Genomic DNA, 115,343 nt, shown 5'->3' with positions numbered 1-115,343 from the left:
TTTCGGCAGCCCGCACATCGTAACCATCCTGCTCTGTCTTGCTCAGGGTGTGGTAGATGCCAAAACGCTTGGCTGAGACCTCGGGGCTATCCTGAAACGACTCGCTCACCTTGCCCCACAGATAGGCCAGCCCATACTGTTTCTGGCCCATATAGAGGGTACTGAGGGAGGTGAATATGCGGCTGTTGACCTTATCTCCCTCCTGATAGAGGGAGAGCCCGTGCTGCAGGGTGGCGATGGCCTTTTCCGGGTCGCTCTTGGCGTAGATACCGCCGAGCGCCAGTTGCAGCTCGGGTTCATCCAGCGCCTTGGTACCTTCCAGAGCCATAAACTGCTGACGAGCCAGCTCGTTGGTGTTGTTGGTCCAGTGCCAGAGCAGCAGGTAGGGATCTTGCGAATTGCGGGTCGCCGCATCGAGCTGGGCCAACTGATCCCCGGCCGCCAGCATGCCCTCTACCCGTGGACTCTTCTGCTCGCGGGCATTCTTGTATTCAATGCTGGTGGAGCGCTCGGCACATTTGAGATAGCGCTCAAGGTTGCGCATCAGCTCGTACTTGCGCCGATCAGTCCCCTCCTCCTTGAGATAGAAGCGACTGCGGATCACATCGGTACGCTCGTAGCGACACCAGCCATCGTCCACCAGATCCTGGCAGAGCTCGGGATGATTGCCACAGATGTTGTGGATCCGATCGTCATTGCAGCCAGCCACGGCAAGGCCGACTGAAAGCATGATGAAGGTCTGTCGCAGGGGGAAATTGGCCATGGTTCACATCTTGTTGGTAACGCGGGTTGGTAACAACTGGCGCCTTTACGGGCCACCTCCGGCTAGCAAACCGGTTACATATCCATTACAATGCGCGCGCCATATAAGGCCGCGATTGCAGAATAATATAACGAAATATACACCCCTACACTGATCTGCATTCGACGAATTTTCTATTTACACCAACAACGTGAAATAAAGGATCTGGTCAATGACCCACGAGCACTACTTGCAAGCGTGGCAGGAGAGCCAGGAGCTCGCCGAAGCCATGCAGCCCTTGATTGGTCGCCTCTACAGACAACAAGGGGTCGAGATCACCCTCTACGGCCGCCCGCTGCAAAACGCCTCCACCATCGATATCCTCAAGGCCCACCGGGTCGTCCGCCGCCACCAGGGCGCCCCCCTCCCCATCCAGCAAAGCTTCCCCCTGCTTCAGGCCATCGTTGCCCTCAAACCCACCGCCGCCGAGGTTGACCTTGGCAAGCTGGCAGTCGGCTACTGGCAGGATCATCAGGATGAAGCGGGGATCGAGGACTATCTGCAAGCGCGACTGGCACCGGCCCTTGGCCGCAGCCAGATGCCGCAGCCGACCGACGTGGTGCTCTACGGCTTTGGCCGTATCGGCCGCCTGCTGGCCCGCCTGCTGATCGAGCGTACCGGCGCTGCCAATCCGCTGCGACTGCGCGCCATCGTGGTACGCGGTGGTCGCGACGGAGATCTGGAGAAACGTGCCAGCCTACTGCGACGCGACTCAGTGCACGGCCCCTTCAATGGCTCCATCGAGGTGGATGTGGAGCGCAGCGCTATCATCGCCAACGGCACCTTCATTCAGGTGATCTACGCCAATAGCCCGGCCGACATCGACTACACCGCCTACGGCATTCACGATGCGCTGATCGTCGACAACACCGGCGTCTGGCGCGATGATGCGGGTCTCTCCGAGCACCTGAAAGCGCGCGGTGCCGGCAAGGTGCTGCTGACCGCTCCCGGCAAAGGGGAGATGAAGAACGTGGTGTTCGGGGTCAACCATGAGGTGATAGGTCCCGATGACAGGATCATCTCCGCCGCCTCCTGCACCACCAATGCCATCACTCCGGTACTCAAGGTGATGCAGGAGCGGTTCGGCATCCGCCACGGCCACGTGGAGACGGTCCACTCCTACACCAACGATCAGAACCTCATCGACAACTATCACAAAGGCGAGCGCCGCGGTCGCAGCGCGGCCCTCAATATGGTGATGACCAGCACCGGCGCCGCCAAGGCGGTGGCCAAGGCGCTGCCCGAACTCAAGGGCAAGCTGACCGGCAACGCCATCCGGGTGCCGACCCCCAACGTCTCGCTGGCGATTATCAATCTGTCACTGGAGCAGGCCACCGATCGGGAGAGCCTCAACGCCTATCTGCAGCAGATGGCGTTAAGCTCGGCCCTCCATCGCCAGATCGACTTCAGCGCCAGCACCGAGCTGGTCTCTTCCGACATGGTGGGTTCCCGTTATGCGGGCATCGTCGACTCCCAGGCGACCATCGCCGAGGGGGATCACTGCGTGCTCTACGTATGGTATGACAACGAGTTCGGGTACAGTTGTCAGGTAGTGCGGGTGATGGAGCAGATGGCTGGCGTAGTCCGCCAGGATCTGCCGGCATAGACCGATAGGGTCTACCTGCATGGCCCATCAGATCCCGCTGTTTATGGCTCAATAGTTCAAGGAGAGGCCGGATGTCGTTTCAACAGGGTGAGTTTTTACAAGCTATCAGGCAGATGCCCGAAGAGGTGTATGAGCGGCTCAAAACCGCTGTCGAGCTGGGCAAGTGGCCCGATGGCAAGCCCCTCACCGACGAGCAGAAGGCCACCTCCCTGCAAGCCGTGATGGCCTGGCAGTCGATGCATCTCGACAACCCGGAGCATATGAACATCGGCCGTGACGGCGAGATCGTGATGAAGAGCAAGAGCGAGCTCAAGCGTCAGTATCGCGACGAGGAAGAGATAGTGCGGGTCGACCTTAACCACTGAGGCTGACCAGGCAGGCCGCTCTCGGCGGCCACAACAGAGAGGGGAGCCATGATGGCTCCCCTCTTTTTTCATATCGATGCCGGGTGACTCATCCCCCTCATCCCCAACCCTTCTCCCGCCAAGGGGAGAAGGGAGCAGGCTCGCACCTGCGAACAGTGAACGGGCCACCTGCCAACGCTCTTCATGGCAAGCCTCGTGGCCAACAGCACCTCGCTCTATCCCCTCTCCCGCCGGGAGAGGGTTAGGGTGAGGGCCGCATCGCTTAGGGAGTCAGCTCCCCGCGCAGGGACTGCTGCATCAGCTCGCGAATGCGGTGGGATGGCAAGTCCTGGCTCAGCAGGAAGTGCAGCTTGGTGAGTGCTGCCTCGGCGGTCATGTCAAAGCCCGAGATCACCCCGGCCCGCGACAGGGCGTTGCCGGTGGCATAGCCCCCCATATTGACCTTGCCGTGCAGGCACTGGCTCAGGTTGACGATGATGACGCCGCGGGCCGAAGCCTCGGAAAGCAGCGCCAGCATGGCCGGGTTTTGCGGCGCATTGCCGACCCCGAATGACAGCAGGATCAGCGCCTTCACCGGCTGTTGCAGGATATTGGCGATCACCTCACTGGAGATCCCCGGATAGAGGGTCACCACGCCGATGGGCTGGGGGGTAATGTCGTGCAGCACCAGCGGCCGCTCGGACGGCACGCCCAACTCGCCCGCTTCCAGCGAGATGGCGATCCCGGCATTGAGCAGCGGCGGATAGTTGGGGGAATCGAAGGCGTGGAAGCCGTCGGCGTGCACCTTCTTGCTGCGGTTGCCGCGATAGAGCTGATTGTTGAAGAACAGCGTCACCTCGTGGATCGGGTAGTTGGCCGCGATATAGAGGGCGTTGAGCAGATTCTGCTGACCGTCGGAGCGCAACTCGGCGAGCGGGATCTGGGAGCCGGTGATGATGACCGGCTTGTGCAGATCTTCCAGCATGAAGGAGAGCGCCGAGGCGGTGAACGACATGGTGTCGGTGCCATGCAGGATCACGAAGCCATCGTATTTCTCGTAGTTGTCGCGAATATCCTCGGCGATACGCTGCCAGTCCGCCGGGGTCATGTCGGAGGAGTCGATGAGGGGCGCATATTCGTGGATATGGTAATCCGGCATCTCGGGGCGGTGGAACTCGGGCATCCGCGCCAGACAGTCTTCCATAAAGCCCGCCATCGGCACGTAGCCGTGATCGGAACGCTGCATCCCAATGGTGCCGCCTGTGTAGGCAATGTAGATAGACTTCTTCACACCCTCTCCTCTTGATGAAGTGAACACCGCCAAAACATGAACCATGTCGGGGTGAACCACAATGTCAACGCCCGCCAGCGCCTCTGCGTGCAGCGGAAACCGGCGAATTATAGAGACTGGCGCCCCAAATGACAGCCGTTCCATGCACCCTTTTCGGCTTTTCTGCCCTCTACCCACATAGTGTTAAATGTCACAATAAATGACTAAAACGAGCATTAATACGACAAAGATGGAATTAAACGATGCTTTTTGCTACAATCCGCCGGATTTTACTAAAATCTCATCTGGATGCCTGAGCATTTCAGGCCCGCACAAGCCCCATCTTTCCTGGGGCGGGGAGATGTTTCCCCTTCTTTGCTGGCACATAAGCCACACTGTTTTCATCCCGGCTGAATCTGTAAGTCTTTTGCTATGAAAGACACAGCCAATCAACATGGGAGTACTGAATGTTACAACTTGATTCCTACGCAACGCTGGTCGCTGCCACTCTAGTATTGCTGCTTGGCCGGGTGTTGGTTACCCGAGTCGGGCTGCTGCGTACCTTCAACATCCCCAAACCGGTAGCCGGCGGCCTGGTAGTCGCGCTGGTACTGCTACTGCTGCGCTCCACCCTGCAGATGGAGCTGCAATTTGATACCAGCCTGCAAACCCCGCTGATGCTGGCCTTCTTCGCCTCCATCGGTCTCTCCGCCGATCTCGCCAGCCTGAAACGCGGCGGCAAGGCGGTGGTTACCTTCCTGATGGTGGTCACCGGCCTGCTGCTGGTGCAGAACAGTCTGGGTGTCGGTCTGGCGACCCTGCTCGGTCTGGATCCCCACATGGGGCTGCTGGCCGGCTCCATCACACTCTCCGGCGGCCACGGCACCGGTGCGGCCTGGAGCGCTACCTTCTCCGAGAAGTACGGCGTGCAATCCGCCGCTGAGCTCGCCATCGCCTGTGCCACCTTCGGTCTGGTGCTGGGCGGCCTGATCGGCGGCCCGGTGGCTCGCTATCTGGTGAAGAAAGTGCAGGTACCCGGTGAGGAGCACAATCAGGATGAGGCCCCCCAGGGCTTCGAAATGCCCGACATGGAGCGCCCCCTCACCACTTTCAGCGTCATCGAGACGCTGGCACTGATCGCCATCAGCCTCAAGGGCGGCGAGCTGCTCTCCGCCTCGCTCAAAGGGGGCGCCTTCGAGCTGCCGATCTTCGTCTGCGTGCTGTTTGTCGGCGTGTTGCTGCGCAACGTCCTGACCCTGCTGAACTGGCATGAGGTGAGCGATCGCGAGGTCTCCCTGCTGGGCAACGTCAGCCTGTCGCTGTTCCTCGCCATGGCACTGATGAGCCTGAAACTGTGGGATCTGGCCAGCCTGGCCCTGCCCATCTTCATTCTGCTGGCCGCCCAGACCGTGGCAATGGCGCTCTACGCCATCTTCGTCACCTTCCGGGTGATGGGCAAAAATTACGATGCGGCCGTGCTGGCGGCGGGTCACTGCGGCTTTGGCCTCGGGGCCACCCCGACAGCCATCGCCAACATGCAGGCCATCACCCAGCGCTTCGGTCCCTCCCACCTGGCGTTTCTGGTGGTGCCCATGGTGGGCGCCTTCTTTATCGACATCATCAACGCCATGGTGATCAAGCTGTTTATGGCGATGCCATTCCTGTAATTCCCTTTCCGTCAGACGTATATGATCAGAGCCCACCTTTCGGTGGGCTCTTTGTTTGTTCTCTACTCGCCAGCTGACGCAGGGGCACGTATCCGGCACCAGGGTGACCCGCGAGCAACCCGAACTACCCGGCCCCCCGAACAACAAAAAGCCCCGCACTCGACAGAGGGCGGGGCTTGTTTATGTCAGCCGGAACAGGCCGAGAGTTGCACTTTACAGGATAAAGGTCGACACCTGCTGGTTCAGGTCAGCAGCACGCCCTTTGAGGCTGTGGGCCTGATCCAGATCGCGCATGGCAGATGCGGTGATCTCGTCACTCACATCCTTGATGGCGGTGGTGTTCTGGGTGATCTCGCCGGTCACCTGGGTCTGCTCCTCGGCGGCAGTGGCGATCTGACCCGCCATGTCGGAGATGAGGGAGATGGCGCTGGTGATCTCTTCCAGCGCGCGCACCGCCTGATCGGCATCCTGCACGCTGTTGTCCGCCAGCCCCTGACTGGTCTGCATCAGGCTCACCGCACGGGCGGTGGTCTGTTGCAGGGTCTCGATGGTGGACTGGATCTGCTGGGTGGAGTCCTGGGTACGGCGCGACAGCACCCGCACCTCGTCCGCCACCACCGCAAAACCACGACCCTGCTCACCGGCGCGAGCCGCTTCAATGGCCGCGTTCAGCGCCAGCAGGTTGGTCTGCTCGGCAATCCCCTGAATGGTGGAGAGGATGCTGGTGATCGCCTGCGCGTGACGGCTCAGCTCGCCGATCACCTCGGTCGCCTGCCCCACCTCTTCGGCCAGACCATTGATGGACTGGCGGGTCTTGTTGACCAGCATCTTGCCCTGCTCACTGCTCTGGGCAGATTGCTGGGCAGCAGCGGCGGTGTTCTCGGCGTTGCCGGCGATCTCCATGGTGGCGCTCGCCATCTCGGTGACCGCCGTGGCGACCATGGTCACCTCCTGCTGCTGACGCTGCAGCTCGTCCACCGCGGCCTGGTTGGTCACCAGACTGCGCTCGGCATCGGCGTTCAACTCGTTGGCCAGCTGGCGGATATTGCCGATCAGCTGATGCTGGCTGCCGACGAAACGGTTGAAGCTGTTGGCCAGTTGGCCCACTTCGTCGTTGGCGTCGATCTTGATGCGCTGGGTCAGATCGCCGTTACCATCGGCAATGCGGGCCAGCGCCTGGGAGACCTTGGTGAGCGGGCCAAGCAGCATGCTGACCAGCCAGGAGATAGCGAGGATGCTGCCCACCAGCACCAGCAGCGCCATGCCCAGCTGGGTCATCAGCAGGGAGGAGAGCGGCGCTTCCAGCGCGGCCTTGTCCAGCACCAGTACCAGTTCCCAGTCTGTGTCGGGGATATCAACCGCCCACAACAGCTTGTCGCGACCTTCGCTGTCAAAATAAGCTGGTACCAGATCCTTGCTTGACTTGCTCTGCTCGATCAGCGCGTTGGTCAGATCGTTGTCGATCTCGCTGGCCGGTTTCATCGCCTTGGCAGCATCCTTGTAGGCGATGATGGTGCCATCCTTGTGCATCATGATGGCGAAACCGTCGGCAGGCAGCTGCATCTTGGTCACGTCTTCCACTAGCGAGGCGATGGAGAGGTCACCACCGACTACCCCGCCAGAAACCGGCTGGGCCAGAGTCACCACCATGATGTTGTAAGCCACGTCGAGATAGGGTTTGGTGACAATCAGGCCACCTTTGCTCATCGCCTCCTGATACCAGCCACGAGAGCGCGGGTCGTAGCCATCGCGGTTGATGGAAGGATCTGAGTCATTCATCTTGCCGCTGCTCTCACCGAAATAGGTGAGCTGGAAACGGCCGGAAACTTGTGCCTGTTGCAAGGCATTGAGGGGGTCGGCACCGGCCTTGTTGCCGAGCGCCTGGATCACGTCGCGACGGGCGGCGAGCCAGTCGCTGACACGCTCGGCCTGCTGGGTACCCAGCCGTTGCAACTGCTCCTGGCTGCCTTGCAGCAACAGGGACTTCTGGCTGCTATAGCTCTGCCAGGAGAGCAACAAAATCACCAACGAAAGGGCGATCACCACTGACAACAGTATCTTCTGCTTGAGTGACAGGTTTTTCATCATGTGTTCTTCTTATTGAGGTGAGGAGCGGGTTTTTCCCTGAATTGCACAACACTACACGTAGTCATTAGCGACCCGAATGGCCAAAACTGAACCTGAAAATGGGTCTGCGGGCGATATTTTCTACCGAGGTGGAGAAAAGTGCACCAGAAATTGACGGCATGAGCCGCACAAGCCAAGGCAACCCTGTTTATTCCTTCCACAATTGGCTAGAATATCCCGTTTTTAAATCACATCGACCCTGAGAGTTTTCACGATGTTCGAAGTTAATCCCGTATTAAATAAACTTAAGGAGCTGTCTGAGCGGACCGAGCTTCTTAGGGGGTACCTTTGACTATGACGCCAAGAAAGAGCGTCTAGAAGAGGTCAACGCCGAGCTGGAACAGCCGGACGTATGGAATGAACCCGAGCGCGCACAGGCGCTGGGCAAAGAGCGCGTCGCGCTGGAAAACGTGGTCGGCACCATCGACACCCTGACCCAGGGCGTGGATGACGTCGAGATGCTGGTGAGCCTGGCCGTGGAAGGGGAAGACGAAGAGACCTTCAACGAAGCCATCGCCGAATCCGAACAGCTGGAAGCCAAGCTGGTGGACCTCGAGTTCCGCCGTATGTTCTCCGGCCAGCACGACGGCTCCGACTGCTATATCGATATTCAATCCGGCTCCGGTGGTACCGAAGCGCAGGATTGGGCCAACATGGTGCTGCGCATGTACCTGCGCTGGGGCGATGCCCACGGTTACAAGCCCGAGCTGATTGAATGCTCCGAAGGCGACGTGGCCGGTATCAAATCCGCCACCATCAAGTTCACCGGCGAATATGCGTTCGGCTGGCTGCGTACCGAAACCGGCGTTCACCGTCTGGTTCGCAAGTCCCCGTTCGATTCCGGTGGCCGCCGTCACACCTCCTTCTGTTCTGTGTTCGTCTACCCCGAGATCGATGACGATATCGATATCGAGATCAACCCGGCGGATCTGCGGATCGACGTCTACCGCGCCTCCGGTGCCGGTGGTCAGCACGTTAACCGAACCGAATCCGCGGTGCGTATTACCCACGTTCCGACCGGTGTCGTGGTACAGTGCCAGAACGACCGTTCCCAGCACAAAAACAAAGACCAGTGTATGAAGCAGCTGAAAGCCAAGCTCTACGAGCTGGAAATTCAGAAGCAGAACGCTGAGAAACAAGCCCTGGAAGAGACCAAGTCTGATATCGGTTGGGGCAGCCAGATCCGTTCCTATGTGCTGGATGACTCCCGTATCAAGGATCTGCGCACCGGCGTCGAAACCCGTAATACCCAATCGGTGCTCGACGGTGACTTGGACAAGTTTATCGAAGCCAGCCTGAAATCAGGTCTGTAAACAAGCAGGAATCACCATGTCTGAACAAACCATCACTCCGGAAGTCGACCAAACTCTCGAACTCAACAACGAGATGACCGAGCGTCGTTCCAAGCTGGCCGCCCTGCGCGCCCAGGGTAATCCTTTCCCCAACGACTTCCGTCGCGACAGCCTCTCTGGCGATCTGCACGCAGAGTTCGACGACAAAAGCGCCGAGGAGCTGACGAGCCTGGGTAAACGGGTGAAGATTGCCGGTCGCATCATGACCCGCCGGATCATGGGCAAGGCTTCTTTCGCCACCCTGCAGGACATGGCCGGCAAGATCCAGGTCTACGTTACCCGTGACGACCTGCCGGAAGGTTTCTACAACGAGCAGTTCAAGAAGTGGGATCTGGGCGACATCGTGGGTGTCGAAGGTACCCTGTTCAAGACCCAGACCGGTGAGCTCTCCGTTCACGTTTCCGATATCCGCCTGCTGACCAAGGCGCTGCGTCCGCTGCCCGAGAAGCACAAAGGCCTGACCGACCAGGAAGCGCGCTGCCGCCAGCGCTACCTGGATCTGATCGCCAACGAAGAGTCTCGCAAGACCTTCATGATCCGCACCCAGGTAGTTGCCGGTATCCGCAAGTTCTTCAACGACAAGCGCTTCATGGAAGTGGAAACCCCGATGATGCAAGTCATCCCGGGTGGTGCCTCCGCGCGTCCGTTCGTCACTCACCACAATGCGCTGGACATCGACATGTACCTGCGTATCGCTCCGGAGCTCTATCTGAAGCGTCTGGTGGTCGGTGGTTTCGAGCGTGTCTACGAGATCAACCGCAACTTCCGTAACGAAGGTATCTCGGTTCGTCACAACCCCGAGTTCACCATGATCGAGTTCTACATGGCCTACGCCGACTACATCGATCTGATGGACCTGACCGAAGAGCTACTGCGCACCCTGGCGCAGGACATTCTGGGCGACACCAAGATCCGTTACGCCAAAGAGGGCGAAGAGGGCCTGACCATCGATTTCGGTCAGCCGTTCCAGCGCCTCACCATGGTCGAGTCCATCCTGAAGTTCAACCCGGACGTAACTCTGGACGATCTGGCTACCCTCGAGAGCGCCAAGGCCGTTGCCAAGCGTCTGCATATCGAGCTGATGAAGGGCTGGGAGCTGGGCCACGTGATCACCGCGATCTTCGAAGAGACCGTGGAGCACATGCTGCTGCAACCGACCTTCATCACCGAGTACCCGGCCGCCGTTTCTCCGCTGGCCCGTCGCAACGACGTGAACCCGGACGTAACCGACCGCTTCGAATTCTTCATCGGTGGCCGCGAGCTGGCCAACGGCTTCTCCGAGCTGAACGATGCAGAAGATCAGGCCAAGCGCTTCCAGGATCAGGTTGATCAGAAAGAAGCAGGCGACGACGAAGCCATGTTCTACGACGCCGACTTTGTCACCGCACTGGAACACGGCCTGCCGCCGACTGCCGGTCAGGGTATCGGTATCGACCGTCTGGTCATGCTGTTCACCAACAGCCACACCATCCGTGACGTCATTCTGTTCCCGGCCCTGCGTCCGCAGAAGTAAGGCCCACAGAAGCCAGCTAAATCCCTTGGGTCAATCCCAAGCGTGATAGCCCATAAAAACGCCCCGCCACTGCGGGGCGTTTTTCTATGTCCTTTACCGCCAAATCACTTTATAAATTCAATAATGGAATAAAGAAGATATTTTTATTCTTTGTTGTTATCCAACACGCCCTTTAATCTGGCCAAAAATCAGACCATGGAAGACGCGTGTGATGCAATTGAAGGATTCCCCATTTAACCTCTCCCCCCTCTCTGACGAGCAGCAACGTCAGCTGGGTCAGGTACTCTCGACCCTCAATACCCAGCAACTGGCCTGGGTGAGCGGATATCTCTACGGCCTCTCCCAGACCGGTCAGCAGAGCGTTGCAGCCAGCGCCGCCGTGGCTGCGCCCAGCGGCAGCCTGACCATTCTCTACGGCTCCCAGACCGGCAACGCCAAAGGGGTCGCCACTGCCATCAAGGCGCAGGCCGAGGCCCGCGGTCTACCGGTCACCCTCGCGTCGATGGCCGACTACAAACCCAAGCAGCTCAAGAAAGAGAGCCACCTGCTGGTGGTAGTGAGCACTTACGGGGAGGGTGAACCGCCGGAGAGCGCCGTCGATCTGTTCGAGCAGCTTAAAAAAGGCAAGATTGGCAAGCTGGACGGGCTCAAGTTCGCAGTGCTGGGGCTGGGTGACAGCTCCTACGAATTTTTCTGCCAGACCGGTAAAGATTTTGACAACTTCCTCGCCAGCGCAGGGGCCGAGCGCATTTATGAACTCGCCAGCCTCGATGTGGATTATCAGGATGCCGCCAAGGCGTGGGGCGAACAGGCACTCAGCGCCATCACCGCGACGCTCTCTACCGCAGCGGCCAGCAGCAGCGTAGCCAGCGCGGTGCAGCAGGCGGTTGGCCACAGCCAATACAGCAAGGAGAACCCCTTCCCTGCCCGCCTGTCGGTCAATCAGAAGATCACCGGCCGGGATTCCACCAAGGATATCCGTCACATCGAGATCAATCTGGCCGACTCCGGCCTCACCTATCAACCGGGTGATGCCCTCGGGGTCTGGTTCGACAACGACGCCGACCTGGTGGGGGAAGTGCTGGCCCTGACCGGCCTCTCTGGCGATGAAGCCGCGGCTCACGGCACCTTGCACGCCGCACTGACCGGTCACTTCGAACTGACTCGTCTGCACGGCGGCTTTATCACAGGACTCGCTGATATATCGGACAACGCGGCGCTGAAAGACTTGGCCGGTGACAAGGCCCAGGTCAATGCACTGGTGGCCTCCGCTCAGGTGGTGGATGTGCTCAAACGCTTCCCGACCGCCCTCACGGCCGAGCAGCTGGTTGGCCTGCTGCGCCCCCTCACCCCACGCCTCTACTCCATCGCCTCCGCCCAGAGCGAAGTGGAAGAGGAGGTACACCTGACCGTCGGCGTGGTGCGCTACCCGCAGGAAGATGGCACAGTGCGCTCTGGCGCAGCCTCCTCCTATCTGGCAGATCGGCTGATTGAGGATAGCGAGGTGCGGGTATTCGTGGAGCACAACGACAACTTCCGCCTGCCGCAAAACCCCGACACCCCCGTCATCATGGTGGGCCCGGGCACCGGCATCGCCCCGTTCCGCGCCTTTATGCAGGAGCGGGAAGCTCAGGGCGCGGAAGGCAAGAACTGGCTCTTCTTCGGCAACCCCCACTTTACCCAGGATTTCCTCTATCAGGTGGAGTGGCAGCGTTATGTGAAATCGGGGCTGCTGTCGAAGATCTCCCTGGCCTTCAGCCGGGATCAGGCCCACAAGATTTATGTGCAGGACCGCCTGCGCGAGGCAGGGCTTGAGCTCTATCAGTGGCTGGAAGCAGGTGCTCACTTCTATGTGTGTGGTGACGCCAACAAGATGGCCAAGGATGTACAGGAGGCCCTGCTGGAAGTGATTGCCGAACACGGCCACAAGAGCCGTGAGGAAGCAGAAGAGTATTTGAGCGAATTGCGTCGTGCCAAACGTTATCAAAGGGATGTCTATTGATGAGCAAACAACCTCTTTCTCACCCAAAAGCGGGACCGGTCGAAGGGCCGCTGGCCGACAACGAGCGCCTCAAGCGCGAGAGCAACTTCCTGCGCGGCACCATAGAGCAAGATCTGCAGGACCCGCTCACCGGCGGCTTTAACGGCGACAACTTCCAGCTGATCCGCTTTCACGGCATGTACCAGCAGGATGACCGCGACATCCGCCCGGAGCGCGCCGCCCAGAAGCTGGAGCCGCTGCACAACGTCATGCTGCGTGCCCGCCTGCCGGGTGGGATCATCACCCCGGCCCAGTGGCAAATCATCGACAAGTTCGCCGAAGAGCACAGCCTCTACGGCAGCATCCGCCTGACCACCCGTCAGACCTTCCAGTTCCACGGGGTATTGAAGCGCGACATCAAGCTGATGCACCAGACCCTCAACAGCACCGGCATCGATTCCATCGCCACCGCCGGCGATGTGAACCGCAACGTGCTCTGCACCAGCAACCCGGTGGAGTCCGAGCTGCATCAGGAGGCCTACGAGTGGGCCAAGAAGATCTCCGAGCACCTGCTGCCCAAGACCCGCGCCTACGTGGAGATCTGGCTGGACGGTGAAAAACTGGGGCAGGATGAGGAACCGATCCTGGGTTCCAACTACCTGCCGCGCAAATTCAAGACGACCGTGGTGATCCCGCCTCACAACGACGTGGATATCCACGCCAACGATCTCAACTTCGTGGCCATTGCCGAGCACGGCAAGCTGGTAGGCTTCAACGTGCTGGTGGGCGGTGGCCTCGCCATGACCCACGGCGACACCAGCACCTACCCGCGCAAGGCGAGCGACTTTGGCTTTATTCCGCTCTCCCACGTACTGGAGGTGGCGGCCGCCGTGGTCAGCACCCAGCGCGACTGGGGCAACCGGGTCAACCGCAAGAACGCCAAGACCAAGTACACCCTCGAGCGCGTCGGCGTCGAAGCCTTCAAGACCGAGGTGGAGAGCCGCGCCGGCATCCAGTTCGGGCCGGTTCGCCCCTATGAGTTCACCAGCCGTGGCGATCGCTTCGGTTGGGTCGAGGGGATCGACGGCAAGCATCACCTCACCCTGTTTATCGAGAATGGCCGCCTGCTGGACTTCCCGGGCAAGCCGCTCAAAACCGGCATGCTGGAGATCGCCAGGGTGCATCAGGGGGATTTTCGCCTGACCGCCAACCAGAACCTGATCATCGCCGGGGTGCCTGCCAGCGAGAAGGCCCGCATCGAAGCACTCGCGCGCCAATACGGCCTGCTGGATGACGGCGTGAGCGAGCAGCGCAAGCAGTCGATGGCCTGCGTGGCCCTGCCTACCTGCCCGCTGGCGATGGCCGAGGCGGAGCGCATGCTGCCCGCCTTCGTCACCGAACTTGAAGGGCTGCTGGCCAAGCACGAGATGGCAAACGATGCCATCGTCTTCCGGGTCACTGGCTGCCCCAACGGCTGCGGCCGCGCTATGCTGGCGGAAGTGGGTCTGGTGGGCAAGGCGCCGGGCCGCTACAACCTCCATCTGGGGGGCAACCTGGAAGGCACCCGCATTCCGCGCCTCTATCAGGAGAACATCACCGAGCCGCAGATTTTGGCCGAACTCGACGCGTTGATCGGCCGCTGGGCCACCGAGCGAAATCAGGGTGAGTGCTTCGGCGACTTCGTGATCCGGGTTGGGGTGATTGCGCCCGTTATCGATTCTGCGAGGGACTTCTATGCCGCTTAATGTCACTGAAGATGGCCGCCTTGACCTGCAGGCACTGCTGGCCCTCGGCCGTGAGGAGCAAGTCGAGGCGCTGGCCCCCCTCAACCGGGAGCTGGATACCATGAGTGCCCCCGAGCGGGTGCGCTGGGCCCTGGCAAATCTGCCGGGAGAGCATGTGCTCTCCTCCAGTTTCGGTATTCAGGCGGCGCTGATGCTCCATCTGGTCAGTCGCGAACGGGTCGATGTGCCGGTGGTGCTGACCGATACCGGTTATCTGTTTCCGGAGACCTACCGCTTTATCGACGAGCTGACCGAGCGCCTCGCGCTAAATCTCAAGATCTACCGGGCCGAGCTCAGTCCGGCCTGGCAGGAGGCGCGATTTGGCCTCTTGTGGGAGCAGGGGGTGGAGGGGATCACCCGCTACAACCAGCTCAACAAGGTTGAGCCGATGGACCGCGCCCTGCGTGAGCTGGGGGCCCAGACCTGGTTCTCCGGCCTGCGCAGGGAGCAGTCCGGCAGCCGTGGCAAGCTGCCGGTGCTGGGCATCCAGCGCGGCCGCTTCAAGTTCCTGCCGGTGATCGACTGGAGCAACAAGGATGTCTTCTACTACTTCAAGGAGTTCGAGCTCCCCTACCACCCGCTGTGGGAGCAGGGTTATCTCTCGGTGGGCGATGTCCACACCACCGCCAAGTGGGAGCCGGGCATGAGCGAGGAGCAGACCCGCTTCTTCGGCCTCAAGCGCGAGTGCGGTTTGCACGAGGAAAATGGCGAGAACGACGGTTCAGGCATCTAATCCCGTCTTGAAAACCCAACAGAACAACAAGGGCATCCGAAGATGCCCTTGTTGTTATTTGCCCATTAGCATTCGTCCGTCAGCGGCGCTGCCAGGTCTCGAAGCTATAGGGATGCGGGTTCTTCTCATCGGCAGGGTGGCTCTCGCACTCAATCCGTTGCCACTGGCCATCGTCAAAAGCAGGGAAACGGGTATCCCCCTCCACCGCCAGATCGATGCGGGTCAGGTAGAGACAATCCGCGCTCGGCAACATCTCGGCATAGAGATGACCACCACCGATCACCATCAACTCCTCCACCGAGCTACCAGCCAACAGAGCCAGCGCCGCCTCGACGGAACCCACCACCTCAATGCCCTCGGCCTGATAGCCGGGATTGCGGCTGATCACCAGATTGCGCCGTCCGGGTAGCGGTCGACCGATGGATTCGAAGGTTTTGCGCCCCATCAATACCGGTTTACCGAGGGTGACACGCTTGAAGTGAGCCAGATCGGCAGGCAGATGCCAGGGCATCTGGTTGTCCTTGCCGATCACCCTGTCGTGGGCCATGGCGGCAATCATGGAAATCTTCATGGGGCCTCTCACCGTCTGTCAGATTATGGGGCGGTTACGGTACACGACCAGAGAGGGGATCGCCAAACCGAAACTGAGGGCACCGACGATAAACAGCGCCTTGAGGCCGTTCTCCACCGCACTCTGGATCAACTCCATGGTCACACCGTTGATGTTGAGCTCCACCACCGCGATCATGGTCTTGAACGCATAGCTGCCCGGGATCATCGGAATGATGGAGGCAACGCTGAACACCGGACGCGGTGCCAGCAGACGGCGAGACCAGTAGACGCAGACAAAGCCGACCGTGGTCGCCGCCGCCAGCGTCGCCCACTCGATGGGCATACCATAGTGGATCAGCAAGGTACGCAGGCTGTGGGCCAGCGCGCCGCCCATGGCGCAATACTTCAGCATCCGTGGTGGCACGTTGAACAGCATGGCAAACCCCACCGCCGGGATGGAGGACCAGAAGGCATCCTTGGCCAGTAGCCAGAGCAAATCCATCATACTTTCCACCCCCAGATCCCCGTGACCGACATGGCGAGAATGATGCCGGTATTGATCCGTGCGCTGATGGTGAGCAGGGCAACCCCGTTCCCGCTGGCCGATACAGAGTCGACAGCCTTCATACCTTCCACCCCCAGATCCCGGTGACCGACATGGCCAAAATGATACCTATGGCGGCGCTAATGGTCAGCAGGGTCGCAGTCCCCCAGCGGGCCAGCCCCATGTTGAAGTAGCCCTTCACCATGTCTGAGACCGCATTGATCAGCGGAAAGCCCGGCACCAGCAGCAGCACGCTGGCCGCCATGGCGAGATAAGGCTGGTCACCCCAGTTGAAGAAGGTGGCGCTGGAGGAGAGCAGGGTGGCAATAAAGCCGGTGGCGGCAAAGTTGATGAGCGGGCTATGGTGATGGCGGGCCATCAGCTGGCGCACCCGCATCGCCACGGCAGACGAGAAACAGGTCACCAGGAAGATGGGCCAGTCACCGCCAAACAGCAGGCTAAAGGCACCACAGGAGAGCCCCACCATGGGGACCACCAGCCAGGGGTGATAGTGGAAGGGGACGATGGCCTCAAGCCGCTGGCGCACTTCACGGGCACCGATCAGCTCTTTCTCCGCCATGATGCAGATCCGCTGGATCTCGCACACCACCTGCATGTTGATGCCATGTTCACGCACCCGCCGGGTTGTAGTAACACAGCCCCCCTGATAGAGGCTGGTGAGCACGATGGCACTGGAAGAGATGGCCATTTCGACACTCTCCAGCCCCAGTGCCATCCCCAACCGCACCGTGGTCTGCTCGATGATCCGGCTCTCCGCCCCGAACTGGGCCAACATCTGACCCACCTTGACGATAATGCGGGTGATTTCTGTCTGTTGCTCCCGCGACAACACCCGTCTTGGTGTGATACTTCTCATAATCCCTTCGAGTCGTAGCAATAAAAATTTCGGCCATATTAGCCTAACTTTTACTGTTATTCATCCACCCCTATCACAACCTGACTAATTAGTTATTACAAGAAAGAGAAAAGAGGTTACATCACAAATACATTACGACTAACATTAAAAACCATAACAATCAGGTCGCCAGCGATTCCCTTTATTATGGCCTCACTGATTTGGCTGAAATATCAACCAAGGGGGTTATTGCAGATTATTTGCGACGTTGATAGTCCGCCAGATGGATTATTTTACCACTGCCATCGCTTTCAGGCGGAGGGTCCCCCTCTTCCCTGAACTGGCTCATTTCGCTGCGCATCAAATAAAAAGATTCCCGCATCATGTTGGTAATCCGGATACAGCTATCAAGATTGTTTTTCGCCAGACGGCGCTGACTATCAATCTTGAACTGCAACCCGCGCAGACGGCGCTGCTGATCGGGGCTCGCTCGGGCCATCAACTGGTCGATCTGCTGCTCCAGAATCGCATCCAGCCGGGAGGGCTCACTCGCAGCCAACTCCTTCAGGGTGTCAAAATCAGGCAACTCCATATGCCCTCCTTGGTGACTATTGCTGGCAACACACTGCGGTACCACACCATCACGTCCCAGCCATATAAATCTGTATATACGACGCGGCTAAAAAGGGTTCAATCCATCCACTGGGGACCAAACCGGACAATGGTCACTACGAGGGTGTCTATCTATTTTAATTGTGTTTGGAAACAAGCGATTGTTTTTAATTCATGCGAGATAAAACACTTATACATTTTAGGTTGTGATTTTCTGTTTTTTATTGCAAATAAAAATCCGGGTGGCCTTATTTTGCTTCATTCGACACTTTATTCTTCCCTCACCGACCCGCGGTATCTCCTGACGGTTTAACATATCTCACTGATTATGTTATTTTAATTGCCACTTTTATCGGACATTCAAGAGCAGACCATGAGCAAGGCAAAAATCGGTATCGTCACCGTCAGCGATCGCGCCAGCGCGGGCATCTATGAAGACCTCTCCGGCAAGGCCATCATCGACACCCTGAACGCCTATCTGACCTCGGAGTGGGAACCTGTCTATCAGGTGATCCCCGATGAGCAGGATCAGATTGAAGCGACCCTGATCCGGCTGGCGGATGGGGAGCAGTGTTGTCTCATCGTCACCACAGGCGGCACCGGCCCGGCCAAGCGGGATGTCACGCCGGAAGCGACCGAGGCCGTATGTGATCGCATGATGCCGGGCTTTGGCGAGCTAATGCGGGCCGAATCCCTCAAATTTGTGCCGACCGCCATTCTGTCGCGCCAGACTGCCGGACTGCGCGACGATACCCTGATCGTCAATCTGCCGGGCAAGCCCAAATCAATCCGCGAATGTCTGGATGCAGTATTCCCCGCCATCCCCTACTGTATCGATTTGATGGAAGGGCCGTATCTTGAGTGCGATGAAACTGTCATCAAGCCGTTTCGGCCGAAAAAATAGCGAACCCGACCATAAAAAATAATGGCGAGCCACGGCTCGCCATTATTTTTAACTCATCTGTCTGCGCAGAAAAACCACATCAATTATTTGCGGCCGAATACTTTTATGCCCGCTTTGCTGCGCTCTGAATTACCGTACACTTCGATTTTTTTCACACAACGGCGCGAGCCCAGTGATTTCCACTCGGTCTCTTTATCACTGCTCATTTCCCGATCGAAACGAATGGTCTTGGTACGATCACCACCATAGGTCACCACCACCCGATCCAGGGTCAAATCACGCTCCGCCTTCACCTTGATATATTTGGTCTGACGGCAAACCACCAAAGGAATTGTCGCACCATGATCACCGGCTCCCAGTAAAATAGTCCGCCCCAGCGTGAACTGATCGTCACCGGCATGGCTGGCTGACGCCACCACCAGCAAGGCACCACCCAGCAAGCTGCGTGCAGAAAAACGGGAATTCCAGATAGACATCAAGGACATAACACCTCCAATAAAAAATGGAGTGTGATGATAAGGGTTAAACCATAACGGAAGCTGTATCACAGCTGAATTTGCGGCGAATGTGCGGGGATAAACAGAGAAAACAGCGCGACTTTTCGGCAAAAAGAGAAGAGCCGCAGATAGCGGCCCTTGCGGCAAGAGAGCGCTTAGCGCTCCATGATTTGGGTCACGTCATCTTTCTTGATCATTACCTCGCGCCCTTCATGATCGTAATAGCGATACATGCCGGTGCTCTCGTCCAGCTTGGGTTTGCTCTCTGTGGTGATCATCTTGCCATCCTTGGTGCTCATGATGTATTGGGAGCTGCATGCCACCAGCCCCAGGGCGCACACCAGGATCATCATCAGTTTTTTCATTGCGGCCTCTTCTGCGATCATCCTCACCACGAGGATGTTTCTTGAAGCCTAGTTCAATCGCACGGCACGGGATGGCGCGATGAGCAAAGCGGGATCGCCGTCAATAATCAGCGACTTAGCCTAGTTATCTGGCCGGGTGGCGAGCGCAATGAAAAAGGCCGGACATCTCTGTCCGGCCTCTTCTTTTCAGCGCAAGAACGCAATCATGACTTGGCAGGCTGACGCTCACCGGTCACGGTCGGGTTCTTGGGATCGGAACTCCACTCGTACCAACCGCCGTCGTAGACGCTGATCTGTTTCCAGTCCATCAGCCAGGCGTAGAAGAAAGCCTCGGAGGCGCGCCAGCCGGTACCGCAGTAAAAGGCGGCCTGCTGGGTTGGCTCGATATTCCACTGGTCCCACATGGCGAGGATCTCGCGGGCCGGCTTCATGGTGCCGTCCGGGTTGTGGAAGTCGCTCATACTGTTGGCATCCACCCCGCCGTGACCCCACTTGGCCCCCGGGATATCGCCCTTCGGCTTGATGTAGCTGTAACCTGAGGTGTTGCCGACAAACTCGTCCCAGGTACGCACGCTGACCAGTGCGCTATCGGGCTGCTTGAGCAGCTCTTTTGCCTGACTTAACGTGGTGTAGTACTCGGGGTGAGCGGGAATGGCCACACCAAACTCCTTAACCGGCTCATATTTGTTGGGCAGACCGGTTTCGGTGCGCAGATGCTGGATAAACCAGGCATCCAGACCACCGTCCAGCAGGCGTACATCTTTCACCCCCGCATACATCATCAGGTGCGCGGCACGGGCAGCCGCCATGGTGTTTCGACCATAGAGGATGACGGTGGTGTCGTGACGGATGCCGTTATCCAGCAGCAGCTTCTTGAGCGCTTCGTCAGAGACCTTGTTCCACAGCGGCTCCTCTTCGAGGCTGTTGGTATCGATATAACCGGCCCCCGGGATGTGGCTGATGAGGTAGGCCTTGGGTGAACCCCAATCCACTTCAAACAGCTTCCAGTCACCCTTGGGCGCAGCGGCAACCGGCTTGCCCTCTTGCAGATCCGCCAACCAGCGCGGATAGACCAGCTGCTGCCAGCGTGCCAGCGACTCGCGCGGTGCAGCTTGCCACCCTTGCAGCTCGAACAGCTGCTTGATCCCCTGCTTGCGCAGCAGACGGGCCACCTCAGCCACTTCGCGGGACGCACCGTAGAGGGCAACCGGACGCTCAGCCTTCAGCCCCTTGATCTCGAGCGCCTTTGGCCACTCTTCATCGCTGTATTTCCACTCGGCAGAGAGGTTCTCGGCGCCCGCCACATGGCCGCCCTGCTTCTCCCCTTCCATCGGCCACCCTTGATAGAAGTAGCTGGCGCGGGTATCCAGGATGACAGCCTGTTTGGCCTTGGCATCGGCCAGCGAGAGCGGTGGCAACTCCCCTGCCACGGCGGGCAGGGCACACCAGAGCAGTAAGGTCGCCAGCGCGGCCTGCAGGAAGCGAAGATGTCGTTTCATGGTGATTTCTCGATTCATAGTGAACAAGGTTAAAAAATGGAGCGACCCAGCCGTTCGGCCAGCAGTTCCAGCGCCGCCGTGCCCGCCAGCGAGTTACCGGCCTTGTTGAGCTCGGGCGACCAGACACAGACGCAGAGCTCGCCCGGGATCAGGGCGATGATACCGCCGCCGACACCCGATTTGCCCGGCATGCCGACCCGATAGGCAAAATCGCCCGCCTCATCATAGAGGCCGCAGGTGGCGAGCAGGGCGTTTACTTGCTTGGTGGTGCGGGCGGGCAGCAGCGGCACGCTCTCACCCAGTGGCACACCACGGTTGGCCAGATAGATGAATGCCCGCGCCAGATCGACGCAGCTCATGCGGATGGCACAGGCATTGAAGTAGCTTTGCAGCACCTTGTCCACTTCGTTTTCGAAGTTGCCATAGGCCTTCATCAGATAGGCGATGGCGGCGTTGCGGGCAGAGTGCTGATATTCGGAGCGGGCGACGACCTGATCCGCCATGATGGCCGGATTGCCGGAAAGGCGGCGCACAAGCTCGAGGGTACGCTGACGCGGCGCAGTGAGGCGGGTCTCCAGCAGATCGCTCACTACCAGCGCCCCGGCATTGATAAAGGGGTTGCGGGGGATCCCCTGCTCGAACTCGAGCTGAACCAGCGAGTTGAAGGGCTGGCCGGAGGGCTCCTTGCCAACCCGGGCCCAGATCTCCTCCTCCTGATAGAGAGTGAGTGCCAGGGTCAGGCTCAGGGCCTTGGAGATACTCTGGATGGAGAAGGGTTCAAAAGCGTCACCGGCGGTGAACAGCTCCCCCTCGACGGTACAGACTGCAATACCAAGCCGATCGGCCGGTACCTGAGCCAGTGCCGGAATGTAGTCGGCCACCTTGCCTTGTCCCAGCAACGGGCGCACCTCTTCAAGGATGCTGGCCAGTAATTCGGATGACAACACCATAAGCAATAAGCGATTCCATGACTAAAACAGCGGTGGAGATCCCATCCCCACTGACAAAAATCCCGCCAGCGGCGGGATTTTTCAGTTACCCACAACAAGGCGCCAGATGCGGCAGCCTTGTATCAGGCCGGTTCACCGTACCAGAGGTCGAACAACTCGGTAACGACCACGGCTTCCATCCCCTTGCCTTCCAGCCAGGATTTGACGGCGGCGCGGTCTTCTTCGGTACACTTGCCCAGTTGCTGGGTGCAGATCATCCCTTCCCAGGCCAGGTGACCGGAGCCGGCAAAAGCCAGTTTACGGGGTTCAACAACCTCATCGATCATCGCATCGACTACCGCATCGATGGTCTCTTCGGCAGTGCCGACCGGGAAGTTGAAACTGATGTCGAAACCCATTTCCTGGAATTCATCGACGCGCAGTTTCTTGCGCAGGCGGCGGCTACGATTGGCCATGATAGCTCCTCAAGTTAGTTGATACGCTAGGTGTGTTGACGTGCCAGCTTAGCTGACACGCTTGAAAATCAGATCCCAAACCCCGTGGCCGAGACGGTGGCCACGTTGTTCAAATTTGGTCAGCGGACGCCAGTCCGGACGAGGCACCCAGTTGCCGGTGGCAGAGGTGTTCTCGTAACCCTCGGCGGCGCTCATCACTTCCAGCATGTGCTCGGCATAGTTTTCCCAGTCGGTCGCCATGTGGAACATGCCACCGATGGCCAGCTTCTGGCGAATGTCCTGGGCAAATGCAGGCTGTACGATGCGACGCTTGTGGTGACGGCTCTTGTGCCAGGGATCCGGGAAGAAGAGCTGCAGGCAGGAGAGTGAACCGTTCGGGATCATGTGCTCCAGCACCTCGACCGCATCGTGGCAGATCACCTTCAGATTGGTGACGCCCGCTTCCTGAGCGGTACCCAGACAGGCGCCCACGCCCGGGGAGTGCACTTCGATGCCGATGAAGTTCTTCTCGGGGGCATTCTTGGCCATCTCTACCAGAGAGGCGCCCATGCCAAAGCCGATCTCCAGCACCACAGGTGCTTCACGGCCAAACAGTGCGACCAGATCGAGCTGCTTTGGCTCGAAATCGATGCCCATGACCGGCCAGAGCTCTTCCAGGGCCTTCTCCTGCCCTTTGGTCAGGCGGCCTTCGCGACGGACAAAGCTGCGGATCTTGCGCATGAACTTGCCGTCTTCGTTAAATACATCTTGGGTCACAGGCATAATGGTCTCGTTATTTCATCAATCTGGGTAATACATCTTGTGTCCGATCCCGAGCGGGACCGCTCGCGGCTCGGCATTTCATCGACCCGCGAAAACAGGGGAGCGAATTATCCCAAGATAGGCCCAAGGCGCAAGTGTTTCGCGCAACAAATATTCCGGCCATCCACTTCCCTGCCCCCTCACTGGCATCACCATACCGACTAACCGTCCAATATAATCCGCAGCAGAGTCGTTCCAGCCCTTTTTTGGCGATTTTTGTGACAATCATTGCCTCATTTCTGAAATCTGATACAAACGGATAACCTGGCGGTCGAATGGAGCGACCGCCCACATGCCGAGAGAATTGTCTATGCAGCCGTTTTTTGCCCAGCGCTTCGAGAAGGTTGAACCTTCCTTTATCCGTGAAATCCTCAAAGTTGCCGCCAATCCGGAGATCATCTCCTTCGCCGGTGGCCTGCCCAATCCCCACCTGTTTCCGGTCAAGGCGATCGATCAGGCCTGTCAGGATGTGCTGCGCGAGCAAGGGGCTGCTGCCCTGCAATATGCGGCGACCGAAGGCTTTGCCCCGCTGCGCCAATATATTGCCGACCGCTATCTGACCCGCCATGGCATGCAGGTCAATCCGGACAACATCCTCATCACCAGCGGCTCCCAGCAGGCGCTGGATCTGCTGGGCAAGGTGCTGATCGACGAGGGTCAGGATCTCATCATCGAAGAGCCGGGTTACCTTGGCGCCATTCAGGCCTTTTCTGTCTACCAGCCCACCTTCAAGCCGATCACCCTTGAAGAAGAGGGGCTGGACCTGGCGGCGCTGGATGCGCTGCTGGCAAGCGGATCCAATGCCAAACTGCTCTACGGCGTGCCCAACTTCCAGAACCCGAGCGGTGTCTCCTACAGTCGTGCCAACCGCGAGGCACTGGCGGAGCGGCTGATCAGCCACGAGCTGTTGATGGTGGAAGATGATCCCTACGGCGAGCTGCGCTTCGAAGGGGAGCATCTCCCCCCGATTGCCAAGCTGGCGCCAAACAATACCGTGCTGCTCGGCTCTTTCTCGAAAACCGTGGTGCCTGCCTTCCGTCTGGGCTGGATGGTGATGCCGGAGTGGCTGCGCAAGAAGGTGACCATCGCCAAGCAGGCGACCGATCTGCACAGCAACGCCTTCAGCCAGCAGGTGCTGCACCGCTTCCTGACCGACAACTCCCTCGACGCTCACCTGGAGAAGATCAAGGAGGTCTATGGCCGCCAGCGCGCTGCCATGGAGGCCGCTTTGGCCCGTCACTGCCCGCCCAGCGTCAGCTACACCCGACCGGAAGGGGGCATGTTCCTCTGGCTGACTCTGCCAGCCCACATCAGTGCCATGGCGCTGTTTGACGAGGCGATCAAGGAGAAGGTGGCCTTCGTACCCGGTGCCCCCTTCTACGTGCGCCCCGAGATCAAGAACACCCTGCGCCTGAGCTTCTCCTGCGTCGATGAAGCGACCATTGAAGAGGGGGTCAAACGCTTGGCCCGCGCCCTCCAGCGCATGCTCTGATCGCCCAAGCCAAACCGTACCAACAAAAAACCAGCGAGCGATCGCTGGTTTTTTTATGCTCCCCATTCAACCGTTCAGCCAAACAAGGTCTTGCAAAACTGCTTCATCGGGATGGGGCGGCTGTAACGATACCCTTGCAGATAGTCAACGTGGCGCGCCCGCAGGTAGTCCGCCTGCGACTGCTTCTCGACCCCCTCCGCGATCAGGATCAATTCAAGTCGCTTCGCCAGATCAATCACGTTTTCAACGATATGGCTGGAGAGTGCATCCGTGCCGATCATCTCTACAAAGCTCCGATCAATCTTGAGTGCATCGACCTGAAACTGTTGCAGATAGGTGAGACTGGAGTGACCGGTGCCAAAGTCATCGATAGAGATTAAGACGCCCAGTTTGCGCAGTTCGGCAAACATCTGAGCGGTTGTCTCATCAGCTACCAGCAGTTCACGCTCGGTCAGCTCCAGCCCCAAATCAACGGGATTGTCCTTAAACGCGTCAAGAAACGCCTTGCAGTCAGCCAACAGGTCGAGATCCTGAAAGTGTTTGGCGCTGATATTGAAGCAAAAATGAAACTTTGCCGGCAGCTTGTGGGTATAAGGGGAGAAGTGGTCGCGCACCTGCGCCATCAACAGGCTGGTCATGGGCACGATCAACCCGCTATCTTCCGCCAGCGGAATAAAGCGATCCGGCGAGATCATCCCCTGCTTGGGATGCTGCCAGCGCATCAGCACCTCACAGCCACGCCACTGCTCATCCTCACCGGAGACCACCGGCTGCAGATAGGGGATAAACTCCTCTTCGATCAACGCCCGCTTGAGCTCTTCCGCTGGTGAGCTGCTACGCCCCATTAGCCTGAAGGTGCCGAATCCAATCAGCAGCGCCAGCAGCGGAGAGAGGAACAAGGTATATCTGGAGTAACGCCATGCGTGGCTCCAGTAGTCATGCACCGTGACCCTGGTGACGACCTGGTAGGGGAAATCGGCCGAAGCGAGGGCAATATAACCCTCTTCTGTCGGAGAAGGTGCCGCCCCGACCTGACCTGAGCCAAACAGAGCCCTCTGCCCCACCACGAGAGCCATCGGGGAGTTCTTGCTGGAGATCTCCAGGGTATTGCGCAGGTAGTAGCCATCTACACCGATCAGCACACTTCCCTTGTCCGTTTCATGACGCAGCACGATCAACGGGCGATCCGGTGTGACCTCATTGCCAGGCAGCAGTTGCAGCCTGCCATCCACATAACTGTCAGGATTGAAGGGGCCATCGTAGTCACCATAGAGCGAGGTGCAGTAGATGTGGCTGCCGACAGCCAGATTGGCGGAACGGACATCGGGCACAGTGGCCACCTGTTCGCGCAGCAGTTGTGCCGCCTCCTTGCAGGAGTGACCAAGCATCCCCTCCACATTGATGGCCGCTTGCCGGGCATGGCCGATGGTGCGATCAAACATCATCCGGGCATGCTGCAACCGTGAATCGGCATCACGCTCTATCTCCGTCACCGTCTGCCAGATAACGGCAACAACCCCCAGCAGCAGGATCCCGCCCCCCATCAGCAGCGCCAACAGAATCCTCGAGTAAAGCTGGCGAAGTTTCAAACGACGAAATGGCATGGCGGCCTCTTTGATGCTCGGATGATGGGTGACAGCCTCGTTGGACAGGCGAAAAGGGTCGCCATAATAGCGATTGTTCAACAAATCTCCACCCAACAAAAATCAATCAATTCAAACTATTGTTGAACAATATCTGGTAAGAAAAAGATAGAGTTAAAACCAGTCTAGTGAACAACACATGCCAAGCTCGTCCACTTGTTGCAGGAGGACGACGCCATTAGAGTAGAGCAAACGGCAGCAGGAGCGTGCAGCGATGAAGATTCTTATTACCGGAGGGACCGGCTTTATCGGCCGCAAGCTGGTTGCCCATCTCAAGGTCAATCACGAGGTCGTGGTATTGAGCAGGCAGGGGAGCCGCGCTTACTCCCTGCTGGGTCACGATATCAAGGTATTGGATAACCTCGACCGGCTTGATGACCTCAATGACGTGGATGCGGTGATCAATCTGGCCGGTGAACCCATCGCTGCCGGACGCTGGAGCGAGTCGCGCAAACAGCTGCTCTGCGATAGCCGCTGGCTACTGACCGAGCAACTGGTAGATCTCATCAAGCTATCCAGCACGCCGCCCAAGGTGCTGATCAACGCCTCCGCCATCGGCTGGTATGGCAGACAGGGCACCGAAACCCTCGACGAGCAGTGCCGCTCTCCCAACGACGAGTTTACCCACCAGCTCTGCCAGCAGTGGGAGACCCTGGCGCAGGAAGCCCAGAGCCGCCAAACCCGGGTCTGTATCGTGCGGATCGGGCTGGTGCTTGGCATGGATGGCGGCGCCCTGCCCAAAATGCTCCCTCCCTACCGACTCGGACTCGGCGGCCCCATGGGATCGGGCAGCCAGATGATGAGCTGGATCCATGTGCAGGATCTGGTGCGCGCCATGCTGTTCTTGCTGGATCACGAAGAGTGCAGCGGCATCTTCAACGGCACTGCGCCCCATCCGGTCAGCAACCGGGAGTTCAGCCTGACCCTTGCCACCACGCTGCACCGTCCACACCTTTTCTTCGTCCCGGCGCCGCTGTTGCAACTAGTGATGGGGGAGGCGGCAGATCTGCTACTCACTGGACAAAAGGTGATACCAGCGCGGCTGCAACAGGCTGGTTTTCACTTCAGCTATCCCGAGCTGCCGAGTGCCCTCACCAATCTGCTGCGCGAGCCCCGCTAACTCACACCCGCTCGCTGCGTCCGCTCGTCAGCACCTCGCATAACAAGAAGCCCGGCCAATGGCCGGGCTGCTTGTTTATGGTGGCTGCGCTATTGCACCTTGTGTGCATCGGCGCGCGCTGGCGGGATTACAACAACCCCTGACCCAGCCCTCGCAGCCGATCGCTCAGGGTGCCAGCCAGCAGCTGACGCTGCATCCCCTGCCCCGCCAGCGTCACCAGCAGTGCCCCCAGTGTCGGCAGGCCGAGCCAGATAGCCCAGTGGAACTGCCACTGCCCCTCGAACCACCACCACTGCAGGCCAAAGGAGCAGAGCTCCACCACCATGGCGGCACAGAGCCCCGCCAGCGCACCACTGGCCACCAACTCCCAGCGCAGCATCTTTTTCAGCAGGTCGCTGCTGGCCCCCAAGGTGCGCATCAACAGCAGCTCGCGCCGACGCTGAGCCATGCTGGCCTGAGTCTGGGTCAGCAGCACCAAGAGCGCCGCCACTGTCACCAGCCCCAGCATCAGCGCCAGCGCCCGGCTCACCTGCTCCGATACCTGAGTGAGCCGCGCAATCAGGTCATCCACATCGATAAGGCTCACCGTGGGGTGGCGGCGAATAAGCTCCACCTCGGCAGTGCGCCCCGCCTCGGGCAGCCGGTAGCTGCCAAGCCAGGTACGGGAGAAGGGTGCCAGCAGATCCTCGGAGAAGATCATGTAGAAGTTGGGCCGCATATTGTCCCACTTGATGCTGCGCAGACTGGTGACCCTGGCGCCGAAGCTGCGCCCCTCGATGGTAAAGGCGAGCATGTCCCCCAGCTTGATATCGAGCCGCTTGGCCAACTCGCTATCCACCGACACCTCGCCGGGCCCGGCAAGCCATTTCCCGGCCACCAGCTTGTTGTCGATGGGCAGGGTTGCCGTGGTAGTGAAGTTGAGCTCCCGATCGACCCCCTCGCGGCCACTGCTGGCCCCCTCGCCCACCGCCTCACCGGCGATATGGGTCAGCCTGCCACGCACCATGGGGTAGAAGTCGGAAGTGTTGGCCCCGGCTACCGCCAGTTCGCTCAGGATCCCCTCCCGCTCGTTCTCCGCCACATTGACCAAAAAACGGTTGGGCGCATCAACCGGGAGACGGGCCGAAAACTCATCCAGCAGATCGACCCGGGCCGCCCATAACAGACCAAACAGCATCAATGCCAGCGCAAAGCCCGCCAGCTGAAACAGGCCGCTGCTGCGCTCGCGCGACAGGTGGGCCAGCGCCAGCCGCAAGGCATGAGGCCCGCTCACTCTCGCTCCCAGCCGCAACATCAGCGCCGCCAGCAGGGCCAGCAGCCCCATCAGCAAGCCCATGCCACCCACCAAACCCAGCGCCAGCCGTACATCGGCGGTAAAGCCCCAGACCAGCGCAAACAGCCCGAACAGGCCGACCGGCAGGGCCAGCCAGGGGGGAATACCCGCCTCCAGCTCCCGGCGCAATACCCGCAGCGGCGGCACCTTCAGCAGCCGCAAGAAGGGCACAAAAGCGAGCAGCAGGGTGATAAAGAGCGCCACTGCCACGCCCAGCGCAAATGGGCGCCAGGAGGGGGGCGGCAGATCCGGCGGCAGCAGGTCCCCCAGCAGTTGCAAGGTGATCCACTGCATGGCTGTGCCCGCCACCAGACCCAGCAACGCACCAATCAGCGTCAGCGACAGCAGCAGGGTTCCCATCAGTTGCCAGAGCGAACGACGAGATGCCCCCAGCGTCTTGAGCAGCGCCACCATATTGGTCTGGCGCTCGGCAAAGTGGCGCACCGCAATCCCCATCGCCAACGCCCCCAGCAACACCCCGCTTAGCGAGGCGAGCCGGAAGAAACGTTCGGCATTGGCCAGCGAGCGGCCCACTTGGGATTCGCTGTCATCCGGTTTGATCCACTTCTGTCCGGCCTGCAATTTCGGCAACAACCATTGCTCGTAACGGGCCAGCGACTCTCGCGCCCCCTTGAACAAATAGCGCCACTGCTGGCGGCTGCCGGGGAGCAGGGCACCGGTTGCCTCGATATCGGCTGTGTGGATCAGCGCACGCGGCGCCAGCAGGAAGGGGCTGAAGCCCTGATCCGGCTCCTCGCCAAGCAGGCCTGCCACCTTGAGCACCGTATTGCCCACCTCCAGCTCATCCCCCGTTTTGGCCTTGAGCAGCTGCATCACCCGGGCGGAGAGCCAGATCTCGCCGGGAGCAGGGGCACGGGCAGGTTCCAGAGTGAGTTTGCCATAGAAGGGAAAACCATCGGGCACCGCCCGAATGGAGGCAAGCTGCAACGCATCACCGTGAAACAGCATGCTGTTGAAGCTGACGGTGGTCTGCACCGCCAAGCCATCCTGTTTAGCTCGTTCCAGCCAACCATCCGGCAGAGCAGCGGCAGTACGCAGCACCCGATCCGCCCCGATAAAGTCGCGGCCCGACGCCTTGAGTCCGGCATCGAGCCGATCCGCCACCAATGCCACACTCAAGACGCACGCCACGCTAAGCGCTAGCGCCAGCACAAACCAGCGCAGCTCGCCGCTGAAACCTTCCCGGCGAAGCAGTCGCCATCCCAATCGCCACTGCATCATCCCTTGCATCTCCCGCCTGACCCGCAGCTCACCCCGTTACACCACATCATGGGCCACCTCGCGATCCAGCCGACCCGCCGTCATGACCAGTTGCCGCTGGCAGCGTTCGGCCAGCTGATGGTCATGGGTCACGACCACTAGCGTGGTGCCGTGCTTGCGATTGAGCTCAAACAGCAGCTCGATCACCTTCTCGCCGGTCTTGCTGTCGAGGTTACCGGTCGGCTCGTCCGCCAGCAGCAGACTGGGGCGGGTCATAAAAGCACGGGCGATGGCCACCCGCTGCTGCTCACCGCCGGAGAGCCGTGGCGGCAGATGGTGCAACCGCTCGCCAAGCCCGACCGCCGCCAACAGCTCGCGGGCTCTTGGTTCGCAATCACGCTCGCCGCGCAGCTCGGCGGGCAGCATCACATTCTCCAGCGCCGTCATGGTCGGGAGCAGCAGGAACGACTGGAACACAAAGCCGATCTGCTCGGCGCGCAATCGGGCCCTCCCCTCCTCATCCAGCTCGCCAAGGGATTTGCCGAGGATCTCGATATCTCCCTGACTCGGCAGATCGAGCCCGGCCAGCAGCCCCAGCAGGGTGGACTTGCCGGAGCCGGAGGCACCGACCAGGGCCACCGTCTCGCCGCTATTGACTTGCAGATCGATCCCTTCAAGGATGGTGAGGCTTTCCTGGCCGAGGCGAACCGATTTGCCGAGGCCCTTGACGACAATAATGGGGGGTGAACTCATGCTCTGTATCCTTTGTTCCAATCCCTTGATGACAATCCATAGCGGGAGTTGAATTGATGGTGCGTATTCTGTTTGCCTTGTTGGTTGGCCTCGGCAGCCTGCTCTCGTCGGCTCAGGCCCAGACCCTGCTGGTGCTGGGAGACAGCCTGAGCGCCGGCTATCAAATGCAGGTTGAGCAGAGCTGGCCCGCCCTGCTCAACCAGAAATGGCAGGAGGAGGGGGGCAAACACACTCTGCTCAATGCCAGCATCAGCGGTGAAACGACCCAGGGGGCGCTGGCCCGTCTGCCCGCTCTGCTGAAGGAGCACAAGCCGGATTGGCTGCTGATCGAACTGGGGGGCAACGATGGCCTGCGTGGCTTCGCACCGACCATTACCCGCCAAAATCTGGCCAGCATGATCGCGCTCGCCAAGGAGCAGCAGACCCGTGTGGTGTTGACCCAAATCCAGCTGCCCCGCAACTACGGTGCCCGCTATCTGCGCCAGTTCGAACAGATCTTTCCCGAGTTGGCCCAAGCTAACGATCTGCCCCTGCTGCCCTTCTTTATGGATGATATTGCGCTGCGCCCTGAACTTATGATGAACGATGGTATTCATCCCACCCCGGCGGCCCAGCCCCAAATCCGTGATAAGGTTGCCCGCTTTATGGAGCCGCTGCTCAGCCAATAAGCCCGCCGTCTATCACCAATACCCCATAACAAAATATCCCGCCAAAATCGGATGTTTTGAATGGTCGACGATCTCGGCATGGCACCTTGATTCAACCAATCCATCGCCAATACCCAGTAACAACACATCCCGCCGAAGCGGGATGTTTTGTTACTGATTTAGCATAACCGGCAGGCAGCTTCTCAGCTTTCCAGCACCTGGCGCAGCCGCTCCTGGGCCACGCCGACCAGCAAGTCGGGCTGGAATTTGGAGATAAAGCGGTCGCACCCCACCTTCTTGACCATGGCTTCGTTGAAGTTGCCGCTCAGGGAGGTGTTGAGGGTGATAAAGAGATCGGACATACGCGGATCGCTGCGCACCTCGTGGGTCAGGCGGTAGCCGTCCATCTCCGGCATTTCGGCATCGGTGATCATCAGCAGGATCTCGTCGGTCACCTTCTTGCCTGCATCGCACCACCCCTTGAGCAGGGTCAGCGCCTGCAAACCATCCTGACACTCGATCACCTCAAGCCCAAGCTGGCCCAGGGTCTCGCGCACCAGATTGCGGGCGGTGCTGGAGTCATCGACGATCAGCACTTTGCGGCCATGCATCTCGGGCAGGATCTCCCGGTCCAACACCTCTTCGGAGATGCGGATGTCATAGGTGATGATCTCCGCCAGCACCTTCTCCACATCAATGATCTCGACGATCTGATCCACTCCATCTTCGGGAATGCGGGTGATGGCGGTGAGGTAGTTGGCGCGCCCGGCGGAGCGCGGCGGTGGCAGTATATCCTTCCAGGTCATGTTGACGATATTGGCCACCTGCCCCACCAAAAAGCCCTGAATGGTGCGGTTATATTCGGTGATGATGAGGTTGGATTCACTGTCGATGGGCATGGGGCGCATACCGATGGCGCTGCGCAGGTTGATCACCGGAATCGAGGTGCCGCGGATATTGGCCACCCCGCTGATATTGTGATGGGAGCCCGGCATCTTGCTCAGATGGGGCAACTTGACCACTTCCCGTACCTTGAAGACGTTGATGGCGAACATCTGACGGGTGCCGAGACGAAACATCAACAACTCGAGGCGGTTTTCCCCCACCAGTTGAGTTCGTTGATCAACGGAATCCAATATACTCGCCATACGCTGATATCCATCTGATTATTAATCGACTCTATTATAGAGGCTGCCCGCCAGGAAAGGCAGGCGCATTTTCAACCAGAGCGACCAACCAGACAAAAAAAGTGAGGCCGAAGCCTCACTTATCTCATTGATTTTAAAATCAATAGCTACAGACAGACTTCCAGCTGCCATCGGTTGCCTTGGGCTCGCTGCTGGTCCACCAGTTCGCCTGCCACACTACCTTGTTATGGGTGATGCGATCGCCGCCATTGGCATGATCCCCCTGCGGCCAGCTCGGATAGGCCTTGTAGGCCGCCGGATTGACGTTCTGGCTGCTGCAGCTGGTGCCCGGATTCTCGCCACCACCCGAGCCCAGCACGGCCTCCGGCAAGGTCGGGAACTCGGCCTTGAGACCAATGGTCTGGCTGCCGCTGATGATGCGCATACCGCTCGGCACGCCAGCTGCGGGCAGGTAGTAGGTCATGGCGACTTCAATCTCGGCCCCCGGTGCCAGAGTCTGCCATCCCGGCAGGTTCATGGCGACCTTGTGGAAGTCCTTCTCGCCCGCAATGCCTTCCGAATTGTCGTTGCCACCGCTCTCCACCACCTTCAGGCCCATGCCACTCTGATCCGTGATGGTGTCAGAGGTGGAGGTGGGCACCAAAAACTCGATGCGCGCGCCGCCCGGAATAGTCTGGGTCGACTTGTTGACCAGCTTGAGTTTCGGGTTGATCGGATAGTTGGAGTCCCCTTCCTTGAAGCCGGAGAGGCTGACCTGGATGTCGAGCTGGGCGCTCGGCGCGGCCAGATCGTTTTGCTTGGTGTTGTACGGGGTTGCCTTGGCAAACTTCTCGTAAGCCAGGGTGGTCAGGGTACTGCCCATGCCGTACTCGTTCTTGGCCGGATCGAAGGTGTAGTCACCCGCCATCTCCCAGAACATCACGCCACCCAGACCGCGCTTGATGATGTAGTCGAGCTTGTGGCCCATGGACTCTTCATCTTCGGTTGAGAGGAACACCTTCTTCTCTTCATTCCACAGCCAGGGCGCGTGGGCCTTCTCATCGTAGTAACGCACATACTTGCCCTGCATCACGTGAGCCGGATTGTTGGGATCCAGACCCCAGGCAGTGCCATAACTCGGCAGCGTGGTGATGCCGAGGCTGGCTGCATGCTCCAGGTTTTTGGCATGCCACATGGGCACGGCGCCACCGCCGATCTCTTTGCCGTTCTTGTCCAGATCATGCCAGATGTTGTCGATGCCGACCGCCCCGTTGCCGCACGGAATGGTGCTGCCACCAGTGCCCGGCTGGCACTCGTTCTGGCTCGGCAGAGCTGCCTTGCCACCCAGCCCATGACTGCCACCGCTCACCCCCTGCCAACCGCGGGTGTAATAGGGCACGCCAACGTTGATCTTGCCAGCCGCCAGCGCACCGCGGAAGTAGTGGGCAGACCAGGCCGCGTTGAGGTAACCGATACCGCCAAACTGGGTCTGGGTATAGACGCCCCAGTGGGAGAGCTCGGGGTCGGCATTGTTGTCGAACAGGGCAGCGTTGTGACCGACAAAGTGGTTCCAGGCACCGTGGAAGTCATAGGTCATCAGGTTGACGTAATCGAGGTACTGGGTGACCTGGAAGTTCTCCATCCCGCGCAGCAGATAGGCAGAAGCCGGTGAGGCGATGGTCAGCATATACTTGCGGCCATCTTCGTTACCGGCGTTGTCGAGCCGCGCCCGCAAGGTCTTCATCAGCACCTCGTAATTGGCAAACAGCTTGGCCCGGCACTGGTTGGAGAGCGGGAAATCGTTGGGGTTGCCCGCATCCTTCATCGAGGTGGGGTATTCGTAGTCGATATCGACCCCGTCAAAACCGTACTGGCGGATAAAGCTCACCGCCGAGTCAGCCAGGGTGTTGATACCGGCAGTATTGACCGAGCAGTCACCCTTGGTAGTGGCGGTGTAGAAGCCGCGGGTATCGGCCCAGCCGCCGACCGAGATGAGGGTCTTCACGTCCGGATACTGCTTCTTGTACTTCGACAGCAAGTTGAAGTGGCCCTTGTAGGCGAATTCAGGATCCATCTCGGCACCCGGCACGCCATCCCAAGTCATCTTGGTGGCTGCATCGTCCACCTTGATGGTGTGGCTCTGCTCATCCACCGCCGCGAAGGCGTAGTTGATGTGGGTGATCTTGTTCCATGGAATATCGCTCACCAGATAGGCGGGCAGGCCGTTCTTGCCGGTGCGCCAGGAGGTGAAGTAGCCGATGACCCGGCGGGCATGGTCATCCCCCATGCACTCGTAGCCATCCGGGCGATAGATCTGGCGAATGTCACAAGAGAGGTTGCCACCGGTGGGCGGCAGCGCGGCCTCCTCGACATTGACGGTCACCGCCGCCGACTCACCGCTCAGATTGGTCTTGTCAGTGGCCACCAGCTTGAGGGCGGCACTCCCTTTGACATCCGGCGTCCAGTTCACCTGCCAGGGGGCAGTGGTATCTTCGCCCACCTTCTTGCCGTCGACATAGAGCTCGACTTTGGCCACATCGTTGTTGGCATCGGTGACGTTGCCACTCACCGCCACGCTGCGACCCAGCGTCACCTTGGCACCGCTGGCCGGGCTGCTAATGCTCACCTTGGGCGCCTCTGGCGCCACCACGGCGGCGACGTTGAAGCTGGAATCCGCCTCGCTCAGTACCTTGCCATCTTTATCCAGCGCGCGAGCTTTGAGGGTATGGGCCCCCACTCCGGCGGCGCTCCAGCTGGCACTCCAGGGCGAGGCGCTCGCCGTGGCGACCAGCGTGCCGTCAACAAGATATTCCACCCGGGCCAAGGCCGTTACCGGGCCGCTCAGGCTCACCGCCAGCACCACGTTGGCTCCTTCGTTGAAGCTGGCACCGGCAGCCGGTGAGCTGACGGCTACGCCGAGCGCAGGAGGGGGCACCTCGCCGCCATAGGGCTTCCAGGCATCTGCCCAGACCACCCCGACCCCCGGCTCATAGTGATAGGGGGATGCCCCGCACCAGCCTGAATAGGGAAATTCTTTGCACTCGTAGAGGGCTCCGACGTTGCTGACGATATCGCCAGCCTTGTAGGCAGTACCGGATTTATAGGCGGGATAAGCGGCCTGAGCCCAGGCGGGCGCAGCCGCAAGGGCGACCAGCATGGCAAGCCTGCTGGGTCTGAAGAGCTGTTGCATATTGTTATCTTCCTTGTTTTGTCTTGGCTTGGTCACCAAGGCAAAGAACAATCGCAACCTGCATGATGGGCGCAGACAACTGGCAATGGACCTGCCACAAAAACCACCCCTCACCCAGGGAAACCCCGCTATCTGGATCCACGATCGAGACCGGAAGCATTGCGCCCCGGCATCACTGCCGGTTTGCCCTTTACCTGGGTTCCGTGAGGAACGAACCCAGTATAGGAAGGCGACAAGATCCCCTCAATCTTTATTCTCAAAGAGAATTATCCCCTGCCACGAAAGCGTCATGATCACAGGGTTAAAATTGATTGAATTATCAAAAAAATCATGTCGTTACTGGGATCATAAAAACGCTTTCCCGCACCTTCCCAGATTCATTTAATGTGCGTTGGCTCACTGGTATGACATGCCAGAAATGTGACAATGCGCGCCCTTGGTCAACGAGCCAAGGCTATGGAATCACTGGCAAAAATAAAAAAGGAACACCTATGAAAGGTACTCGTACCCTGCTGTCGCTGGCCGTGGGGCTGGCACTTGCATCCTCAGGCGCCCATGCGGCATTTGTCTGCCCGTCCGATCCGGCTCAACTCACCCCCATCCCAACCATTCAGGGCACAGGCTCCGCCAGCGCGCTGGCCACCCAGACCGTGACCGACAATAACGGCAAGGTGACCGGCAAAATCAGCCCGGGCACCTTCAACGTTCGCGGTATCGTGACGACGCTGGGCCAAAGTCTGACCAAGGGTTTCTATCTGACTGACCCGGTGGGCGATGGCAATCCGGCCACCTCTGATGGCATCTTTGTCTATCTGAACGACAAGGACTTCGCGACCAAATATAAAGACGTCAAACCGGGGGCTGAACTCTGCCTCGAAGCCAAGGTCGAGGAGTATTACGGCGGCACCCAGCTCAAACCCACCTTCGAATCCAGCAAAGCCCGCCTGCAAGTCACCGCACAAGGGCTGAATGTGCCGACCAGCGTATTGCAGGTCAATGAAGGGGAGACGCTGGCTCAAGCGCTCAATCGCCACGAAGGGATGCGGGTACGTCTCGACAGCAGCAGTGACCTGCACCTGACCCGCAACTACGGCTTCGACTACAAGGTCTATCGCAACAACGTAGAGTTGGCCCACAAAACCCCGCTGATCAAACCGACCCAACTTCATGTTGCCAACAGTGCGGACGCTGTTGCACTGGCCACCAAAAATGGCAGCAACCGTCTGGTGGTTGAGTCTGATTACAAAGCACTGGATGGCGTACTGCCCTGGTTCCCGAGCTGGGATGCCGATCAGGGATATCTGCGCATCGGTGATCAACTGACCGGGCTGGAGGGGGTAATCGTCTATAACAAGGATGCCTTCCGTCTGGTAGTACCGAGCGATGTCACCCTGACTGCCGGCGCCCTGCTGCGCAGCCCTGAAGAGGATCGTCAAGACGCGCCGGCTCGCCTCTCTGGCAGCGATCTGCGGATCGGCAGCTTCAACGTGCTCAACTACTTCACCAGCCACTCCAGCATTGGCGGCGCACTCAATATCCTGTGCAAGGATCAGGCGGATGCCGATAACGCCAAAGGTTGCAACCGAGGTGCCAAGAGCCAGCCCGAGTTCGAGAAGCAGCGCACCAAGATCGTCAATGCCATTACCGCAATGGATGCCGATCTGCTCGGCCTGATGGAGATGGAGAACAACGGCTTCGAGGATAACTCGGCCCTCCACAATCTGGTGACCCGCCTCAACGAACAGCAGAAGGATGCGAGCAAACACTACGCCTATGTGCGTCTGCCAGTCACTGCCCTGACCGATGGCAAGTTCTTCGGTGGAGACGCCATCATGGTGGCGATGCTCTACCGTCCTGCCCTGCTTACCCCCAGCGGGGATGCCAGTGTCATCAAGCTGCCGGAGCAGCGCTACACCACTGGTGGTGTGGCCAAGACAGCCGGTCAGCGCGATTCTCTGGTTCAGACCTTCACCCTCGCCAAGAGCAAGGAGCCGCTGACGCTGGTGGTCAACCACCTCAAATCCAAGGGGTCAGGCTGCTACGAAAATGGCGATGGCAAGACAGAGCCGGCCGACCTGCAGGGCAAGTGCACCGAGTTCCGGGTCTCTGCCGCCAAGGTGCTGGGTGAGGCGGTCAGTAAACTGCCGGGCCAGGTGTTGCTGGTAGGCGACTTCAACTCCTACGCCAAGGAAGATCCGATCCGGGTGCTGACCGACTACAACCCTGCCACTAGCGAGCGGAAGATCGTATCGGCCTCTCACACCTTTATCGGTGATCAGTCCTATGAACAGCTCGGTCGCGAAGTGACTCGCAGCTACGGCCTGATCGATCTCAACGTCAAATTCAACAAGGAGAAAGCCATCTCCTACAGCTACGACGGGGAGCTGGGCACCCTGGACTATGCCCTCGCCAACCCGGCGCTGGCCAGCAAGGTGGCAGGTGTCGCCGACTGGCACATCAACTCCTTCGAGAGCTCCCTGTTCGAATACGGCAGCCAGTACACCGGCGCCCTGCTCAAGTCTGACAACCCCTTCAGTGCCTCCGACCATGATCCCATCATCGTCGACCTGAGACTGGAGAGCGATGCCACCAAACCGGACACCTCCTCAGGCGGTGGTGCACTGGGACTCGGCCTGCTGGCACTGTTGCCGCTGGCTTGGCGACGTCGCCGTTAACCACAGGCGCATTTGAAGAGTGCAAGCAAAGCCCGCGAGTCTCGCGGGCTTTTTCATTCAGGTCATTGGATTTACAAATGAAAGGCGCGGACGTATGGAGAAAATAAATGATGGAGAAAACAAAAGGCCACCGTGATGCGGTGGCCTTTTGTTTCTTGTAACAAGAATTTGGTGGAGCTACGCGGGATCGAACCGCGGACCTCTTGCATGCCATGCAAGCGCTCTCCCAGCTGAGCTATAACCCCAATTTTTGTGAATGACCGACAGTCACTCTGAATTTGGTGGAGCTACGCGGGATCGAACCGCGGACCTCTTGCATGCCATGCAAGCGCTCTCCCAGCTGAGCTATAACCCCAAATTCGGTACTGAATGAATGGTTCTGGCGGCCATTCATCCTAAATAATGGTGGAGCTACGCGGGATCGAACCGCGGACCTCTTGCATGCCATGCAAGCGCTCTCCCAGCTGAGCTATAACCCCACAAAGGTCGGCTTGGGTGATACACACCACACTGCCCTGGGTATTCAATAAAACAATCAAGAATCTGGTGGAGCTACGCGGGATCGAACCGCGGACCTCTTGCATGCCATGCAAGCGCTCTCCCAGCTGAGCTATAACCCCTTTGATTCCAGATTGTTCGAGGAGAATTTGGTGGAGCTACGCGGGATCGAACCGCGGACCTCTTGCATGCCATGCAAGCGCTCTCCCAGCTGAGCTATAACCCCAACTCACCTCGGCGCTGACGAAGTTATCTCCGGCAACGGAGGCGCATGATAGGCATCACCCGCTTTGCTGTCAACCCTAAAATAACCGCGACTGATTCGTTTAGTCAAAATTGCAGCAGTTCGCTGTTTTTACCAGCAAGACGCGTGCTATCTCTCTGTTTTATGTCATAAATCGGCTCAAGCACCTATAAAGGAGAGGCCGTGCAGCAAGCCTCTTTCCCCGTGCAACGCCCCCGCTCTCAAGCATCTTTTGCAGGCTGATCGTCAGCTTCTCCCCCGTCACCTCGGGAAAGCCTTTCCATAAAGGGCATTGCATTTGAAAACCCTTTCCATGATTTTTGTAAATTTACAACACAGAAAGTTGATCTGGCTCACAAATGACCATAGGATCAAACCGTGACCCAGGTCACACACCATAACCATAAATGACAGAGCGATGAGGTAAACCATGTTTGAGAATCTGGCAGTCCTGTTCCACCTGCGCGGTGCAACCACCAAGAACGGCGTTGTAGAGAAAGATGCCTATGCCCCCTCCACCCGTGAATACTACTTCCGCTACGGCAAATAATTGCTGAAAGCCTTTCACGGAAAATGTAATAAAAAAACAACACACATCATCACACAGCCCTCTCGAGGCGCTGTCCTGTCCGGGCCAGATGTTCCACGGCCAAACCTGAACTCCACCAAACAAGAATGGGGCCCGCAGGCCCCATCTTTTATTGCTTCGGCTTAATGCCATATCACAGCTTGATCCAGGCATCACTCCACGCGGTTCCCTTGCCCGGCTCATAAGCCCAGGCGGCACCGGCACACCAGCCGGTGTAGGGGTGCGGTTTGCACTCGTAGCTGGCACCGCCGTTGCTGACCCGCTCGCCCGCCTTGTAGGGAGTCCCCTCTTTATAGGCCGGATAGTCAGGCGGCGTTACGTCCCCCTCCTCCCCTTTCACCAGCAGGCTATGGGTGGCGCTACGGCTCAAGCTCCCTTCATCGGTCACCGTCAGTTTGATCTCCAGCTTGGTATCGCTGGCCGGCTTGGGCAGAGTCAACTCCAGAGTGACCTGATCCAGTGCCGGTGCAGAGGCTCCAGCCGGGATAGTCCAAGCATAAGAGAGTGGCTTGCCTTCCGGATCGCTGGAGTGCTGGCCGGAGAGAGTCACCTTGCTGCCACCTTCGGCCTGCGCCGGGCCAGTGATATTGGCCACTGGTGGCAGGTTGGTGCCACCGCCGTTATCCTCGATCACCACCTCCGGATAGAAGTGCTGAACGCAGCGGCTGTAATCCCCCTCCTTGAAGGCGCTGAAACGGGTCTGGTAACCCACCAACTTGCACGCGTAACTCTTGCCGCCGTTGGGGTTCTCTGCCACATAGCTCCAGTCCTGCTCCCAATAGATGGGCAAGGCACCGGCGCCATTGTCGTCAAACACCTTCATGTTCTTGCAACCCAGCACTTCGTCGGATGGCACCGCCACCCCGAGGTAGTTGGCAAACTCGCGGTAGTAGTTGATGCGGTTCTGGGACTGGGCGTGCTCGACCGGGCCGCCGCACTCCACCCCACCATTGATGATCTGGGTGGTGACCCCGAAGCCAGGCACCAGACCGTTCTGTTTGTCGTGCTCGTTTGGCTGCCAGGTGCCATCGATGACGTGGAGCATAGAGGGCTTGGGCGGCTGCGGATAGGTATAGAAGAACACCGCACTGGCGAGGTTCAGCCAGGTGTCGGCCACCAGATCGGGGCGGTCGAGCAGGGTGCGCACCGTGCCGAACATCGCCTCGGAGAAGGGGCCGTAGTTGTAGTTGTAGGAGAGTTGCTTGGCGCCGCGGCCAAAGTAGCTCTTGAACTCGCCATTGTCGAACGTACCGCACGGCCACTGCTGACCCTGCCACACATCGGGGCGGCACTCGGCGTTGTAACCGCCGCGCATGGTCTCATTCCATCCCATCTCGCGCACGTAGACCAGCGCCTGACGCCACTCGGCCTCCGGGCGCCAGTTTTCATGGCCGCCGGTCTCCTGGGCGAAGTGAGCGAACATGGTCGCCAACGTCTTGCGGCAGATAGCATCGGCATCGCGGCCATCGCTGTAGTCGCTGCACAGGGCCGGGAACTTGGCCGCCGCCTGCAACAGGCCGCGATAGGTGTACTCGGGGGCGCGCAACGGGAAGAGGTAGTTGAACTGCCCCTCGCTCAGCAGGCTTTCGACCCGCTTGACGTTGCCCGGGTTGTCGGCACGACCCGGCTGCACCGCCTCGACCACCAGATTGTCACGGGTAGCGATGGAGGCCTTGACCGCTTCCATCGCCGGGAAGTCGGTCAGCGCCTTCTCTTTGGCATCCAGCTCGGCCTGACTCATATAGACAGGGGTAGTGCTGCCATCCGGCGGGGTAGGCGGATTGGGCTTGTCATCGCCGCCGGTGTCCGGCGGGGTCACTTCCCCTTCGCCGACAAGCTTCCACGGGGTATCCCACTCATTGGCGGCCGCCATACCGGGAGTCTGACCCGGGTTGACCCACCACTTGGCCTCGAAAACCTGGCCGTTGTAATTGACCTGGCTGCCGCCCGGGTAGGATTTGTTGATGTCGTATGCCTCGGCCGCCCACAGGTGGCCGCTCAGCATCATGCCGGCAAGCAGAAGGGTGATGCGGTTTTTTTTCATTATTGTTGCTCTCTATGGTTTTGTGGCAAAAGGCGGAGTCCGCCTGAACAGGCTCCGCCATCTTCATCATGGACTCAACCTAGGGGCAGCTTGCCGCCCCGACATCCAGCCAGACATCGTGCTTGCCCGGCTCGTTGCCTTGAGTCCACCACTTGGCCTTCCACTGACGGCCGTTGTGGTTGGTCAGCTCCCCGCCGTTGTAGGCAACGGTCGCGCTCCAGCCCAGATCAACCTGACTCGCCAGCGCCCACTGATCGGCGGCGCGGCCCGGTTCATTGCCCTGAGTCCAGTACTTGGCACGCCATACCAGCTGGTTGTGGCTCACCTTGTCGCCACCGTTGTAGACCTTGCTGGCCTGCCATGCGGGAACATTCGCCGCTTCCGGATCGGTGGTGTTGCAAGAGCCGTCGACCACGGGCGCCAGCGTCAGCACGACGCGCCCTTCGCTCTGATGTACCCCGTCCGAGACGCTCACACTCAGCTCATGCTGCTCGCTGGTGGTGACTGCCGGCGGCAGCAGACGCAGGTTTGCACTGGTCTCGCCTTCCGCCTGCCAGCCCGCCGGGAAGTGCCAGCGGTAGCTGAGCGCATCCCCCTCGGGATCCCTCGCCTCGGCAGTGATGGTCAGCCACTCACCGCCGATGCCGCCAAGCTGCGCCGGTACGGTCACCACCGGAGGCTGGTTCTCCACCACGCCCTGCTCCAGCGGCCTCCCGTTGACGGTAAAGGAGAGGATCTGCTGCGGTGGCAGCAAGCTCTGCTGTACCAGTGTCTGGCCACGGCACTGGATGGTGGCGCGGCCGGGCTCGCTGGCGGTGGGCAGGTTGATGTGGAACTTGTTCATGACGCTGCTGGCCGCTCTGTGATTGGCCAGCCTGAAGCGCTGCAGACCATCGCGGGTCTCCACCTGCAACTGGCAGTCATTGCCGGACAGGGTGTTGCTGTCATCCGGATAGGTGAAGCCGTAGGCGCCGTGCAGAGCCGGATAGATATAGCTGCGCAGGGCTCCTTGCGGATCGTAATAGCCCACCAGGGTGGTCACCTGCACGCCGAACTGCTCGGGCTTGCGCGCAACCTTGGTATCGATGAGGGAGACCTCCACCCAGCTCTGGCCATCCGAGGTGAAGCTCTTCTTGAAGCCCCGGTTCACCACAATTTCCTTGCCGTTGATAAAGAGGCGACTGTTGTAACCGGCCCCGTGATCGATGGTCAGACTGCGCCCACGGTTGTCCGCAGAGGCAATCGGCACCCGGATATCACGGGTCCAGCGACCATCCCACATGGCGACCCTGACCAAACCGTAATCCGCCAGCAGGGCACTCAGTCCGGCCTCGCTCAGGGCATCCATGGGGGCATCGACCTTCTCGATCCCCTCGATTGTGTGCTGATAGGGCTCCATCCTGGCCGTCGCACTGTTCCACTTGCTAAAGCCGGTGGCCGAGTTGGCATCGAACACCGCCTTGCTCTCCAGAAAACGCTGGATGATGGCGGCCGAATTGGGGGTATAGAGGGTGAAACGGTTGGCGCCGGAGAGAGGGCGGCCGCCCGCCATCGCATCATGGCCAAACTTGCGGCCATCGAACGGCGGCTGGCACTGGCCATCCAGACAGGCATCCTCATTGGTGCGGGTCGGCGAGAAGTTGGGGATGAAACGGTGTTTGTCACTGTCCCAGCCCCAGCTGGAGTTGAGCTGATCGGCACTGCGATGAACCGAGCCGCGGAAACCATCCACATAGTGGCCAAGGCCGAAGTTATGGCCCACCTCGTGGCTGAACTCGTTGCCCAGCGAATCATCCAGCGTGACGATGCCACCGCCACCGGAACCTCCGTGCACCTGAACTCCATTGGCATACTTGCCGCGACTGTTGTGCGCCGTCAGCTGGGCCGCAACAAAGGGATGGCTTCCCTCCCCTTCACCGGCACTACTGTTGATGCCGTAATTGGCATTGTCGATACCGTGGGAGATAAGCTCCTTGCCGATGCGCTGACGCATGGTGCCGCCATGCCAGCCCCCTTCGCTCGGGTCAAAGTCGGTCAGCAGGGTGCCGTTGGGCAACATCACCTCAGGCAGGGAGAGCGGTGCATACTGACTGACAATCATCCGGCTGGCCGGGATGGTCTGGAAGTATTCGCGATGGGCCTCCTTGTCATTGGCAAAGGCAAAGCGATCCCGTGGCGGGGTGAGCATGCCGATGTCGATGGTGTGCAACAGCAGCTCGCCGGGGGCGCCGACCTTGATGTCACGCAGTTCACCACTGAGATTGCCCTGACGAACGGAGAGGTTCAGTCCGGGCTGGATCCACTCGGCAGGCAGCTCGCCGCTCCAGGTATCCGCTGCATAGGTGATGCGGTTGTTCTCCAGCTCCCCCTCGCGGAACCACTGCCCATTGGCAAACTTGAACTGCAGGGTCTGGCCACGGGAGACGGTCACCTGTCGCTCACCATAAAAGGCAGTCGAGTTATAACCGGCACTGGAGCGGATCCGCACCATCTTGCCCTCCAGCTCCGGGCTCACGGGCAGGTAGATATCCCGAACCCAGCGGCCGTCGGCGGTCTGGATCTCCACCAGCGCGCGCCCGGTCAGCCGATCCTTGAGAAAGGCGCCGCTCTTGTCGCTCAGTTTGGCCAAATCAGCACTGCTGCTGATGACGGCAGTGGTGCCGCTCTCCGGGACGAAGCTCACTCCGCCTTCGGGAACCCCCGCGAGGTGGTAGACAGTCTCTGGCAGCACCGATGGCGGCGACAAGGTCAGGGAGCCCAGCAGCTTGCCGCTGCCGTCACGGGCCTCCACCGTTATGGGGGTCACCCCGTCGGCCTGGAGTGGTTTCACCAGCAGCAGGCTCTTGCGCAGGCTGGTCAGGATGGGTTGGCGATCCCCCTCTTTGGGATGGGAAGGCAGGATCTGGCTCTGGGCAAACTGCACGCTGGCAGCCAGGCTACCCGCCAGATCGCTTTGCGGTGTCGTGTCATTGAATATCAGGGGCGAGGTGGCGGCAGACAGGGGGCCAGCCGCCAGGGTTGCCATGATGAGGGCAGCGATTCGGGTCACATTTGTGGTCATTGTCGGGTTCTCGTTCATATTGCTACCGGGAATGAGGGGCATGTCGCCATGCCCCGTCATCGGTGAGGAGGCCTCAGTTACAGCTTGCTGCCCCGATATCCAGCCAGACATCGTGCTTGCCCGGCTCATTGCCTTGAGTCCACCACTTGGCCTTCCACTGACGGCCGTTGTGGTTGGTGAGATCCCCGCCGTTGTAGGCAACGGCTGCGTTCCAGCCCAGATCAACCTGACTCACCAGCGCCCACTGATCGGCGGCGCGGCTCGGCTCATTACCCTGAGTCCAGTACTTGGCCTGCCATACCAGCTGGTTATGGCTCACCTTGTCACCGCCGTTGTAGACCTTGCTGGCCAGCCATGCGGGAACGTTGGCTGCTTCCGGATCTGTGGTGTTGCAAGAGCCACCCTCACCGCCTTCGTTGATCGGGGTAACGATGAGGCGGGTTGCCGCGTTGGCGTCGAGCGCACCGTCAGAGACGGTCACGGAGAGGTCATAACCGGTTTCGACATCGACCGCCGGGCCGGTGACCACCAGGGTGGCGCTGTTCTGGCCGGTCGCCGTGATACCGGCTGGCACTTGCCATTGATAGATCAGTTCGTCGTCGTTGGGGTCGGATGCCTTGGCAGTGATGCTCACCTGCTTGCCCTCTTCCACCTTGACGCTGGCAGGCAATGTGACCACTGGTGGCAGGTTGGGTTGCGGCGCCTTGTTGGTCACCACTACCTGATCCTTGGCGGTCAGTTGATGGTCATCGGTCACCGTCAGCTCGAACACCAGCGCGGTATCTGCACTGACGGCATTCACATCGACCCGCAACTTGGCCTTCGTGGTATCGCCCAGCACAGCTTGCGGGCCGGAGACCTGCTTCCAGCTGTAGGTCAGAGAGCCTTTTTCCGGATCATGGGAGGCTGAGCCATCCAGCGTCAGGGTAGCCGGGCCGGTCACCGCCACATCGCTGCCCGCATTGGCGACTGGCGGCTTGTTGGCTGGCGGAGTGGTTCCCTCTCCGTGACCGAGACCTTCATGCATGGCGTTGAGGATGTCACCGTTGTCGGCATCGATCTCCCAGGAGAAGAGCCCGCCCAGCTTGTTGGCCAGCACGTATTGGCCTTTCGCCTTGACCGAGCGCTCGTCGTCATAGGTGATCAGCTCGCCGGTGGAGGGCTTGAACAGGGTGGCCGCTTCGGCAGTCTCGTCGTAGTTGTACTCCCAGCCTGCGCCCATATGGCTGTTGACGATGTGGCGATAATCCAGCACGCCATCTTCCCAGGTGCCCTTGATCTTGCCGGTGGCGGTGCCGGTGAAGGGATCGTTGCCCTGATATCCGCTCACCCCTTTCCAGCCGCGACCGTAGGCGGCGGCACCGATCACCAGCTTCCCGGAGTCGACCCCCTGCGCCAGCAACTGCTGCACCGCTGCATCAGTGTTGTAGCGCTTGTTGGCCGAGCCGTTGGTGGCCTTATAGAGGTTGGCCTGATGACCCAGGGAGGTGTTGCTCCAGGCACCGTTGTAGTCGTAACTCATCACGAAGAGATGATCCATGTACTGCTGGGCAGCCTTGTAATCCACATCCTCAATCTTGTCGTAACCGGCACCGATGGCGGAGGTGAGCTGATAGGTGCGACCGGTCTCGGCCTCCAGCTCGTCGAGCATGGCGCGCAGATCCTTCATGATCAGCACATAGGTTTCACCATCTTTGGTCTTGTCCCCCAGATTGGGGTTGGCACCGTCGCCGCCCGGGAACTCATAGTCGATATCGACACCGTCGAAGAACTTCCAGGTCTGCAGGAACTCTTTGACCGAGGCGACGAACACGTCACGCTTGGCCTTGTCATGCATGAAGAAGAAGGGGTCGGAGAGGGTCCAGCCACCGACTGAGGGGAGGATCTTCAGGTCCGGATAGGCCTGTTTGAGGGCCATCAGATTGCCGAAGTTGCCCTTGTAGGGCTCATCCCAGGCGACCAGTGACCCCTGCCCTTTTTGCAGCGCGGCCCAGGGATCGTGAATGGCGACCTGGAAATCCTTGCGCCCGGCACAGGCACGTTGCAGCGCCTGGAAGCTGCCAGAAATCTCTTTGAGGCTGTCGTTGAGGCCATCACCGCCACAGATCGGGGTGAAGCCATAGAGGATATGGGTCAGGTTCTGGGCCGGCAGCTTGTCCACGGTGAAGTTGCGATCATAGACCCCCCACTCCACATAGTAGGTACCGACCACCTTGCCGGACTTGTTGACATAGGGTTTGTTATTCTCCTGCAGGGCAGGCTTGAGCGGTGCAAGGTGGCTGCCATCGGTATCGGCGACCACGATCTCCTTGGCATCAGACAGGGTGCAGCCATCGCCGTTGCACAACGCGACCTGCATCTGATAGCGGCCCCCCTTGTGCACCTTGAAGGTGGCGGTACCCGCGGCGGAAGAGGGACCGGACCAGACTTCCTTGCCATCCAGCAGCACCTTGGCACGCTGGCCGATATCGCCGTTCCAGAGATTCCAGGTGACGGTCACATCGGCGCCATCCTTCACCTTGACCAGCTCGTTATAAGCGGTCGCGGACTGGCTGACTTCGACGATGGCAAACTTGGTGGGGCCCCAACCGATAGCGGGTTTGCCGGGAGCTGCCGCATAAGCGGCGGAGGAGGCGAGCAGGGTACCGACCATCATGGCCAGCAGTGCGGGTTTTGGACTTAGCATATTGCTTTCCTTTTCGTTATTGGAAAAACGAAAGGGCAACGCAACACGACAGGTGACACAAAAACGGCCACCCCTTGGCAAAGGCAGCCTGCATTCTACTGTGGTGGCCCCGCTATCCTAGGTCGTCTTGACCCTTAGACCGGAAGCTTTGCGTCCCGACTTTTCAATCGGTTTGCCCTTGTCACAACGTTATTTCTGGCGATAAATAATCGCCGATTGACTGTAGGGTAATTCTGATAAGTAAGCAAATCGGACCATTGCCAGCCCACCAGTTACCAACCCTGACAATTACCCACTTTCAAGAAATTAATGTTTAAAAAACAGCCGGATATGCAGACCTAATCTCATCACCTCCAACCAGATACCTCACACCATTTTTTTGATCTGCATCACACCAAATTGAGAAAAATCAATGAGTAAGAACAATATGCGACAAAAGACCCATCTGTATCGCAACTAATGAATTTATAATCGCCGCTTTGCATGGCCAGCAGGTGTCTTCATGCCCAGCGAATTGCCCTCACGCACCCGGTTATCCAGATACGACAAATTTGTTCGTTTGACGATTTATGCCTTGCCACTGGCCGGGATGATCTGGCTTATCAACAGCCTCAATGGTTGGCAAAGGGCGCCGCTTGCCAGCACCTTGCTAGTCCAGAGCTACCTTATCTGCACCTTCTGGCTCTATCGCCACTACCGCTACCATCTGCACCGCCAGTGGCAGCATCTGAGTGAGGCGCTCAAGATCAACGAAACCACCGCCGAACTGGCCCGCAACTCGGCGCAATACCAGACCGAAGAGGCCTTTCTGGAGGATCTGCTCAGACGAGCAGTGATGTTGATCCCGGGGGCCGAGATGGGCTGCCTGATCAAGCTGCTGCCGGGCACAGGCATGTTGAGGTATGAAGCCGCCATCGGCATGGATCTGGTGAAACTGCGGCGGATCAATCTGCCGCTGGAGCACACCTTTCAGTACAAGCTGACTCAGGGGCGCTGCAACAAAACACTGCTGATCAACGACCTGTCGAAGATAAATGCCACCATGCCCCTGTCCGAGCAGGACAGAGAGCTGCTGGTCAACTGCACCGACCTGCCCATCCAGGCCACGCTGGCGACCCCGATCCATATCGATGGTCAGCTCTACGGCATGATCAATATGGACAGCAGCAAACGTAATGCCTTTACCCGCTATGACAGCCACCTGATGGCGATCCTGGCGCGGGATATTCGCCACGCCATCACCATCTATCAGCAGTCCCGCCGCATCTATCAGCTGGCCAATACCGACCAGCTGACCGGGCTCGCCAATCGCCAGCAATTCGAACTCGCTATGCAGGGGCAGCCGGAAGGCACCCTGCTGCTGATCGACATGGATAATCTCAAACAGCTCAATGACAGCAGTGGCCATTTGGCGGGTGATCAGGCCCTGCGCCTTATCGCAGACGGCATACGCCAGCACTTCGGTCAGGGGGTGATTGCCGCCCGCTTCGGCGGGGATGAGTTTGTGCTGCTCACCACTCTGACACTGACCGAACTGCAACAGGCGATGGCCAGGCTGACGACCATGCTGGCCAGCGCCTCCCCCACTATCTCGTGCAGCATGGGGATGGCCCCCTATCGCGGCGACTTTGCCGCCGCGTTTGCCAGAGCCGATGCCGACATGTACCAACACAAGCGGCACCACAAAGAGCAACGTGCGGCACAGATGCCAGCTATCGGGGAGAGCATTAATCACTAGCCCGGAAGGGCTGCTTTGCAGGCACAAAAGAGAATCTGGGTGGGGAAACCGATTGGCAGACCCGCCAGAATGTGGCGAAGCGGGGAGAAAAAACGGGGCATGACTGGCATGCCCCGCCACCATTCAATGCTTATTTACAGCTGGCGGCCCCCACATCCTGCCAGACGTCGTGTTTGCCGGGCTCATTGCCCTTGGTCCAGTACTGCGCCTTCCACTGACGGCCGTTATGGGTGGTGAGCTCGCCACCGTTGTAGGCCACATTGGCATCCCAACCCAGTTGCACCTTGCTCACCAGCAACCACTGATCCGCGGTGCGGCTAGGCTCGTTGCCCTGGGTCCAGTACTTGGCCTGCCACACCAGCTGGTTGTGGCTCACCTTGTCGCCGCTGTTATAGGTGCTGGCCGCTTGCCAGACTGGCCAGTTGGCCGCATCCGGATCGGTCGCCGTGCAACCACCGCCGCTGCTGGCCGGTTTGACCGTCAGACGGGTTGCCGCGCTGGCATCCAGCCCGCCGTCGGAGACGGTGACGCTCAGGTCATAGCCGGTGTCGCTGGTGACGTTCGGGCCAGTCACCACCAGGGTGGCGCTGTTCTGGCCCGTTGCGGTGATGCCTGCCGGCACGCTCCACTGATAGGTCAACGGATCACCATTCGGATCAGAGGCAGTCGCCTTGATGGTCACCTGCTTGCCCGCCTCCACAGAGGCCGTGGCAGGTACACTCACCACCGGCGCCAGATTGGCCTGCGGCGCCTTGTTGGTCACCACCACCTGATCCTTGGCACTCAACAGCTGGTCATCGGTCACCGTCAGCTCGAACACCAGATTGATGTCGGCAGTCACAGCATCCAGCACCACGCGGGCCTTGGCCTGAGTGGCATCGAGCAGGGCAGCCTGCGGGCCGGAGATCTGCTTCCAGCTGTAGCTGAGCGCGCTGTTTTCCGGATCGTGGGAGGCCGACCCATCCAGCGTCACCTCGGTCGGGCCGGTCACCTTGAAGTCACTGCCCGCGTTGGCCAGCGGCGGCTTGTTGGCTGGTGGAGTCGTCCCCTCGCCGTGGCCCAACCCCTCGTGCATGGCGTTGAGGATGTCGCCGTTGTCGGCATCGATCTCCCAGGAGAAGAGGCCACCGAGCTTGTTGGCCAGCACATACTGCCCCTTGGCCTTGACCGAGCGCTCGTTGTCATAGGTGATGAGATCGCCGGTCGCCGCCTTGAACAGATAGGGCGCCTCGGCCACCTCGTCGTAGCCCTTCTCCCAGCCAGCCCCCATCCGGTTGTTGACGATGTCGCGGTAATCCACCACCCCGTCCTCCCAGGTGCCTTTCACCTTGCCGGTCGCCTTGCCGGTGAAGGGGTTGTTGCCCTGATAACCGCTTACCCCGGTCCAGCCACGGCCATACATGGCGGCACCGACCACCAGCTTGCCCGGTTCAACCCCCTGCGCCAGCAGCTGATTGACCGCCTTGTCGGTGGTGTACTTGGTATCGGGGTCCCAGCTCGCCGGATAGAGGTTGGTCTGGTGGCCCAGCTCGGTGTTGCTCCAGGCGCCGTTGTAGTCGTAGGTCATCATGAAGATGTGGTCCATGTAGGGCTGGGCCGCCTTGTAGTCCACATCCTGGATCTTGTCGCCCCCCGCCCCGATGGCCGAGGTGAGCTCATACTGGCGACCGGTCTCTGCCTCCAGCTCGTCGAGCATGGCCCGCAGCTCCTTCATCAGGGCCACATAGGTGGCACCATCGCTCGGGCTGCCCAGTTTCGGGTTGGCGCCCTGTCCGCCTGGGTACTCCCAGTCGATATCCACACCATCGAAGAACTTCCAGGTCTGCAGGAACTCTTTCACCGAGCCGACAAACACATCGCGCTTGGTTTTGTCACCGAGGAAATAGAAGGGATCGGAGAGGGTCCAGCCGCCGACCGAGGGGAGGATCTTGAGGTTCGGATAGGCCTGCTTGAGCGCCATCAGAGCGCCAAAGTTGCCCTTGTAGGGCTCGTCATGGGCAGTGAGGCTGCCTTGCGGCATCTGGATGGCAGCCCAGGGATCGTGCATAGCCACCTTGAAGTCGGCCCGGCCGGCACACGCCCGTTGCAGCGCCTGGAAGCTCCCTTCGATCTCCTTGAGGCTGTCGTTGAGGCCATTCCCACCGCAGATGGGGGTGAAACCATAGAGGATATGGGTCAGGTTCTGGGCCGGGATCTTGTCCACCGTAAACTTGCGGCCATAGACTCCCCACTCCACATAGTAAGTCCCCACCACCTTGCCGGACTTGTTGGCGTAGGGCTTGTTGTTCTCCTGCAGCGGCGCCTTGAGTGGCGCCAGATGGCTACCGTCGGTATCGGCGACCACGATCTCCTTGGCATCAGAGAGGGTACAGCCATCGGCGTTGCACAGCGCCACCTGCATCTGGTAGCGCCCCCCTTTCTTCACCTTGAATTTGGCGCTGCCCGCTGCGGCCGAGGGACCGGACCACACCTCCTGACCATTGAGCAGTACCTTGGCACTCTGGCCCAGATCACCACTCCAGAGGTTCCAGTTCACCTCCACATCGGCGGCATCCTTTACCTTGACCAGATTGTTGTAGGCAGTAGCCGCCTGATCGACTTCAACGATGGAAAACTTGGTGGGGCCCCATCCGATGGTCGGCTTGCCGGGCGCCGCAGCATAAGCGGACGAGGCGCAGCACAGACCGACCGCAAGGGCCAGCATGGTAGGCTTTGGACTTAGCATTTTTATATTTCCCTATTTCGTTATGTTGGCAACGAAAAGGGCTACGCCCTGACAGGTAACGCAGACGGCAGTGCGGCCTCTTGGCAAAGGTGCACAACAACCTGTGGTGGCCCCGCTATCTCAAGTACGGCTCATCCCTGGACCGGAAGCTTTGCGTCCCGATCTTGCGATCGGTTTGCCCTTCGGTTACTTCATTTGCGATGCAAAAAATCGCATCCCGACTATAGAGTGAGCCAATCCGGTCTGCCACTGTCGGCGTTCACCGACAGTGGCAAGCCAATGCAGTAACAGGCGGCGATTGCGCAGGGAGATGAAGAGATCTTCGCCAATAAATCTCTGTTTTCGGCATTGATCCATGACCAGGGCCTGCGGGATCATTGCGCGGTTTTGTGAGCCGGTTCACGGCTAGCCGCCCCGGCTGCGGCTAGCGCAGCAGCAGGCTGTTCATCAGGGCCCGCAGTTTGAGCGGTTTGACCGGTTTGCTGATGTAGCCATACCCCCGCTCGCGGATCTGTGCCTGCAACTCGCTCTTGCGATCGGCACTGATGATGATGCCTCCCAGCTCGTCGCCACACACCCGTTGCAGCGCAGCGAGCGCCTCCAACCCGGTCTTGCCGTCGTCGAGGTGATAGTCGGAGAGCACCAGTCTTGGCACAAACCCGTCTGCCACCAGCGCCTCGGCTTCGGCCAGATCGACGGCGCAGCGCACCTCGCAGCCCCAACGGCCGAGCAGGGTGCTCATGGCGGTCAGAATGTCCCGCTCGTTGTCGATACAGAGCACGGCTACCCCTTCCAGCTGGCTGTCGCGCGCCACCGGTGCCGCCAGCTGATGGGCCGTGACCGGCCGGGTCGCCAGATTGAGGGTCACCGCAAAGACCGACCCCTTGCCCGGCCAGCTCTGCAATGTGAGCTGATGACCGAGCACCTGCGAGATGCCGCGGGCGATGGCGAGCCCCAGACCCAGCCCCTGCTCCTTGGCGGTGCGGGAGTGATCGAGGCGGGAGAACTCGTCAAAAATAGCCTCCTGCTTGTCCTGCGGGATGCCGGGGCCGTTGTCCCATACCTCGATGCGGATCTTGTCCCCCATCCGGCGACAACCGAGCAGCACCCGGCCACCCGGGTTGTAGCGAAACGCATTGGTGAGGAAGTTCTGCAGCACCCGGCGCAGTAGCCGCACATCGCTGTGTACCGCGTGCTTGCTCTCCACCACCGAAAAGTGGATCCCCCCCGCCTGCGCCAGCACGCCAAACTCCGCCTTGAGGTTGTCGAGCAGATCGCGCAGGGCAAAGTCGAGCTTCTTGGCCTTGAACTTGCCCGCTTCGAGCCGCGAGATATCGAGCAGATCGGTGATGAGATCCTCGGTCGCCCCCAGCGCATCGTCGATATGGCGGGCGATGCGGGCCTGCTCGCCAGCATCGGGCAACATCTCCAGCAGGGAGGAGGTAAACAGCTTGGCGGCATTGAGGGGCTGGGTCAGATCGTGGCTGACCGCCGCCAGAAAACGGCTCTTGGATTGATTGGCCCGCTCCACCTGCTGGTTCACCAGCAATAGTTGGCGGTTGAGTTCGGAGAGCTCACGGGTGCGCTCGGCCACCCGCGCCTCCAGATGTTCGTTCGCTTCGCGCAGCACCCGCTCCGCATCGCGAAACGGCGTGATGTCGGTAAAGGTCATGACAAAACCGCCGGCGGGCATGGGGTTGCCCTGCATCTCGATCACCCGCCCGTCCGGGCGCTCCCGCGCCGAGATATGGGCGCTGCCGCGCTTCATAAAGGCAACCCGCCGCGCCACGTGATCCTCGATATCACCGGAGCCACAGAGCCCCTGCTGGGCGTTGTAGCGAATGATCTCCTCGATGGGGCGCCCTGCCTGAATAAGCCCGGGCGGATAGTGGAACAGCTCGATGTAACGGCGGTTCCAGGCCACCAGCCGAAGCTCCCTGTCCACCACAGAGATCCCCTGTCCGATATGCTCGATCGCCCCCTGCAGCAGGCCGCGGTTGAAGCGAAACACGTCGGAGGCCTCATCGACGATGGTGGCGATCTCCTCGAGCTGCATGTTGCGCCCCTGCAGGGCAGAGGCAAGCACCAACCGCGCCGACGAGGTGCCAAACACCCCCGCCAGCAGCCGCTCGGTGTGGGCAATCAGTTCGGCCGAGGCCTGCATCTGGGGCGCCAAGGTGCCGCCGCGCTCACCGGCGAAGCGACCAAAGGCACGCTTGACCCGGCTTGAGCCGACAAAGCGGGCCGCCAGCATCTCCAGCTCCTTGACCGAGACCCGCGCCTGATAGAGGGCGGCGGTATCGCGGCTCGGCTTGCCGACAAAGTTGGCCGCCTGCAGCCGCTCGCTCACCGCCGGACGGGAGAGCAGCGAGCCTGCCACATAGCCGAGCAGGTTGAAGAGCAGGCTCAGGAAGATGCACCAGGCCCCGAGACTCAGCTCGCGAAATGCGGGCCAGTCCGGCGGCGCCAGCAGCTCGGCCAGCGGTGAACCGGCCAACAGCCCGCTCTCCACCAGCAGGGTGACGAACCAGAGGCTCACCCCGAGGCTCAACCCAAGATAGACCCCCTTGCGATTGCCGTGACGCCAGTAGAGGCCGAGCAGCAGGGCGGGCGCAAACTGGGCCACCGCGCCAAAGGAGAGGTAACCGATGCGCGACAAGCTGGTGAGATCGCCGAGCCAGAGGTAGAGCCCCCAGGCCGCCAGCAAGATCAGCAGGATGGCGCCACGGCGCACCTGCAGCAGCAGCCGCACCAGCCGCTCGTCGCGCCCCTGCCGCCAGAAGCGGCGCAGCAGCACCGGCAGCACCAGATCGTTGCTCACCATGATCGCCAGCGCGATGGTGCAGACGATCACCATGCCGGTGGCCGCCGAGGTGCCGCCGAGAAACGCCAGCATCGCCATGCCATCGAAACCGAGGGCCATCGGCAGACTGATCACATAGGTGTCGGAGGCCATGTCAGCCCCCACCCACTGTTTGCCCGCCAGTGCCAGCGGCCAGATAAAGAGCCCCATCACGAACAGGTAGAGCGGGAAGATCCAGCGTGCCCAGTGCAGATCCTGCCCCTGATTGTTCTCCACCACAGTCACATGAAACTGGCGCGGCAGGCAGATGACGGCGCACATCGCCAGCACCGTATAGATGGCAAGCTCCAGCAGGTTGCCGGGGCTCACCGCCACCACCTGCGCAAAGAAGTCGCGGGTCACCTGCTCGTGAGCCTCGCCCGGTTTGCTCAGGATCAGCCAGAGGGCAAAGCCCCCCACCGCGATAAAGGCCAGCAATTTGACCACCGACTCGAAAGCGATGGCCACCACCATCCCCCTGTGGTGCTCGGTGGCATCGAGATGGCGGGTGCCGAACAGGATGCTGAACAGCGCCAGCAGCAGGGTGACCCCGAGCGCCAGCTCGCTGGTATTGCTGGTCGGGCTGATGCCGCCACTGTTGACCATCAGCAGATCCAGCCCAGTGACGATGGCTTTGAGCTGCAATACCAGATAGGGGAGGATCCCCATGATGGCGATAAGGGCGATCACCATGGCGAGCCGCTGGGATTTGCCGTAACGGGCGGCGATAAAGTCGGCGATGGAGGTGATGTGCTCGCGCTTGGCCACCAGAATAAGGCGAGCCAGCAGCCGCCAGCCAAACAGAAAGACCAGCATGGGGCCAAGGTAGATGGGCACCGGCGACCAGGGGGATTCACTCGCCTGCCCCACGGTGCCGAAGAAGGTCCAGGAGGTGCAGTAGACCGCCAGCGACAGGCTGTAGAGCAGCGGTTGCCCCTTGAGACGGTGCCGTTTGTGCTTGTCTGCCACGAAGGCGATCAGAAACAGCAGCCCCAGATAAGTGAGCGACAATCCGATCAGCAGCCATCCCTGGTGCATCGATAACTCCTTGTCCATGTTGAGTTTTTGTATACAACCTCGCCAGTCTAGAGAGGCTGCTGCCAAAAGTCATCCCCTTCGGACAGATTGAAATTATCGTTTCTCAATAAGTTTTATCTTGACTGCATATCGTAAAACAATAAACATTGCCGGTGTGAATATTGATAAACGATAAACTTTACCTTTCAGATAAAACCATCACAGTGAGGAATGAGATGATCTCCAACAAACTCGAACGCTCGAGCATGCTGATCGAATGGCTGCTACTGCTGGCACTGCTGGCGACCCCTTTGATCACCTTGCTGGAGGTGTGGACCCCCTTCGGTGGTGCCGATTTTCTGCAGGAAAAGCTCAACACCATCTTGAGCCGCCCCAGCATCAATCCTGCCGACTATCCCCTTCACTTCTCCACCCGGCTGCTCGGCACCCTGGTGCAGCTGTTGCCGGATCTGGTCTTTATGATGATGCTCTGGCAACTGCGTCAGCTGTTTCGCGGCTACCGCGCCGGTCTGCTCTTCACCTTCGAGCAGATCCGCCGCTACCGGCAGATCGGACTGCTGCTCTGTACAACCTTCCTGGTCGAATTGATCCTGACCCCCTTGCTGGATACGGTGCTCACCATGAGAGGCCCGGAAGTACTCGGTACCATAGCGCTGAGTACCTCAGATTTCCGGGTACTACTGGCGGGACTGATCGTACTGGCGCTGGCACTGGTCATGCGCGAGGCCAAACTGCTGGCCGATGAACAGCAACTGACGGTGTGAGGAACGTATGCCCATTATCATCCGCCTCGATGCCCTACTGGCAGAGCGCAAAATGACCGCCCGCGAACTGGCCCAGCGCATCGACATCACCGAGGCCAACCTCTCGATCCTCAAGAATGGCCACGCCAAGGCAGTGCGCTTCTCCACCCTGGAGGCCATCTGCCGTGAACTCAATTGCCAGCCCGGCGATCTGCTGGGCTACGAGCAGGAGCGCTAACCCTCTTATGAGTCGTCATATCACCCTGTTTGCCCTGTGGCTGCTGCCACTGTGGGCCTGTGCCAGCAATGACGCGAGCGGGCCCCGCTACCTTGTCGAGCAGGGCGCCAGCGCCAATGTGCTGCAAGTGCGCCTCACCATGCAGGGCAAGCCCCCTTTTACCCTGCTCCCCGCCCGCCAGTTGCCGGGCAGTGCCACAGCGGTTTCCCCCGCGCTGATCTGCCTTGCAGACAACCAGCCGGTTGCCCTCAACCAGCCCTTCTCTTGCAAGGAGATCGGCTGGCAGATCACGCTCACACCGGCTCCGACAGAGGGTGCGGATGCCTCGGCCCAACAGTCGCTGCTGTTCGCTCCCAACCAGTGGCTATTGACCGAATGGGGTAACTTTGTGCGCCAGATGGGGAACCACCGAGGGGAGGTCTGTCTGCCGGATGGCAGCTGCCAACCGCTGCCGGATGTCAACCAGCCGCCGCTGATCCTGCCATTTGGTCTGGACACAGTGCCCGTCACCAAGCCGGATCCGCGGCTGGTGCTGAGCCATGACGAGATCGCCAACCAGCTCGATCTGCCGGCCTTGCAGCAGCAACTGAATGAGATCATCGACTATCTGGCCTTCCAGCTTGATGTGGATCCGCCCGCTCATCCATGGCAACTGGTGTGGCTGGGGCGGGATGTGGCGACCCGCTCCCTCGGCGGCGCCGCCGGAAATCAGGTGTTTGTCGCCAACTACCCCACCGAGGCTGGCAAGCCGACGCCACAGGCCCCCTTGCGCCTGCTGCGCACCTCGGCCCACGAGGCGGTACATATCCTCAGCGCTCGCCGCGCAACTCCACAGCCCACCTGGATCAACGAGAGCCTCGCCGAATACCTTGCCATCAAAGCGCTGCGCCGCTTTCGGCTGCATCAAGTCACGGCGGTCAACGAGCTGGCCGAGCGGGGCAAACTGCTACCTCATAGCGAGAGCAGCCTCTATCGGGCAGCTCGCGAGGTGCTGGCGGGCGATCGCTCCTACTACCCGCTCTTTTACGTCAAGGGGAGCGCCTTCTGGGAAGCGCTGGAGCGGGAGCTGCAACACAATGACGTGACGCTGGCGCAACTGCTACCCCAACTGGGCTGGCTGCCGGATGGCCGCTTTGATGCCGCCTCCAATGAGCTGCTTGCCGGCACCATCGGCTCGGATACCTGGCGCCGCCTCAGCCGCCTCTATCTGGGCGAGCAGCAGTAACGCCGCAAACCGCAGCAACGAAAAAGGGAGAGCCGTGGCTCTCCCTTTTGTTAGGTGATGATTCAAATAGACAAATATCAGGCTGGAACACTCTCCTGCGCAGACGGCGCAAAGGGGCGCAGCCGCAGGAAGAACACCGGCAAGACCACCAGCACCATCAGGAAGAAGATGCCGCCGCCGAGAGGCTCGAACAGCACGCCGCAAAGTGCCATCAGGGCCGCCACCGTCATGCCGAGGCCAAGGGCCGCATAGAGCGCCTGAGTCGGGATCAACTGCTCGGCCGGTAGCTGACGGGTCATGAAACGCACCGCCCCAAGATGGCTCATACCGAACGTCACCGAGTGGAGCAACTGCCCCAGTACCAGCACCCACAACTCGGTCGAAGCACCCAGCAATACCCAGCGCACCACACAACCGATGGCACCGGCGATAAAGAGACTCTGGGCGCCAAAGCGTTGCAGGAAACGCTTGTCGGCGGCGAACATGCAGATCTCGGCCACCACCCCGAGCGCCCAGAGATAGCCGATGATGGTTCCGCTATACCCTTGCGCCTTCCAGTAGATGGCGCTGAAACCATAATAGGCGGCGTGGCTCCCCTGCAGCAGAGCTGTCAGCAGCAGGAAACGGCGCACCGGTGCGCTGCGCAGGGTTGCCAGCAAGGATGCTTTGGCCCGCTCGCCCTGACTATCCTGTGGCGCCGGATAGAGCGGCAGCCAGCTGAGCAGCAGCATCAGCGCCAGCCCCGCCACCATGGTGTGCAAAATCCAGTCACTACCGAAGTTGCCCACCAGCGCCCCCACCAGGGTAGAGGCGACAATAAAGGCAAACGAACCGCACAGCCGCACCTTGCCGTAATCGAGGTGAGCCTGCACCACCATGCGGGTCGCCAGCGCCTCACCCACCGGCATCAGGGTCGGGTAGATAAAGTTGGCGATCAGGGTGAGACCGACCAACCACCAGAGGTGATGGCTGAGATAGAAGCCAAGGAAGGCAAGCAGACTGAGCAGAGATAACAATCGGGTAACCGGCAGCAGATGACCCGCCCCCTTGATCTGCCCCATCACCATCAGGTTGCCGGCAAAGCGGATCGCCATCCCCGCCCCCAGCAGGAGACCAATCATCTCGGAGCTGACGCCCACCCCCTCCAGCCAGAGCGACCAGAACGGCAGATAGGCGCCGTAGACGAAATAGAAGGCGCCGAAAAAGAGCGCTAACCAGGAGAACGCGGGCATAGATCCTCTGCAACCGGATGACGGGAGCAGAATGATAACCCATCCGCCCCCACAGATCCCGATGGAAACCCTGCGCAGAAAACGAAAAAACTTCAATAAAATTGAACTATTACCGAAGAGGTGGGGTCTACCTGGTAACACCTCCTCCTGGTTAGTGTTGCAATCCTTCCACCCGCCCATGGCGGGTTTCTTTTTTAGGCAAACATCTGCTCTGCTCCATCGTCACAACATGGCGGCGACAAAAAAGGGGCCGAAGCCCCTTTAATCATCTGCGTCTGTTGTTTGCTCTTTAGAATACGTATTTGACCCGTGCACTCAGGTTGCGGCCCGGTTCGGTCATCATGCTGTTATCGGAGCCCTCGGCACGACCGGCGATGCGCTCGTAGCTGGTGTACTCCTTGTCAAACAGGTTGAAGACCCCGACGTTGAGCTGCAGGTCGGTCATCGGGTTGAACTGGGCGTACATATCCACAACACCCCAACCGGCGCTCTTCACGTAATCGTTGCCTTTGCTGTCTTTACGGACTTTGTCCATGTCGTCAGCAAAGCGCAGCGCGGTGTTGAAGTTCCATTGGGACTGTTCCAGACGCACACCGACCGAGCCGTTCAGCGGGCTCAGGCTGTTGATGTAGTTGCCATCCCCATCCTTGCCTTCGATGTAGGCGAGGTTGCCCCAGACATTAACGATATCGTTGAGCCAGTAATCCGCCTTGGCTTCAACCCCTTTGGTGGTCGCCTTGCTCAGGTTCTGATACTGGTAGACGGCGGTTCTCCCCTCTTTGCCCACTTCCACCATCTCGATGAAGTCTTCGAACTTGTTGTAGAAGCTGGCTACTTCATAGCTGAAGCCGTTGCTGCTGCCACGTACGCCAAGATCGATGCCGTCGCTGCTCTCCGGATTGAGGTTCGGGTTGGGCTCGATGCGATAGCCGTACGCCTGATGGTTCAGGGTGGAGAAGGCGCTGTCATACATGGGGGCCTTGAAACCGTGGCTGTACTGGGCGAACAGGTTGGCCGCCTCGTGGGCCTTGAACACCAGACCCAGCTTGGGTGACAACTCCCCTTCGGAGAACTTGTGCAGCTTGTCGCCTGTGTAGGCCGGATCGTTGTCCGGGGTCATCCGGTAGTAGTCATAACGGGCACCCGGGGTCAGTACCCAGCGCTCGCCAAACTTGATCTCGTCAAAGGCCCACAGGGCGCTGCGCTCGCTGGTGGTAGCCGGGAAGCTCAGCTCGTTGTAGCCGACAAAATCACCGGGAGTCGTCGGCCCCTTGTAACGGGTACGTTCGTTGTCGGTGTGCTCGTATTCAGCCCCCCAGGCCAGGCGATGGTTGGCGACCGCCTTGTGGAACTGCAGCTGGGCGCCGATGTTCTTCTGATCGAACACGTTGTGATCCAGCGAGTTTTTGGTCACATAGGGGTTGCCGGGGCTGACCGGATACTTGGATGAGGCGTACTGATCCAGCGTCTGCTTGGTGCGGGCGAAGTAAACCTTGCTATCCATCCGATCGGCCCAGCCTTGATTCAGCGCGATGCCGTGATCCAGCACCACAGAGAGGTTGTCGGTCTGCTTGTCGGTGATGGGCTGATCAAAGACACGGGCAGTACCGGTACCGACCTTGTTGAGCTTGACCGCATCCGGCTCCTCGCCATCGGTCAGGTAGTCAACGGTCAGCTTGAGGAACTGCTCATCGGAGAGGTTCCACTTGCTCTTGAGCAGCAGAGCGTGGGTACCGATATCGAAGTCGTTCTTGGTGGAGTCGAAATTCTGGGTCACACCGCCATCGCGCCAGGTGTAGCGCAGCAGGTTCTCCACTTCGCCGGTGCGCAGGGCGCCGGTAAAGCCCGCCATCTTCTGGTGGCTGCTGGAGGCGTAACCGCTGGTCACGTCCAGATAACTATCCTTGCCCTTGAGGAAATCGCTGGCATCCTTGGTGGTGATGGCAATCACGCCACCCAGCGCATCGGAGCCGTAGGCGGCAGACGCCGGCCCCTTGGCCACTTCTACCTGCTTGATCATGTCGGTATCGAAGTAGCTCTGACCGACACCGCCCTTGCTATAGGCATCGTTCTGGCGCACACCGTCACGCACCACCTTGACCCGGTTTTCACCCATGCCGCGGATGATAAAGGTCTGCGCATCACCCTGACCGCCGAGCACAGTCACACCGGGTTCGTAGCGGAACAGGTCGGCGACATTAGTGACGACCTGCTCTTCAATCTGCTTGGCGGTGATCACCGAGATGGGACCGGAGACATCTTCCAGTTTTTGCTCCATCCGTGAGCCGCTGACGACCACGACTTCATCCGCCTTCTGGGTGGCAGCAAAGACCTGGGAGGAGAGGCCGGCCGCCACGGCGAGGGCAACCAGAGAGAGTGCGTTATGATGGGTCACAGCGAATCCTTATTGAGAACTGTTATCAAACAGGCCGCATATTACCCGGCTCTCGACAAAGATCAACAAGAAACGAAATCATTCTCATTTGTTTTGAGCTAAATTGGTTTTACACTGTCGCCCTGTGTTGCCCTTATTCTCTATTAGCCCCCCGAGATGCACCGGCATCCGGGCATATCAGCCGTGAGATCCCATGATTAGACGACTTCCCCTGCTCGCCCTGCCGCTGCTGCTGGCAGCCTGTGCCACCCCCACCCAACCGACCCAGTCATCACAGTTGCAGACGCTCTATGACTACCGGCTAAGCAGCGAGGGAGACGCAGACCTGACGCTGGAGCAGGCGATCGCGCGCATTGCCGACGCCGATATCATTCTGGTGGGTGAGCTGCACAGCCATCCCGCCGTGCATCTGTTGCAATCGCGCCTGCTGAGCGGGCTTTACACCGCTGGCCAGCAGCACGGGCGGCCATTGGCCCTCTCCATGGAGCAGTTCAGCCGCGCCGATCAGAAAACGCTGGATGCCTATCTGGCGAATCAGATTGGTGAAGCGGCCTTGATCCGCGAAGGCAACGCCTGGCCCAACTATCCGAGCGACTACCGCCCATTGGTAGAGTTTGCCAAAGCGCACCAGATGCCGGTGATCGCCGCCAACGCCCCCAAGCCGCTGGTGAGCTGTGTCGGTCAGGAGGGGGCTGAGTGGCTCGACAAACTGCCCGCGTCGCGCCGCAGCCAGCTGGCCCGCCAACTGACGCTGGGGGATGACCCCTATCGCCAGAAATTTATGGCCTCCATGCACCATGGCGATGCCGACAGCAACGCCCGCCGCTTCGCCGCCCAGACCAGCTGGGATGACACCATGGCCGAGAGCATGGTGGATTATCTCGCCAAGCACCCGGGCCAGCAGATCATGCATATCGCCGGCAATTTCCACGTCGAGGGGGGGCTTGGGCTCGCCAGTCGCATCGCCAGCCGCAATCCGGCCCTCAAGGTAGCGCTGGTCGTGCCCCGTACAGATGAGACCTCTGTTGCAGATCCCGCAGCCGATGTGCAGGTAACCATCATGCCGCTGCCTAAGCGCTGGCAAAACAGTGACGAGATGAAGCAAGATATGGGCGCGCTGCATCAATCCCGCAGTCGTGACTGCAGCCAGTGGCTGCAACCCTAATCTTCAAGGAAACGGCGGGTAAGAAAATGGATGTGTTACTGATCATCGATGTGCAGCAAGGCTTGTTCAACGAGCCCCGTTACCGCCAGGAGCAAGTGCTGGCCAATATCAACCGGGCTGCGGCCCATGTCAGGCAGCAACAGGGACGGGTCATCTATATCCAGCATGACTCGCCCCCCGGTACCGAACTGGAACCGGGCACCCCGGGTTGGCAGTTGCACAGTGCGCTGCAACCGGCCAAGGGGGAGAGCCGGGTACGCAAGACAGCCTGTGACAGCTTTCTCGATACCGAGCTTGCCTTCCTGCTGGCCGAGCAGCCGGTCGATCGGCTCATTCTCTGTGGCTGCGCCACCGATTTTTGCGTCGACACCACGGTGCGCAGTGCCGCCTCCCATGGGTACGAGGTGCTGGTATTAAGCGATGGTCACACCACCGCTGATCGCCCCCACCTGAGCGCAGCCCAGATCACCGAGCACCATCACTGGATGTGGCGCCACCTCAGCCTGCCGGAGGGGCGCAGTGTGACCCTGCTCACCACCGACGAGCTGCTGGCAGTAACACCCGCCCTGCAGCCGTGCTAATCTGCGAACCTCGCCTCGTTTCTCACTGGAGTCTGTCGTGCGCCTGTTGTCTGCCACCCTGTTGTTGATTGTTCCCCTGCTGTCGGCCTGCTCCAGCTTGCCCGGACAGAAGTATGACGGGCCGGAACCCCTGTTTCTGACCCACATCAACGAGGAGGGGAGCAAGCGGTTCACCTTTGAAGCCGCACCCAACGACACCTTGCCGCGCGGCCTCTCGGCGGCCCAGAGCCAGCGGCTGCTGGAACAGCGAGAGGCGTTGCAGGAGAACCTGCTGACCGAGACCCTGGCGACCAAGCAGTATTGCCGCCAGGGCTACATAGTGCTGAGCCAGACCTCCTGGAAGGTGCGGGGCGAGTGCAACGAAACGGCCACCGACGCCGATCGTCGCGCTTTTCCCAACAAGGCCTCCTGGCAGGATTGAACAGGCCGGATGAGATAACGCAATAAAAACGGGCAGCCCAGTGGCTGCCCGTTTTGTTATGACGGCTGTCGTGGTCGACAGGGATCCTCAGACCGGCGCATCGGCCGGGCTGGTGAGCTCGGCACCGTTGTCGATGCGCTTGTGCCCTTCCACCAGATGGACGAAATCCACCAGCTCGTCACCGGAGACCGCGAACGCCTGGCCGAAGCCCTTGACGAACAGCCCCTGCTCCGGCTTGAGGCGGAACAGTTTGAAATCCTTGAGGTTGGAGAGACCCTTGATGATCTCGCCAAAACGCCCCTCCAGCGCTGCGACCGCCTTGCTCCAGCGAGCGTCGTCACGGGCCACCACTTCGGCTACCGCATCGAAGGTCAAGCGCTTGCGGGCAAACAGCTCGCGGGCACCGCTCTCATCCTCGATCAGCATCAGGGATACTCGCGGCACCTGTTGCAGGTTGCGGGCGTGGCGAGCGATCTCGGAGATCAGCACATAGTAGCCATCTTCCTGCAGCACAAACGGGGCATAGCTGGCGTTGGGATTGCCTTCGCCATCGACGGTGGCGAGCTGCAGGGTGCGGCAGCTGTCGCGAAACTCGCGGATCTCCGGTTGCAGGCGGTTCTGCAGACGCTCCTGACGTTCACTCATGCTTTGACTTCCTCTTGAGAGTTGTGGCGCAGCGCCATAAAACGGGTGACCTGATCGGCCAGCAGCTGACGTTTCTCGTCGCGACCCAGATAGACCTTGAAAATGCAGCGGCCGGAGTGACCGAAGAACTGGAAGGAGTGCCCCTCCTTGCCCATGAACAGCTTGCTGACCAGCGCAATCCCCGCCACGTTGTCGAGCTTGAGATGACCATGCAGCTCACCGTCCCGGCCCATCAGGTTGTAGTAACCGCGTGCGTCCTTGCCTTTCGGGAAGGGGGCTTTTACCTCGAAGATGGAACCTTCTGATTCGACGATGGTGGTCACCGGGCCCCAGTCGGCCAGATCTTCCAGCAGACCTTGTGCGCGATCGGCGGGCAACAGGGTCACCAGCTCGGCGGGCAGATGGCGAACCACCTCCCATTCGCTGATGGCAAGCTGGGCCGCCAGGGTGGACGGATGAGCGCCGGGATCCTGCTCCAGCAGCGCGTGAATGCGTTGTGCAATGCTCATGTTTTCTCCCTTTGCGGGACCATGTTGTCCCGCTGTTTATCATGGCGGCTACTCTAATAAAGCACCGAAACCAATGCAATTGATAATTGCTATCATTATCAGTGCATTTTTTCCAAAGCCTTGATATTCTCGGCGGCACACCCGTTTCATTCACCCCTTCGGAGGTTAGCATGGGCCGTCGTCTTGCCCTCGCCATCACCCTGCTCTGCAGTTCACTGTCCCCCATCTCTGCCGTTGCCGCCGACGGACAGAAAGAGCGTATCGTCAGTATCGGCCCCGCCACCACAGAACTCATTCTGGCACTTGGTGGTGAATCGAGCCTGATCGCCACCGATGTCAGCAGCCCCTTGCCAAAAGGGTTGCCCAAGGTGGGTTATCACCGGGCACTGGCCGCCGAAGGGATCCTGAGCCTCTCCCCCACCCGACTGGTGGGCAGCGACGAGATGGGCCCGGCCCCGACCCTGGATCAGCTGCGCCGTGCCGGGGTCAAGGTAGAGGTGCTGGATACCGCGCCGACCCTCGCCAACCTCAACCAGCGTATCGACACCCTCTCCAGCCTGCTGGGCGATAAAGCAGCTGGCGATCGCCTGAAGGCAGAGATCCAGGCCCAGACCGATCAGCTGGCGGCGCAAGCCAAACAGAACAAACCGCTCAAGGTCGCCTTCCTGCTGCTGCACAAGGGGCAACCCACCAGCATCGCCGGGGGGGACACCACCGCCAGCGCGCTGATCTCGCTGGCAGGCGGCATCAATCCGGTCGCCGAGTTGCGCAACTACAAGCCGGTATCCGCCGAATCCCTCATCGAGATGCAGCCCGATCTGGTGCTGGTCAGCGGTCGTGACTGGCAGCAATATGCCGATCCGGCCAAGGTGCTGGCCGAAGTGCCCGCCCTGGCAGCCACCCCGGCTGGCAAGCGCAACGCCATTCACGCCATCGACGGCCACGCCCTGCAAGGGGGCCTGAGCCTCAACTCCCTGCAACAGGCGAACCAGATCGCCCAGTGGATCAAGCAGGGGTCATGATGCGGTTACCCCTCTCCTGGCTGCTGGCCTTCACCACGGCCGCACTGGCGCTGTTGCTGCTCGGTTCGCTGGCAACCGGCCCCATGACCCTCACCCTGGGCGAGAGTCTACGGGCGCTGTTTGCCGGGCAGGAGAGCGGGATTGAGTCGCACAAACTGCTGATCGTGCAAGAAATTCGCCTGCCGAGAACCCTGCTCTGCATCGCCGTGGGCGGGATCCTCGGGCTCTGTGGCGCCGTGATGCAGGGGCTGTTTCGCAACCCCCTGGCTGACCCCGGCATCATAGGTGTCTCCGGCGGTGCGGCGCTCGGTGCGGCGCTCGCCATCGTGCTGCTGGCCCCCCTCGGCCAGCAGCTGCAAGCCACCATCGGGGTTGGTCTGCTGCCGCTGCTCGCCTTTCTCGGCGGCGCGCTCACCACAACCCTGGTCTATCTGCTCGGCACCCGTGAGGGCGGCACCTCGGTCACCGTCATGCTGCTGGCCGGGGTCGCCATCACGGCGCTCTCCGGCGCGGTGATCGGCCTGCTCACCTATCTGGCGGACGATCAGATGCTGCGCAACCTGAGCCTGTGGCAGATGGGAACGCTGGCGGCAGGCAAACCGGCCGATGTGGCGCTGGCCCTGCTCACCCTGGCGGCCCTGCTGTGGCTCTTTATGCGCGATGCCAATCCCCTCAACGCCCTGCTGCTGGGTGAAGGAGAGGCCCGTCATCTGGGGGTCAATGTGCAATCCCTCAAGCGTCGCCTGATTCTGCTCACCGCAGCGGGCGTCGGGGTGGCGGTGGCGGTATCGGGGATGATCGGCTTCGTCGGGCTGGTAGTGCCCCATCTGGTGCGCCTGCTGGCAGGCCCCAACCACGTCAGGTTGCTGCCGCTCTCGGCTCTGCTCGGCGCCGCCCTGCTGCTGGCGGCCGACATGCTGGCACGCACCCTGCTGGCCCCGGCCGAGCTGCCGGTGGGCATCATCACCGCCCTGCTCGGCGCCCCCTTCTTCATCTGGCTGCTGGTAAAAGGCCGCCGCGCCCTGTGATACGGACTGTTATGCAACCACTCTCATCCTCACTCTCCTCCCCCCTGTTGAGCTGCAGCCGACTCAGCCTGCGCCGTGGCCAGCGCCAGATCCTGGATGGGCTCGATCTTAGTCTCGAGAGCGGCACCCTCACCGCGCTGCTCGGCCCCAACGGGGCGGGCAAGAGCTCGCTGCTCAAGTGCCTGACCGGCGAGCTGGAATATGAGGGTTCCATCACCCTGTTTGGCGCAGATCGCCAGCAGTGGGACAGCAGCCATCTGGCCCACCGGCTCGGGGTATTGCCGCAAAGCTCCTCCCTCAACTTCCCCTTTCTCTGCGAGGAGGTGGTCGCCATGGGGCGCTTGCCCCACAGTGAACCGGCGGCGCGGCGTGACGAGATAGTGGCGGCGGCCATGACCCATGCCGGGGTCGAGCATCTGGCCAAGCGGCTCTATCCCGGGCTCTCCGGCGGCGAGCGGCAGCGGGTGCAGTTTGCCCGGGTGCTGGCGCAGATTTGGCAGGCACCCTCCCCGACCGAGCAAGCCGAGCAACCCCGCTTGCTGCTGCTCGACGAGCCTACCTCGGCACTGGATCTGAAATACCAGCATCAACTGCTCACCATGGCGCGCGCCCTGGCCAGCCGCAATACAGCTGTGCTGGTGGTGCTGCACGACCTCAATCTGGCGGCGCGCTATGCCGATCGGCTGGTGATGCTGGAGCGGGGCAAGCTGATGGCCGATGGCACGCCTGCCGAGGTGCTGACCCCTGAGCTCATCGCCCGTCTCTATGACTATCCGGCACAGGTGATCCACCACCCCGAGAGCGGCCTGCCGATGGTAGTGTGACAAATTCAGAGTGCGGTAACGGCAGGAAGCGTGTTATTCATCCCGGAAACTGCAGCGTATAAACCGGTTTTTCACACCCCATATCGCCCTGCTAACATTCATCATCGCCAGATATGTGGTGTGAATATCCTCACACTTTGCTCAGGCAAAACCCCCGCAGCATCACCGTCTACTTATAATGACGCCGCCTCACAGAAGGCATAACTCATTGATGCTACGGAATAATTACAATGAAGAATATCAACAAGACCCTACTGGCTGCCGCAATTTCCCTCGGGATGCTGGCTGGCTGCAACAGCGACAACGACTCAAAGGCAGCTGATCCCATGGTTCGTTTTGCCACCTTCAACCTCTCTTTTGACCGCACTGCCGCCGGTATGCTGACCGGTGAGCTGGCCTTGACCCGCACCGAACAGGACGCCCTGCTGGCCCGCCTCACCGAAGGGAGCCTGAGCGGCGCCACGGAAACCAAAGCCAAGAACGTGCAGCAGATCCGCAACGTGGCTGAGATCATCCAGCGCACCCGCCCGGATGTGTTCCTGCTCAACGAGTTCGACAACGACGGCAAAGGCGAGAGCACCGCCGATCTGAAAGCCTTCAACGACAACTATCTGGCTCACGCCCAGCACGCCGAAGTGACCGCCATCAGCTATCCGGTGATGCAGAATTTCGCCACCAACACCGGCCTGATGAGCGGTTATGACCTCAATCTGGATGGCAAGGTCAACATCGGCCCCGACGATGCCTGGGGCTTTGGCAACTACCACGGCCAGTACGCCTTTGCGGTGATGTCCAAATACCCCATCGACACCAAGCAGATCCGAACCTTCCAGCACTTCAAGTGGAAGGATATGCCGGGCGAGCAGAACCCCATCATCGATGACTGCAACAATCCCAAGGTCAAGATCCCGGCCGGCCGCCAGTGTGGTGATGCCTGGTATTCAGACGCAGCCTGGCAGCAGTACCCGCTCTCCTCCAAGAACCATGCCGATGTGCCGGTACGGATCAAGACCGAGAAGGGGGAAGAGGTGATCCACTTCCTGATCTCCCACCCGACCCCGCCAATCTTTGCCAATGCGGCGCGCCACACCGTCAAACACAACCGCGCCGAGATCGCCTTCTGGAATGACTACGTCAAGGGTCTCAACTACATGACCGATGACAAGGGCACCAAGGGTGGGCTGGCCAAAAACGCCAAGTTTGTTATCGCGGGTGATCTCAACGCCGATCCGCTCACCGGTGACGGCGACCTGACCGCCATTCAGGATCTGCTAAACAACCCGCTGATGAATCAGGCCATCACCAATGGCACCCTGATCCCGGTCAGCGAAGGGGGCCCGGAGTGTGTCAGCAAGGGGACCGACTGCAAACGCAACCTCACTCGCCCCAACCCGGAACGCATCACCAACTCCAGCGTGCTGCAGCTGGATCACGTCATCCCCTCCGCCAACCTCAACGCGGTGAAGAGCGGTGTCTACTGGCCTGCCAGCTTCGAGGCCGGTTATCACCTGGTCTATGATGCGAAACTCGGCATCGCCAAGGGAGTCAGTTCGGATCACCGCATGGTGTGGGTCGATCTCAAACTCGACTAACTCTGCCATGACCCCGCTGCGGCGGGGTCTTTTATTGGCAATGGGTGGCGAGTTGACCACGGCCCATTAATCCACCGCTTGGCATTGAGTTATCCATCCATAACTCCTCCATGGCCGTTGAATGGGCCTCGCGATCACAGAACCGCCGCGCCAATGGTGGTAGCATGCCTCCTCTTGCCATCCGGCCGCACGGCGGCTCCGGTGGCCCTCCCTCCTCCGCTTTCACTTTTTGAGGACGTATCTGATGGAACTGCTTCTGCTTAGCAACGGTAAAGCCAACGAATTTCCGGGTCTGCTCGGCTGGGCCCGGGATCGGGTTCAAAGCCTGCTGGCTCGCAAACAGGTCAAGCGCATCATGCTCATCCCCTACGCGGTGATCCGCAGCGACTGGGATGCCCGGGCCAACGAGCTGCAGGAGAGTCTGGGAGTCGATGCCATCAGCATCCACCACTTCGATGACCCGGTTGATGCCATCAATCAGGCGGACGCCATCTTTATCAGCGGCGGCAACACCTGGCGCCTCAACCAGATGCTGCATGAAAACGGCCTGATCGTGCCGATCCAGCGTGCCGTGCGCGAGCGGGGCGTCCCCTATGTGGGCTGGAGCGCCGGTTGCAACGTGGCGACCCCGAGCATCCGCACCACCAACGACATGCCGGTTTGCAGCGCCGCCGTGCTGCCGGCGCTGGGCCTGTTCCCGCTGCAGATCAACCCGCACTATCTGGACGCCAGCATCAGCGGCCACATGGGCGAGACCCGCGACGAGCGTCTGGCCGAGTTCTGCGCCATCAACCCGAGCGAGCACGTGGTGGCCCTGCGTGAAGCGAGCCTGCTGCAAATCACCGGAGAAAACGGCAGCGAGCGTCTGGAGTACTGGAGCGCACGCGAGCAGGACTTCAAGATCTTCAAACACGGTCAGGAGCCGCAAGCCTTTATGGACGCCGCCCCGCTGGCCGAGCTGACCCCCTTCAAGGTCGGCTGAGCCACGCAGAGCGCTCGCGAAATCGTAAAAACAAAAGAGGGATGGCTCGGCGCCATCCCTCTTTTTTATCTTCATCTTTCAGCTGGTTGCAGCCTGATTACTCACCCTGCAGGGTCACCAGCACCTTGCGGGCGCCACCATCGACGCGATGTTCGCCAATGCAATACCCCCGAATGACCAATCTCTTGACACGATGAGGATCCACGGAAAGACACCTCATTCCGGTATAAGCTGCATGTCAAAACAAGTTGTCATGAATTTGACAAAAACTTGACAAGATATGTCAAATTTTACATTTAACATTTCGACTCTTAACTGACAGCTTAGAGCTATCACTGCTAACAAAATACTTCTACAAAACGCACACACTACACCGAGCAAGCCAGCGCTTCAGTGTTCAGGAATGGTAACAAACTGCAACCCAAAACGAATTTATCATTTACCAAGACAGCCTAACCCCTCATGAATTTGCTTTGCGATACAGCGGTAATCACTCAATGCTCATAGTTCCCGATTCCTCTGTATGCCCCGGTGACGCTATATACTAAAAATCAGTTCCATGAAAATTGATACATAGGGTTAGACGTTACAAGAGAGCGTATCTATCACCAGTGAAATGATAATGAGAAAACTTCCTTGAGGAACGTATTGCACCTATTACTCAATGTGTTAGGATTAATTAATTTCATTAATGACAGCAAACTCATGACTACAAAAACAATTAATAGAGAAGCAGCAAAAACATCTGGTAGCGGATTACTATTCCAACGAGTCAGAGCGGTTCATCGACTTTTAAATCTCATCAAGAAGTTAGGAAAGAAGACCTGTTACTGTGCAACTGAATTCATTGAAGACTCTGCAACCTTAACCGTTAACAATGGTCTTGCAACTATTGAAATAGAAGAAAATAAAAATTATTCAAGCGGATTAAGTTTCAATTCAGAAGCAATAAAAAATACAATTGTAGCTTTTTCTGATCAATACATAAGTCACCTTAATGATTCTAAGACTCTTGATTTTTCAATATTTTGTCATGCACAACTTTCAGATGAGAGAATAGACAATCAAACACTGCGTTTCGTTGCACCTAATTTTCCGTTAAGCCAAACAAAAACCACTAAGCTAAATATATTAAAAAAATTAGTAAAAAAGGAAACCTTAACATCAAATGAAATTGAAATTGCCAGACACCTATTTGTAGAAGAATATAAAACTCAATACGCTGTTTATGCTGACAGAGAAAAAAGAATAATAACTTCTTACGCTGGAAATTATAAAATAATATCTCAATGGGACAAAGACACCTTCTACTCATTTTTATCTTCCATTGATTTTATTATAACTGATTCTGATAATGATTCATATGATGATGAAGTTTTAAGATGTATTAAAGACTGTCAATTCTATGATCATCGACATTATGGCCTCGAGAGTATAATCCTTGGCGCCCTGGAAAGTTTGTTTGATCGAAACCAACAAGACGAACGAAAATTTGGCAGATTTGTTAGTCGTGAAATGGTTCAAGTAATATTCCTACAAGCTGCTTCAAATCAGAGTGAAATAAAACCTATTGATCCAGCATGGAAGGTATTCGAAACACTAGATATTAGTGATCAACGAAATCTAGAGGAAAAAATAACGGTTGTTTGCAATGACATCAAAGTAACAAAAGTTCAACGTTTAAGCTTTACAGCCACAAAAGCAAGAACCAATGAAGAGTTATTCGGACAAGAGTATATAGCATTAAGATGCAATTTTTATGAATGGTGTAGTGATTATATTGAAAGTAATCTTTCACAATTAGAGTATACTACAAATGATTTAATGCATCATTTAGACCAGATGGTCGATTTATGTTACGAAAACATACAACAATTAAAAAAGACGTATCGAATGAGCATTGATGACAAACTAACGATCCGTGGTATAATCTTAACATTAGTTGATGATTGCTATTTGGCATTCGATGAAGATATATAACATGAATATAAACAAGAACAATGATAAGCTAAAGAGAATAAGTTTCGTGTCTGGTGAAGACTTCTATTTCTTAACCTATTTGATTATCATTTGCCTCAAAGAATTTTCTAATAAAAAATTAATATTCAAAGATCATAGAAAGCTAACATACCTGATGCAAATTATATCCAGTTCAACCGCAGTAAAAATATTAATAGAAAATCACAATGAAGAAAACTTAAAGCCTTTCGATAAAGAGTTTTTATTTGATATTTATGTGAAAGCATCCCTACACCAAAGAGAAGTATATAAAATAGTTAGAAGTCTTGAGAAAAATGGCGTGATTTCTGTTATTGATACAGATAAAGTTGATTGTTATAACATTCAAGTCATGGATAAAATGTGGTTAACCTCTTTTTTTGACACCAATATATTTGAAAAAGAGTTAAATAACTCAGCCATATTAAAATCTTATTTCAAATCTATAAACTCACTTGGGCTTGATGGTTTGATTGGAAAGGTCTTCATTAAGTACGGATTGAATCTATGGGCCAGCTAAAAATACATAAAATGCACTATGAGGGAAAAAGTTACAATTTCAGCTCCCCCGAACTAGATCGCTTTAAGATCAATATAATTGAGGCTCCTAATGGTTGTGGAAAATCCACTTTTTTCGATCTCATTTATTATGGTCTCGGTGGTAAAGTACCTCATTTTAATAGCACAGAAAAAGAAAAACATAAAGAAATAGTAAATGACAAATCAAATTTTGTCGAACTAGAGATTTTCTTAAACAATACCAAATTAAAATTAATAAGGAAAATTGGTGAAAATCTTATAACAATTCTCTCTGACGTTCCTTTTTTAAACAAAGAAAAAGAACTTGTCGATTTTTTATGTTTAGCCATCAATAGAAACAAATCTGAAGACTATATCTTTTCTGACTGGATTCTAGAAAAACTTAACATTCCTAGCATTGAAATTTTCCATGCAGGTAAAAATTTCAAGATAGGTTTTAATGACCTATTACGCCTCATATACCATAACCAAGGCTCGGATGTTAACGGCATATATAAGCCTGCGGATAATCAGAACTATGTTAGTGATTCGGTTTTTCTTAGGAAAGCTATTTTTGAAGTATTAATGGGGAAAACTTTAGTAAAGTTATATGAGGCTTATGGGATTCTAAAACGTAAGCAGTCTGAGCACGATAAAGCAAATGCAATACTTTCAGAATATAGAAATATTGTTTCAGATATGTACAAACAGCTTGGTTTTAAAGAGGTTATTAATGATTACCATCTAGCTAAAGAAATTGAAGAGCTAGAGTCAACCGTTGAAAACTTAATCGCATATCGGACAAAGAAATTAACATCTAAAATAAGTGAAAATGCGGGAATTGCTCACACACGGAAATTAAAGGAAGCATATGGCAGAACTGAGTTAAACATTATTGACTTACAGAAAAAAATTGATCTTAAGCTTAAGGATATTGACTCTCTTAGTCGTGTTATTCGGCAAACGAAGGAAGATGCATTTCGGCTTCAAAAAATAATTCATACCCATAGACAATTGGAAATGTTTACACCTGATACATGTCCATATTGCCTGAAGAATGTTGATAGACCAAGCGACAAATGCGTTTGCGGTCATGACATTGATGAAAATGACTATAGAAGATTTTTCTATGACCCTAGTGAATATTACACTTTACTCAAAAGCAAAGTTAAATCACTTGAAACAATGGAAATAGCGCTAAAAACAACCCGTAATGAACTCAAAGAGCTTGAGAGTGATTTTGAAAAATTAAATATAGAAAATATAAAAACAAAGAATGAGCTTTCAACTGCGCTAAGTGAAATAGAATATATAACAGATCTCGATGAGATCGATGATTTAGAAGATCTTCTACTTATAAAAAAAGAGAAAATTAGTAGTCTGAAGCAAGCTCTGTTACTTGAAAAAAACCTCCAAGCTTATCAAGGAGTGAAAGACTCTGCGAAAAAAGAAATGGAATATGCCAAGAATGATGTCGAAAGATTGGAGGCCTCATCAGAAGCTGAGCTTATAGAAAAGGTCGAGAGATTTAATACATATTACAATCGCTTTATGAAGGCATCATTAATTGACTGTAGAGTCGCAGAAATTAATAGTGATGACTACATGCCTCTAATCAATAATGGCGATTATAAAGAGGCTAGCGCAGCAGTTCACAAAAGATTTCTATACTATGTAACTCTGCTTCAGCTTTCACTTTTGGATGAAATTCCTTTTCCTCGGTTGTTATTAATTGACACTCCGGAAAATATTGGTATTGACAACATAAATTTGAATAGGATGATCGCCTGCTTGGATATGCTTGAAAACCCTAACAATTTAGACTATCAAGTAATATTATCTACAGGTAAAAATAAGTACCCTGAAACAATGAAAGATAACATTGTTATAAAATTGGATGACGATAGAAAATTACTTACTTGATGAAAAGTAAAAAAATAGACCGCCTTGCGTGAAGGCGGTCTATGTTCCGTACTTCAATATAAAATAAGAGTGAACTCGGACCATTATTTTATTGAGAACGACATATATTCATATAATAGTATGGACTCAACATTTTTCTCATATAAATCTTGAAGCTGAATCTTTAGGTAGATTCCCCGTAAGATATCGAGCGGCTCTTTCAATATCAGGGAACATTGTTTTCTCATTGACACCAAGTTTGTCCAACTCTAAACGTATATTTTCTTTTGCATCTCCAGAGATATTGATACGTTCAATTTTTATACCCGCGTCACTACCCTCAATTATTTCTTCATCAAGACCAAAGGCAAAAAATGCGCCCGCCTGAGCTATAATACGCTTATTATTTTGCTTGGGCTTTACTAAAAATATAGTATTAAGATCTCTTGGGTTTATCTCAGGTAAGAAACCATTCTTCTCTTGGCGAATAAAATGGAGCAATCTTTTTGTCGGAGTAGTTTCATTAAATGCCTTTTGGTCAAGCTTTGGGTCTAGCCTAGATTTATATGCATCAGAAAGTCGAGCTAGGTTTGTGACACAACTGACAGTGTCACTGTCGAAATACTTTACTCGGCGCTTGGAGACACTGAGAACTATTACATGACCGTCCATTTCAACCGTCTTGGTTACTCGCCGCCCATTTCTAATGGTTGAGGTTCGCTTTTTCACACTTTCACAAGCAAAATAAAGAGCAACCAGAGGGTTCAATGAAACATCAAGCAGCCTCGTTGGGAGGGAGTAGTGTTGCATTCGCACTAATATTTCGAGAGCACTTGTATCGCCAGTGAAATCTTCGGGATGCGCTGCGATCAATTCACGAAGTAGAATATGTTCATTTTTCTTGATTGATGCCCCTCTAAATATTGAGGGTCGAAGTTGATAATCAACGCTCCCATGACCTCGATACGAAACTAGAGTACGCTCAGACGTAGTTCTCCCGAGGATTTTCTCTATAAAGTCAGATACGCTTTTGACTGTCATTGTCCCCTCAATTTATAAAATCCCACTCGCGAAAATCAATAAACATCAACTTTAAACAAATATAAAACCTAGCGTTTTTCCCTTCTTACTATTTATTGATGTGCAGTATATCTTTTCCATATTCGCTTTAGCATAAAGCTGTCCGTGTAAACTAAATATTGCTATAAACGAAGAGCGCTGACCAGTTATTAAGTTAACTTTTGGGATTGATGTCACTTCACACGATTAGTTGAGACTGCAACACTGGGTTCTAGCAGTGAGCCGCTGTGAATCAAAAATTGTAACACCTATACAACACTGACCAATCCATCGAAGTAAGAGCAGTGCTGACTCGGTTTGATAACGCAGCAACCATAACGGTATAGACAGCGATATAGGATAACAACCGGGCTGTATCCATTCCTATAGGCCGTTAGAGTGGCCATTACCATTCTCTGTTCCAGCCTGACGAAGGACTATCTGGTGGATCCGTACGGGGTTTGATATCGAGGCATAGTTCCAGTGAGGCGAGGATTTTGAACAATGTATCCAGCTTGGTTGACCCAGGGCAGAGCTCGAAACTGGAAACTGTGTCTTGCCTGATTCCTACCTTGTCGGCTACCTTGCCCTGAGACTGCTTTTGCAAAAGCCTAGCATCTTTGACATAGGCACTAAGTTGCTTAGCGCTGGTGACTTTCATAACTCGAACCATCCAATTATTGACACCATCCAACTTTACACGCTGTAGCAGGTATTTCAATTAATACACGCTATAACAGGTAGCACGTTAATCTAGCTAACACTAATCCTACAAACCAACTACAGTTCCCTCCTGAACTTAACCTCCTTATCCACTGAAAGGCGGCTTACTTCGTCTTTTAACTCCTCAATCAATGTCTGTTGAGAATGGCAAATTGACAGAAGATGATCTCGCTGTCTTTGGCAGTCTACAAGCCGTTGCTTTAACGTACGGTTGCGGCTCTTACCTAAAGAGGACTCGCTTGATGTTTTTTTCTCTCTGGCTGATGCCATATAGCCCTTGATGCGTTCGAGCAGTACGGGGTAACGCTCTATCCTCAGCGCAGAAGGGCTCTTGCCTGCCTCTCTAGCTACATTAGAGAGACTCACCGGTGTGCCAGTTGGTAGGTTTACTGGGCGCCCTTGCCTCAGGCGATCAAACGCGGCCTCAAAAAGCTCAACAGCCCGCTTTACTTCCTTCCCGCTCGATGACATCCAGATACACCTCTATGGCATGAATTTCTTGCTTAAGTGCCCCAACTCTCATACTGTCATTCCCCAGTCGCTCCAGAGCTTCCTGATGCGATTTACGTAGCTTCAATAGCTGCTCTTTATTCTTGCGCAAGAAAATCGCATCACCACAGATTCCCCCACCCCCACCCCCGGCACACTTCGAAACAGACTCGATACCACCGTATTCACACGCTCCAGGTTTCATACAAAAACCCAAGAGAGTTCTACGCGCTCCAACCTGGCCATCCCGAATTAGCTTCATTAACTTCTTCTCTTCACCTGCATCAACAAGATTAATGACCATCTCGACTCCCATCATCCTGCCGTGTGGCCTGACGTTATCGGTGTCGTTCTCAATCACATCCACCAAACGCTCATAAACACTGCTGTATGCCTCCAGCACGATTGCCGCCTGTGCCACAGAGTTCAGACGCAACCGAGAGTAATGCCTGCCATAATACAGCGTCATGTTCCGCGACAAGTGTTTCATCTGATGTTGAATAGTACTCACCGAAACCGATTGTGAGGCGAACATATTAACCGCTAGAGTACGTCTCAGTTGATGCATAGCAAAGTGCCAAGGCTTACCGACACCAAACCACTCACGTTCATGGAGGTTTGGTGTCAACGACAGAGCAATACGCGCATCATCTTCCGTGACAATCTGTATGCTTTCATCAAACAGCTTGAGTCCCCGGCGCATCACATTGTCATAATCTAGTGTCTGCTTGCTCACTAACCCACCATGACGTGCCAGCATGCAAGACACTTTACTGGAATTAGAAGACCACAGCTCTGTCGAGGGAAACAGTAAATATGGGTTAGCTCTGTCCTCATGCGATAGCTCGACATCTTCACGTAAAGCTAATAAGCGTAACTTAGCTATCGATACGCAGATATCAACGGCTTTTTTTACCGCATATGGCACAACCCATCGGGCATCAGAATCTTCATCAGTTTTCGTTGTTTCTCCGAGTAAGAAATACACGTCGCCCAGAGAGGGGTCATGCTCAACATGGAAACAATCACTCCGGAGTGACGCAGCTTCCTGCTTGCGCTGTAAACTGAAATTCAGAATGAATAAAATAGCTGCATCACGGACGAATGAGAGATATTTTGAAAAGGCGTGAGTACTGTAGCTGAAGTCATGGACAGATTTTTTCTCTGGCGTAAGCCATTTCCTGAATACATCCAGCAAATTGCGTTCAGCCAAAAAATCGTCAAAAGTACCGTCATAAACCACTCGAATGCTCTGGTGTAAGTGCCGCTCTGAGAAAGGAGATTGGTACTTGGCGGGCACCACATTTAGATTATGCACATACGCTTGGTGCATCCATCTGAAAGCATCCTCTATCGCATTTTGATGAGATTCAAAATCACTAAGGAGCTCATTCAGACGCTCTACTTGATAACTCCAAAGCCGAGGAGGAATATAAGGATGCTGTACCGTTTCATGACCTTGAACGTCTCTGGCAAGCAGTTTCAAAAAGGCATTGCTGGCAATGCAGAATCCCAGCTCATGTTCATACAGCTGAAGTTTGTGAAGCTGCGAAATACGATCCAATATTCTAGCCGACTGAAGTGAGTCTACAACTGCAGGAAATACAGCTGGAAACTTGTGTAGATCACTAATGGAAATACCGTGACAATCACAAACTAACCCAATTTTTACCAGCATGTCTACATAACTACGACAGCTCTTTATCCGTCCTGGGAAAATACCTGGGTGGTACATGACAAATAACGTAGCCTGCTTGATAAGCTCTAGATTACGCCTCGACAGACCATGCTTGCCAAAATGGAAACCATAATACCCAAATGCCGAGAAATCCCAATAGTCGTCACCATAAAATGAAAGCGGATTACCTTGTCTATCAATCGATACCGGCCAATCTTCTGGTGGAGGAAATGAAGGCGGACGATAAGACGCAGACTCTTTCGTCACCAGCGTCGTTGGCTCCATGAATTGTAGAATGAAATCCACCCTCTACGACTCCAAAAAATCCAATACACTGGCCCAATCAGGGTGATAGTAACCTTCTGCCACCCGTATCTGCGCCTCATTCACCCACTGAGCACGTTCTTCACTCTCTTGCTCGAACCAAGCTATCTTGGCGTTCAGCCGATCAATCACCTTATCAGCTGGGAAAGTCTCATTCCTTATAACGCCTGCTGCTTCCAGTGTTTTAAGGTGCCTAAACGAAGCTAGCGACCAAATGTAATCGAAAGAATCAATGTCTCTCAAACTTTTGCACCACAGACATCCCGACTGGTTGATGCAATTTGGTGCCACAACCCCTCCTGGCCTGTTCTCGATTAACGTCGGCTCTCCAGAACAATGTCCTGCTATCAACGAGCTCTTCAAGAATCCCGTGTCAATTTGATCGTGGCGATGCCAAAAGCGCGTAATTTCGGCAGTTGCGCGTTGCTGGCTGGGAAGCTCATACTTATCCCTTAAAGTCTCCTTAACATGCTGTAGCATTTCAGCCGTTAACGTTAAATCCCCTCCCGACCGCCGTAAAAACCAGTTGGCGCGAGTGTGCCTTAGCATAATCGGCGGAATCCAAGGGATGCCATTTTTCAAGAGCAACTTACGCAGAGACAGGTATAAAACTCTGCTATCAGATGAAGGGTTCCCCCCCCTATCACAAGAAGGAAATAGTAGGTCAGAGCTAGGGAAAAAGTGATCGATGAACCTGAGGTATTCTTGAAGGTGTGGCTTGTAAGACTTATATATACTAAACATCACTTCGCCCCCCCGCCTCCGCTTAAATGCCCTAACTTGCCATTGGTCGCCTGCCGGTTTGTAACGAAATTCTGAACGAGTTAACGCTTGGGCTGTTGTAACGTTCATACCTGTTTGCGCGATGAAGATGAGAAACTCAGCTGTCACCCTGAGTGTGACGAGGTAACTACGCTTTGTGCCTGATATGTGCTCAACAGGTGCGCGCGATTTCTTAATTTGCTCGACGGAACGCCGTTGTGAAGCCGTTAGGTTCTCGCGGGGATCGTACAACGCAGCATCATGAACCACTCGCGTTTTGTTGAGATTGATAACGACCTCGATATACTCACCCAATGGGTTCTGAAACGGGATCCTTAAAGGAAGTGGCCCCAGTACCGAATTTACCGAGATCCCTTTCGCAAGCGCTATCAGAAAGCGCCCCATATTGCACGTATCTTCGAGGTTTTGCTTATCAGCTACTCTACCTACCGCCTTTTTGGAAGATGGTGGACACACCAATCGGGTGCGCTTAACCAAAGCTATACTTGCCGGAATGCCAAGGATCTCACCAAAAATGGTAGAAAGGGTGGATGAATACTTGAATGCTGTCGTTTTTTTCAGTTCGGGTGGTGTTGCGTTACACCGCAAGAACAGATACTCACAGTATTCTAAATATGCCTCAACAAGGTTATCGAGCGTTACATCACATCCATTATGGTCGCAGAAGTCAAAAAACAGCTGCAAGCCCGCCAAATCACCTTCCACCGTTGCCAATGACCAGCCAGAAACCAACCTCATCTCAAAGAACTCTTTGATTTCAAGTACCAACGCCAACCGGTGCAGCTTTTCTGGATGCGTACCACTCTGTTCTATGCGGCGGAAAAACCACCGAGGATCCAGCGCCTTACCGTTACTGGCATACGGACGGATATACAGAAAGCGTCGTAGATCGAAACGAGCTTTGCTCCCTACGTTGTCATGCCGCACTCTCAAATCAGGGAGATTATTCATTGATCACTTCGTCAATCAGCATAGTGGAATGGGCAGCACGGCCAGAAAAGAAGTCAAAAAACTCGTCTGACAACTTTTCTTTGATTGGTTCATTTTGCACAAACCGGATGTACTTCCATGTAGTAGTTTCACTCTTATGGAACATAGCATCTCTGACAAAAGCGATCGCATCATCAGTGTGACTCACTGTTGACATACATAAACGCATGAGCTCCGTCCCGAAGGAGGCTCGGCTCTGGTGGAACTTTAACCGCTCAAACTCACCCAGACCCTCTTTCACAAGTTTTTTCCTGAGTTCGGACATAAGGCGTGTAAACGATGCCTCCTCGTATTTCTTCCCTCGAGTCGTCAAAAACAGCAACGTTTTGTTCTCTTGAGACGCTTTTGCCTGACGTAAAATACGCCTAGTACTCGTTGCGTAATTCTGTAGCAGATGCAGAAGGGGTAAAGGGACAAGCAGTTCACCACTGACGCCAAACTTCGTCTTAACCAGCGTCGGTGGGCCAATAGGTATACGTTGCAAATGGGAAATTGATGGATCGCCATGTGCCGATTCGAGTGTAGAAAGGCGCAGTGAGCGAATGGTCTCAATTCGAGCCCCCGTGAAAAAGCCGAGCGAGAACATCAAATAAAGCTCGGTCATACCCTTTGCCTCAAGAAACGCAAGTAATGTGCGGCGAGAGGTCTGATTTAAGGGCATTATCCCATCTTCAACAACAGAACCTGGTCGTTTACGGTTTGAGATCGTGAGATCGCTGGAGGTCACAGTGAGAGTTCGTGGCAAACCGACCAAAGAATGACTTCGAATAACCTTGTGTTGATCTTCCCACAAAGGTTGTTGCTCTAGCAGCCTTTCAGCCCTTGCCCATCGATAGAACGCCAGTACAGCACTAATACGAGCAGAGGCGGTACTAGGTGAAAGGCGACCTTTGTCACGTCTCTCAATGAGATTGCCACGGTAGCGGACTAGGCATCGTAGCTTTCTCTTTTGTGGGAAATAGCGCCAATCCAGACCTTCACATTCGAGAAACTCAGCATAGTCACGCAAGTGATTCATGAATGCGTTAACCGTCTCAATATTGCGCCCAGTCTCCAGCCGTTGGATAGCGTAGGCATTTGCCTCTAACCATGGCTCTCCATCCTGGCGAAAAATCTGCGGGCATTTATGGATAACACGTTGTTCTTCATCAACGACCCACGGTAACCCAAATTCATTCACCCCACTCAGATCTAGCTTCATGGGTTGATAATTGAATTTCTCTCGTATCGCCACGGTTCTACACCTATAAACATCCCTGTGATGTCAAAAGTTTTGTATGTCAGGTGTAGAGTGTCAAACCAATTATTCGGGTGTAAGCCAGATCCCCTGCCAGGTGCCGAGCGCCAACTGACCATCGCGAACTGGCAGCAGCAGGCTCACCCCGAGCAGGGAGGATTTGATGTGGGCGGGCATGTCATCCGGCCCCTCATAGGTGTGGCGATAGTAGGGGGCATCCTCCGGCGCCAGCCGGTGCAGATGAGCCTCCATATCGCTGCGCACGCTGGGGTCGCAATTCTCGTTGAGGGTGAGCGAGGCAGAGGTGTGTTGCAGCAGCAGGTGGGCCATGCCAATCCGGTAATCTGCCAGCATCGGCAGCTTGGCCACCAGCTCGTCGGTCACCAGATGAAAGCCCCGCGAACGGGGCTTCAACGTCAGCAGGCACTGCTGCCACATCAGACGTACTCCATAAAGACGCGGGAGGTGAGTTTGGTGATGAGTTCGTAGGGGATGGTGCCAATCTCGTCGGCCACCCGCTCCACCGGTAGCCCCTCGCCCCACAGCACCGCCTCGTCGCCGGGCTTGTCGGTCGCGCCCGGGCCCAGATCGACGGTGCTCATATCCATGGAGACACGCCCCACCAGCGGCACGATGCGGCCGTTGATCAGCACGGAAGTGCCATTAGGCGCCATGCGCGGATAACCGTCACCGTAGCCGATGGCAATCACGCCAAGGCGGGTATCGCGATCCGCCACCCAGTTGGCGCCGTAGCCCACCGGCTCGCCCGCCTTGTGATCCCGCACCGCAATCAGCTGGGTCTTCAAGGTCATCACCGGCTGCAGGTCGTAATCGGCCGCCACCGTGTTGGGGAAGGGCGAGACGCCATAGAGGATGACACCGGGGCGAACCCAGTCGCAGTGGGAGTCTGGCCAGGCCAGAATGCCCGCCGAGTTGGCCATGGCCCGCTCGCCTGCCAGCGGTGCGGTCAACTTGCTGAACAAATCGATCTGCTCGCGGGTAGTGGGCTGCTCCAGCTCATCGGAGCGGCTGAAGTGGGTCATGATGTTGAACGGCTGCACCACGTTCTTGCACTTGCCGAGGCGCTCGATAAAGGCGGGCATCTCGTCGGCCCGCACCCCGAGCCGGTGCATGCCGGTGTCGAGCTTGAGCCAGGCCACCACAGGGGCTGGCAGCTCGGCCTGCTCAAGCGCTTCGAGCTGCTCCCAGGTGTGAACCGCCGTCTGCAGATTGTTGGCCGCCAGCACCGGCAGATCGTCGGCGGAGAAGAAGCCCTCCAGCAGCACGATGGGTTTGACCACGGCGCAGGAGCGCAGCATCAGCGCCTCTTCGATACGGGCCACCGCGTAGGCATCCGCATCCACCAGGGTGCGGGCGACCGGCAGCAGTCCGTGGCCATAGGCGTTGGCCTTGACCACAGCGATGATCTTGCAAGCGGGAGCGTGGCGCTTGACCACGGCGAGGTTATGGCGCAAGGCCGCAGTATTGATTTGGGCAGTAGCCGCTTTCATGGTTTTCCCTTACGAGGGCACAAATGGTCTCCCCCTCATCGGGCCGAAGACCGCCACTCACTTATCGTCGTCGAAGGCCGGACCGGCATAATTGTCGAACCGGGAAAACAGGCCCTGAGCAGCAGTCAATGACTGGCTATCGATCAGGGCAGTCGTGGTAATGACGAAACCGCCATCACCTTGGGTTTACATCAATAATCGTCATCAAACGCCGGACCGGCGTAGTTGTCGAACCGGGAGAACTGACCCTGGAAGGTGAGACGCACTCTTCCGATAGGGCCGTTACGCTGCTTGCCGATGATAATCTCGGCAATCCCCTTGTCCGGGCTGTCATCGTGATAAACCTCATCACGATAGATAAACATGATCAAATCCGCATCCTGCTCAATGGAGCCCGATTCACGAAGATCCGAGTTGACCGGGCGCTTGTCGGCCCGCTGTTCCAGGCTTCGGTTCAGCTGGGAGAGCGCCACCACCGGGCACTGCAGCTCTTTCGCCAAGGCCTTGAGGGAGCGGGATATCTCGCCGATCTCCAAGGTACGGTTGTCAGAGAGCGCCGGCACCCGCATCAGCTGCAGGTAGTCCACCATGATCATGGATAGGCCACCGTGCTCGCGTGCCACCCGACGGGCACGGGAGCGCACATCGGTCGGAGTGAGGCCGGAGGCGTCATCGATATACATCTTGCCCTTCTCCAGCAGCAATCCCATGGTGGAGGAGAGGCGCGCCCAATCCTCGTCGTCGAGCTGACCGGTACGCACCTTGGTCTGATCGATGCGACCGACCGAGGCGAGCATACGCATGATGATCTGCTCGGAGGGCATCTCCAGCGAGAAGATAAGCACCGGCTTGTCGGCGGTGAGGGCCGCATGCTCGCAGAGGTTCATGGCAAAGGTGGTCTTGCCCATGGAGGGACGGGCCGCCACGATGATCAAATCCGAGCGCTGCAAACCGGCGGTCATCTTGTCCAGATCGTTGTAACCGCTCGATACCCCGGTCACCCCGTTGTGCGGGGTCTTGAACAGCTCTTCAATCTTGTCGACGGTCTGCTCGAGGATGAGCTTCAGGGGCTGGGGCCCCTCGTTGGCGCTGGTGCGCTGCTCGGCAATCTTGAATACCTTGCTCTCGGCCAGATCGAGCAGATCGCCGGAGGTACGGCCCTGTGGCTCGTAGCCTGCTTCGACTATCTCGTTGGCGACCGAGATCATCTCCCGTACGACCGCCCGCTCACGCACGATTTCGGCGTAGGCGTTGATGTTGGCAGCACTCGGGGTGTTCTTGGCGATCTCCACCAGATAGGCGAAGCCGCCCGCCTCTTCCAGCTGTTCGGAGCGCTCCAGCTCCTCCTGCAAGGTGATGAGGTCGATGGGGTTGCCCGCGTTGGAGAGGCGGGTCATAGCCTGGAAGATCAACCGGTGCGGACGGCTGTAGAAATCCTGATCGATAACCCGTTCGGCAACCCGATCCCAGGCATCGTTATCCAGCATCAGGCCGCCCAGTACGGACTGTTCGGCCTCAAAAGAGTGGGGAGGAACTTTCAGCTGTTGTGTCTTGGCGTCTTTTTTCGCCGTCACTTGCTCTGCCATACACATAAAAACCGCAGCGGGAAGGGGACGGGAATTTTACAAAAGAAAGCCAACTACGGCGAGCCCTATCTGGCGGCTCATACCATCATAAAGGGCCAAACCAGAGTCTGCTCTACCTTGACCATTTTGATTTTGCTTCGCATTTTGCGCTCCTTGCGACTCAATCTTCTGCTTTTCATCCGGTTTACTCCTCTTGTTTGACGCCGCATCGCGGCTACCTCGTTCATGAATAATTCATGCCAGAGGTGATATTGATGAATACAAGCTGCGACACAATTAGGGACAGGCAGCCTGCCATGCGCCTTGCTGAGCTTGCCAAAGCGGAGCATGCCCCACCCACAGACGAGAGTGAAAAGAGTCAAAATGAAAAAGATGCTGACCCTGTTTGCCGTGATCCTGGCCATTGGCCTGGGGGCACCTCACGCCGAAGCCAAGAAATTTGGCGGCGGCAAATCCTTTGGTAAAAGTTACAAAACTGCGCCGGCCCAGCCTGCGGCCAAACCGGTCGACAACAAGAATCCGACACTGAATGCCCAGACTCCGCCGAAAAAGAGCGGCATGATGGGTGGCCTGCTGGGCGGCCTGCTGGCTGGCGGCCTGTTTGCCTACCTGCTGGGCAGCGGTGCCTTTGAAGGTCTGCAAGGAATGGACTTCCTGCTGATCGCCCTGCTGGCGCTGGGTGCCGTCTTCCTGATCCGTACCCTGCGCAAGGGCAAGGTCGCGACGCCACAGCCACAACAGGCGGCCTATGCGGGCTATCAGCCACCGCAATCCGCGGCCCCGCAGCAGTTTGAGCAGAGCAACAGCGCACCGCAAGCCACCGGCTTTGCCGACAGCGACGTGCCGTTCCGCCTTCCGCCGGGCTTTGACATGAACAGCTTCCTGGCCGGTGCCCGCGATCACTATCGCACCCTGCAAGAGGCGTGGAACAAGAACGATCTGGAAAAAGTGCGCGAGTACGTCAGCCCCGAGCTCTTTGAGCAGCTCAAAGCCGAGCGCGCCGAACTGACTGGCGACCAGCATACCGAAGTGATGTATGTGGATACCCAGCTGGTACGCGCTGACTACGGCAGCGACTGGGCCCAGGTGAGCGTGCGCTTCAGCGGCCGCTACATGGACCGTCAGGAGCAGGTCGAAGAAGACATCAAAGAGGTGTGGCACCTCGAGCGCGATCTGGCCAAAAACAATGCCCCCTGGCATATCGTCGGTATCGAGCAGCTCTAAGGCTTCGCGCCTATCAGTTAGTCACTAGGCAATAGCCAGTCAGTTAAGCCTGACTGGCTATTTTTTTATGGGGCACAACGAGACCAAATAGAGACTGACGCTGGCTCGTTATAGCTGTTGGGACATGAAGTAACTTGGTCATATTGCGCTGATGATTACACCGATTTGATGACTCGTTTGCAGATGACGTTTGCGCTCCGCACAAAAGCCCCATCGCGGAACCGAGAGGGAATAATTTTGAGCATTAACCAAAAATAAGCAGCCCTGTTAGCTTGGGAAAAGCCGCGGGCCTATTTGACAGACATAAAAAATCCGAAGCCAGAACAACCGGCTTCGGATTTCATCATCCAAGGAGGAGCAATTAATGAATATTAATTGCTCGGTATGACTCCTACGGCAGATTTTTTATCATCGGCATGGCCGTGATCAGTGGTGATGGCCCTTGCCACCACAACCGCCGCCACCGCAGCAGCCGCCGTGACCATGGTCATCACCGTGGTCGTGGCCATGATCGTGACCGTGGCCAGCACCGCCGCAGCAACCGCCCTGGCCGTGATCCTCATCATGGTCGTGACCATGACCGCCACAGCAGCCGCCGTGATCGTGGTCATGACCGTGATCGTGACCGCAACCACCGGCACCGTGAACGTGGCCGTGGGCCAGCTCTTCGGCAGTGGCGGCACGCACGTCCTTGATCTCGACCTTGAAGCCCAGGGTTACGCCAGCCAGCGGATGGTTGCCATCCACTTTGACGAACTCTTCGGACACTTCAACCACGGTCACCGGACGGTGGCCATCGTCGGTTTCAGCCACAAAAGTATCCCCTTCGGAGACTTCCATGCCGTCGAACAGCTCGCCCGGTACTTCTTGTACCAGTGTCTCGTCATATTCGCCGTAGGCCTGGCTCGGTGCCAGAGTCACTTCGAAGGCTTCACCTACCGCGCGACCTTCCAGCTCGGCTTCCAGGCCAGAGACCAGGTAACGGGTGCCGTGCAGATAGACCAGCGGCTCTTTGCCGACAGTGCTGTCGATGACTTCACCGTGCTCGTCGGTGACTGTGTATTCCAGCGTAACCACGCTCAGAGGAGCTACTTTCATGTCAGGATCCTGCGGATAGAAAAAAACGGGCTCAGAATACCCTAAAAAGCGGGCCGCGCATATGCCGTGCGGCGCCACGGAGTGACGAAAAAAACGGCAACAGCGTCAGCGAGGAGACCCGCATTCCACCCGCCGTTGCCTTATCAGGGGCGAAACACCCCGATCACCTCTTCCGCCTCGCGAGTCTGCTTGTCGACCTCGGCAGGCGTTTGTACCTGGGTATCGCCACAGGCGACGCAGGTCACCTTCTCGACTCCATGCTCCAGATACAGCATCATGTTGTCCAATTTGCCGCACGCCGGGCAAACCGCACCGGCAATGAAGCGCTTTTTACGTCTGGTTTCCATATTTGTTACCTCCAGGCAGCATCATATCAGGGTTTTTACATGCATCACGCCATCGAGTATCACCATTTTTCCTGCCAGGGCCTGCACGCCGGCAACCGCAAACGAACTCCGGTCGGGCAGCTGTTGCGGATCACCCGGGGCGCCGCGCTGCTGAGACTGGGCCAACATGAGCTGTTGCTGCCGGCAGGCAGCAGCTTCTGGCTCTGCGCCGATGCCCTCGCGGCCTTCAGCCCCCTCAGCGGTTGCGAGTACGATCAGCTGAGTGTCTCTTTGCGCGTGGCTCAGCCGCAGCAGGCTGGCTGGCTGCAGGCCACGCCGCTGCTCGATGCCCTGCTCGACTCGCTGGCCCGGTGGCAACGTCCGAAAGAGTGGCAAGGAGCCTACGGTCAGCGACTGCAGGTGATCCTGGATGAGCTGCAACAGTGCGCCATCAGCCAGCAGGGTCACGGTGAGCTGCAAGCCTGCTGGCAAGCGCTGGCCAATGGCCAACCGGAGTCTCAGCAACAGTGGGCACAACAAGCCGATGCGCCGGTAGAAGGGAGTGAATTGCAACAACAGTGGCAACTGCTGCAGGCACTCAGATTGCTCAAGGGCGGCAGCAAGCCCGCACAGGTGGCCAGCAAGCTGGGTTATTCCGATGAGGCCGCATTGCAAGCTGCCTGCCAACAGTGGGGCGTTGGCGAGGATGGTGATCAATAACCGGACGCCGGTGTGAGTGTGCCAACGAAATTGGCTGAATGAGTCCAGTTTTTTGCCAGATGGTCGTTAACAAGGAAGGGCCATTCCCCCCGTAATCCTTTATGCTAGAGGCCTGAAGTGACTGCCAACGTTTCGACCAACAGGACATCTGCCATGACGAGCAAAGCCAATCAATCCCAGGGCATGTTGCTGTTTCACCTTTCAGCCAAACAATCCTTTGCCATCGGTACCCTCAAGGTGAAGGAGATAGTGCCCTACACCCAGCTGACGGCAATGCCTCACTCGCACCCGACCGTGTTGGGGGCTGCCAATATGCGCGGCTCCACCATTCCGGTAATCGACATGGCGATGGCGGTGGGCTATCGCCCCATCAGCAAGGAGGAGATGCCCCACTGCTTCATCATCATTACCGATTGCCGCCGTACCCTGGTGGGCTTTCTGGTACGGGGCATCGACAAGATCACCGAGTGCAACTGGCGCGATATCGAATCGCCCCCCGCCTCCCTCGGCCACAATGTGTTCGTAACCGGCGTGACCCGGGTCAATGACCAGCTGATCCAGCTGCTGGATGTGGAGCTGATCCTCTCCCGGGTCTATCCGGATGATCCGAGCCACCTCTATCCGGTACTGACCGATGTGCAGCGGGAACGGATCAAGCCGATGCGGATCCTGCTGGTTGATGACTCTTCGGTCGCCCGCCGTCAGTTGATGGCCGCCCTCGACTACATCAATATCCCCTATGAAGTCTGCACCAATGGCAAGGATGCACTGACCCTGATGCAGACGCGGGCGAGCCAGAAGACCCCAATCGACATTCTGGTGAGCGATATCGAGATGCCGGGGCTTGATGGCTACGAGCTGGCCTTCGAGGTACAGAGCGACAGCAAACTGGCGGGGGCCTACATCATCTTGCACACTTCGCTCTCCAGCGAGATCAGCGTGGAGCGGGCCCATCAGGTGGGTGCTCATGAGGCGCTGACCAAGTTCGAGGCCAATGAGCTGATCCAGGCCATGCTGCGCGGCGCCGAACATCACGATCGCCTGCTGAAATAAGCCAATGACTGGCGGGAGGAACACGCCTCCCGTCCTCCTTATCTTCGACCCAGACCGACTGACCCCATGCTGACCGAGAGCCACTTCCACGCCCCCTGGTGGGCCCGCAATCCTCATCTGCAGACCATATTGCCCAAATGGCTGCGCCGCACCCCTGCCCGATTTGTGGCGGAGCGGTTTGAACTGCAGGATGGGGACTTTGTCGACCTCGCCTGGAGCGGGGAAGTCAGCCTTGATGAACGGCCGCTGATAGTGGTGTTTCACGGGCTGGAGGGGAGCATTCACTCCCACTATGCCAAGGGATTGTTCGCCCATCTGCAGCAAGAGGGCAGAGAGGCTGTGCTGATGCACTTTCGCGGTTGCAGCGGCGAGCCCAATCGCCATCTTCAGGCCTATCACTCCGGCGCCATCGGTGATGCGCAGGAGCTGATTGCCGAGCTGAGCCAGCGCTTCCCGGGCAAACCGCTGATCGCCATCGGCTTTTCACTGGGTGGTAATATGCTGATCAATCTGCTGGCGCGGGGCTGTCCTGCGGCATTGAAAGCGGCGGTGGTGGTCTCGGCCCCGCTGCAACTGGCGAGCTGCGCCGAGCGGGTCAATCAGGGCTTCTCGAAGGTCTATCAGAACTATCTGCTGCGCACCATGCGCCGCAATTTGCTCAGCAAGATCCGCCAGCAGCAGAAAGCGAGTGAACGCTGGCAACCTCGACAAGTGGAACAGATTGCCACCCTGCGCGATTTTGACGAGCTGGTTACCGCGCCGCTGCACGGCTTTCACAGTGCCAGCCACTACTACCAGAGCTGCTCGGGACTACCGCTGCTGGCTCAAATCCCCATCCCTACCCTTATCCTGCACGCCGCCGACGATCCCTTTATGTCACACGCGGTCATTCCCCGGCCGGAGCAACTCTCGCCCACGGTGCGCTATGAGTTGAGCCAGCGCGGCGGCCATGTCGGCTTTCTGCACGGCACGCCCTGGCGGCCAAAGTTCTGGCTGGATGAACGGATCAGTCGCTGGATTGCCGAACAGAGTCACTCCTCAACACAGAACTGATTGCGTCCCGACTCCTTGGCCCGATAGAGCGCCTGATCGGCCCGCTCCAGCAACTGGCTCGCCCCTTCGCCGGAGACATTGCTGGCAATCCCCTGACTCACCGTCACACAGGGGGCAACATCGGACGCCAGATGCTCCAGCTGCAGGCTGGCCAGGCCATCTTGCAGCCGCTGCGCCACGCTGGCCGCCGCCTGACGGTCGGTATTGGGCAGCAGCAGCACAAACTCCTCTCCGCCATAGCGGGCCACCAGATCAGATGGCGTGCGAACCGCACGGTTGAGCGCTTGTGCCACCTCTTTGAGACACATATCCCCTACCTGATGGCCGTAGTGGTCGTTGAAGCGCTTGAAATAGTCCACATCGATCAGGATGAGCGATAGCGGAGCGCCGCTCTCCTGGCTATGGGCCAACGCGCGATCCAGCTCGATATTGAAATGCCGCCGGTTGGCGACACCGGTCAGAGGATCTTGCTTGGCGAGCTGATCAAGTTTGCGCAGCAGCGTCAGATTTTCATGCTCCCGCATGATCGCCAACTCAAACCAGCGGTGCAGCATGCGGCGGCCGACCTCCAGCGCAATCACGCCAAACAACACCCCAAGCAGGTAGATCTGGGGAAAATCGACGCGCAAAAAGAGCTCCAACCCCACACCCACCGTCATCGGGCCCAAGAGATAGCCATAAAAAATCTTGCGATCGGGATAAAACGCGATGAGCGCGGCCAGCAGGTTGAGCCGCATGATCCCGTTGGCATAGCTGACCCCTCCCCGCAGCTCCACCTGACCAATCGTGTAGATGTGCAGCGTCCAGAGTCCGCCCCATAGCACCATCACCAGCGCAGCCATCCGTAACCAGAGGCGATCCTGCAGATGGTCACAAAAGAGGCTGACAACGGGTAGCAGCAATAGCACCACCATGACCAGCGCCAGCTCACTCTGAAAGCGCCAGGGCAAGCTGTCATCACTGGCGAGCCCGACCTGGCTGTAAACCTCATAGCGTATCGAAAGAAACAACACCACCAGCCAGTTCAACAACCAGAACCACACCATGCCTCGGGCAATCGCCTCTCGACGTGCGCTGTCCAGATGCTCAGTCAGGGTTAACGGCGCGCTGCGCTGCGCTTCAGACAACATCTCTCAGACTCCGGTGAAAAGGTAAAAAGTGATTGCATTCGCGGGATTCAACACAACAATAGCCTGACGATCACCTCTTTTGCTGTGAGACCTTTAAATGATCATTCCCTGGCAAGAACTGGACGGCGACACCCTGACCAACCTGATCGAACACTTTGTGTTGCAGGAAGGAACCGAATATGGAGAGCAGGATGTCCCGCTTGGCGTCAAAGTCGATGCAGTGAGAGAACAATTACAGCAAGGCAAAGCTGTCATCGTCTATAGCGAGCTGCACGAATCGGTGAATATCGTGATGAAAGACCGCTTCATCGAGCAGTCTTGACCCAACCGCAATCCGGACCTTATAACGGAATTCCCAAGGAAGAGAGAATCCCATGTCGGCCAAGCACCCCATTATTGCTGTTACCGGTTCGTCCGGTGCCGGCACCTCCACCTCCACCAACGCCTTTCGCTCCATGTTCCATCAACTGGGATATACCGCGGCTGTGGTGGAAGGTGATAGTTTTCACCGCTACACCCGACCGGAAATGGATGTAGCGATCCGCAAGGCGCGCGAACAGGGGCGTCATATCAGCTATTTTGGCCCTGAGGCCAATGACTTCGGGCTGCTGGAGAGCTTTTTCCAGGGCTATGGGCAGGATGGCAATGGCCAGTATCGCCGCTACCTGCACAGCTTTGACGAGGCGGTGCCCTTCAACCAGATGCCTGGCACCTTCACCCCCTGGCAGCATCTGCCCAGCAATACCGACCTGCTGTTTTATGAAGGGCTGCACGGCGGAGTGGTTACCGAGGATCACAATGTGGCACGCCATGTGGATTTTCTGATAGGCGTGGTACCCATCGTCAACCTGGAGTGGATTCAGAAGCTGATCCGCGATACCTCGGAGCGAGGGCATTCCCGCGAGGCGGTGACCGACTCCATCGTTCGCTCCATGGATGACTACATCAACTTCATCACCCCGCAGTTCTCGCGCACCCATATCAACTTCCAACGGGTGCCGACGGTGGATACCTCCAACCCCTTCAGCGCCAAGGTGATCCCGAGTCTGGACGAGAGTATGCTGGTGATCCGGTTTCGCGGTATCAAGCAGGTGGATTTCCCCTACCTGCTGTCGATGATCGACGGCTCATTTATGTCGCGGATGAACACCATAGTGGTGCCGGGTGGCAAGATGGGCTTTGCGATGGAGCTGATCCTGCGCCCGCTCATCCAGCAATTGATCGAAACCGGCAAAATAACCTGATTCAAAGGAGTTCACGATGCGGCTTGCTTATCTCTCTGTGGCACTGCTCGCCCTGCTTGGCGGTTGCAGCAGCGGGCCGGCGGCCCCCACGCTGGAGTCCGGCACCATGCTGGTTCGCCCGATGGGCAACTGGACCTATGGTGCAACCCCGCGCTACGCCCTGGCCGAACAGTATCAATTTGCCGGTGAGTTGGCGGAAGGGTGGCTGGAGCCGATGCAGCAGGCGGTAAGCCGGGAGCTCAATGGCAAGGGATGGCAGAGTGCACCGCTTGACGAAGCGGATCTGTGGGTCGCTATCGGCGTCGCGGGCGGCAAGGATATGAGTGACGGCGAGATTTTCGCCCGTCTTGGCATGACGCCCGGGGTATATGCCTCGGCCAACCAGCGCAAAGGGTCGCTGGCCATCGTGCTGCTCGATCGCAAAACCCAGAAAGCGGTCTGGAGCAGCATCATCCAGCTGACCAGCGATGTGAGCATTGCAGACAGCCAACGTCAGGCGCTTAGCCAACAGCTCGCGGCCGAGATGCTCAATCGCGTCCCCACCAACTAACGCTTGTTTAGTGATAATGGATGGATAGAAAAACGGCTTGCCTCCCGGCAAGCCGTTTTTTTTGTGGTCTCAACCTCTTGACCCAATCCGGCCTAGGCCAGACTCGGGCATAAAGCCGCACACCTTCAGCTATCTGTGGTCACTTATTTGAGCGTACAGGTCAGCAGTGTGACCCCTTTCTGGGTGAGGAGAGCTTGTTTCTCTTGATTCCAGAAGGTGGTCAGGCCGTCAGAATATTTGGCGCCAGACTCTGACTCCACACGCGCCAGCTTGTGGTAAACCCCGGCATAGGGGAACTGCACCATGTCGGCCTGGGCATCATAGGTAACGGCCAGCATCTCTTCGCCACACTGGTATTGGCTGTATTGATACTGGGTAGGTTGCGGGCTGCTGCACGCCGCCAGACCCAAAAGGGGAAGCAGAGCGATCAATTTTTTCATTGCACTTTCCTTATGTAATGGCTTTATGTCATGGCCTTGTGCAGTGGCCTTACGTAACGGCCTTATGCCAGGGTACCAACGAAACTATCGTTATCAAGCTTCAACAATTTGATAACTATGGGTAATTTGTACCGCTTTTTCCAACATCAGGGAAACAGAACAGTATTTTTCCATCGACAGATCGACCGCTCTGGCCACCTGCTTCTCTGCCAATCCCTTGCCCGTCACCACGAAGTGCAGATTAATCTTCTCGAAAACCCGGGGCACGCTATCAACCCGTTCGCCACTGACATCGACGTGGCATGCGGTCACCGACTGGCGCGCTTTTTCGAGGATGGAAACCACATCAATGGAGCTGCAGCCACCGACCGCCAGCAGGATCATCTCCATCGGGCTGGCCCCCTCACCGGGGTTGGCACCATCCAGGATCACCTTGTGACCGGATTCACTCTCACCCACAAACTTCATCCCTTCCACCCAGCTGACCTTGGCTTTCATCTCGCACTCTCTCCTGTTAATCATGATGATGGATCCCTAGCATAACCCAGTCGCTTATCTCTGCCGAACAGGGGGAGTTGGGATGGAAATAGATCAAAATCAACATCTCCGACCTCTATCTTCCCTAGAATGGCCGAAGCGGCGCAGCAGGCATTACTCAAAGGGCTCTGTCAAAAGCCCGCAAAGCCTTGTCAGCACAGGCAAAGGCTCTTATCCTACTGCGACCAATACAAGGAATGGCAAGATTGGCAGCTTGCCCGGACGCACAAGTCCATAAAAAGACACTACAGAGGAATTCTCATGGTCATTGGCAAACCGCAAAGCGATCCCACCCTGGAATGGTTCTTGTCGCACTGCCACATTCATAAGTATCCCGCCAAGAGCACCCTGATCCATGCGGGTGAAAAAGCGGAGACCCTCTACTACATCGTCAAGGGCACTGTGGCCGTCTTGATCAAGGACGATGAGGGCAAAGAGATGATCCTCTCCTATCTGAACCAGGGCGATTTCCTGGGCGAGATGGGGATGTTTGAGGAGAACGAGAATCCCGAGCGCTCCGCCTGGGTTCGCGCCAAAGGCTCTTGCGAAGTGGCAGAGATCTCCTACAAGAAGTTCCGCCAGCTGATCCAGGTCAACCCGGACATTCTGATGCGTCTCTCTGGCCAGATGGCCAAGCGCCTGCAACACACCAGCCAGAAAGTGGGTAACCTCGCCTTCTTGGATGTGACCGGCCGGATCGCCCAGACCCTGCTCAACCTGGCCAAACAGCCGGATGCCATGACCCACCCGGATGGCATGCAGATCAAGATCACACGTCAGGAAATCGGCCAGATCGTCGGCTGCTCTCGTGAAACCGTGGGCCGCATCCTGAAGATGCTGGAAGAGCAGGAGCTCATCTCTGCTCACGGCAAGACCATTGTGGTATTTGGCACTCGCTGATGACCCGTCCGCAGGCCTGACTGAGGCCTTGGGATAAAAAAGGCTGCTACGGCAGCCTTTTTTGATCCTCTCCCCTATAATCCCGAACGCCCTTCACTGTTCCGGCATTCGCCCAGAGAGTTACTATGCATCTTCAATGTCCCCGTTGCCGCAGTCCGCTCCATCTTCATGAAGCCTCCCAGGGCCTCTATTGCGACAACAAGCATCACTTCGATCCGGCCCCGGAAGGTTATCTGGATCTCATCCCCGGCAAGAAAAACCCCAAAGACAGCGACAGCCGTGCCCTGATGCGCGCCAAGCACCATTTCCTGGAAGCCGGGCACCAACTGCCGCTGGTCGAGGCCATGGCCGCACTGCTCGCTCCGCTGGCACCACAAGAGCTGATCCATCTTGGGTGTGGTGAAGGCTACTACTGCCGCGCGCTGGCAGAGCGCCTGCCCGGCTGGCAGTTTGCTGGGGTTGATATCGCCAAGAACACCATCTTTGCCGCCAAAAAAGCGCAGCCGGACGGCCAGTTTGTCATTGCAGATCCCGCTCGCGCGCCGTTGCAACCGGGCTCTGCTCAGGTGTTGCTGGTCAACGATCTCAAGGTCAAGACCGAACAGCTGGTCAGCTGGCTGGCCCCCGGTGGCTATCTGCTCTACCTGCAGCCGGGCCCGCGCCATCAGTGGCAACTGCGGGTCAGCCTCAATCCGGTGAGCATGGAACACCCCCTCAGCTGGCCAACCCTCGGCGGTCTCAATCCGGTGGCTCAACAGCGCTGCCAGTTCAGCCTCACCATGGATCAGGCCATGCGCAGCTTTATTCTGGAGACCAGCCGTCTTGGCTGGCGGGCAACCGGTGAGCAGCGTCACGCTTTCGCTCAACAGGGCCCGAATGAACTGGAACAGGATCTGCTGCTGACCCTGTGGCAAAAGCCCATCTGATCACTGGCGGGAGCCTTGCAAGGCTCCCGCCCCGTTTTTCCCTCCCCGCCCAATTCTCCCCTGTGTGATATAGCTCACAACTTGAGCCATTGACCTTGTTGCTCAGAACAGCCTTGATGTCAAAAAAGTCACTAGAAAATAATTCATTGAATTTAATCTCTTTTTATCTTGTCAAAAACCGTCACACCCAGTCTTGATAACGACCTCGTCACCTCAATTAAACAACGATGGATTCAGGCCCAGTCAAGGTTGGGACGCCTACCGTGTGGCTATCGGACCATTTCCGATTTCACAGAACCGACAACAAGTTCGGAAGTGTTTACATCAGAGGAATAACGCATATGAAGAAGTCTGCACTGACTATTGCCATCTCCAGCCTGCTGCTGGCGAGCGGCGCCCATGCCGCTACCGTTTACAACCAGAACGATACCAAACTGGATATCGGCGGCCGTGCACAAGGTGCTTACTACGGTACTGACGACAACGGTTCCGAAGGTGACCAGAGCTACTTCCGTCTGCACGTTGCTGGCGAGACCAAGATTGCTCCCGAGATGAAGGCGTTCGGCTTTGCCGAGTACAACCTGCCGACTTCCGGTTCTGACAACGACGAGCTGCGTTATGCCTATGCCGGCATCAAGCACGACCGTTTCGGCGCCTTCAGCTATGGTCGTCAGGATGGCCTGTTCACCAAGGCCGTCAACAACTATACCGACGTTCTGCCTGAGTGGGGCGGTGACGGCCTGGGCAAAGATACCGAAGTATTCGGCACCGGCCGTACCAACGGTCTGGCCCAGTACATCTATAACTACCAGGGTCTGACTCTGGGTGCCCAGTTCACTGGTAATAATGATCCGCAGAATGCAGATCGTTCCAACTTCAAAGATGTAAATGGCCAAACTACTTGGAACAAGAAAGGTTCCAAAGAAGGCTTCGCAGTATCTGCCAACTACGATTTCGATATGGGCCTGAGCCTGGGTGCTGCCTATAACCAGGCTGGCAAGACTGACGAGCAAGCTCGCTACGCCGCCTTCGGTGGTGACAAGGATGCCAAGCTGATGGGCTTCGGCGCCAAATATGCAACTGGCGACCTCTACCTGGCTGCAACCTACTCCCACGGTGAAGACCACCTGTTCGTCAACAACGGCTACGCCGAGAAGATGGATGGCTACGAAGCCGTTGCCCAGTACACCATCGGCAAGTTCAAGCCTTCTCTGGCCTACCTGCGCACTGACGTGAAAGACTCTGCTCGCGGTATCGATGATACCTACACCGAGTACGTATCTATCGGTGCCTGGTACAACTTCACCGAGAACTTCAACGCCTACGTTGATTACAAGCTGAACCTGCTGGACTCCGTAGATGGCAAGTCCACCAACTCTCTGGGCAAGAACACCGATGACGTAGTCGCGGTTGCCCTGCAGTACAACTTCTAAGTAATTGGAAGTCAGTTATACCCTGTGATACCAATGTCTACTGTTTGAATTACTTCCGGCCGCTCTGCGGCCGGTTTTTTATTGCGCCTTTTCAGCACCTTGCATATAACTATCGAGCGGATTGATGGCAATATCCGCGTCGTTGACAGGGAGTGACAAGGAGATATTCACGGATGAGACAAGCGCGCGGGAACATAGACTGGCAACGCGGATGGCTGTTGTTGCCACTGCTGTTGATATCGCTCATCTGGAGCAGCACGGCAGATGCCAGCTGGGATCAGAGCCTCTATCGTCAACTGGGTCTGGCCGGCAAGCTGGATAAACAGACCTTTCGTCAGGCATTCAACAGTTATCAAACTGTGCGCCACAAACGCAAACCCATTCTCACCATCATCGATTACAGCAAGCCATCCACCCAGCGCAGACTGTTTGTCATCGATATGAAACGCCACAAGCTGCTTTATCACACCTGGGTCAGCCATGGCCGCAACTCAGGTGAACTGGCCGCAAAACACTTTTCCAACCAGCTCAACTCCCGCCAAAGTTCCCTCGGCGTCTATCGCACCGCAGAAACCTATCTGGGCAAACATGGCTACTCCCTGCGGCTGGACGGGCTCAGCCCCGGCAAGAACAGCAATGCCCGCAAGCGTGCCATCGTAGTACATGGCGCCGCCTATGCCAGCCCGACCCATCTGCGCAAATATGACAAGCTGGGCCGCAGCTGGGGTTGCCCTGCCCTGCCCAAAGAGCAGGCCAGGGCCATCATAGATACCATCAAGGGAGGGAGTGTCATCTACGCTCACGGCTAGCGGGCACAACACCAGAAAACGCAAGGCCAGCAATCGCTGGCCTTGTTTGTTACGCTTTTCACACTAAACGTGGCGCGTTATTGGCGCACCACCAGTACCGGACAGGGTGCATGACGCACCACAGACTCGGCGACACTGCCTACCAGCAGATGGCTGATACCAGAGCGACCGTGGCTGCCCATCACGATCAGCTCAACCTCATCCTCCTTGGCCTGAATGACAATTTCATCGGCGGCGCGGCCAAAGCGAATATCAAAGGTGGCCGGAATCGGCAGGGTGGCAACCAGCTCTTTGAGCTGGGTTCTGGCCTGACGCTCCATCTCGTGAGTGATCTCGATGGCCGTCATATGAAGGATCTTGTAACTGTCAAAACCGTGTAGTTGATCAACCACGTGGATCAGCTTGAGCTGGGCCTGATGGCTCTGTGCCATGAAAACGGCGTAGTCGAGTACCGCGCGAGACATTTGGGAAAAATCGACTGGACAGAGCAGAGTCTTGATCGATGGCATAATGCAGTCTCCTCTACTGATTGGGGTGCTATTGAATCTTTACTCGATCATAACGATCCGACCGTAAATAACCCTCGACCCTGTCGCAAAATGGAGATGCGAGATGTTTTCTCCGCCCGCCGCGATCAATGCATGGTATAAATCAGGTGATAAATGCTCTCCTCACCCCTGCGAGGATAATGCTGACCATGCTGCGCATCGGTTGTTTGCTGCTTTGCTCTCTGTGTGCGATCGCCCACGCTAGCACAGCCGATATTCACGTCTATTGCGATGGCTGGCCCGGTTTCTGCCAACCGGATGGCCGCGGTATCTATCTCGATCTGGTGCGAACCATCTACCAACCCCACGGCTATCAGATCGTGCCCCATATCGTGCCCTACAAACGCGCCGTCGCCATGGTAGCCAGGCAAGAGGGGGATATGGCGATGAGTGTCTATCTGGACGAGATCAAGGGGGTCAGGCAGCCCCATCAGCCAGCCTCCGCCGATGATGTGACCGTCTTCATGCTCAAGCAGTGGCAGCCGCAATGGCGGGGAGAGCGCAGTCTGGAAGGCGAGGCCGTCCTCTGGCGGCGAGGATGGGTGCTGGATAAATATCTTCCGGTCACCATGCAGTGGCACGAGATCGACAGTCATGAGATGGCTCTGCAGCTGATTGACAAGGGGCGCTATCGCTATTACCTGACCGCTGGCGTGCTGCATTCCGCCGATGAGACCCCAGCCAATATGTACCGCACTATTTTGCGCTGGATCCCGACTTACCCCATTTTTACCGATACCGAACAGGGCGACCGGCTACTACAGCTGTGGGATCAGGAGATGGTGAATCTGATCCGTCGCGGCACGCTGGCCGAGATATATCGCCGTTATCATCTCTATGACTACTACCGCGACTTTCTCGAGGAGCAGGCGGTCAAGACCGGCGAAAACTGATCCCACCATAGGGGAAAGAGAAGGATGCCGCAGCCCCGTCAACAGCGGCCACCGCCAGCAACCAGTCTATGAGCAACACCGTTTCCATTACGGTTTGAGTCACCGTTGCCACGCCACAGCTCAGGGTTGCCGGAACCCCTTCGCCAAGCGGTCATAGAGGATCACATTGACCGAGGCGGCCAGATTCATGCAGCCTCGGGTCGGCACATAGACCACATCTTTCACCGCGCCATAGAGGGCGGGATCGAGCGTGCCATCCTCCGGCCCGAAGATATAAAAAGCCCGTTCCGGATGGACATAGTCGGGGAGCGGTGTAGCGCCGTCGATCAGATCAACCACCACGGGCACGCATCCCTGCGGGATAAACGCCATCAGGTCATCCACCCCGAGCAGCGGGATCTTCTCCACCATCTGCTTGGTATCGGTGGCAAAGCGGCGCGCCAACTCGAAGCGGTTGCCGGTGTAGTAGACCTCGTCCACCCCGTAACAACCCGCAGCCCGCATCACAGAGCCGACATTTTCCGGAGACTTGGGATTGACCAGCCCCACGCAGCAGAATGCACTCTTTTCCATCATCTCTCCTCATCTTGCGGCGGCCATTATAAGCCGTTGCAGGGCCATCGACCCGTTAAAAGTCCCCTCCCCGGCTAAACCGCTTGCCAACCCAGCTTTGAATGTCGATTTTTTGTGCGCAATCCGACAAATTTTGTACAAGCCGATAGCCAGCAAACGTTTCCCAGCAATAATGGACAAACGTTTGTAAATGGATGTTTGTCTATGACTGAGCGTGAACAAGAGATCCTCGCCCTGCTGCGTCAGGATCCCATGATTGCCCAGCAGGAGCTGGCCGATCGCCTTGGCATCAGCCGCTCCGCGCTGGCCAGCCACATCTCCAGCCTGATCCGGCAGGGATATGTGCAAGGCAGAGGTTATGTACTGCGAGAGGGCCCCTACGTGGTGGTGATCGGCGGTGCCAATATGGATATTTGCGGCACCAGCCATGACAACCTGCTGCTTGGCGACTCCAACCCGGGCAAGGTGCGCACCTCGGCCGGTGGTGTTGGCCGCAATATCGCCGAGAATCTGGCGCGGCTCGGCAGCGATACTCGGCTGCTGACTGCGGTCGGCAACGACCAGTATGGCCACCATCTATTGGAGGTGAGCCAGCGGGCTGGCGTCGATGTGCGCCAGACCCTGGTGCTCGATGGCCACACTACCTCTTGCTACCTCAGCCTGCATGATGGTAGCGGCGAAATGAGCTGCGCCATCAATGACATGGCCATCATAGAGCAACTCACCCCTGCCCGCCTGACCCCCCTCGCAGGCTTTCTCGGCGGTGCCCGGCTTTGGGTGCTCGATACCAATCTGGCCATCCACACCCTCGACTGGCTGTTCGAGCGACAGGGGGAGCACGCCATCTTTGTCGATACCGTTTCGGTGGCCAAGGTGGAGAAGATCCGCCCCTGGCTTGGCAAGATCCACACCCTCAAACCCAATCGCAGTGAAGCCGAGCAGTTGTGCGGCATGACCATCGCCGGGCCCGAAACCTGGCCCATGGTAGCCGCCTGGTTCCACCGCGCCGGGGTCAAGCGGCTGTTCCTCAGTCTGGGTGAACAGGGGATCTTCTACAGCGATGGCGAGCAGCAGGGTCACCTGCCGGTGCTGGGCAGTCCGGTACTCAACGTCACCGGCGGCGGGGATGCCTTTATGGCTGGCCTCGCCCACGCCTGGCTGCAACAGCTCGACATTGCCCAAACCACCCGCTTTGCCCTGGGCTGCGCCGCCCTCACCGTCAATTGTTCCGATACCGTTTTTTCCGGTCTGAGCAAGACCGCCGTTGACCGCATACTGGAGGAGTACTCATGCTGAACGCTTACCTCGATATCCAACCGGAAGTGGCTGCCGCGCTGGCTGCCGGCAAACCGGTGGTTGCCCTCGAATCCACCATCATCTCCCACGGCATGCCCTATCCGCAGAACGTGGAGACGGCCCGTCAGGTGGAGCAGGTGGTGCGCGACAACGGTGCCATTCCGGCCACCATCGCCATCCTCGATGGCCGCCTCAAGGTGGGTCTCGATGCGGGTGCACTGGAAGCGCTCGGCCGGGCAGGCCACAGCGTGACCAAGTGCAGCCGCCGCGACATTCCATTCGTACTGGCGCGCAAGGGGATGGGGGCCACCACGGTCGCCTCCACCATGATCATCGCTGCCATGGCGGGGATCCGGGTCTTTGCCACCGGTGGCATTGGCGGGGTACATCGCGGCGCGCAGGAGACCTTCGATATCTCGGCCGATCTGCAGGAGTTGGCACAAACGCCGGTGGCTGTAGTCTGTGCGGGGGCCAAATCAATTCTCGATATCGGGCTGACTCTGGAGTATCTGGAGACGCAAGGGGTGCCGGTGATCGGCTATCAGACCGAAGAGTTGCCCGCTTTCTACACCCGCGAGAGCGGCTTCAAGGTTGATTATCGACTGGAGAGTCCGGCAGCCATCGCCGAGGCGCTGCGCCTCAAGTGGGAGCTGGGACTGGCGGGCGGCGCCGTGGTGGCCAACCCCATCCCGAGCGCACACGCCATGCCAAAAGCCGATATCGACGCAGCCATTGCCCAAGCGCTGCGTGAAGCCGATGAGCAGGGGATCAAGGGCAAGGCGTCAACCCCCTTCCTGCTGGCACGTGTCTGCGAGCTGACTGGCGGCAACTCGCTGGCGGCCAACATCCAGCTGGTGCTGAACAACGCGGCGCTCGGTGCCCGGATCGCTGCCAGCCTCTGATCGCACGCCGATACCTCGCCATGTAAAAGAGGGCCTTGCGGCCCTCTTGTTGTTTTTGCTATCTGCAGTGCTATTGCAACGCTGTGTTATTGCAGCACCACGCGCCCATTGAGGGGCTGCACCGGCCGGTTGTTGGGGTGGTGCATCACCGCCTTGAATGCGTCGATCTGGGCCTGACTGACCTCGACCGGCTGCTTCATCACCAGCCAGCGCACTCCTTCCGAGCAGGGAGGCGTAGTAAGGGAACCGCTGAAGCGATAGTAGTCACGATTCTCAGGCAGTAGTTGCTCAGCAGAGAGCGGCGCCTTGAGGGCCTGGGTCTCCCCCACCTTGGCCGGTAATGCACTCCAGGCAGCCGCCAGCACCGGATTGGCCTTGCCAGCCTCGAACATCACCGCCACCACGGCGATCTCTCCCTTGTCACTGACGTGTACCAGATGCCCTTCCAGCGGATAGGATTTGCCCTCGATGAGGTTCTCACTCGGGGCGTGGAAGTGGAACTGCTTGAGTTCAAACGTGGTGCCATCGAGTTGCAAGGTGCTACCCGGGGCATAACCGACCTGCACGGTATGACCGTTGTTGACCACTGTATTGCCACCCGCCTTATAGTGGAGTACCAGCGGGGCCAGTTTGGCCTCGACCAATCCGCTCAGGTCAACCGGCGACTGATTGCTGCCCGCACACTGACCAAACTCAGGGGTCAGCTTGGCCCAGTGGGCAGGCCCCGCCTCACCGCTATATTCCCAATGGGGGGTGGCAGCAAACACGACAGGGCACAGCAACAGGGAGCAGGCCAACAGAGACTTTCTCATCATACATCCTTATCTTGATTGAAAAGCACGACCATCCGGCGCCGCTCCAAAGAACAAGACGACAGAGGGTGTTGAAACGCAGGGTACAATTTGCTCATCCTGTCGGTTTATTATTAATGATGCATTTGATAGGTATTTATTTAACGGCAGAATGGCAAAGCATATTGAATAATCGCTTTATTCAATGACAGCAATCTAATTAATCGCCTGTTCATTTTCTTTGCTTCGCACATAATCCAGGCATGATGCTAACTCCATACTCTCCTCTTAATTATCCTGCCCCCATTTTGCCAACAAATCATATATGATTGTTTTTATTGTAAATAATCAAGCAAGGCTGATTTTGATCAATTAATGAACAGCGCTTTAACGTCATCCTTGTCTTGCTGGCATAAACAGCTTCAAGGGAGATGACGCAATGAGAAAATATTGTTTGCTAGTGGCACTGATATTACCCGGTGCCGGTTGGGCGAATGAACCCATACAGCCCGTGGAACCAGCCAAGGTGACAAACCCGGAAAAAGTCGAGTTGGGCAAGATGCTGTTTTTCGAGCCAAGACTCTCCAAATCCGGCGCAATCTCTTGTAACTCCTGCCATAACCTGGCGACCGGAGGGGTGGATAATCAAGTCAGCTCACTCGGCCATAAATGGAAAGTGGGCCCTATTAATTCACCGACCGTACTCAACTCCAGCCTCAACTTCGTGCAGTTCTGGGATGGTCGCGCCAAGGATCTGAAAGAGCAGGCGGCGGGCCCCATCGCCAACCCACTGGAGATGGCATTTACCCACAATCTGGCGGTCGAAACTCTGCATACCCTGCCTGGCTATCGTACCCGCTTCAGCGCCGTTTATGGCAAGGACAACTTCGGCATTGACGAGGTCACCGATGCCATCGCTGCTTTTGAAGAGACCCTGGTTACCCCCAATGCCCCGTTTGACCGCTGGTTGAAAGGGGATAGCAAGGCACTGACCGCACAACAGCTGAAAGGGTATGAACTGTTCAAAGCCAAAGGATGCACGGCATGCCACAACGGGGTCGCTATCGGCGGCAACTCTTATCAGAAGATGGGACTGGTCAAGAGTTACAAAACGGATAACCCGGCTCAGGGTCGCGGGGCAGTCACCGGAGAGAAGCAGTTCATCGGCTGGTTCAAGGTACCCACCCTGCGTAATATCGAGCTGACTTATCCCTACTTCCACGATGGTGCAGTATGGGATCTGAAAGAGGCAGTCCAGATCATGGCTGATATCCAGCTGGGGCAGCGCCTCACAGATCAGGAAGCCGAAGATATGACTGCCTACCTAAAGAGCCTGACCGGTGAGCAGCCGCAGATCGTGTTGCCACAACTCCCACCGTCACAACCTGATACCCCCAAACCAGAGGTAAAAAGCTGATAAAAACAACAGGGGCCGTGGCCCCTGTTGTCTGCTACCTTACCGGACGATTCAGCGATCCCGATTCAGGGTGATCAGACGATCAAGAATCGCTTCACCATCGGCACGCAAACCGTTGTGCTCATACTCATTGGTGATCCAGGCGCGACTGTTGCCAAGACCACGCAGAGTTTCGCGACTGTAGTCAAACTCCACATACATATCCTCGGCATAAACGGCGCATGCTACCGGCACCTGGTTGCGGGCCAGCTGGGCCGGGTCATAGAGCGCCCCCCAGTCCGCCTTGTTTGCCAGCAGATAGGCCGCCTCTTTCAGGGGCAGCAACTCGCGGTACTGCTCGAACATCCAGGGGTAAACCATCTCGCCGGTGAAGGCGAAATCCTTGCCGGGCGCCCAGTTCACCGCAGGAAACTCCCCTCTGACCCGATCTGCCGCCCAGCGAGTCGCCTCCCCTTCGGCGTAGATAGCCTCGTGCAGAATGGCAAACAGCGGGTTGGTATTGAATGGCTGCATGCTCTGCACCTGATAGAGAAAGGCCGGGCTCAGCTTGTCACCGATAAAGGCCTCTTCCAGCAGGTAATAAAGCTCCTCGAAAGCACCCGTAGCACCGAGATCCAGCCCCTGCTGCTGGAACTGCTCCACCGTCAGGCGCTGACCGTTGGGCAGCCGCACATCGTGCTGGTGCAGATGGTTGGCCAACCGGTTGGCAATCCCCTGAGCGTGGGGGAAGCGGGCGAAGAAGGCTCGGTTCTTGTCAGCCACCCGCTGATAGGTGGCGCGGTAAACCTCCTCGGCGCTGCGGCCAATCGGCGCGATGCCGCCGGTGATATAGACCTCCCGCAGGCTATCGGGGAAGAGCGAGAGATAGGTCAGGCAGCAAAAGCCGCCAAAGCTCTGACCCAGCAGGCTCCAGCGATGCTTGGGGCTGAGCTCCTGCCGGATGAACTCGGCATCTTGCACTATGCTGTCGGCGCGAAAATGGCTGAGATACTCCGCCTGCTCGGTCGGTGTCATTTTGGCCAGAATCTGCCCGTGAATTGAGCTCGACATCCCGGTGCCACGCTGATCCAGCAGCAGCACTCTGAACTCCTGCAACGCCCGCTTGAGCCAACCACTGTTGGCCGTCGGGCGCGGTGCCCCGAATCCCGGCCCACCTTGCAGAAACAGCAGCCAGGGCAACTTCTCATCGAGCTTGTCTTTACGGCAGAGGGTACGGGCAAAGAGGGTAATGCTGTCACCATCCGGCTCATCATGATCGAGGGGAACAGTAAAAAAGTGCGGCTCGCAATGAATGCCGTCCAGTACATAGCTCAAGGGGCTGTTCATCTGGGGTCTCTCCGTCAGGATGGGAACATCATTGACCACATCATAGCCCCGCCCAGCCACAGGGTCACTCCGGTTTTCCAAAATGTTAACAATGGCTTAAAGGTCGAAACATCACCCGACAAGCCGCTCTTCAACGGTGCTGAATTAATTGTTTTGCGGGGGAGATTGACGCCATGGCGCCATTCAACAAAGATGGCTCGCCTGCACAGGAGTGCAGCCATTCAGGCCGACAAAATGGATAAGGGAATGTGATGAAACCGAAGTGGATCAGGGCCAGAAAAAGAGAGAAGAAGCCATGCCCTGGCAGCATGTTGCAAACCGGAATGCTGCTGTTCAGTGCCACCTGTGGCGCGACGCTCTTTTTGGCAGCATGCAACAGCAACTAGAAATGAAAAATCCCGCTCGATTGAGCGGGCTTTTCGAATTTGGCTCCTCCTACTGGACTTGAACCAGTGACATACGGATTAACAGTCCGCCGTTCTACCGACTGAACTAAGGAGGAATTGTGGTGCCCAGAGACGGAATCGAACCGCCGACACGGGGATTTTCAATCCCCTGCTCTACCGACTGAGCTATCTGGGCAACGGCGCGCATTAAACCCTTTCCTGCGCAGAGTGTCAACCATGATGGCACGATAAAAAGCGCGTTCGCTCAACAACCGAACGAAGCGGCCATTTATTATCCATTTCAGTCCTGTTTGCCATACTCGCTGTCCTCTGAACACCCTGCAGGCTGCGCCAATATGATGGAAATTCGAGGTTCAGTGGGTCCGCCGCATTGAGCCGAATCCACTCTGCGAGTATGCTTTGCCGCAATGATACCGCCTGGAGGCAACATGAGTCTGAATATGCAAGAGTGGCGTGATGAGACCACCGAGATCGTCAACGAACTGCTGGCCGATGGCAGCAATCCCGATGCGGATTACGACATCGAGCACCACTTCGCCTGCCAGGATTTCGACCGTCTGGAAAAAGCAGCGGTTGACCTGTTCAAGGCCGGTTTTGAAGTGACCGATGCCGAAGAGATGGAGCTGGATGACGGCGCCACTATCTTCTGCTTCGATGCCACCATCGAGTGCAAGCTGAATGTCGAAGCGATCGTCGCCGATATCGCCAAGATGCTGCCCATCCTGGAAAAATATGGGGTGGATTACGATGGCTGGGGCACCTACTTCCAGGATTGATCCTGCCTCCATCGTAAAACAACAAGGCCACCTTGCGGTGGCCTTGTTGTTTCTGACGATCTCTCACACCAGATAGCTGGCAGCAAACTCCGCCGGCGGCAGTGGGCGACTGAACAGATAGCCCTGAAGCCGATCACACCCCGCCTCGGTCAACCACAGCTGCTGCTCGGGTGTCTCTACCCCTTCGGCCGTGATCCGGATCCCCAGCTCATGGCCCAACCCGATGACCGAACGCACGATAGCGGTGGTCGCGCTATTGCTGGCCAGCCCCTGAGTGAAGCTGCGATCCAGCTTGAGGGTCGCCACCTGCAAACGCGGCAGATAGGCCAGTGAACAGTAACCGGTACCAAAGTCGTCGATGGCCAACTGAAAACCGGCGGCAATCAGGTTGTCGAGGTTGGTCTCAATCTCGTCGGCGTTCTCCATCAGTACCCCTTCGGTGATCTCCAGCTCCAGTTGACTGGCCTTGAGACCATGGCGAGCGATGCAGGCAGAGACCCGCTCACAAAGCGCCGGATCACGGAACTGCAGCGGCGAAAGGTTGATGGAGAGCACCATATCCGGCTGCGCAGTTTGCCACTGCGCCAGCTGAGCACAGCCCTGTTCCAGCATCAGCTGACCAAGCTGACCGATGATCCCCATCTCTTCCGCCAACGGAATGAATTCGTCGGGGGAGATCATCCCAAGCTCGGGATGGGGCCAGCGACAGAGCAGCTCGGCGCCATGCAGCCGGTGAGTGCGGGTACAGATGATCGGCTGATAGACGGCAACCAGCTGGGCGGACTTGATGGCGAGCGGCAACTGGGCGGCGATCAGCTGACGCCGCTTGAGCCGGGCATGCAGCTCGGGATCAAACAGGGTGCAGTACTGCTGCTGCCGTTTGCCCTGCGCCAGCGCAGCCTCGGCATGACTGAGCAACCGCTCGGCATCGCTTGCCCTCCCCTGGGCCAGCCCGAGAAACACCGGGATCTGGATGCGGTGATCTTCCACCTGATAATGCTCCATCAACTGCTGCTGCAGATGCTGGCTCCACCCCTGCAATGGCTCATTGAAATCCGGCAACAACAGGCTGAAGTCATCGGCAGCGACCCGACAGAGCAGAGAACGCGGCGGTACCAGCTGCTGCAACCGCTTGGCCACCTGGCTCAGCAGTCGATCGGCAATCCGGATCCCGAAGCGATCGTTGATTTCACGAAAATGGTGCAGATCAACCAGCACCAGCGTGGCACTGCGTCCCCCAAGATGGCGGCTGGTCTGCAAGAATCGGGAGAGTTTGAGCAGTCCGGTCAGACTGTCGTAGTGCTGCTCCTGCTGCAACTGCGCCTGAGTGGTGCGCAGGCCGGTGATGTCACGCCCCAGCGTCAGGATCCCGAGGGAGTGGCCATCACCATCGGGGACATCGACCCGGGTGATCTCCATGTGTCGACCCTGCCCGCTGGCATCCAGCAGACAACACTCGCCATGACCCATCCCCTGCGGCGCCGCCAGCCGGAACGGCAGTTGCTGACCCAGCACCTCATCCGCCCCCTGGCCGATAAAGTCGAGAAACGCCTGATTGCACTCCAGCAACACCCCGTTGTGATCATCGAAACGGATCAGGTCAGGAATAGCATCGAGCAGAAAACGCTGCAACAACTGCTGCTTTTTGACCGTCTGTTCCAGGCTCTTGCGCTGGGCAATCTCATTAACCACCCCGAATACTGCGCACGCTTCCCCCTGCGGGGTGTAAAGAGGCACCTTGTGCACCTCCATCCAGCAGGTATCACCACCCCGGTTGCAATGGAGCTGCTGATACAGCATCGGCACGCCTCCGGCAAGCAGCTGCTCATCCTCACTGCGAAAGAGATCGCCCCAGGGCATCTCTGCATCTGTCTTGCCGACTACCTCGGCAGGCGACTCCAGCTTGGCTTCACGGGCGAACTCACGATTGGCGAACAGGTAACGCCCATGACTATCCCGACAGAAGATACTCATTGGCAATTGGTCGATGATCTGCTGCAGCAGATCCGGGGTGAGCATGTTGGTCACAGGGGTGCTTATGGAGGAATTTCGAGCAAATCTATGATAGCAAACCAATTTTGTAAAGCACCCCGATCACCTCCCCATAACATCGAACGCTGGATGGTTGCTGACAGAGATTGTCGCTCCGGCGATAATAGGCGCCGGTTGGCCAATGGCCTGGTGATATGGACGAGAGAAACAAGATGAAAAAGATTATGGGGAGCGCATTGGCGCTGCTGCTGGTTGGTTGTGCTGGTGACAATAACGGCGGTGAGGAGTATCGCTACAACCCGCCAATTGCCAAGGCAACCAACAACACTCAGGAAATGGCGATCCCGGTGGATCTGGTGTGGGCTCGCGCCGAGAAGTGGTTCACCGATCACGGCCTCACCATCGAAAACAGCCAACGTGGCTCCGGCCTGATGACCGCCAACGTCAACCAGTCAGCCGACGGGCTGGAGTGGCTGGACTGCGGTACCATGGGTTCCAAAGTTGCACTGGGCAACCCGAACCTGCAGATCAACCTGATCATCACCCAGAGCGGCAACAGCAGCGTGGCCACCGTCAATGTCAAGGGCAACACAGAGCTGTTCTTCGTTGAATCCTCAGGCGAACGCGTACCGGCCCCGTCCATCAAGCCGGTCTGTGTCTCCCGCGGCACCCTGGAGCAGAGCCTGTTTGCCACCCTCGGCAACTGATTTCGCTTCCCTGCAAAGATAAAAAAAGCGGCAGATTGCTCTGCCGCTTTTTTATTGCCCCAAGTTGGGCTTACTTGTCGATATCGAGCATGTTGTTGGTCAACATGTAATCGATCACCTGATTGGCCGTGGTGCCAGAACCGCCCGTCAGACTGTCGAAGGTATGGTTCATCAGCACAATCTCCTGAGTCACCGGCGCAGTACTGCTCTCCTTGACCTGCAGGTGCACCCCTTCATTGTCCTGGAACACCGAGAGCAGACTCTTCAGATCGGTCGTACTGTGAGAACCATCGTGATCCAGCAGATCGCTCAGATCCAGCTTGTCTCCTTCCAAACGGTTGATGGTGCCTGACCCCTTGTTGAAGTCCATGATGTAATCCTTGGTCAGGGAGCCGGATACTGTATCCCCCTGATTCCAGACGAAAGTATCTGAACCGCCATCACCACGCATTACATCGTTGCCGAGCCCGCCGATCAGGATATCGTTCCCCAGACCGCCGCGCAGCGCATCGTTATGACTACCGCCATCGATGTAGTCGTCACCGGTACCGCCAAACAAGATATCGGAACCTGACTGCCCGTAGATTTTGTCATTGCCGCTGCCACCATTGACCACATCAGCTTTGCTACTGCTGACATCAACACTCAGCAACAGACCGTCGCCATCGAGCATGGCATCTGTGCCAGACAAGCTGCCTGTCATGATGTGATGAGCCTTGAGCTGATTTACCGTCAGTTGCAACGAATCGTCGGTACCGAATCCATCAGCCCCGGTTTTGCCTGCATAAATCACATCATTACCGCTGCCGGTTTCGATATGGTCATTGCCTGCACCGCTGCTGACGGTCTGGGCGGCACTTCCCTTGTTGTAGCTGGTACCGGCATGTATGTGGTCGGTACCGCCGTTACTGGTAGTGACTTCGCCCAGCAGATTACCGCCGAAGGAAACATCAAGACGGTCAGGATTAGCCGCTCTCTCGCCATTGCGTACCACGATAGAGTCGTTGAGGTCAGTACCATCTACCGTCAGCGGCAGATGAACCGGAACCCCGTTGCTGTCCACCGGATTGACGCTGATGGTCAAGGTGCTGTTGGTGGTATCGCCATCACCATCGCGCACGCTGTAGCTGAACACCTCGCGTGCATCAGCCGGGATCTGGCTGCCATTCTTGGTGACCTGATAGGTATAGGCACCGTTGGCCAGAATGGTCAGTACCCCGTACAGGCCAACTACCTGGGTACCCGCACCATTGGTATAGGTGGTCGAGCTGCTGCCGACTCCGTAGCCAATGACACTCAGACCACCATCAGCACCGGCAAGATCGTTGGCCAGCACATTGCCTGTGGTCTGTGGCAGCTGATAACCAGAACCCTCCACCAACTTGACGATCAGATCGAAGCTGTTGCTGGCATTCTCTTTGGTGTAGATAGTCTTCACCACGTTGCCACCCGCATCGCGGAAACCCAGTACCTCCAGCGTGTATGCCTTACCTTCAAAGTTGAAGGTAGCAGTCGTATTACCGATTGAGATGATGTCATCACCATTCCCCCATCTGTCATTGGGGGTTTCGTTATGATTGAAATTCACAACAAGTTTTATTGGCGTGACCCGTCCCAATGCATCAGTTACGGAGAAAGTAACCTCCATCGTTGCAGCACTGATAGCATCGTTATAAATCGGGTTGTTGTAATGAGTGAATGTGCCCAGTTTGATCTCTTCATTGATCGGAATTGCACCGTTCAACGCGGCATCATTGTCCATGAAACCGTAACCAGAGGGATTGTTACCGCCTCCCCAGCGAATTTGATCCAACCCAGAATCATTGTCATTGGAGTCCCCCCTAGTCACGGAGGATCCACCTCTCCAATCAGTCCAGTTTGCCTCGATACCACTCACATCAAACGAATCAACCAGAACGCTAACTCGGGCATCATCGACCACTGCAACCGGCACATCGTCACGCACAGCCAAGTCAAACGAGCCAGTGGCAGTCTCAGCTCCAGATTTGCTTACCTCATAGTTGACGGTAAAGCGCAGTTCGTCCTGGCTGGTCAACGCTGTGCTCTGACCATCCACTGTGTGGCTAAGCGGCTTGAGCAGAGTAAAGGTGTAGCTCGGTGGATTGGCACTGTTATCCACCGTCACAGTAAAGGCTACATTGGCGGGGTTGTTACCAAAGTACCCTTTGAGCCCCGCGCCATCCTGAACAACATTGACCGGCTGACCATCAATACCCGTCACCCCGCTCAGACCCGTGATGCCAACAAGTTTGAGTTGTACGCCAGAGACATTGCCACCACTGCCATCAGTCACCTGCAGCGACTGAGTCACAGAAAGCGGGCCGCTAGCAGGCATACCCACAGGCTCAGGCAAGTGTGCATTTCCGCCAGACAAACCATCCTCATCAACCAGACCATTGCCCAGTCGCACAGAGAGATCGTTGTCAGTAATGGTTCCGGCTCCGGTCACACCACCTACTGTCAGAGTCAAGGTTTCAGTCTGTTCTACCAACTTGTCATTCACTGTCGGCACTGACACGGTAAAGCTCGTCACACCAGCTGGTACTGAGATTTTGCCTGTGCTGCTGTTATAGGTAACACCGTGACTGAACTGCAGAGTTCCCCAGTCAGAGTTAGAGGCAGCATGAGTACCACTGCCCGCGATTGAGAGGCTGTACTCAGTCGCTACATTAGTCGCACCACTCAAGGTCACAACATGCTGCAAGGTAGCCCCTTCAACCACAGTGGCACTCAATACACCGGTTACATCAGGGCGCGCCAGCGGGTTGACAGCAAAGCTGCCTTGCGAGCCGTCACCGTCCCGATCATAGGCCTTGAAGGTGAAGTCGATGTCGCCATCACCAACCGGGCGCTGCATCTCTGCATACTGGAAGAATTCCCACTTGCCCGTTGCAGGCGTGAATTGCATCTTGAAGATCAAGCTGCCATCACTGGCCTTGCCAACCATGCTGTTGGCACCTTCCGCGGTAATGGTAATTGCCAGACCAGCTGCCGTTTTCAGACCCGTTTCAACGGTGCCGGTAACCAGCTCCAGACGCCCTTTACCATCAGCTCCCCATTGCGGTGCCACTGTCCCCGAGCCATAGGCAATTGCCTGCGGAGTAGAGGAGCCAAGGAACTCGATAGACTTGACTGTAAAGTCGCTGTTGTCCTTGACGTTGAACGAATTGCCGTTATCGGTTGCTTTGATCACCATGGTGTCAAAACCACCCTGCTGCACTTGGAAGTTCTGGTTGTACTCTCCACCCGCCGCATCCGACCTAAAGGGAAGTGTTGAGATCAGAACTCCATCACGGTAGAACTCGACCACACCACTCTCCAGCTCACCACCGAACATCTTGCTGAACTCGATCTTGGCACCGTAAGCCACAGTGCCAGCATCCAGTTTGATCACCAGCTCTTCAGATACCCCTGAGCCGTCGGCCAGTTTGCGGAAATCGACCTCGTTCTCAATATTGTGGTAAGGGGCTGTCGAGCTCTTGACACCAATGCCTTCGCTCGAGCCATTAACCAGCGCATCAGTCAGAGCAGTAGATGTTGAAGAGAGGAAACCTTTAGCCGTGATGGTGAACTTGCCACCATCAATGCTGGTGCTATTCCCGCTATAGCCGGTCATGCTGAACTTGCCGGTCAATACATCAGGAATACTGGTTTTCACCAGCGAAACCGCGGCAGCATCGCCAGCAATGGGGGCATCGTCCTCCACAGTGATAGGCAGACTGTCGGTAACGGTTGTTTTGCCATCCGATACGGACACACCCACCTTGAAGCTAAGCGCGTCTTCACTTTCCTTATCCGGATGATCAAGCGGCGCCTTGAGGGTCACCTCATAGCTCCAGTCACCCTTGGTGCTACCGGTAGGAGCGGTCAACTTGACATCAATGACCTCCTTGTAGTCCGCACCGCCTTGCATGCCGGTATAACCGGTCAACACTTTGGTAGTTGCATTCCAAGCCCACTGAATTACAGCGCCACCGGAAGTCAAAGCGGTGGAAGGAGCACTGAGAGTAACGTTTAGTGTGTCCTGACTATCTACATCCCCAACCGTGATCTTACCGCTAGCTACCACACTATCAGTGCTGTCGCTGTTGCCCACTGTATCCTTAATACCACCGGAAAGCCCCTCTTCTGAGAGGACAGCCCCGTTGGAGATGGACAGCGTCGGCAGATCGTTGACCGCATCTACCTTGATGGTCACGGTTGCGGGACTCGCATCCACGGCGCCGTCGTTGTCTACTGCCGCATAGTTGAAGCTGGTGTTGCCGTTCCAGTTCGCATTCGGAGTGAAGGTGAGCTTGCCGGCGTCCGCCACCGCAATGCTCTGATCCACGGTCACCGCAACCCCGTTCAGATAGAGGATGCCGTTGGCAGGCAGGCTCTTGATGGTGAAACTCACCACGTTGCCATCAATGTCGCTGCCACTGAGGGTCGGAATGGCGATGCTGGCTGCATCTTCCTGGCCGTTTGCCTGCTTGTTCGCCGTCTCCGGCGCTTCATTCAGGATCTGCGCGTTGTCGCTGCCCGGCAGTGAGACGTTGCCCGCCTTGTCGGTCTGGATCGCCGTCACCGTCAGCGACTTGCCGTTGGCCGGGGTCGTTTCCGTCCAGCTGATGGTGCCGTTCTGATAGCCGTAGCTCTTGCCATTGCTTGACAGCAGGGTGCCATCAGCCTTGAGCGTCAATTGGACAGTGCTGTTCACCCCACCATTGTTGATGGTCAGCATCACCTTGCCGCCTGCAACCAAGTCTGCGTGATTGATCCCTGCACGTACCTGGACCTGATCATTGCCAATCTCGGCCTTGGTCAGCATCTGGTCATTGTTGGCATCATCCACGATAACCACGGTCGGGGCATTGGGTGCCTGGGTGTCGGTGTCGGCTGTGTCGCTGCCGCCGGTGCCCGCGTTGCCCGCCAGGTCGGTGTAGCTGCCCTCGTTCACGGTGACGCTGGCAGTGCCTTCGAAGCCCGGG

General features: G+C 57.4%; 91 protein-coding genes, 7 tRNA genes and 3 riboswitches (1 of these 101 running past the window's edge). Of the genes, 45 read left to right on the top strand and 53 right to left on the bottom strand.

Going from position 1 to position 115,343, the window contains the following annotated elements; translation table 11 throughout:
- On the bottom strand, positions 1-763 hold the 5' portion of the coding sequence (locus tag AB5Y99_RS19990) for a DUF2989 domain-containing protein (protein WP_005335192.1). It extends 38 nt beyond the left edge of the window; 763 of the gene's 801 nt are visible here — the first part of the coding sequence; its start codon is at positions 761-763; its stop codon lies off the left edge, out of view.
- Between the two features lie 211 nt (positions 764-974).
- Between AB5Y99_RS19990 and AB5Y99_RS19985 the strand changes: the two genes are divergently transcribed.
- A complete protein-coding gene (locus tag AB5Y99_RS19985) occupies positions 975-2,408 on the top strand; it encodes a glyceraldehyde-3-phosphate dehydrogenase (RefSeq protein ID WP_368210684.1) in 1,434 nt (477 codons plus the stop codon).
- Positions 2,409-2,479: 71 nt separating this feature from the next.
- Positions 2,480-2,773, top strand: a complete 294-nt coding sequence (locus AB5Y99_RS19980) for a YeaC family protein (protein WP_021229727.1) — start codon at positions 2,480-2,482, stop codon at positions 2,771-2,773.
- Between the two features lie 262 nt (positions 2,774-3,035).
- Here AB5Y99_RS19980 and ansA read toward each other — a convergent pair whose 3' ends face one another.
- The gene (ansA, locus tag AB5Y99_RS19975) at positions 3,036-4,043 is read right to left on the bottom strand and encodes an asparaginase (RefSeq protein ID WP_005335195.1); all 1,008 of its coding nucleotides are present in this window, start codon (positions 4,041-4,043) and stop codon (positions 3,036-3,038) included.
- Positions 4,044-4,489: 446 nt separating this feature from the next.
- Here ansA and gltS point away from each other — a divergent pair, with 446 nt between their 5' ends.
- A complete protein-coding gene (gene gltS / locus AB5Y99_RS19970; RefSeq protein WP_005348115.1) occupies positions 4,490-5,689 on the top strand; it encodes a sodium/glutamate symporter in 1,200 nt (399 codons plus the stop codon).
- Positions 5,690-5,902: 213 nt separating this feature from the next.
- Here the strand turns inward: gltS and AB5Y99_RS19965 are convergent, their stop codons facing one another.
- Complete coding sequence (locus AB5Y99_RS19965; protein WP_368210825.1) at positions 5,903-7,774, bottom strand: methyl-accepting chemotaxis protein; 1,872 nt, start codon at positions 7,772-7,774, stop codon at positions 5,903-5,905.
- Positions 7,775-8,030: 256 nt separating this feature from the next.
- On the opposite strand from AB5Y99_RS19965, the gene prfB reads away from it, so the two are divergent.
- The 5 genes from prfB to AB5Y99_RS19940 all read left to right on the top strand — a co-directional run bounded on the left by prfB (position 8,031) and on the right by AB5Y99_RS19940 (position 15,179).
- Positions 8,031-9,129, top strand: a protein-coding gene (gene prfB / locus AB5Y99_RS19960) for a peptide chain release factor 2 (protein WP_100645262.1) whose coding sequence is annotated in 2 segments (ribosomal slippage) — positions 8,031-8,105 and positions 8,107-9,129 — 1,098 coding nt in all. Because the reading frame shifts where the segments join, the coding sequence is not laid out codon by codon here.
- 16 nt (positions 9,130-9,145) lie between these two features.
- On the top strand, positions 9,146-10,681 hold the full coding sequence (gene lysS, locus AB5Y99_RS19955) for a lysine--tRNA ligase (protein WP_368210682.1): 1,536 nt from the start codon (positions 9,146-9,148) through the stop codon (positions 10,679-10,681).
- Positions 10,682-10,892: 211 nt separating this feature from the next.
- On the top strand, positions 10,893-12,683 hold the full coding sequence (locus tag AB5Y99_RS19950; protein ID WP_368210679.1) for an assimilatory sulfite reductase (NADPH) flavoprotein subunit: 1,791 nt from the start codon (positions 10,893-10,895) through the stop codon (positions 12,681-12,683).
- Complete coding sequence (gene cysI, locus AB5Y99_RS19945; protein WP_368210678.1) at positions 12,683-14,407, top strand: assimilatory sulfite reductase (NADPH) hemoprotein subunit; 1,725 nt, start codon at positions 12,683-12,685, stop codon at positions 14,405-14,407. Before AB5Y99_RS19950 ends, cysI begins: the two co-directional genes overlap by 1 nt.
- The gene (locus tag AB5Y99_RS19940) at positions 14,397-15,179 is read left to right on the top strand and encodes a phosphoadenylyl-sulfate reductase (RefSeq protein ID WP_368210676.1); all 783 of its coding nucleotides are present in this window, start codon (positions 14,397-14,399) and stop codon (positions 15,177-15,179) included. Before cysI ends, AB5Y99_RS19940 begins: the two co-directional genes overlap by 11 nt.
- A 79-nt stretch (positions 15,180-15,258) precedes the next feature.
- Here AB5Y99_RS19940 and folA read toward each other — a convergent pair whose 3' ends face one another.
- The 5 genes from folA to AB5Y99_RS19915 all read right to left on the bottom strand — a co-directional run bounded on the left by folA (position 15,259) and on the right by AB5Y99_RS19915 (position 17,723).
- On the bottom strand, positions 15,259-15,750 hold the full coding sequence (gene folA / locus AB5Y99_RS19935; RefSeq protein WP_139463552.1) for a type 3 dihydrofolate reductase: 492 nt from the start codon (positions 15,748-15,750) through the stop codon (positions 15,259-15,261).
- 18 nt (positions 15,751-15,768) lie between these two features.
- On the bottom strand, positions 15,769-16,236 hold the full coding sequence (locus AB5Y99_RS19930) for a threonine/serine exporter family protein (RefSeq protein ID WP_026035076.1): 468 nt from the start codon (positions 16,234-16,236) through the stop codon (positions 15,769-15,771).
- Complete coding sequence (locus tag AB5Y99_RS19925) at positions 16,233-16,358, bottom strand: hypothetical protein (RefSeq protein ID WP_005335209.1); 126 nt, start codon at positions 16,356-16,358, stop codon at positions 16,233-16,235. Before AB5Y99_RS19925 ends, AB5Y99_RS19930 begins: the two co-directional genes overlap by 4 nt.
- Positions 16,355-17,152 (bottom strand): threonine/serine exporter family protein, encoded by a 798-nt coding sequence (locus AB5Y99_RS19920; protein WP_005348133.1) that lies wholly within the window; start codon positions 17,150-17,152, stop codon positions 16,355-16,357. Before AB5Y99_RS19920 ends, AB5Y99_RS19925 begins: the two co-directional genes overlap by 4 nt.
- Positions 17,153-17,387: 235 nt before the next feature.
- Entirely contained in the window at positions 17,388-17,723 is a 336-nt protein-coding gene (locus tag AB5Y99_RS19915; protein WP_368210674.1) for a DUF3135 domain-containing protein, read from the bottom strand.
- Between the two features lie 393 nt (positions 17,724-18,116).
- On the opposite strand from AB5Y99_RS19915, the gene mog reads away from it, so the two are divergent.
- Positions 18,117-18,647: a molybdopterin adenylyltransferase gene (mog, locus tag AB5Y99_RS19910; RefSeq protein WP_368210671.1), complete on the top strand. Its 531-nt coding sequence runs from the start codon at positions 18,117-18,119 to the stop codon at positions 18,645-18,647.
- An 83-nt stretch (positions 18,648-18,730) separates the two neighbouring features.
- On the opposite strand, the gene AB5Y99_RS19905 is transcribed toward mog, so the two are convergent.
- From AB5Y99_RS19905 to trmB, 6 genes are all read right to left on the bottom strand, one after another.
- A complete protein-coding gene (locus AB5Y99_RS19905; protein WP_368210670.1) occupies positions 18,731-19,132 on the bottom strand; it encodes a DUF2541 domain-containing protein in 402 nt (133 codons plus the stop codon).
- Between the two features lie 167 nt (positions 19,133-19,299).
- A complete protein-coding gene (locus AB5Y99_RS19900) occupies positions 19,300-19,509 on the bottom strand; it encodes a YgdI/YgdR family lipoprotein (RefSeq protein WP_005335219.1) in 210 nt (69 codons plus the stop codon).
- Positions 19,510-19,712: 203 nt separating this feature from the next.
- Positions 19,713-21,008 carry a sulfurtransferase gene (locus tag AB5Y99_RS19895; protein WP_139436781.1) on the bottom strand — a complete coding sequence of 432 codons (1,296 nt, stop codon included), beginning with the start codon at positions 21,006-21,008 and terminating at the stop codon, positions 19,713-19,715.
- Positions 21,009-21,037: 29 nt separating this feature from the next.
- A complete protein-coding gene (glsB, locus tag AB5Y99_RS19890; protein WP_005348151.1) occupies positions 21,038-21,958 on the bottom strand; it encodes a glutaminase B in 921 nt (306 codons plus the stop codon).
- A 122-nt stretch (positions 21,959-22,080) separates the two neighbouring features.
- A complete protein-coding gene (locus tag AB5Y99_RS19885; protein WP_005348158.1) occupies positions 22,081-22,413 on the bottom strand; it encodes a YggL family protein in 333 nt (110 codons plus the stop codon).
- A 48-nt stretch (positions 22,414-22,461) separates the two neighbouring features.
- Complete coding sequence (gene trmB, locus AB5Y99_RS19880) at positions 22,462-23,175, bottom strand: tRNA (guanosine(46)-N7)-methyltransferase TrmB (RefSeq protein WP_144714313.1); 714 nt, start codon at positions 23,173-23,175, stop codon at positions 22,462-22,464.
- Positions 23,176-23,524: 349 nt separating this feature from the next.
- Here trmB and AB5Y99_RS19875 point away from each other — a divergent pair, with 349 nt between their 5' ends.
- Entirely contained in the window at positions 23,525-24,706 is a 1,182-nt protein-coding gene (locus AB5Y99_RS19875; RefSeq protein ID WP_368210668.1) for a PLP-dependent aminotransferase family protein, read from the top strand.
- 74 nt (positions 24,707-24,780) lie between these two features.
- Here AB5Y99_RS19875 and AB5Y99_RS19870 read toward each other — a convergent pair whose 3' ends face one another.
- Positions 24,781-26,310, bottom strand: a complete 1,530-nt coding sequence (locus AB5Y99_RS19870) for an EAL domain-containing protein (RefSeq protein ID WP_368210823.1) — start codon at positions 26,308-26,310, stop codon at positions 24,781-24,783.
- Positions 26,311-26,563: 253 nt separating this feature from the next.
- On the opposite strand from AB5Y99_RS19870, the gene AB5Y99_RS19865 reads away from it, so the two are divergent.
- Positions 26,564-27,469 carry a TIGR01777 family oxidoreductase gene (locus tag AB5Y99_RS19865; protein WP_368210665.1) on the top strand — a complete coding sequence of 302 codons (906 nt, stop codon included), beginning with the start codon at positions 26,564-26,566 and terminating at the stop codon, positions 27,467-27,469.
- Between the two features lie 127 nt (positions 27,470-27,596).
- On the opposite strand, the gene AB5Y99_RS19860 is transcribed toward AB5Y99_RS19865, so the two are convergent.
- Together AB5Y99_RS19860 and AB5Y99_RS19855 are read right to left on the bottom strand one after the other, a co-directional pair.
- On the bottom strand, positions 27,597-30,044 hold the full coding sequence (locus tag AB5Y99_RS19860) for an ABC transporter permease (protein WP_368210663.1): 2,448 nt from the start codon (positions 30,042-30,044) through the stop codon (positions 27,597-27,599).
- Between the two features lie 36 nt (positions 30,045-30,080).
- The gene (locus tag AB5Y99_RS19855) at positions 30,081-30,776 is read right to left on the bottom strand and encodes an ABC transporter ATP-binding protein (protein WP_368175640.1); all 696 of its coding nucleotides are present in this window, start codon (positions 30,774-30,776) and stop codon (positions 30,081-30,083) included.
- A 56-nt stretch (positions 30,777-30,832) separates the two neighbouring features.
- Between AB5Y99_RS19855 and AB5Y99_RS19850 the strand changes: the two genes are divergently transcribed.
- A complete protein-coding gene (locus AB5Y99_RS19850; RefSeq protein ID WP_201988184.1) occupies positions 30,833-31,444 on the top strand; it encodes an arylesterase in 612 nt (203 codons plus the stop codon).
- A 182-nt stretch (positions 31,445-31,626) separates the two neighbouring features.
- On the opposite strand, the gene AB5Y99_RS19845 is transcribed toward AB5Y99_RS19850, so the two are convergent.
- The gene (locus AB5Y99_RS19845) at positions 31,627-32,571 is read right to left on the bottom strand and encodes a chemotaxis protein CheV (protein WP_005335238.1); all 945 of its coding nucleotides are present in this window, start codon (positions 32,569-32,571) and stop codon (positions 31,627-31,629) included.
- A gap of 139 nt (positions 32,572-32,710) precedes the next feature.
- Positions 32,711-35,707 carry a glycosyl hydrolase family 18 protein gene (locus AB5Y99_RS19840; protein ID WP_368210821.1) on the bottom strand — a complete coding sequence of 999 codons (2,997 nt, stop codon included), beginning with the start codon at positions 35,705-35,707 and terminating at the stop codon, positions 32,711-32,713.
- 148 nt (positions 35,708-35,855) lie between these two features.
- Positions 35,856-35,938, bottom strand: a riboswitch (cyclic di-GMP riboswitch).
- 293 nt (positions 35,939-36,231) lie between these two features.
- Between AB5Y99_RS19840 and AB5Y99_RS19835 the strand changes: the two genes are divergently transcribed.
- Entirely contained in the window at positions 36,232-38,415 is a 2,184-nt protein-coding gene (locus AB5Y99_RS19835) for an ExeM/NucH family extracellular endonuclease (protein ID WP_368210660.1), read from the top strand.
- A gap of 169 nt (positions 38,416-38,584) precedes the next feature.
- On the opposite strand, the gene AB5Y99_RS19830 is transcribed toward AB5Y99_RS19835, so the two are convergent.
- The 8 genes from AB5Y99_RS19830 to AB5Y99_RS19795 all read right to left on the bottom strand — a co-directional run bounded on the left by AB5Y99_RS19830 (position 38,585) and on the right by AB5Y99_RS19795 (position 47,537).
- Positions 38,585-38,660: transfer RNA gene (locus tag AB5Y99_RS19830), tRNA-Ala, on the bottom strand.
- 34 nt (positions 38,661-38,694) lie between these two features.
- Positions 38,695-38,770: transfer RNA gene (locus tag AB5Y99_RS19825), tRNA-Ala, on the bottom strand.
- Positions 38,771-38,818: 48 nt separating this feature from the next.
- A tRNA-Ala gene (locus AB5Y99_RS19820) sits at positions 38,819-38,894 on the bottom strand.
- A gap of 65 nt (positions 38,895-38,959) precedes the next feature.
- Positions 38,960-39,035 (bottom strand) — tRNA-Ala (locus tag AB5Y99_RS19815).
- Between the two features lie 28 nt (positions 39,036-39,063).
- A tRNA-Ala gene (locus AB5Y99_RS19810) sits at positions 39,064-39,139 on the bottom strand.
- 740 nt (positions 39,140-39,879) lie between these two features.
- A complete protein-coding gene (locus tag AB5Y99_RS19805; RefSeq protein ID WP_368210657.1) occupies positions 39,880-41,790 on the bottom strand; it encodes a glycoside hydrolase family 19 protein in 1,911 nt (636 codons plus the stop codon).
- 79 nt (positions 41,791-41,869) lie between these two features.
- On the bottom strand, positions 41,870-44,851 hold the full coding sequence (locus AB5Y99_RS19800) for a M66 family metalloprotease (protein WP_368210655.1): 2,982 nt from the start codon (positions 44,849-44,851) through the stop codon (positions 41,870-41,872).
- 73 nt (positions 44,852-44,924) lie between these two features.
- On the bottom strand, positions 44,925-47,537 hold the full coding sequence (locus AB5Y99_RS19795) for a glycosyl hydrolase family 18 protein (RefSeq protein WP_368210653.1): 2,613 nt from the start codon (positions 47,535-47,537) through the stop codon (positions 44,925-44,927).
- Positions 47,538-47,636: 99 nt separating this feature from the next.
- A riboswitch (cyclic di-GMP riboswitch) is annotated at positions 47,637-47,724 on the bottom strand.
- Positions 47,725-48,039: 315 nt separating this feature from the next.
- Here AB5Y99_RS19795 and AB5Y99_RS19790 point away from each other — a divergent pair.
- A complete protein-coding gene (locus tag AB5Y99_RS19790) occupies positions 48,040-49,275 on the top strand; it encodes a sensor domain-containing diguanylate cyclase (protein WP_216961173.1) in 1,236 nt (411 codons plus the stop codon).
- A 130-nt stretch (positions 49,276-49,405) separates the two neighbouring features.
- Here the strand turns inward: AB5Y99_RS19790 and AB5Y99_RS19785 are convergent, their stop codons facing one another.
- Positions 49,406-52,000 (bottom strand): glycosyl hydrolase family 18 protein, encoded by a 2,595-nt coding sequence (locus AB5Y99_RS19785; protein ID WP_368210650.1) that lies wholly within the window; start codon positions 51,998-52,000, stop codon positions 49,406-49,408.
- A 102-nt stretch (positions 52,001-52,102) separates the two neighbouring features.
- Positions 52,103-52,190, bottom strand: a riboswitch (cyclic di-GMP riboswitch).
- 234 nt (positions 52,191-52,424) lie between these two features.
- Positions 52,425-55,880 (bottom strand): NahK/ErcS family hybrid sensor histidine kinase/response regulator, encoded by a 3,456-nt coding sequence (locus AB5Y99_RS19780; protein ID WP_368210648.1) that lies wholly within the window; start codon positions 55,878-55,880, stop codon positions 52,425-52,427.
- Between the two features lie 215 nt (positions 55,881-56,095).
- On the opposite strand from AB5Y99_RS19780, the gene AB5Y99_RS19775 reads away from it, so the two are divergent.
- Genes AB5Y99_RS19775 through AB5Y99_RS19765 form a run of 3 tightly spaced genes read left to right on the top strand, consistent with a single transcriptional unit; the run spans position 56,096 to position 58,086 of the window.
- A complete protein-coding gene (locus tag AB5Y99_RS19775) occupies positions 56,096-56,644 on the top strand; it encodes a DUF2975 domain-containing protein (RefSeq protein ID WP_368210645.1) in 549 nt (182 codons plus the stop codon).
- 7 nt (positions 56,645-56,651) lie between these two features.
- Entirely contained in the window at positions 56,652-56,861 is a 210-nt protein-coding gene (locus AB5Y99_RS19770; RefSeq protein ID WP_005348179.1) for a helix-turn-helix transcriptional regulator, read from the top strand.
- 7 nt (positions 56,862-56,868) lie between these two features.
- Positions 56,869-58,086 (top strand): hypothetical protein, encoded by a 1,218-nt coding sequence (locus AB5Y99_RS19765; RefSeq protein ID WP_368210643.1) that lies wholly within the window; start codon positions 56,869-56,871, stop codon positions 58,084-58,086.
- 77 nt (positions 58,087-58,163) lie between these two features.
- Here AB5Y99_RS19765 and AB5Y99_RS19760 read toward each other — a convergent pair whose 3' ends face one another.
- Together AB5Y99_RS19760 and AB5Y99_RS19755 are read right to left on the bottom strand one after the other, a co-directional pair.
- Positions 58,164-59,318, bottom strand: a complete 1,155-nt coding sequence (locus AB5Y99_RS19760) for a 3-phenylpropionate MFS transporter (protein WP_201958875.1) — start codon at positions 59,316-59,318, stop codon at positions 58,164-58,166.
- Between the two features lie 289 nt (positions 59,319-59,607).
- The gene (locus AB5Y99_RS19755; protein WP_139442008.1) at positions 59,608-61,713 is read right to left on the bottom strand and encodes a TonB-dependent hemoglobin/transferrin/lactoferrin family receptor; all 2,106 of its coding nucleotides are present in this window, start codon (positions 61,711-61,713) and stop codon (positions 59,608-59,610) included.
- 193 nt (positions 61,714-61,906) lie between these two features.
- On the opposite strand from AB5Y99_RS19755, the gene AB5Y99_RS19750 reads away from it, so the two are divergent.
- Genes AB5Y99_RS19750 through AB5Y99_RS19740 form a run of 3 tightly spaced genes read left to right on the top strand, consistent with a single transcriptional unit; the run spans position 61,907 to position 63,880 of the window.
- Positions 61,907-62,878, top strand: coding sequence for a ChaN family lipoprotein (locus tag AB5Y99_RS19750; protein ID WP_042080090.1), 972 nt, complete (start codon positions 61,907-61,909; stop codon positions 62,876-62,878).
- A 26-nt stretch (positions 62,879-62,904) separates the two neighbouring features.
- Positions 62,905-63,459 carry a cysteine hydrolase family protein gene (locus AB5Y99_RS19745; protein ID WP_005348211.1) on the top strand — a complete coding sequence of 185 codons (555 nt, stop codon included), beginning with the start codon at positions 62,905-62,907 and terminating at the stop codon, positions 63,457-63,459.
- Between the two features lie 37 nt (positions 63,460-63,496).
- Positions 63,497-63,880 (top strand): hypothetical protein, encoded by a 384-nt coding sequence (locus AB5Y99_RS19740; protein ID WP_005335256.1) that lies wholly within the window; start codon positions 63,497-63,499, stop codon positions 63,878-63,880.
- An 87-nt stretch (positions 63,881-63,967) separates the two neighbouring features.
- Here AB5Y99_RS19740 and hutZ read toward each other — a convergent pair whose 3' ends face one another.
- The gene (hutZ, locus tag AB5Y99_RS19735; protein WP_005335257.1) at positions 63,968-64,525 is read right to left on the bottom strand and encodes a heme utilization protein HutZ; all 558 of its coding nucleotides are present in this window, start codon (positions 64,523-64,525) and stop codon (positions 63,968-63,970) included.
- On the bottom strand, positions 64,522-65,034 hold the full coding sequence (gene hutX / locus AB5Y99_RS19730) for a heme utilization cystosolic carrier protein HutX (protein WP_005362516.1): 513 nt from the start codon (positions 65,032-65,034) through the stop codon (positions 64,522-64,524). Before hutX ends, hutZ begins: the two co-directional genes overlap by 4 nt.
- Before the next feature lie 170 nt (positions 65,035-65,204).
- Between hutX and AB5Y99_RS19725 the strand changes: the two genes are divergently transcribed.
- From AB5Y99_RS19725 to AB5Y99_RS19690, 8 genes are all read left to right on the top strand, one after another.
- Positions 65,205-66,056 carry a hemin ABC transporter substrate-binding protein gene (locus tag AB5Y99_RS19725; RefSeq protein ID WP_216956194.1) on the top strand — a complete coding sequence of 284 codons (852 nt, stop codon included), beginning with the start codon at positions 65,205-65,207 and terminating at the stop codon, positions 66,054-66,056.
- Positions 66,053-67,084 (top strand): iron ABC transporter permease, encoded by a 1,032-nt coding sequence (locus AB5Y99_RS19720; RefSeq protein ID WP_005335261.1) that lies wholly within the window; start codon positions 66,053-66,055, stop codon positions 67,082-67,084. Before AB5Y99_RS19725 ends, AB5Y99_RS19720 begins: the two co-directional genes overlap by 4 nt.
- Before the next feature lie 11 nt (positions 67,085-67,095).
- Positions 67,096-67,908 carry a heme ABC transporter ATP-binding protein gene (locus tag AB5Y99_RS19715; protein WP_236317988.1) on the top strand — a complete coding sequence of 271 codons (813 nt, stop codon included), beginning with the start codon at positions 67,096-67,098 and terminating at the stop codon, positions 67,906-67,908.
- Between the two features lie 230 nt (positions 67,909-68,138).
- Positions 68,139-69,500: an endonuclease/exonuclease/phosphatase family protein gene (locus AB5Y99_RS19710; RefSeq protein WP_368210641.1), complete on the top strand. Its 1,362-nt coding sequence runs from the start codon at positions 68,139-68,141 to the stop codon at positions 69,498-69,500.
- Positions 69,501-69,744: 244 nt separating this feature from the next.
- Positions 69,745-70,482, top strand: coding sequence for a dipeptidase PepE (gene pepE, locus AB5Y99_RS19705; RefSeq protein ID WP_368210639.1), 738 nt, complete (start codon positions 69,745-69,747; stop codon positions 70,480-70,482).
- A 705-nt stretch (positions 70,483-71,187) separates the two neighbouring features.
- Complete coding sequence (locus AB5Y99_RS19700; RefSeq protein ID WP_368210636.1) at positions 71,188-72,462, top strand: hypothetical protein; 1,275 nt, start codon at positions 71,188-71,190, stop codon at positions 72,460-72,462.
- 46 nt (positions 72,463-72,508) lie between these two features.
- Positions 72,509-73,000 carry a hypothetical protein gene (locus tag AB5Y99_RS19695; protein ID WP_157162468.1) on the top strand — a complete coding sequence of 164 codons (492 nt, stop codon included), beginning with the start codon at positions 72,509-72,511 and terminating at the stop codon, positions 72,998-73,000.
- Positions 72,988-74,922: a hypothetical protein gene (locus tag AB5Y99_RS19690; protein ID WP_368210633.1), complete on the top strand. Its 1,935-nt coding sequence runs from the start codon at positions 72,988-72,990 to the stop codon at positions 74,920-74,922. Before AB5Y99_RS19695 ends, AB5Y99_RS19690 begins: the two co-directional genes overlap by 13 nt.
- Positions 74,923-75,060: 138 nt before the next feature.
- Here AB5Y99_RS19690 and AB5Y99_RS19685 read toward each other — a convergent pair whose 3' ends face one another.
- The 7 genes from AB5Y99_RS19685 to dnaB form a co-directional block, all read right to left on the bottom strand.
- Positions 75,061-75,942: an FRG domain-containing protein gene (locus tag AB5Y99_RS19685; RefSeq protein WP_157162466.1), complete on the bottom strand. Its 882-nt coding sequence runs from the start codon at positions 75,940-75,942 to the stop codon at positions 75,061-75,063.
- A 1,174-nt stretch (positions 75,943-77,116) separates the two neighbouring features.
- The gene (locus tag AB5Y99_RS19680) at positions 77,117-79,156 is read right to left on the bottom strand and encodes a hypothetical protein (protein WP_368210631.1); all 2,040 of its coding nucleotides are present in this window, start codon (positions 79,154-79,156) and stop codon (positions 77,117-77,119) included.
- A gap of 3 nt (positions 79,157-79,159) precedes the next feature.
- On the bottom strand, positions 79,160-80,908 hold the full coding sequence (locus tag AB5Y99_RS19675; RefSeq protein ID WP_157162464.1) for a hypothetical protein: 1,749 nt from the start codon (positions 80,906-80,908) through the stop codon (positions 79,160-79,162).
- Positions 80,901-82,148 (bottom strand): tyrosine-type recombinase/integrase, encoded by a 1,248-nt coding sequence (locus AB5Y99_RS19670; RefSeq protein ID WP_157162463.1) that lies wholly within the window; start codon positions 82,146-82,148, stop codon positions 80,901-80,903. Before AB5Y99_RS19670 ends, AB5Y99_RS19675 begins: the two co-directional genes overlap by 8 nt.
- A gap of 102 nt (positions 82,149-82,250) precedes the next feature.
- Positions 82,251-82,622, bottom strand: a complete 372-nt coding sequence (locus tag AB5Y99_RS19665) for a secondary thiamine-phosphate synthase enzyme YjbQ (protein WP_368210627.1) — start codon at positions 82,620-82,622, stop codon at positions 82,251-82,253.
- Positions 82,622-83,695 carry an alanine racemase gene (gene alr, locus AB5Y99_RS19660; protein ID WP_368210626.1) on the bottom strand — a complete coding sequence of 358 codons (1,074 nt, stop codon included), beginning with the start codon at positions 83,693-83,695 and terminating at the stop codon, positions 82,622-82,624. Before alr ends, AB5Y99_RS19665 begins: the two co-directional genes overlap by 1 nt.
- A 191-nt stretch (positions 83,696-83,886) precedes the next feature.
- Positions 83,887-85,281 carry a replicative DNA helicase gene (gene dnaB / locus AB5Y99_RS19655; protein ID WP_026035132.1) on the bottom strand — a complete coding sequence of 465 codons (1,395 nt, stop codon included), beginning with the start codon at positions 85,279-85,281 and terminating at the stop codon, positions 83,887-83,889.
- Positions 85,282-85,644: 363 nt separating this feature from the next.
- Between dnaB and AB5Y99_RS19650 the strand changes: the two genes are divergently transcribed.
- Positions 85,645-86,505 carry a Tim44 domain-containing protein gene (locus tag AB5Y99_RS19650; RefSeq protein WP_005335275.1) on the top strand — a complete coding sequence of 287 codons (861 nt, stop codon included), beginning with the start codon at positions 85,645-85,647 and terminating at the stop codon, positions 86,503-86,505.
- A 426-nt stretch (positions 86,506-86,931) separates the two neighbouring features.
- Here AB5Y99_RS19650 and slyD read toward each other — a convergent pair whose 3' ends face one another.
- Together slyD and AB5Y99_RS19640 are read right to left on the bottom strand one after the other, a co-directional pair.
- Complete coding sequence (slyD, locus tag AB5Y99_RS19645; RefSeq protein ID WP_005348264.1) at positions 86,932-87,603, bottom strand: peptidylprolyl isomerase; 672 nt, start codon at positions 87,601-87,603, stop codon at positions 86,932-86,934.
- A 143-nt stretch (positions 87,604-87,746) separates the two neighbouring features.
- Complete coding sequence (locus AB5Y99_RS19640) at positions 87,747-87,950, bottom strand: YheV family putative zinc ribbon protein (protein ID WP_005335287.1); 204 nt, start codon at positions 87,948-87,950, stop codon at positions 87,747-87,749.
- Positions 87,951-87,989: 39 nt separating this feature from the next.
- Between AB5Y99_RS19640 and AB5Y99_RS19635 the strand changes: the two genes are divergently transcribed.
- The 3 genes from AB5Y99_RS19635 to AB5Y99_RS19625 all read left to right on the top strand — a co-directional run bounded on the left by AB5Y99_RS19635 (position 87,990) and on the right by AB5Y99_RS19625 (position 90,755).
- Positions 87,990-88,649, top strand: coding sequence for a hypothetical protein (locus AB5Y99_RS19635; protein ID WP_368210624.1), 660 nt, complete (start codon positions 87,990-87,992; stop codon positions 88,647-88,649).
- Between the two features lie 153 nt (positions 88,650-88,802).
- Positions 88,803-89,702: a chemotaxis protein gene (locus AB5Y99_RS19630; protein ID WP_005335289.1), complete on the top strand. Its 900-nt coding sequence runs from the start codon at positions 88,803-88,805 to the stop codon at positions 89,700-89,702.
- A 66-nt stretch (positions 89,703-89,768) separates the two neighbouring features.
- Positions 89,769-90,755 (top strand): hydrolase, encoded by a 987-nt coding sequence (locus AB5Y99_RS19625; protein WP_368210623.1) that lies wholly within the window; start codon positions 89,769-89,771, stop codon positions 90,753-90,755.
- On the opposite strand, the gene AB5Y99_RS19620 is transcribed toward AB5Y99_RS19625, so the two are convergent.
- A complete protein-coding gene (locus AB5Y99_RS19620; protein ID WP_368210621.1) occupies positions 90,734-91,885 on the bottom strand; it encodes a GGDEF domain-containing protein in 1,152 nt (383 codons plus the stop codon). The genes AB5Y99_RS19625 and AB5Y99_RS19620 overlap by 22 nt on opposite strands.
- A gap of 97 nt (positions 91,886-91,982) precedes the next feature.
- Here AB5Y99_RS19620 and AB5Y99_RS19615 point away from each other — a divergent pair, with 97 nt between their 5' ends.
- From AB5Y99_RS19615 to AB5Y99_RS19605, 3 genes are read left to right on the top strand one after another with little or no spacing between them, the layout of a single operon-like run.
- Positions 91,983-92,207 carry a YheU family protein gene (locus tag AB5Y99_RS19615; RefSeq protein ID WP_005335298.1) on the top strand — a complete coding sequence of 75 codons (225 nt, stop codon included), beginning with the start codon at positions 91,983-91,985 and terminating at the stop codon, positions 92,205-92,207.
- Between the two features lie 52 nt (positions 92,208-92,259).
- Positions 92,260-93,129 (top strand): phosphoribulokinase, encoded by an 870-nt coding sequence (locus AB5Y99_RS19610; RefSeq protein ID WP_005335299.1) that lies wholly within the window; start codon positions 92,260-92,262, stop codon positions 93,127-93,129.
- Positions 93,130-93,145: 16 nt separating this feature from the next.
- Positions 93,146-93,679 carry a DUF4136 domain-containing protein gene (locus AB5Y99_RS19605; RefSeq protein ID WP_368210620.1) on the top strand — a complete coding sequence of 178 codons (534 nt, stop codon included), beginning with the start codon at positions 93,146-93,148 and terminating at the stop codon, positions 93,677-93,679.
- A 143-nt stretch (positions 93,680-93,822) separates the two neighbouring features.
- Here the strand turns inward: AB5Y99_RS19605 and AB5Y99_RS19600 are convergent, their stop codons facing one another.
- Together AB5Y99_RS19600 and AB5Y99_RS19595 are read right to left on the bottom strand one after the other, a co-directional pair.
- Positions 93,823-94,119 (bottom strand): MliC family protein, encoded by a 297-nt coding sequence (locus tag AB5Y99_RS19600; protein ID WP_005348285.1) that lies wholly within the window; start codon positions 94,117-94,119, stop codon positions 93,823-93,825.
- A gap of 93 nt (positions 94,120-94,212) precedes the next feature.
- Complete coding sequence (locus tag AB5Y99_RS19595) at positions 94,213-94,617, bottom strand: OsmC family protein (RefSeq protein ID WP_005362569.1); 405 nt, start codon at positions 94,615-94,617, stop codon at positions 94,213-94,215.
- Positions 94,618-94,917: 300 nt separating this feature from the next.
- On the opposite strand from AB5Y99_RS19595, the gene crp reads away from it, so the two are divergent.
- From crp to AB5Y99_RS19575, 4 genes are all read left to right on the top strand, one after another.
- Positions 94,918-95,556 (top strand): cAMP-activated global transcriptional regulator CRP, encoded by a 639-nt coding sequence (gene crp / locus AB5Y99_RS19590; protein WP_005335304.1) that lies wholly within the window; start codon positions 94,918-94,920, stop codon positions 95,554-95,556.
- Between the two features lie 125 nt (positions 95,557-95,681).
- Positions 95,682-96,482, top strand: a complete 801-nt coding sequence (locus AB5Y99_RS19585) for a putative RNA methyltransferase (RefSeq protein ID WP_368210618.1) — start codon at positions 95,682-95,684, stop codon at positions 96,480-96,482.
- 341 nt (positions 96,483-96,823) lie between these two features.
- Positions 96,824-97,915: a porin gene (locus AB5Y99_RS19580; RefSeq protein ID WP_368210617.1), complete on the top strand. Its 1,092-nt coding sequence runs from the start codon at positions 96,824-96,826 to the stop codon at positions 97,913-97,915.
- A gap of 173 nt (positions 97,916-98,088) precedes the next feature.
- Positions 98,089-98,724 carry a murein L,D-transpeptidase catalytic domain family protein gene (locus AB5Y99_RS19575; protein ID WP_335863261.1) on the top strand — a complete coding sequence of 212 codons (636 nt, stop codon included), beginning with the start codon at positions 98,089-98,091 and terminating at the stop codon, positions 98,722-98,724.
- 77 nt (positions 98,725-98,801) lie between these two features.
- Here AB5Y99_RS19575 and AB5Y99_RS19570 read toward each other — a convergent pair whose 3' ends face one another.
- Positions 98,802-99,233, bottom strand: a complete 432-nt coding sequence (locus AB5Y99_RS19570; protein WP_005335309.1) for a universal stress protein — start codon at positions 99,231-99,233, stop codon at positions 98,802-98,804.
- A 188-nt stretch (positions 99,234-99,421) separates the two neighbouring features.
- Between AB5Y99_RS19570 and AB5Y99_RS19565 the strand changes: the two genes are divergently transcribed.
- The gene (locus AB5Y99_RS19565) at positions 99,422-100,165 is read left to right on the top strand and encodes a hypothetical protein (protein WP_368210819.1); all 744 of its coding nucleotides are present in this window, start codon (positions 99,422-99,424) and stop codon (positions 100,163-100,165) included.
- Between the two features lie 120 nt (positions 100,166-100,285).
- Here AB5Y99_RS19565 and AB5Y99_RS19560 read toward each other — a convergent pair whose 3' ends face one another.
- Positions 100,286-100,738, bottom strand: coding sequence for an RNA methyltransferase (locus AB5Y99_RS19560; protein WP_043820904.1), 453 nt, complete (start codon positions 100,736-100,738; stop codon positions 100,286-100,288).
- Positions 100,739-100,942: 204 nt separating this feature from the next.
- On the opposite strand from AB5Y99_RS19560, the gene AB5Y99_RS19555 reads away from it, so the two are divergent.
- Both AB5Y99_RS19555 and AB5Y99_RS19550 read left to right on the top strand, forming a co-directional pair.
- Positions 100,943-102,034, top strand: a complete 1,092-nt coding sequence (locus AB5Y99_RS19555; protein WP_042080063.1) for a PfkB family carbohydrate kinase — start codon at positions 100,943-100,945, stop codon at positions 102,032-102,034.
- Positions 102,028-102,936: a pseudouridine-5'-phosphate glycosidase gene (locus AB5Y99_RS19550; RefSeq protein ID WP_167557001.1), complete on the top strand. Its 909-nt coding sequence runs from the start codon at positions 102,028-102,030 to the stop codon at positions 102,934-102,936. The genes AB5Y99_RS19555 and AB5Y99_RS19550 overlap by 7 nt, the downstream gene beginning before the upstream one ends.
- An 86-nt stretch (positions 102,937-103,022) precedes the next feature.
- Here the strand turns inward: AB5Y99_RS19550 and AB5Y99_RS19545 are convergent, their stop codons facing one another.
- Positions 103,023-103,748: a carbonic anhydrase gene (locus AB5Y99_RS19545; protein ID WP_368210817.1), complete on the bottom strand. Its 726-nt coding sequence runs from the start codon at positions 103,746-103,748 to the stop codon at positions 103,023-103,025.
- 418 nt (positions 103,749-104,166) lie between these two features.
- Here AB5Y99_RS19545 and AB5Y99_RS19540 point away from each other — a divergent pair, with 418 nt between their 5' ends.
- On the top strand, positions 104,167-105,144 hold the full coding sequence (locus AB5Y99_RS19540; protein WP_064339529.1) for a cytochrome-c peroxidase: 978 nt from the start codon (positions 104,167-104,169) through the stop codon (positions 105,142-105,144).
- Positions 105,145-105,195: 51 nt separating this feature from the next.
- On the opposite strand, the gene AB5Y99_RS19535 is transcribed toward AB5Y99_RS19540, so the two are convergent.
- From AB5Y99_RS19535 to AB5Y99_RS19525, 3 genes are all read right to left on the bottom strand, one after another.
- Positions 105,196-106,470, bottom strand: a complete 1,275-nt coding sequence (locus AB5Y99_RS19535; RefSeq protein ID WP_368210616.1) for an alpha/beta fold hydrolase — start codon at positions 106,468-106,470, stop codon at positions 105,196-105,198.
- Positions 106,471-106,896: 426 nt separating this feature from the next.
- A tRNA-Asn gene (locus AB5Y99_RS19530) sits at positions 106,897-106,972 on the bottom strand.
- 4 nt (positions 106,973-106,976) lie between these two features.
- Positions 106,977-107,052 (bottom strand) — tRNA-Phe (locus tag AB5Y99_RS19525).
- Between the two features lie 265 nt (positions 107,053-107,317).
- Here AB5Y99_RS19525 and rraB point away from each other — a divergent pair.
- Positions 107,318-107,653, top strand: coding sequence for a ribonuclease E inhibitor RraB (rraB, locus tag AB5Y99_RS19520; RefSeq protein WP_026034893.1), 336 nt, complete (start codon positions 107,318-107,320; stop codon positions 107,651-107,653).
- A 63-nt stretch (positions 107,654-107,716) separates the two neighbouring features.
- Here rraB and AB5Y99_RS19515 read toward each other — a convergent pair whose 3' ends face one another.
- Positions 107,717-109,672, bottom strand: a complete 1,956-nt coding sequence (locus AB5Y99_RS19515; protein WP_162518413.1) for an EAL domain-containing protein — start codon at positions 109,670-109,672, stop codon at positions 107,717-107,719.
- A gap of 185 nt (positions 109,673-109,857) precedes the next feature.
- Between AB5Y99_RS19515 and AB5Y99_RS19510 the strand changes: the two genes are divergently transcribed.
- Complete coding sequence (locus AB5Y99_RS19510) at positions 109,858-110,352, top strand: hypothetical protein (protein WP_005335330.1); 495 nt, start codon at positions 109,858-109,860, stop codon at positions 110,350-110,352.
- Positions 110,353-110,422: 70 nt separating this feature from the next.
- Here the strand turns inward: AB5Y99_RS19510 and AB5Y99_RS19505 are convergent, their stop codons facing one another.
- On the bottom strand, positions 110,423-115,312 hold the full coding sequence (locus AB5Y99_RS19505; RefSeq protein ID WP_368210613.1) for a choice-of-anchor K domain-containing protein: 4,890 nt from the start codon (positions 115,310-115,312) through the stop codon (positions 110,423-110,425).
- Positions 115,313-115,343 lie beyond the last annotated feature (31 nt).

This window comes from Aeromonas sp. R4-2 (genome assembly GCF_040908295.1).
Lineage (GTDB): Bacteria > Pseudomonadota > Gammaproteobacteria > Enterobacterales > Aeromonadaceae > Aeromonas > Aeromonas veronii.
This window is presented reverse-complemented; position numbering and strand designations above follow the sequence as displayed.

Coding starts and splice junctions, on each gene's coding strand:
- AB5Y99_RS19610 (WP_005335299.1), top strand. CDS start 92,260: ATGTCGGCCAAGCACCCCATTATTGCTGTTACCGGTTCGTCCGGTGCC.
- AB5Y99_RS19745 (WP_005348211.1), top strand. CDS start 62,905: ATGGATGTGTTACTGATCATCGATGTGCAGCAAGGCTTGTTCAACGAG.
- AB5Y99_RS19715 (WP_236317988.1), top strand. CDS start 67,096: ATGCAACCACTCTCATCCTCACTCTCCTCCCCCCTGTTGAGCTGCAGC.
- AB5Y99_RS19845 (WP_005335238.1), bottom strand. CDS start 32,571: ATGGCGAGTATATTGGATTCCGTTGATCAACGAACTCAACTGGTGGGG.
- AB5Y99_RS19650 (WP_005335275.1), top strand. CDS start 85,645: ATGAAAAAGATGCTGACCCTGTTTGCCGTGATCCTGGCCATTGGCCTG.
- AB5Y99_RS19760 (WP_201958875.1), bottom strand. CDS start 59,318: ATGCCCGCGTTCTCCTGGTTAGCGCTCTTTTTCGGCGCCTTCTATTTC.
- AB5Y99_RS19940 (WP_368210676.1), top strand. CDS start 14,397: ATGCCGCTTAATGTCACTGAAGATGGCCGCCTTGACCTGCAGGCACTG.
- AB5Y99_RS19885 (WP_005348158.1), bottom strand. CDS start 22,413: ATGGCCAATCGTAGCCGCCGCCTGCGCAAGAAACTGCGCGTCGATGAA.
- AB5Y99_RS19980 (WP_021229727.1), top strand. CDS start 2,480: ATGTCGTTTCAACAGGGTGAGTTTTTACAAGCTATCAGGCAGATGCCC.
- AB5Y99_RS19855 (WP_368175640.1), bottom strand. CDS start 30,776: ATGAGTTCACCCCCCATTATTGTCGTCAAGGGCCTCGGCAAATCGGTT.
- AB5Y99_RS19725 (WP_216956194.1), top strand. CDS start 65,205: ATGGGCCGTCGTCTTGCCCTCGCCATCACCCTGCTCTGCAGTTCACTG.
- AB5Y99_RS19875 (WP_368210668.1), top strand. CDS start 23,525: ATGCAGCCGTTTTTTGCCCAGCGCTTCGAGAAGGTTGAACCTTCCTTT.
- AB5Y99_RS19950 (WP_368210679.1), top strand. CDS start 10,893: ATGCAATTGAAGGATTCCCCATTTAACCTCTCCCCCCTCTCTGACGAG.
- rraB (WP_026034893.1), top strand. CDS start 107,318: ATGCAAGAGTGGCGTGATGAGACCACCGAGATCGTCAACGAACTGCTG.
- AB5Y99_RS19795 (WP_368210653.1), bottom strand. CDS start 47,537: ATGCTAAGTCCAAAACCCGCACTGCTGGCCATGATGGTCGGTACCCTG.
- AB5Y99_RS19865 (WP_368210665.1), top strand. CDS start 26,564: ATGAAGATTCTTATTACCGGAGGGACCGGCTTTATCGGCCGCAAGCTG.
- alr (WP_368210626.1), bottom strand. CDS start 83,695: ATGAAAGCGGCTACTGCCCAAATCAATACTGCGGCCTTGCGCCATAAC.
- AB5Y99_RS19870 (WP_368210823.1), bottom strand. CDS start 26,310: ATGCCATTTCGTCGTTTGAAACTTCGCCAGCTTTACTCGAGGATTCTG.
- AB5Y99_RS19600 (WP_005348285.1), bottom strand. CDS start 94,119: ATGAAAAAATTGATCGCTCTGCTTCCCCTTTTGGGTCTGGCGGCGTGC.
- pepE (WP_368210639.1), top strand. CDS start 69,745: ATGGAACTGCTTCTGCTTAGCAACGGTAAAGCCAACGAATTTCCGGGT.
- AB5Y99_RS19605 (WP_368210620.1), top strand. CDS start 93,146: ATGCGGCTTGCTTATCTCTCTGTGGCACTGCTCGCCCTGCTTGGCGGT.
- AB5Y99_RS19545 (WP_368210817.1), bottom strand. CDS start 103,748: ATGAGAAAGTCTCTGTTGGCCTGCTCCCTGTTGCTGTGCCCTGTCGTG.
- AB5Y99_RS19905 (WP_368210670.1), bottom strand. CDS start 19,132: ATGTCCTTGATGTCTATCTGGAATTCCCGTTTTTCTGCACGCAGCTTG.
- AB5Y99_RS19515 (WP_162518413.1), bottom strand. CDS start 109,672: ATGCTCACCCCGGATCTGCTGCAGCAGATCATCGACCAATTGCCAATG.
- AB5Y99_RS19595 (WP_005362569.1), bottom strand. CDS start 94,617: ATGAAAGCCAAGGTCAGCTGGGTGGAAGGGATGAAGTTTGTGGGTGAG.
- AB5Y99_RS19555 (WP_042080063.1), top strand. CDS start 100,943: ATGACTGAGCGTGAACAAGAGATCCTCGCCCTGCTGCGTCAGGATCCC.
- slyD (WP_005348264.1), bottom strand. CDS start 87,603: ATGAAAGTAGCTCCTCTGAGCGTGGTTACGCTGGAATACACAGTCACC.
- AB5Y99_RS19665 (WP_368210627.1), bottom strand. CDS start 82,622: ATGTGGCAGCAGTGCCTGCTGACGTTGAAGCCCCGTTCGCGGGGCTTT.
- AB5Y99_RS19550 (WP_167557001.1), top strand. CDS start 102,028: ATGCTGAACGCTTACCTCGATATCCAACCGGAAGTGGCTGCCGCGCTG.
- AB5Y99_RS19925 (WP_005335209.1), bottom strand. CDS start 16,358: ATGAAGGCTGTCGACTCTGTATCGGCCAGCGGGAACGGGGTTGCCCTG.
- glsB (WP_005348151.1), bottom strand. CDS start 21,958: ATGGTGTTGTCATCCGAATTACTGGCCAGCATCCTTGAAGAGGTGCGC.
- AB5Y99_RS19575 (WP_335863261.1), top strand. CDS start 98,089: ATGAGACAAGCGCGCGGGAACATAGACTGGCAACGCGGATGGCTGTTG.
- AB5Y99_RS19775 (WP_368210645.1), top strand. CDS start 56,096: ATGATCTCCAACAAACTCGAACGCTCGAGCATGCTGATCGAATGGCTG.
- AB5Y99_RS19900 (WP_005335219.1), bottom strand. CDS start 19,509: ATGAAAAAACTGATGATGATCCTGGTGTGCGCCCTGGGGCTGGTGGCA.
- folA (WP_139463552.1), bottom strand. CDS start 15,750: ATGAAGATTTCCATGATTGCCGCCATGGCCCACGACAGGGTGATCGGC.
- AB5Y99_RS19835 (WP_368210660.1), top strand. CDS start 36,232: ATGAAAGGTACTCGTACCCTGCTGTCGCTGGCCGTGGGGCTGGCACTT.
- AB5Y99_RS19860 (WP_368210663.1), bottom strand. CDS start 30,044: ATGATGCAGTGGCGATTGGGATGGCGACTGCTTCGCCGGGAAGGTTTC.
- AB5Y99_RS19690 (WP_368210633.1), top strand. CDS start 72,988: ATGGGCCAGCTAAAAATACATAAAATGCACTATGAGGGAAAAAGTTAC.
- dnaB (WP_026035132.1), bottom strand. CDS start 85,281: ATGGCAGAGCAAGTGACGGCGAAAAAAGACGCCAAGACACAACAGCTG.
- AB5Y99_RS19765 (WP_368210643.1), top strand. CDS start 56,869: ATGAGTCGTCATATCACCCTGTTTGCCCTGTGGCTGCTGCCACTGTGG.
- AB5Y99_RS19675 (WP_157162464.1), bottom strand. CDS start 80,908: ATGAATAATCTCCCTGATTTGAGAGTGCGGCATGACAACGTAGGGAGC.
- AB5Y99_RS19565 (WP_368210819.1), top strand. CDS start 99,422: ATGCTGCGCATCGGTTGTTTGCTGCTTTGCTCTCTGTGTGCGATCGCC.
- AB5Y99_RS19510 (WP_005335330.1), top strand. CDS start 109,858: ATGAAAAAGATTATGGGGAGCGCATTGGCGCTGCTGCTGGTTGGTTGT.
- AB5Y99_RS19780 (WP_368210648.1), bottom strand. CDS start 55,880: ATGCACCAGGGATGGCTGCTGATCGGATTGTCGCTCACTTATCTGGGG.
- AB5Y99_RS19670 (WP_157162463.1), bottom strand. CDS start 82,148: ATGAAGCTAGATCTGAGTGGGGTGAATGAATTTGGGTTACCGTGGGTC.
- AB5Y99_RS19620 (WP_368210621.1), bottom strand. CDS start 91,885: ATGTTGTCTGAAGCGCAGCGCAGCGCGCCGTTAACCCTGACTGAGCAT.
- AB5Y99_RS19840 (WP_368210821.1), bottom strand. CDS start 35,707: ATGCTGGTCGCCCTTGCGGCTGCGCCCGCCTGGGCTCAGGCCGCTTAT.
- AB5Y99_RS19640 (WP_005335287.1), bottom strand. CDS start 87,950: ATGGAAACCAGACGTAAAAAGCGCTTCATTGCCGGTGCGGTTTGCCCG.
- AB5Y99_RS19630 (WP_005335289.1), top strand. CDS start 88,803: ATGACGAGCAAAGCCAATCAATCCCAGGGCATGTTGCTGTTTCACCTT.
- AB5Y99_RS19915 (WP_368210674.1), bottom strand. CDS start 17,723: ATGGAGTTGCCTGATTTTGACACCCTGAAGGAGTTGGCTGCGAGTGAG.
- AB5Y99_RS19710 (WP_368210641.1), top strand. CDS start 68,139: ATGAAGAATATCAACAAGACCCTACTGGCTGCCGCAATTTCCCTCGGG.
- AB5Y99_RS19750 (WP_042080090.1), top strand. CDS start 61,907: ATGATTAGACGACTTCCCCTGCTCGCCCTGCCGCTGCTGCTGGCAGCC.
- AB5Y99_RS19720 (WP_005335261.1), top strand. CDS start 66,053: ATGATGCGGTTACCCCTCTCCTGGCTGCTGGCCTTCACCACGGCCGCA.
- cysI (WP_368210678.1), top strand. CDS start 12,683: ATGAGCAAACAACCTCTTTCTCACCCAAAAGCGGGACCGGTCGAAGGG.
- AB5Y99_RS19895 (WP_139436781.1), bottom strand. CDS start 21,008: ATGAAACGACATCTTCGCTTCCTGCAGGCCGCGCTGGCGACCTTACTG.
- crp (WP_005335304.1), top strand. CDS start 94,918: ATGGTCATTGGCAAACCGCAAAGCGATCCCACCCTGGAATGGTTCTTG.
- AB5Y99_RS19920 (WP_005348133.1), bottom strand. CDS start 17,152: ATGAGAAGTATCACACCAAGACGGGTGTTGTCGCGGGAGCAACAGACA.
- AB5Y99_RS19685 (WP_157162466.1), bottom strand. CDS start 75,942: ATGACAGTCAAAAGCGTATCTGACTTTATAGAGAAAATCCTCGGGAGA.
- AB5Y99_RS19800 (WP_368210655.1), bottom strand. CDS start 44,851: ATGACCACAAATGTGACCCGAATCGCTGCCCTCATCATGGCAACCCTG.
- AB5Y99_RS19785 (WP_368210650.1), bottom strand. CDS start 52,000: ATGCTAAGTCCAAAGCCTACCATGCTGGCCCTTGCGGTCGGTCTGTGC.
- AB5Y99_RS19790 (WP_216961173.1), top strand. CDS start 48,040: ATGCCCAGCGAATTGCCCTCACGCACCCGGTTATCCAGATACGACAAA.
- AB5Y99_RS19615 (WP_005335298.1), top strand. CDS start 91,983: ATGATCATTCCCTGGCAAGAACTGGACGGCGACACCCTGACCAACCTG.
- AB5Y99_RS19965 (WP_368210825.1), bottom strand. CDS start 7,774: ATGAAAAACCTGTCACTCAAGCAGAAGATACTGTTGTCAGTGGTGATC.
- AB5Y99_RS19570 (WP_005335309.1), bottom strand. CDS start 99,233: ATGCCATCGATCAAGACTCTGCTCTGTCCAGTCGATTTTTCCCAAATG.
- AB5Y99_RS19585 (WP_368210618.1), top strand. CDS start 95,682: ATGCATCTTCAATGTCCCCGTTGCCGCAGTCCGCTCCATCTTCATGAA.
- AB5Y99_RS19770 (WP_005348179.1), top strand. CDS start 56,652: ATGCCCATTATCATCCGCCTCGATGCCCTACTGGCAGAGCGCAAAATG.
- AB5Y99_RS19580 (WP_368210617.1), top strand. CDS start 96,824: ATGAAGAAGTCTGCACTGACTATTGCCATCTCCAGCCTGCTGCTGGCG.
- hutX (WP_005362516.1), bottom strand. CDS start 65,034: ATGAGCATTGCACAACGCATTCACGCGCTGCTGGAGCAGGATCCCGGC.
- AB5Y99_RS19540 (WP_064339529.1), top strand. CDS start 104,167: ATGAGAAAATATTGTTTGCTAGTGGCACTGATATTACCCGGTGCCGGT.
- AB5Y99_RS19535 (WP_368210616.1), bottom strand. CDS start 106,470: ATGAACAGCCCCTTGAGCTATGTACTGGACGGCATTCATTGCGAGCCG.
- AB5Y99_RS19700 (WP_368210636.1), top strand. CDS start 71,188: ATGACTACAAAAACAATTAATAGAGAAGCAGCAAAAACATCTGGTAGC.
- hutZ (WP_005335257.1), bottom strand. CDS start 64,525: ATGAGTGAACGTCAGGAGCGTCTGCAGAACCGCCTGCAACCGGAGATC.
- mog (WP_368210671.1), top strand. CDS start 18,117: ATGAGCAAGGCAAAAATCGGTATCGTCACCGTCAGCGATCGCGCCAGC.
- gltS (WP_005348115.1), top strand. CDS start 4,490: ATGTTACAACTTGATTCCTACGCAACGCTGGTCGCTGCCACTCTAGTA.
- AB5Y99_RS19930 (WP_026035076.1), bottom strand. CDS start 16,236: ATGATGGATTTGCTCTGGCTACTGGCCAAGGATGCCTTCTGGTCCTCC.
- AB5Y99_RS19850 (WP_201988184.1), top strand. CDS start 30,833: ATGGTGCGTATTCTGTTTGCCTTGTTGGTTGGCCTCGGCAGCCTGCTC.
- AB5Y99_RS19560 (WP_043820904.1), bottom strand. CDS start 100,738: ATGGAAAAGAGTGCATTCTGCTGCGTGGGGCTGGTCAATCCCAAGTCT.
- AB5Y99_RS19625 (WP_368210623.1), top strand. CDS start 89,769: ATGCTGACCGAGAGCCACTTCCACGCCCCCTGGTGGGCCCGCAATCCT.
- trmB (WP_144714313.1), bottom strand. CDS start 23,175: ATGCCTGTGACCCAAGATGTATTTAACGAAGACGGCAAGTTCATGCGC.
- AB5Y99_RS19985 (WP_368210684.1), top strand. CDS start 975: ATGACCCACGAGCACTACTTGCAAGCGTGGCAGGAGAGCCAGGAGCTC.
- lysS (WP_368210682.1), top strand. CDS start 9,146: ATGTCTGAACAAACCATCACTCCGGAAGTCGACCAAACTCTCGAACTC.
- AB5Y99_RS19805 (WP_368210657.1), bottom strand. CDS start 41,790: ATGAAAAAAAACCGCATCACCCTTCTGCTTGCCGGCATGATGCTGAGC.
- AB5Y99_RS19635 (WP_368210624.1), top strand. CDS start 87,990: ATGCATCACGCCATCGAGTATCACCATTTTTCCTGCCAGGGCCTGCAC.